We start from the raw sequence: 115,343 nt of genomic DNA, 5'->3' as shown, positions 1-115,343 counted from the left end.
GATGAACAGCGCAAGGCCCGCCATGATCAGCAGCGAGCTGATCAGGATCAGCAGCGCCAGCGATGGCCACAGCTGCACGGCGCGGGCGAACAGGTTGCGCTTGGCGATGTCCTGGCCGTTGCTGCGGGTATCCATGTAAAGGATCAATGCGGCGCTGTACAGCGGGTAGAACAGCAGGCTGACCAGCATGCCGTAGCCCGCCGAAGCCTGGTCGCCCAACTGGCGATACAGCAGTTGGGTACACAAGGCCTCGAGGATCACCAGCGGCAGGCACAGTTGAAGAATGCTCACCAGGTGGCGGCGGAAGAAATACAAGGAGTCGCGCAGAACGCTCAGCGGATTCATCGGGTCAACATCGCATGGCAGAAAAAGCAGGGCGTAACTTTAGCCCAGTCCACCCCTGGCTGAAAAAAGTTTCACTGTTTTGTCGATTGAATCCCCGGCCGGCGAGCCCCATCTTTGACGCTATCCGATGTATTGCCCAGCGCACGAGGTAGCTCCATGAACACTGAAGAACAAACCCTGATCGACGGCCTGTTCAGTCGCATCAAGCAAGCCGAGGACGCAGGCCAGGCCCGTGATCCCCAGGCCCAGGCGCGTATCGAGGAGCACCTGCGACAGCAGCCGGCAGCGGCCTATTACATGGCCCAGGCGATTCTGGTCCAGGAGGCGGCGATCAAGCGCCTGGATGAGCAGAACAAACAGCTCGAGGCCGAACTCAAGCAAGCCAAGGCGCAAGCCGAGGCCAGCCGAAGCGGCAGTACGGGCGGCGGCTTTCTCTCGAGCTTGTTTGGCTCCGGCTCCCGTGAACCTGTACCCGCGCCGCAGCCACAGCGTCAGGCCGCACCGGCGGCTCCTGCCGGCGGTCGGCTTGAACCCTCGGCCCAGGGCTTCGCCCAGCCACAAGCGCAGCCGGGTTTCAATGCCGCACCAGCCCGCAGTGGGGCCAGCAGTTTCCTTGGCGGCGCCATGCAGACCGCCGCGGGCGTGGCCGGTGGCGTGTTGCTGGCGCAAGGTATCAGCAGCCTGTTCAACCATCATTCCCAGCCTGAGGAGGTGGTCGAGGTGATCAAGGAGGAGCCAGCCCCGGCCAGCGATAGCAGCGGCTGGAACGACCAGCATAGCCAGCAGCAGGTGGCCGACAATGGCTACGATCAGGGCGGCTTCATGGACAGCGACTACGGTAGCGATGGCGGTGGCTTCTTCTCCGACGACGACACCTTCATCTGAGGCCTCTGGCATACTGGCTGCACTTGGGGGCGCACACGGCGCCCCTTTCGCGAAACGAGGCCGATCCCATGGGCAGTCTTCGTTACCCGCGCAACTGCCAGAGAGGTCATGGTGAAGAAGATCGCGCTGTTCGCCGATGTGCAGAACCTCTACTACACCGTGCGCCAGGTGCATGGCTGTCATTTCAACTACGCCGCGCTGTGGGCTGATGTCAGCAGCCAGGGGCAAATCGTCGAGGCGGTGGCCTATGCCATCGACCGCGGCGACAGCAAGCAGCAACAGTTCCAGCAGATCCTGCGCAACCTCGGCTTCGAGGTACGCCTCAAGCCCTTCATCCAGCGCAGCGACGGTTCGGCAAAGGGCGACTGGGACGTGGGCATCACACTCGATGTGATCGATGCCGCCAGCCGTGTCGACCAGGTGGTGCTGGCCTCCGGCGATGGCGACTTCGATCTGCTGATGGAACGGGCCAGCCAACGTCATGGTGTCGAGACGGTGGTCTATGGGGTGCCTGGGCTTACCGCGTTGTCGCTGATCCGGGCGGCCAGCCGATATGTACCGATCGAGGGGCGCCTGCTGTTGCGCCATTGAGGCAGACAGGCTGGAACGCCTCAGGGCTTCCTGCCGTTGCCCTCCAGATGGTCGAGCGGCACTCGCCGCTCGACTGCACTGGACAGGATGATCGATGTCTTGGTGAACCCCAGCTGCGATACCTGGTTGATTAGCGCCTCCAGCTCGTTCATCGACGCTACCGCCGCTTGCATGATCACGCAGGGGTCACCGGTGACGCGATGGCATTCGGTGAGCTGCGGGATGCGGGTCAGCGCATCGTATGCCTGTTGGGTGCCGTGGCTGGCCAAGCGCAGTTCGATCACGCATTGGATCGGCAGGCCGATTTTCTCCAGATCCACCTTGGCGGCATACCCGGTGATCACCCCACTGGCTTCCAGCTTGGCGACTCGCTCGGCTACGGCGGGTGCTGAAAGGTTCACTTGGCGCGCCAGTTGCGCGTAGGTGGCCCGGCCGTTTTCCAGCAAGGCAGCAAGGAGCATGCGGTCGTACTTGTCCATGAATGATTCCAGTGTGCTTTGCAATCGATGGTAAAGCCCCTGCACAACCATGCATTGCAAAGTGTTTCGGTCATTTAAAGCCGTTTTGTAACTTAAATTTGCGGTGGCGCCTTCCTAAACTAAGTCACCCGTAAACGGATTTCGAGTGTTTTCCCATGCCTGCCTCCCGTCGCTTCCCGTTGTTGCTCATTGGTGCCTTTTTGGCCTTGTACTTGGTCTGGGGCTCGACCTATCTGTTCATCCGTATCGGTGTGGAGTCCTGGCCGCCGATGCTCATGGCTGGGGTACGTTTCGTCATTGCGGGCAGCCTGCTGTACGGGTTCTTGCGTTGGCGGGGTGTGCCGGCGCCGACCTGGCCACAATGGCGGGCGGCCGGGGCGATTGGTTTTTTGCTGCTCAGTTGCGGCAATGGTGGCGTGACGTTGGCCGAGCATGCCGGTGTGGCATCGGGCGTCGCCGCCCTGGCGGTGGCCACTGTGCCGCTGTTCACCCTGGTGTTTGGCCTGTTGTTCGGTCATCGCAACTCGCGGCTTGAATGGGCGGGCATCGCCCTGGGCCTGGTGGGCATCGGCATGCTCAACATGGGCTCGAACCTACAGGCCAGCCCCATGGGCGCGGCGCTGATTCTGTTCGCGGCTGCGGCCTGGGCCTTTGGCTCGGTGTGGAGCAAGACCCTGCCCTTGCCCCAGGGGGCGATGGCCAGTGCCGCAGAGATGCTCGTTGGCGGTGCCGCCTTGTTGATCGGCAGCGCGCTCAGTGGCGAGCGCCTGACTCAGATGCCGACCGCAGCCGGTTGGGGCGCGCTGGCGTACCTGGTGTTCTTTGGCTCGATCCTGGCCTTCAGTTCCTACATGTACCTGCTCAAGCACGTGCGGCCGGCCGCGGCCACCAGCTATGCCTACGTCAACCCGGCGGTGGCGGTGCTGCTGGGGATCATCTTTGCAGGCGAGCGCATCGGCGCCGAGGAGTGCGTGGCCATGGCGGTGATCATCGGCGCGGTGGTGCTGATTGGCTTGCCGCAATGGCGCAAGGCGCCCGAGCCGCCGGCGCCGCTCAAAGAGCAGGTGTGCAAGTAACCTCGCGGTATCGTGAGCGCGGCAATGCGTCCACAGGGGCAGCGTTGGTTGCGGTAAACTGCCGCCTTCGCTGAACCCCCTGACGGTATTGCCATGAATTTCGCCAAACTCGGCCTGATCGAACCCTTGCTGCGCACTTTGCAGCACCTGGACTACACCACCCCAACCCCCGTCCAGGCCCAGGCCATCCCTGCCGTGCTGGCCGGCCGCGACCTGATGGCCGCCGCCCAGACCGGCACCGGCAAGACGGCCGGCTTTGCCTTGCCGGTGCTGCAACGCCTGGCCCTGGAAGGCGCCAAGGTCGCCAGCAACTCGATCCGTGCCTTGGTGCTGGTGCCGACGCGTGAGCTGGCCGAGCAGGTCCATGCCAATATCCGTGAATACGCCGAAAACCTGCCGGTGAGCACCTATGCGGTGTACGGCGGCGTCAGTCTCAATCCGCAGATGATGCGCCTGCGCCGTGGCGTCGACCTACTGGTGGCCACTCCGGGGCGCTTGCTCGATCTGTTCCGCCAGAACGCTGTCAAGTTCGGCCAGGTGCAGACCCTGGTGCTCGACGAGGCTGATCGCATGCTGGACCTGGGCTTTGCCGAGGAACTGCAAGCTGTCTATGCCGCCTTGCCACGCAAACGCCAGACGTTGCTGTTCTCCGCTACCTTCTCCGACCAGATCCGCATGCTGGCCGGGCTTGCCTTGAATGATCCGCTGAGCATCGAAGTCAGCCCGCGCAATACCACGGCCAGCACCGTGAAGCAGTGGTTGGTGCCGGTGGACAAGAAGCGCAAGGCCGACCTGTTCTGTCACCTGCTGCGCAAGCAGCGCTGGAAGCAGGTGCTGGTGTTTGCCAAGACGCGCAATGGTGTCGACCAGTTGGTGGAGCGGTTGCTCGCCGAGGGCGTCAATGCCGACGGTATCCATGGTGACCGTCCGCAGGCCACCCGCCAGCGGGCACTGGACACCTTCAAGGCCCGTGAGATCCAAGTGCTGGTGGCAACCGATGTCGCTGCCCGTGGCCTGGATATCGACGACTTGCCGTTGGTGGTCAACCTCGATCTGCCGATCGTGGCCGAAGACTATGTGCACCGCATCGGGCGCACCGGACGTGCAGGAAACAAGGGCGAGGCGATTTCGCTGGTGTGCGCCGATGAAGTGCAATTGCTGGCGGCCATCGAGGCGTTGATTCGCCAGACCTTGCCGCGACACGAAGAACCGGACTTCATCCCCGATCACCGCGTGCCGATGACCGACGCCAGTGGCCAGGTCGTGAAGAAGCCGAAAAAGCCCAAGAAACCGAAGGAGAACAGCGCCAAGCGTGGCTTGGGGCGCTGGATGGACAGTGCCGAGTCGAGTTTCTCGGAGCCTTCGGTCAAACCGGTGCGCAAGGTGCCGAGTTTCAACAGCGGGCCGCGCAAGCGCAAGCCGTGAGGCCTGGGGGGCCGTAAAGCGGCCCCCTCAACGTTTCAACGACACCGAGCCAGCCAATCCACCACCGCCTTGCCTGCCCGCAATCCGCTGGCAAAACAGGCCGTCAGCAGATATCCGCCGGTAGGCGCCTCCCAATCGAGCATCTCCCCTGCGCAGAAAACCCCCGGCAGTTGCTTGAGCATCAAACCGCTGTCCAGCGCTTCGAAGCGCACGCCACCGGCGCTGCTGATCGCCTCATCCAATGGCCTTGGCCGCACCAGTTCGATCGGCAAGGCCTTGATCGCCCGCGCCAGCGCTTGGGGATCAGCGAAGGTCGCTTGATCGGTCAGCTCCCGCAGCAATGCTGCCTTGACCCCCTCGATGCCCAGTTGGCCTTGCAGGTGCTTGGCCATCGAGCGAGAGCCACGGGGTTTGGCCAGGGCCTGGACGATTTTATCCACAGGGCGGTCCGGCAGCAGGTCGAGCAGCAGCCTGCCCCGGCCATCTCGGTTGATGGCCTCGCGCACCGCCGCTGACCAGGCATATACCAGGCTGCCTTCGACGCCTTGGGCGGTGAGGATGAACTCGCCCTTGCGCGGGGCGCTGCCGGGTACGCTCAGGGCAATATTCTTCAGCGGTGCGCCGGCGAACTTGTCCTTGAGCAGTTGGCTCCAGCCCTGAACCTCGAAACCACAGTTGCTCGGTTGCAGCGGTGAGATATCCACACCCCGCTCAGCCAGCAACGATTGCCACGTACCGTCGGAGCCCAGGCGCGCCCAACTGCCGCCACCCAAGGCCAGCACCACGGCATCGGCTTGCACCTGCAGCTCGCCCTGTGGATAAGCGATCCGCAAGGTGCCGTCGCTGTTCCAGCCTAACCAGCGGTGGCGGGTGTGGATAACCACGCCGCGCTCGCGCAGGCGCTTGAGCCAGGCGCGCAGCAGCGGTGCAGCTTTCATGTCACGGGGGAACACCCGACCTGAGGTGCCGACAAAGGTGTCGATGCCCAAGCCGTGAATCCACTGGCGCAGGGCGTCGGCATCGAAGTCGTGTAGCAGCGCGTCGATTTTGTCCTGACGCTCGGCATAGCGGGAGATGAATGCGGGATAAGGCTCGGAGTGGGTGATGTTCATGCCGCCAACGCCGGCCAGCAGGAACTTGCGGCCCACCGATGGCATGGCATCGAAGACCTGCACCGCCAGGCCGGCATTGGCCAATGCCTCGGCCGCCATCAGGCCGGCGGGGCCGCCACCGATGACGGCGACGAGGGGAGGGGAGGCGTGATGTTGATCGGGCATGGTGGGCGGCAGGCTGTGGAAAAGAGCCGGCATTCTACCCCAGCGAGGCCTGTCCAAGCACTGATCAGAAAATGATCAGGTCCTTGTGGGGCAGACGGTTAAAGGCCTGCAGAGGCTTTCCCGCAGGTTATCCACAGGCGGTTCCACAGTCATTGTGCACAACCCAGCACCCGCGCCGCGCTGTGATGAAGAATGCCATGGCGCCTGGCCAGGGCTTCGCGGTCTTTGCTGTAGCCACCGCCGATCACGCCGACCACTGGAATGTCCCGGCCCAGGCAATGACGCATCACGCGTTCATCCCGGGCGGCCAGCCCTTCGTCGGTCAGTTGCAGGTATCCCAGGGCATCGTCCTTGTGAACATCCACGCCGGCGTCATACAGCACCAGATCGGGCTGGTACAGCGGCAGCAGGTAGTTGAGCGCGTCATCCACGACCTTCAGATACGCCGTGTCGCCCATCCCGCGGGGCAGGGGGATATCCCAGTCGCTCTGGGCCTTGCGCGCTGGGAAGTTCTGCTCGCAGTGCAGCGACACGGTGATCGCCTCCGGGGTGTCGTGGAGGATGCGTGCGGTGCCATCGCCCTGGTGCACGTCGCAGTCGAAGATCAGCACCCGATGCACCCGCCCGGCCTCGAGCAGGTAACGGCTGATCACCGCCAGGTCGTTGAAGATGCAAAACCCTGCCGGGTGGTCGTAGTGGGCATGATGGGTGCCACCCGCCAGGTGGCAGGCGATGCCATCGCGCAAGGCCATTTCGGCGGTCAGCAGCGAGCCGCCCACGGCCCGTACCGTACGCCGGGCCAGCGCCTCGCTCCAGGGCAGGCCCAAGCGTCGCTGGTCTTCTCGGGACAGCTCGCCCTGCATGTAGCGCTCGATGTAGCTGCGGTCATGGGCTAAGGCGAGGATGTCGTTGGGGCAGATGTCCGGGCGCAGCAATTGCTCGTCCGTGACCAGGCCGCTGTCGACCAGGTGATCGCGCAGCAGGCGGAACTTATCCATGGGGAAGCGATGCTCGGGTGGGAAGTCCGGGCTGTAGTCGTCGTGGTAGATCAGCGGCAACGGCATGGAAGGAATCGCGGTGAGGGCCAAGAATTGATCTTGCCAGCAGTCGCAGTGGGACGCCATCGCGGGCAGACGGTGCGCAGCCAGACACCGCCGGCTCAGTTTCCAGGCGATGTATCCAGTCGCTGGCGATCGTAAGGTCGCCGCGCACTACTTGCCGGCGCTGGCCAGCACCCGCTGCCAGTCGGGCTCGTTCATGCGTCCAAGGATCCGCGCCTTGCCGTTGCTGTCCACCGAGACGAACAGGGCGCTGGCATAGCCGCTTTCGCGTTCTCCCCCGAGTACATGCAATTGACGCTGGAAGTGATCGATGCAGCCGTTGTGGGTGACCAGCACCAAGTTATGACCAGGGCGCTTGCGGGCGAGGGCTTCGGCAGGAAACTGGCTGTCGCAGTTTTCCAGCCAGTCTTCACTGGGCACGGCCTGGCCGAGAATGAAGTGTGCGGTCTGGCGGGTTCGCAGCTTGGGGCTGCTGTACTGATCGGCGGTACCCAGGCCCAGTTGCTGCAGGCCTTGACCGACGCGCATCGCAGCCTGGCTACCGGCGACGGTGATCCCGGTCGGGTCGTCCAGGCACGGGCCGGGCGCGCTGTCGCAGCGCTCGGCGTGGCGAATCATCACGATCACCGTTCCCTGCGCCCAATCCTGCAGCAGCCCGCTGTCGCTCAGCTGTTGCTCGTTGCCAAGGTCCACGATGTGCGTCCTCGTCGAAAGCCAGGTGGTCAGGCCGGCCAGCGTCAACATCAGGCCTGCGGCTGCGGCAATTGCCTTGCGTGAGTAACGGCGTCGTTTGGGGGGCGTGTGTACGGCGGGGTTTTGCAAGGTGTTGCTCGGGTGCATGCTTGACTCCAATGACAGGACGCAGCCGTGGGCTGCGGCGTATGGCGGCATTGTGCGAAGCGGGCTGTTGGAGGCCGGTGAAGTGCGTGTGAAAATTGCATTCACAGTGCCAACGGCGCGCTGGCGCCTACGCTGTACAGTGCATGACCGCGAATTCGGAGCACCCTGATGACCCCTATCCTCGAACTGGAAAGCGCACGGCTTGTGTTGCGCCAATGGCAGGACGACGATCTGCGTGAGTTCGCCGCGCTGTGCGCCGACCCGCAGGTGATGCGCTATTTTCCGGCACCGATGACGCGCCTTGAGTCCGCGGCGCTGATCGGGCGGATACGTGGGCATTTCAATGAATACGGTTTTGGCCTATGGGCCTTGGAGCGTAAGGACAGCGGCGCCTTCATCGGCATGACGGGGCTGCTCAATGTCAATTTCGACGCCCCTTTCGGCCCTGCCGTGGAGATCGGCTGGCGCCTGGCGCGGCGTCATTGGGGCCTGGGCTTTGCCAGCGAGGCGGCGTGGACCTGCCTGCGTTGTGCTTTCGCCCAATTGCATCTGGATGAAGTGGTGTCGTTCACTGCCGAGGGCAACCTGCCGTCGCAGAAGGTCATGCAGGCCATCGGCATGGTCCAGGACCTTGCCGGCAGTTTCGAGCATCCCCGCCTGGCCGCCGGCCACCCCCTGCGCCCTCATGTGCTGTACCGCATCGATCGCGCGCGGTGGCAACAGACCTTGCGTGGCTGAATGGCACGCCATGCAGGGTGCGAATGACAAACCCTGTATCATTTGCCCGCATGAGAGCGCCGTAGAGCCGTGATGCCTTGCTAGGAGAATCCCCCATGAGCCATGTATTGGACGACTTGGTCGACCTGCTGAGCCTCGAGTCCATCGAAGAAAACCTGTTCCGAGGTCGCAGCCAGGACCTTGGCTTCCGTCAGTTGTACGGTGGACAGGTGCTTGGCCAGTCACTGTCGGCGGCCAGCCAGACCGTCGAAGAGGCGCGCCATGTGCATTCATTGCACGGCTACTTCCTGCGTCCGGGCGATGCCAGCATGCCGGTCGTGTATTCGGTCGATCGCGTGCGCGACGGCGGTAGCTTCAGCACCCGGCGGGTGACGGCGATCCAGAAAGGGCACCCGATCTTCACGTGCAGCGCTTCGTTCCAGTACGACGAGGGTGGTTTCGAGCACCAGGCGCCAATGCCCGATGTGGTCGGGCCGGAAAACCTGCCCAGCGAAGTCGAGCTGGCGAGCGCCATGGCCGAACATCTGCCCGAGCGCATTCGCGACAAGGTGCTGTGCGCCAAGCCCATCGAGATTCGCCCGGTCACCGAACGCGATCCGTTCAACCCCAAGCCGGGCGATCCGATCAAATACGCCTGGTTCCGTGCCGACGGCAAGCTGCCGGATATGCCGGCCCTGCACAAATACCTGTTGGCCTACGCCTCGGACTTTGGCCTGCTGACCACCTCGCTGCTGCCCCATGGCAAATCGGTGTGGCAGAAGGACATGCAGATTGCCAGCCTCGATCACTCGCTGTGGTTCCACGGCAACCTGCGCGCCGATGAGTGGCTGCTGTACGCCACTGATAGCCCCTGGGCGGGCAACGCCCGTGGCTTCAACCGCGGCAGCATCTTCAACCGCGCCGGCCAGTTGGTGGCGTCGTCGGCCCAAGAGGGCTTGATCCGCCATCGTGAGGACTGGGCATGAGCCTGGGCAGCATTCGCCACTGGGTGTTCGACATGGACGGCACGCTCACGGTGGCGGTGCACGATTTCGCGGCGATTCGCGAGGCGCTGGGCATACCGCCTGAGCACGACATCCTTACCCACCTGGCGGCCTTGCCGGCCGAGGAGGCCGCGGCCAAGCATGCCTGGCTGCTTGAGCACGAGCGCGACCTGGCGATTGCCTCCAAGCCGGCTGAAGGGGCGGTGGAGTTGGTGCGCGAACTGGCCGGACGGGGTTGCCAACTGGCCATCCTGACCCGCAATGCACGGGAGCTGGCGCACGTCACTCTGGAGGCCATCGGCCTGGCCGACTGCTTTGCTGTCGAACACATCCTCGGGCGTGACGAAGCCGCGCCCAAGCCTAGCCCCGACGGCTTGCTGAAGATCGCCCAAGCCTGGGACGTTTCTCCGGCTTCGCTGGTGATGGTTGGCGACTATCGTTTCGACCTGGATTGCGGCCGCGCCGCAGGGGCGCGCACGGTCCTGGTCAATCTGCCGGACAACCCCTGGCCGGAACTGGCGGACTGGCATGCCGCCGATTGCCGCGCCCTGAGGTCGTTGCTCGGCTGACCCTGCCTGTCCAGACCGGTCTAATCTGCAGTGTTGGTTTTTCGATCCCTCAAGGAGACTTTGTGATGAGCAACAAGGCCATCTATGTGCAACCCGGTGGCGGTTACGACAACGTCCAGGTAGGGACCAGCGAGGCGCGCGCGCCGCAGGCTGGCGAAATCACCGTGCGCCTGCACGCCAGCTCGCTCAATTACCATGATTTCGCCGTGGTCAGCGGCATGTGGGGGCCGAGCGAACGACGCATCCCAATGGCCGACGGCGCAGGCGAAGTGGTCGCGGTCGGGCCGGGTGTCAGCGAGTTCCAGGTGGGGGACTCGGTGGTGAGCACGTTCTTCCCCGACTGGCTCGATGGTCAGGCGAACGTGGAAGGCTTCGCCACGGTGCCCGGCGATGGTATCGATGGCTACGCCCGTGAGCAGGTGACGGCCCGCGCCACCGCCTTCACCTTGGCGCCCAAAGGCTACAGCCACGCCGAGGCGGCCACCCTGACCACCGCCGGTCTTACCGCCTGGCGCGCGCTGATGAGCGATGACCACCTCAAGCCGGGCGACACCGTACTGGTACAGGGCACCGGTGGTGTGTCGATCTTCGCTTTGCAGTTCGCCAAGCTGGCCGGAGCCACGGTGATCGCCACCTCCTCCAGCGATGCCAAGCTCGAGCGCCTAAAAGCCTTGGGCGCCGATCATCTGATCAACTACCGCAGTACCCCTGCATGGGGCCAGAAGGTACGTGAGCTCACGGATAACCGCGGTGTCGATCATGTGATCGAAGTCGGCGGGCCGGCCACCCTCGAACAGTCGATGATCGCTGCGCGTATCGGCGGACACGTTTCGTTGATCGGTATCCTCACCGGCGTTGCCGGTCAGTTGCCGCTGGTCCAGGCGCTGGTGCGCCAGATCCGCTTGCAAGGTGTGCTGGTGGGCAGTCGTGCCCAACAACAGGCGATGATCCGGGCGATCGACGCCAACGGCCTGCGTCCTGTGGTGGACAAGCACTTCGAGCTCGAGCAGATCGTCGAGGCCTTCCGCTACCAGGAAAGCAACCGCCATTTCGGCAAGATCTGCCTGACCTATTGAGCGGGTCGGGGCCGCTGGTGCGGCCCTTCGCGGGTAGATCCGCTCCCACAGCTTCCGCGCCGTTTTCAAGACCTACGATGGCGCTACCCTGTTGCGCTGGAACGACCGTTCCAGAGCGATTCTGTGCAAACATAGGTGGCAATTTACTGGCCATGGCATGGATGGAAACACCATGTCGTGATCGAGCAGTTGCGGGGCGTTTTCGAGCATTTTTTGGTCGACCACCCCCGCTTAAAGTGGTCCCTGCATTTTGTGGGTGCATCGCCCTGGATACGTGAAAACCTCAACAACACACGTAAGCGATGCGCCGTGTCACTGTTCTTTCAAAGGAGAAGTTGTTCGCCTACCTCTGCCCGTCCTTTCCTTGTGTCAGCAAAAAGAGAACAAGATCAATGAACACCGTGGGATCTGATGGCAACCTTGCACAAGGTTTCAAGCCACGTCATGTAACGATGCTGTCCATCGCAGGCATCATCGGTGCCGGACTTTTCGTAGGCTCAGGGCATGCCATCGCGGCAGCCGGGCCGGCAACCATTCTTTCTTATTTCGTGGCCGGGACCTTGGTGGTTCTGGTCATGCGCATGCTCGGTGAAATGGCGGTCGCCCATCCTGACACCGGTTCCTTTTCCACTTACGCCGAACAGGCCATCGGCCGCTGGGCCGGCTACACCATCGGTTGGCTGTACTGGTGGTTCTGGGTCTTGGTGATCCCGATCGAAGCCCTGGCCGCCGGGCACGTGCTCAATGCCTGGTTCCCCCAAGTGGACAGCTGGATCTTCGCCTTGCTTTCGGTCGTGTTGTTGGCCGGCACCAACCTGTTCAGCGTGGCCAAGTACGGTGAGTTCGAGTTCTGGTTCGCGATTCTCAAAGTCACGGCCATTCTCGGTTTCATCGGTCTTGGATTCGCCGCTCTACTGGGCTGGTTGCCCAATCGCGAAGTCAGCGGCTTGAGCACGCTGATGGCCGAGCACGGTGGTTTCACGCCCAAGGGCTGGTCCGCCGTAGTCGGCGCCTTCATCACTGTGATGTTCAGCTTCATCGGCACCGAGGCGGTGACCATTGCCGCTGCCGAATCCAGCGACCCATCGCGCAACATCGCCAAGGCCACCCGCTCGGTGATCTGGCGGATCAGTACCTTCTACATCCTGTCGATCTTCGTGATCATCTCCGTCGTGCCGTGGAACGATCCGCAACTGGCCGTGGTGGGCTCCTATCAGCGTGCCCTGGAAATCATGAACATCCCCAATGCAGCCTTCATGGTCGACCTGGTGGTGTTGGTGGCTGTGACCAGCTGCATGAACTCCTCGATCTACATCGCCTCGCGGATGATGTACTCCCTGGCCAAGCGCGGTGATGCCCCGGCAATCCTGAACAAGACCAACAGCGTCGGCGTACCTCGTGCCGCGGTGTTCGGCAGTACCTTGATCGGTGCGGCCATTGCCATCCTCAACTATTTCGCGCCTAAGGGCGTGTTCGAGTTCCTGCTCGCCAGCTCCGGTGCCATCGCATTGCTGGTGTACATGGTCATCGCCATTTCCCAGCTGCGCATGCGCCGCCGTCTGGAACGCGAGAGCACCGAGCTCAAGTTCCGCATGTGGCTGTTCCCGTACCTGACCTGGGCAGTGATCATCTTCATCGCCTGTGCCTTGGGCGTGATGATGTTCACCGAAGAACACCGTGCCGAGGTGACGGCAACCCTTAGCCTGGCGTTGGTGATTTCCTTCCTGGGGATCGTCACAACCCGTGGACAGGCCCGCAAGGAAGTGGGCGTGCGCTCGATGGGTTGATCCAAAGTCCGAGCGGGAGCTTCGATGGCATCGCCGCCGCTGCTCCCGCTTTGGCAGCCGCAAGACATGCAGGATGCGATGGCCGACAACGACGAAGCGATCGTGGATGATCTGAAGGATCAGGCCGAAGGCTGACCGGTAGCCGTCGTGCAGGCATAAAAAAAGGCACCTGGGTGATCAGGTGCCTTTTGTGTGTCTGGTGGAGCCGGGGGGATTTGAACCCCCGTCCGCCAGTCCTCCGCTGTCGGTACTACATGCTTAGCCGTGTCTATTGAGTTAATCCGCAGCCGCCCGACGGGCAGGGTGCTTTGGACGAGTTGTGTAAGTTTTAGCCGCTTCGTCCACAACGTACTACGCGGCGATCCTGTTCTGTATGACAATCACTTCGGGTTTACAGGCATCCCCTGGTGATTGCTGGAGCCGAAGCTACCAGGAGAGCGGGCTCAGCTGCTTACGCAGCGAGAGCGTAGCCCTCGTAGTTTTCGTCATTGGCAACTATAGAAAGTTGCAACAGTGGATTTACGAGTTCTGTTACCAACTCGGCATGCACCTAGAGTTTCGATACCGGCGTCGAATCCTAATCGGCCCCACACTCAGCTCTAGCTGACGTGCCTTTCGACACGTGGATGCAGTATACGCGTTTGCACGCCCGGCGTCGACAGCTGCGCCGATTGCGCGTCAGGAGCCGCTGCCGCTGCTGGAGCCACTGCCTTTCTCGGTTTTTTCCATGCGTTCGAGTACCTGGCTGGTGATGGCGATGCATTCCTTGGTGTCGCCGGAAGCCTGGGCGGCCTTGGCCTTGTCGACGCGCTCGGTGATGGCTTTGTCCAAGCCTTCGGAGGTCGTGCCGAGGGTGGCCATGTTGTCGTCGATTTTTTGCAGGTTGATGGCGCAGAGGTCTTCGTCGGCGAACACCGGCGAGGCCAGCAGGGTTGCGGCCGCGAACAGGGCGGAAAGCGCAGTACCTTTCATGGGGTGTCTCCTCGTGATGGCCTCTGGAAGGTGGGCCTGTAACGGTGGACTGCGCAGGTTTTGCCTGGGTTCCATTTGATGGGTAGTACTGTTGCTGCCGGGTGTTTTCGTCGCGGGTAAACCCGCTCCCACAGGGGGGGCGGGTTCATGCGTGAGAGGCAGTCAGGCCGCCCTGGCGGCCTTAAAGGCTGCGCGCTCGCGTGACGCGGTCCACTAGATAGACCAGCCCGTGATAGTCGATGCCGCTGTGGCTGGACAGACCGATCTCGCAGGTGCGGCTGGTGGAGATGCCTTCGCTGCAGTACTGCACGGCATCTTTCAGGCTGCGCAGCGAGTGGGCGTTGAGTTCCGGTGTGGTGAAGCCTTTGTCGCCGGCGAAACCGCAGCAATGGATGCCCTCGGGGATCACCACCTGCTTGCTGCACAGACGCACCAGGTCGATCAGCGCCTGGCTTTCGCCCAGATGTTGGGTGCTGCAGGTGACATGCACAGCGACGGGCTCGTCCTGCGCAGTGAACGTCAGGCGCTCGACCAGGTGAGTGCGAATGAAGCGCACCGGGTCGTACAGGTCCAGGCGGGTATCGGCCAAATCCTGGACCAGGCGCAGGGTGCAGGGGCTGGTGTCGCAGTAGATCGGGTCGAGGCCGCCACGGCTGGCGTGCAATAGCGCGTTGATCAGTTCCTGGCGCTTGTGCTCGGCCTGTTCGGCATAGCCTTTTGAGGCGAAGGGCTGGCCGCAGCACAGGCTGTCGGCGTTCTCGGGGAACACCACCTGATAGCCGGCTTTTTCCAGCAGTGCGCGGGTTTTATCCAGCAGCGAGCTTTGCTCTCGATCCCCGGCTGACGGCCCCATCACCCGTGAAACGCACGCAGCGAGATAGACCACCCGTGGACGAGCATCATGGCTTGCCGGCGCGATATCGACGGCGCGAACCGCTTGGGGCATGGCGGGGGTCCATTGGGGCAGGCGCCCATTGCTGGCTTTGCGCAGGGAGGCGCTCAAGCGGCTCAGGCGTGGGGCGCCGAGCAGCTTGCGCGCACCGTTGGCGGCGGCCAGGGTCAGTCGAGCGCCGCGCAGAGCGGTAGTGAAGTGTTCTGCGAGCCAGTTGGCGGCCTGGCCATGTGCGGCAGCCTGGCCTCGCAGTTTCTTCACCAGTTCACCGGTATTGATGCCCACCGGGCAACGCTGGGCGCACAAGCCGGTGGCAGCACAGGTATCGATGCCCTGGTATTGATAGGTTTTCAGTAGCTCCCGAGTATCGAGGCCAGCACGGGTCCTGGCTTGGATATCACGCCACATGACAATGCGCTGGCGCGGGCTCAGGGTCAGCCCTTTGGAGGGGCACACCGGTTCGCAGAAGCCGCACTCGATGCATTTGTCGACGATCTCGTCGGCTGCAGGGAGGGGCTTTAGGTGCTTGAGATGGATATCTGGATCTTCGCTGAGCACCACGTCGGGGTTGAGGATGCCGTTGGGGTCCAGCAGGCGTTTGAGCTGCCACATCAACTGATAGGCGTCCTGGCCCCATTCGAGCTCCACGAAGGGCGCCATGTTGCGTCCGGTGCCGTGTTCGGCCTTGAGCGAGCCGCCGAACTCCACGGCCACCAGTTGTGCTACGTCATCCATGAAGGCCTGGTAGCGCGCCACTTCCTCAGGGCTGTTGAAGCCCTGGGTGAAGACGAAGTGCAGGTTGCCTTCCAGGGCGTGGCCGAAAATGATCGCCTCGTCGTAGCGGTGTTTGTCGAACAGCTGGATCAGGCGATTGACACCCTCGGCCAGTTGCTCGATGGGGAAGGTCACGTCCTCGATGATGACCGTCGTGCCGGTCTGGCGCACCGCGCCGACGGCGGGGAAGGTGTCCTTGCGGATCTTCCACAGCTGGTTGTACACCGCCGGGTCTTCGCTGAAATCCACGCGTTGCTCCAGGGGGAACTCGGCAATGGCCGCCATGATCTGGCTGAGCTGCTCGTGGAGCAGGCTCTGGCTGGCGGCGCGGGACTCGATCAGCAAGGCGCAGGCATTGGTCGACAGCCCCTTCACCCAGGCAGGCATGCCGGGCATGTCTTGCACCGAACGCAGGCTACGCCGGTCAAGCAGCTCCACGGCGGACACCGGCTGTGGCTTGAGCACGGTCACGGCGCGGCAGCAGCTTTCCACCGAGGGGAAGACCAGTAGGGCGCTGGCCTTGTGCGGGTGATCGGGCACGGTTTCGTAGGTGACCGCGCTGATGAAGCCCAGGGTGCCTTCGGAGCCGACCAGTAGGTGCTGGAGGATATCCAGCGGTTGGTCGTAGTCCACCAGAGCGTTGAGTGACAGCCCGGTGGTGTTCTTCAGCCGGTACTTGTGCCGGATGCGCTCGGCCAGCGCCGTGTTGGCCCGGGTCTCGCGGCCCAGGCGGGCGAGTTCGTCCAGCAACGACGCGTGGCTTTGGCTGAAGGCAGCGACACTGGCCGGGTCCTCGCTGTCCAGACAGGTGCCGTCGGCCAGCACCATGCGCATACCGGCCAAGGTGTGGTAGGTGTTCTGAGCGGTGCCGCAGCACATGCCGCTGGCGTTGTTGGCGACGATGCCGCCGATTTTGCAGGCGTTGATTGAGGCCGGATCCGGGCCGATCTTACGTCCATAAGGCGCGAGCCAGGCGTTGGCCTGGGCACCGATGACGCCGGGTTGCAGCCGGATCTGCTCGCCCTGGCCACGGATCTGACGACCGTTCCAGTTATCGCCTAGAACGATCAGCACCGAATCGCTGATGGCCTGGCCGGACAGGCTGGTGCCTGCAGCCCGGAAAGTGACTGGCACACGGTCGCGCTGGGCCAGGTGCAGTAGGCCCACCACCTCGTCCTCGGATTCGACGCGCACCACCAGCTTTGGGATGAGCCGGTAGAAGCTGGCGTCGGTGCCGAACGCCAGGGTCGAGGTCGGGTCATCGAAGCGGCGCTCGGCGGGAATCAGGCGCTGGGCATCTCGCAGGAACGCGGCGGGCAAGCTCATGCAATCTCCTCTCGGGGCCACAGCGTCTGTCGCGCTGCGTGCCCCGGTCAATCAGGCAGTGTCGTGCAGGCGTCAGGCGCCCAGTTCGCGGACCAGCGAATCGCGGGTGATTTCGCTGATGGATTTGGCACCGGTCAGGACCATGGCCACGCGCATTTCTTTCTCGAACAGATCGAGCAAATTCTTCACCCCGGCCTCGCCATGGGTGGCCAGCGCATAGAGGAAGGCGCGACCGATCAGCACAGTGTCAGCGCCCAGGGCGATCATGCGCACCACGTCCAGGCCATTGCGGATACCAGAGTCGGCGAGGATCTTGATGTCGCCTTTGACCGCGTCGGCAATCGCCGGCAGGGCGCGGGCACTGGACAGTACCCCGTCGAGTTGGCGGCCGCCGTGGTTGGAGACGACGATGCCGTCGGCACCGAACTTCACTGCGTCCTTGGCATCCTCGGGATCAAGGATGCCCTTGATGATCATCGGGCCATCCCAGAACTCGCGGATCCACTCCAGATCCTTCCAGGAAATGGACGGGTCAAAGTTGGCACCCAGCCAGCCGATGTAGTCCGCCAGGCCTGTGGGGTTGCCGCGGTACTTCGAAATATTGCCCAGATCGTGTGGGCGGCCCAGCAGGCCTACATCCAACGCCCACTGCGGGTGAGTCATCGCTTGCCAGATGCGACGCAGCGGCGCGTTCGGGCCGCTCATGCCGGAGTGGGCATCACGGTAGCGGGCGCCGGGCACCGGCATGTCGACGGTGAACACCAGCGTCTTGACCCCAGCGGCCTTGGCCCGCTCCAGGGCGTTGCGCATGAAGCCGCGATCCTTGAGGACATAAAGCTGGAACCACATGGGCCGGTCGATCGCCGGGGCAACTTCTTCGATGGGGCACACCGAGACCGTCGACATAGTAAAGGGAATGCCCTTGGCCGCCGCCGCCCGTGCGGCCTGGACCTCGCCACGGCGCGCGTACATACCGGTCAAACCGACCGGTGCCAGGGCCACGGGCATGCTCAGGGTTTCGTCGAACAGCCGGGTTTCCAGGCTCAACTCGGACATATTCTTCAATACGCGCTGGCGCAGGGCGATGCTGGCCAGATCCTCGACGTTGTGGCGCAAGGTGTATTCGGCGTAAGCACCGCCGTCGGCGTAGTGGAAGAGGAACGGAGGCAGCTTGCGTTGGGCCGCGGCGCGATAGTGGGTGGAGGCGGAAATGATCATGGATTCTCGCAGCGTGGGTGGGGATCGTTGCCGGGCGCGCCAAGGCGCCCGGCACCTTTCACTTTAGTGATGAACCAGCATGCCGGTGAGCCAGTAGGCCTGGACTAGGGTGATCAGGCCGACGATGGTGGCGAAGAACAGGCTGTGCTTGACGGTAAAGCGGAACAGGTCGGACTCCTTGCCCACCAACCCGGTGGCGGCGCAGGCCACGGCGATGGACTGCGGGGAGATCATCTTGCCGGTCACGCCGCCGCTGGTGTTGGCGGCCACCAGCAGGGTGTCGTTGACCCCAATCTGGTGCGCGGTGGTGGCCTGCAGTGAGCTGAACAGGGCGTTGGACGACGTGTCGGAGCCCGTCAGGAACACACCCAGCCAGCCCAGGAACGGCGAGAAGAACGGGAATGCAGCACCCGTACCGGCCAGCACCAGGGCCATGGTCGAGGACATGCCCGAGTAGTTGGTGACGAAGGCGAAGGCCAGGACCATGCCAATCGACAGGATCGGCCAGCGCAGCTCCCAGAACGTCTCCTTCAAAGTGGTCAGACCAGTTTTTACGTTGATCTTGAGGACCCACATCGAGATCAGTGCCGAGAGGAAGATCGCTGTGCCGGTGGCTGAGATCGGGTCGAGCTTGAAGATCGCCGGCATGGCGGTCGGCGCGGTGACGATCGGCGCGGTCTTGATCACCAACTGGTCGAGGTGCGGGATGGCGAAGTTGAACACGAAGTTGTACATCGCGCCGCCCGGGGCGAAGGCTGCCTTGAACGGTTTGAGGGTCCAAATGGTGACCAGCACGGTCAGGATCAGGAACGGTGACCAGGCCTTGAAGATCTCGCCGAAGCTGTATGGCGAAGGTTGGCTACCGCCACTGCTGACCACGGCCGCGCCGACACTGCCTTTGGCTTCGGCGAAGGCGCGCTTGGGCTGCCAGACTTTCAGGAACAGGGTCAGGGCGATCAGGCTGGCCAGCGCCGAGGTGATGTCCGGCAGCTCAGGGCCGATGAAGTTCGAGGTGAAGTACTGGGTGATGGCGAAGCTCAGGCCGGCCACCAGGGCGGCTGGCCAGGTTTCCTTCACGCCGCGCAGGCCATCCATCATGAATACCAGCCAGAAGGGCACGAACAGCGACAGCAGTGGCAGCTGGCGGCCCGTCATGGCGCCGATGTGGAAGGCGTCGATTCCGGTGACCTGACCGGCGACGATGATTGGAATGCCCAGGGCGCCGAACGCCACCGGGGCGGTGTTGGCGATCAGGCACAGGCCGGCAGCATACAGCGGGTTGAAGCCCAAGCCCACCAGCAGCGCGGCAGTGATGGCCACCGGGGCACCGAAGCCGGCCGCGCCTTCAAGGAAGGCGCCGAAGCAGAAGCCGATCAGCAGCACCTGCAGGCGCTGGTCATCGGTGATCGACAGCACGGAGCTTCGGATCACTTCGAACTGGCCGCTCTTGACCGTGAGTTTGTAGAGGAACACCGCGGCAACGATGATCCAGGCAATCGGCCACAGGCCGTAGAGGAAGCCGTAGCCTGCAGCGGCCAGGGCCATGTCGACAGGCATCTGGAAGGCGAAGATCGCAACCAGAATCGACAGGGCCAGCGTGATGCTGCCGGCGACATGACCTTTGAGGCGGAACACCGCCAAGGCCAGGAAGAAGAACACGATGGGAATGACCGCCGCCAGCGCGGACAGGCCAAGACTACCAAGCGGGCTATAGAGTTGTTGCCAGGTTTGCATATGGGGTGGCCCCTAATTGTTGTTGGTCAGGCACTGGCATTGGATAATTGGTAATACCAATTTACAATGACTGGTCGCTAGGTTAAAAGCGCTATCGAGGCTGTGTCAATTTGTCCTGGGCAAAACTTTGGTCGGATGCCGATGAATGGCCGGCTGATGGGCAGGGGAAATCGTCAACTGATGGGTGTCGATACGCTGTGGATCGGCGAGAATGGACGCCCCCCTAAGTGCGTGGGGATTGTGGAGAGCATGTGATGGTTTTTGATCAGGTCCGCCAACGGCGCCTGTCCGACGACATCGTCGATCGGTTGGAAGGGATGATTCTCGAAGGTACGCTGACCTCAGGGCAGCGCCTGCCGGCCGAGCGCGTGTTGGCGGAGCAGTTTGGCGTATCCCGGCCTTCGTTGCGCGAGGCGATCCAGAAGCTGGTGGCTAAAGGGTTGTTGGTCAGTCGCCAGGGCGGTGGCAATTATGTGGCCGAGGCACTGGGGTCAACGTTCAGCGATCCGTTGCTGCAGCTGCTCGAGCGTAACCCCGAGGCTCAGCGCGACCTGTTGGAGTTTCGCCATACGCTGGAGGCTTCCTGTGCCTACTATGCGGCCCAGCGGGCCACGGAGCCTGACCGTGAGCGGCTCAAGGCTGCCTTCGATGCGCTGCAGGACTGCTATGCCCGTGTCGACGAGGTCAGTCGGGCGGAGGAGGGGGCGGCCGATGCGCGTTTTCACCTAGCGATCGCCGAGGCCAGTCACAATGCAGTGCTGCTCCATACCATCCGCGGCTTGTTCGACCTGCTCAAGCGCAACGTGGTGACCAATATCGGCGGTATGTACCAACAGCGCAGCGAGACCCGCGACATGCTGATCAGTCAGCATCGCGAGTTGTATCGGGCAATCATCGAGGGTAGGGCAGACGATGCGCGGGAGGTCTCGAGCCGGCACATTCTGTACGTGCAGGAAGTGCTCGAAGAAGCGCAGCAGGAGGCCCAGCGTGTAGCACGCGCAGAGCGACGCAGCGGGCGTTGAGATGGGGTGCTTTGTGTAGGCGTTTAGCGGGTAAACCCGCTTCTACAGGGTTGCCGTCGCTGTCCCTGTAGGAACGGGTTTACCCGCGAATAGACCTGCACAGGCAGGGAGGGCTTACTCGCCCTTGCCCTTGTTGCGCATCGTGCGCTGGATCTCGCGATTGGAGTCGCGCTCGCGCAGGGTGTCGCGCTTGTCGAACTCCTTCTTGCCCTTGCCCAGTGCAATTTCGCACTTGATCAGGTGCTTGCTCCAGTACAGCGAGAGGGCTACGCAGGTGTAGCCCTTCTGTGCCACGGCAGCCTCCACGCGTTCGAGCTCGCGCTTGTTCAGCAACAGCTTGCGGGTGCGGGTGGGGTCGGCGATGACGTGGGTGCTGGCGGTGGTCAGCGGGGTGATGTGGCTGCCGAACAGCCAGGCTTCGCCGTCCTTGAGCAGCACGTAGCTGTCGGTCAGGTGCGCCTTGCCGGCCCGCAGGCTCTTTACTTCCCAACCGGACAGGACCAGTCCGGCCTCGAACTTGTGTTCGATGAAGTAATCGTGTCGCGCTTTTTTGTTTTGCGCGATGGTCCCGGTCGGATGTTTCTTTTGCTTAGCCATAGGGGCCGCATTATAGGCAGTCGCTGCGTCGGCGGCTACGGGGTTTAGGTGTGCTTGAGCCTGTAGGATGAATCCCGGACAATGCAGGGCCTGTTCCCTCGAAGGGAACTGTTTTCGATGTGCTTAGAAAGCGCTGCCGCCCTGCCTTGGAAGTGACGCCTGGATGACTACCCATATTCAACGCTCTGCCCTGCTGCCGTACCCTGCCCAGGCGCTCTACGATCTGGTGAATGACGTGGCCAGCTACCCGAAATTCCTGCCGTGGTGCTCGGCCTCGACCGTGATCGAAGCCAGCGACACGCACATGCGGGCGAAGCTGGAAGTGGCCAAGGGCGGCATGAGCCAGCAGTTCGTCACACGTAATGTGCTGGTACCTGGGCAGTCGATCGAAATGAATCTGGAGGAAGGGCCGTTCACCCAGTTGCATGGCCTGTGGGTGTTCAAGGCATTGGGCGATAAGGCCTGCAAGATCAGCCTGGACCTGTCCTTCGATTATGCCGGCCCTCTGGTGCGCGCTACCCTCGGCCCTCTGTTCAACCAGGCGGCCAACACGCTGGTCGATGCATTCTGCCAGCGGGCCAAGCAACTCAATGGCTGAGGCAAACCTGAACATCGAGGTCGTATACGCCACTGCCGAGCGTCAGTGGCTGCTGACGTGCGTGGTGCCCGCAGGCACAACCGTACATCAGGCGTTGCTCCACTCTCGGCTCGCCGAGCAAGTGCCGGGCTTGGACGTCGAGGCTTGCCCGGTGGGGATCTTCGGCAAGGTGGTGAATGATCCGTTTGCGCATCAGGTCGAGGAGGGGGATCGTCTGGAGGTCTACCGGCCGTTGTTGGCGGATCCGAAGGAAGTGCGCAAGCTGCGTGCCGCCAAGGCGAGAGCTGCGCGGCAGGGATAGGCCTGATGCTTGTTGGGCACACAGTGGTCCTTAAGTCGATCAGGCAATAAAAAGCCCGGGCATTGCCCGGGCTTTTTTGTCTCGCCGCGCTTATTGCGGGGAGGTTTCCAGCGGTGCTGGTGTCGGGACCGGCGTGGTCTCGATAGTGTCGATTTCTTTCTGGATCGATTCTTCCAACGAGCCTGGCTTGGCCGGTTTTTCTTCCGGTTGGCTTGGCTGGGCCGGTTGAGTGGCTGGGCTGACGGTGGTGTCGCCGCTGCCGCCGAGGATTTCCTGGTCGCGGCTCACGCCTGGCATGAAGTCGCCGGACAGGCTGACCAATTGATCGCTGTCGTTGAAGAAAATGCTCATGCGCTCTTGCTGACGCTGGCCGCCGCCAGGCTGCAGGCTGTAGAGGTAATCCCAGCGATTGGTATTGAACGTGTCCTGGATCAGTGGGTTGCCCATGATAAACCTTACTTGGCGGCGGGTCATTCCGGGGCGCAATTGGTCTATCATGTCCTGCGTAACGACATTGCCCTGCTGGATGTCGATTTTGTAAACCCCGGGAAACGAGCAACCGGCGAGTGCGAGCAGTCCCACTAGGGTGAGGCTGGTTAGCAAGAGCTTGGTGTTTTGCATCGGTGGGCGACTTCCACTATCTTGGCTGGACAACGTAAACCCCGATCATACCCGTATTAAGAGAAGCTGCGAAGCAGCATCGGCGAGAAAGCTGACCATGGTTGAAAATAGCGAATTGCGCAAAGCCGGTCTCAAGGTGACCCTGCCTCGAGTCAAGATTCTACAGATGCTCGACTCCACGGAGCAGCGCCACATGAGCGCCGAAGACGTCTACAAGGCACTGATGGAAGCCGGTGAAGACGTCGGTCTGGCAACCGTGTATCGCGTACTGACCCAGTTCGAAGCGGCGGGTCTGGTGGTTCGCCACAACTTCGACGGCGGTCATGCGGTCTTCGAGCTGGCTGACGGCGGCCACCACGACCATATGGTCAACGTGGACTCTGGTGAAGTCATCGAGTTCGTGGATACAGAGATCGAAAAGCGCCAGAAAGAGATCGTTGCCCAGCACGGCTACGAGCTGGTTGACCATAACCTGGTCCTCTATGTGCGCAAGAAAAAGTAACGATTTATATCGTTAACAAAACAAAGGCGGCCCTCGGGTCGCCTTTTGTTTTTAGGTTGCGGGGGATCTCGTTGTTATTCATACATAGGCCCGATCCCGCCAGCGCTGCGCCTTAATTGAAGCCGAACAACTCAGGCCTTACCTGTGACCACCATCTTGCGCGCATGGGCCAGCGATTCCTTGGTGAGGTCGATGCCGCCCAACATCCGCGCCACCTCCTCGACCCGCTCGCGCTTGCCCAGGTTGGCCACTGCTGTATGAGTGGTATCGCTGTTGCGTACCTTGTGCACGAACAGATGATGGTGCCCTTGGGCTGCGACCTGGGGCAGGTGGGTCACGGTCAGGACTTGGCCGCGCTCGCCCAGCCGACGTAACAGCTGGCCGACAATTTCTGCGGTAGGGCCGCCGATGCCAACGTCCACTTCATCGAACACCAAGGTGGGGATGCGCGAGGTTTGCGCAGTGATTACCTGGATCGCCAGACTGATCCGCGACAGCTCGCCGCCTGACGCCACTTTTGCCAAGCCCTTGAGTGGCTGGCCCGGGTTGGCGCTCACCAGCAGCTCGACCACCTCCAGGCCATGGGGCGAAAGCTCGCTGCCTTCATAGGGCGTGAGTTCGATACAGAAACGCCCGCCGGGCATGCCCAGGCGCTGGATCTCCTGTTCAACGGCCGTGGCGAGCTGCTTGGCCGCCTGCTGGCGCAACGCACTGAGCTCGAGGGCTTTGGTCTGGTAATGCTGGGCATAGGCGGCCAGTTCCTCGCCCAGGCGCTCGATCGATTCGTCGCTGGCGTTGAGCCCTTCCAGCTCGTCCATCAAGCGCTGTTGCAGGTGAGGAAGCTCGGTCGGGTGCACGCGGTGCTTGCGTGCCAGGGTGTAGATAGTGTCGAGGCGTTCCTCCAGGGCTTGCAGGCGCATGGGGTCGGCATCGAAGTGATCGAGGAAGCGGTTGAGTTCGCCCACGGCTTCCTCGACCTGGATCTGTGCGCTGGCGATTAGATTGGCGGCCTCGCCCAGCGCTTTGGGCGCGTTGGCGACGGCGGTCAGGCGATTGAGGCTGGTGGTCAGTGCACTGAGCACATTGCCGGAATCGCTTTCGCTGCAATGGTCGATCACCTGGCGGCAGATACCGAACAGGGCCTCGGCGTTGGTCAGGCTTTTATGTTCCTGTTCCAGTTGCTCCAGTTCATTTTCGCCCAGGCCAAGGTTGTCCAGCTCTTCGAGTTGATAGCTGAGCAATTGGTGACGGGCGCGTTGCTCGTCACCGGAGTTGGACAGGCGTTCCAGCTCCTGGCGGGTCTGACGCCAGCGCTGGGCAGCCAGTTGTACCTGACGGGCCAGGTCGATGGCGCCCGCGTACTCGTCCACAAGGCGACGATGGGTGTCGGTTTTCAACAGAGACTGGTGTTCGTGCTGGCTATGAATATCGATGAGCAGTTCGCCTAGGGCCTTGAGATCGCCCAAGGGGGAAGGGGTGCCATTGATATAGCCGCGGCTGCGTCCTTCGGCAGTGATGACCCGGCGCAGGATGCAGGGACCGGTGTTGTCCAGGTCGCGCTCGGCCAGCCAGGCACGGGCTTCAGGAATCTCGTCCAGGTCGAATGTGGCGAGGATGTCTGCCTTGTCTGCCCCAGGGCGTACCACGCCGATGTCGGCGCGATCGCCCAAGGCCAGGCCCAGGGCGTCGAGCATGATCGACTTGCCGGCGCCGGTTTCGCCGGTGATCACGCTCATGCCGCGGGCAAGTTCGAGGTCGAGGTGCTCGACGATGGCGTAGTTGTGAATGGACAGGTGCACCAGCATGAGGGCGGCTCCCGAAGGGTCATGTCTGGTTATTTATACAGTGCTTTTCGTCGGGCTGACAATGCCCGCCGGGCGATCAATATCGTCATGGGAAAACAGCGTTGGCCCTTGAACCTTGTTTTTCCGGCCCCATATAGCCGGCAAGACAAGACGAGCCTGGGCTCGCATATCAGAAATTGCGGAGGAGAAACCTAATGGCTGACGAACAGCTGGATGAGAAGAACCTTAACGCCGAAGAGGCTGGTGCAGAGGATCTCGGTGCCCGCGTCCAGGTGCTCGAGGAGCAGCTGGCCGCCGCCAAGGATCAGTCCCTGCGCGCTGCCGCCGAACTGCAGAACATCCGCCGTCGCGCCGAGCAGGATGTCGAGAAGGCCCACAAGTTCGCCCTGGAGAAGTTCGCGGGCGACTTGCTTCCGGTGATCGACAGCCTGGAGCGTGGCCTGGAGCTGTCCAGCGCCGACGACGAGACCATCAAGCCGATGCGCGAAGGCATCGAGCTGACCCTGAAGATGTTCCACGACACCCTCAAGCGTTACAACCTCGAGGCTGTCGACCCGCACGGCGAGCCGTTCAACGCCGAGCACCACCAGGCCATGGCCATGCAGGAAAGCGCCGACGTCGAGCCGAACAGCGTGCTCAAGGTGTTCCAGAAGGGCTACCTGCTCAATGGCCGCCTGCTGCGTCCCGCCATGGTGGTGGTCAGCAAGGCGCCGGCAGCCCCCCAGCCGTCGATTGATGAAAAGGCTTGAAATCCTTCCGGGCATCCCCATCTAGGTGTCAAGCATTCAAGTATTACCGCAGTTGGCCAATGTAGCCGCTGCAACCTAATTCAAGTTTCGGGAGAGTAAACATGGGCAAAATCATCGGTATCGACCTGGGGACCACCAACTCGTGCGTCTCCATTCTGGAAAACGGTAACGTCAAAGTCATCGAGAACGCTGAAGGCGCGCGTACCACCCCTTCGATCGTGGCCTACGCCAACGATGGCGAGATCCTGGTTGGCCAGTCGGCCAAGCGTCAGGCCGTCACCAACCCGCACAACACCCTGTTCGCAGTGAAGCGCCTGATCGGCCGTCGCTTCGAAGAAGATGTCGTGCAGAAAGACATCAAGCTGGTTCCGTACAAGATCGTCAAGGCCAACAACGGTGACGCCTGGGTCGAAGCCAGCGGCAAGGAAATGGCTCCGCCGCAGATCAGCGCCGAAGTCCTGAAAAAAATGAAGAAGACCGCCGAAGACTACCTCGGCGAGCCAGTGACCGAAGCGGTCATCACCGTGCCGGCCTACTTCAACGACAGCCAGCGCCAGGCCACCAAGGACGCCGGTCGCATCGCCGGTCTGGACGTCAAGCGCATCATCAACGAGCCGACCGCCGCTGCACTGGCCTACGGCATGGACAAGGCCAAGGGTGACCACACTGTCATCGTGTATGACCTCGGTGGTGGTACCTTCGACGTTTCGGTCATCGAAATCGCTGAAGTCGACGGTGAGCACCAGTTCGAAGTACTGGCCACCAACGGCGACACCTTCCTGGGTGGCGAAGACTTCGACATGCGCCTGATCGACTACCTCGTCGATGAGTTCAAGAAAGAGTCCGGCATGGACCTGAAGAACGATCCGCTTGCTCTGCAGCGTCTGAAGGAAGCTGCTGAAAAGGCCAAGATCGAGCTGTCCTCCGCTCAGTCGACCGACGTCAACCTGCCGTACATCACTGCAGATGCGACCGGTCCTAAGCACCTGAACGTGAAGATCTCCCGCGCCAAGCTGGAGTCGCTGGTCGAGGACCTGGTCAACCGTACCATCGAGCCTTGCCGCATCGCTCTGAAGGACGCCGGTATCGATGCCAGCAAGATCGACGACGTGATCCTGGTCGGCGGCCAGACCCGTATGCCGCTGGTACAGAAGGCCGTTGCCGACTTCTTCGGCAAGGAAGCGCGCAAGGACGTCAACCCGGACGAAGCCGTCGCCATGGGTGCTGCCATTCAGGGCGCGGTCCTGGCCGGTGACGTCAAGGACGTTCTGCTGCTGGACGTCAGCCCGCTGACCCTGGGTATCGAAACCATGGGTGGCGTGATGACTGCGCTGATCGAGAAGAACACCACCATCCCGACCAAGAAGTCGCAGGTGTTCTCGACGGCTGATGACAACCAGAGCGCCGTGACCATTCACGTGCTGCAAGGTGAGCGCAAGCAGGCTGCGCAGAACAAGTCGCTGGGTAAATTCGACCTGGCCGACATTCCGCCAGCCCCGCGTGGTGTTCCGCAGATCGAAGTGACCTTCGACATCGATGCCAACGGCATCCTGCACGTGAGCGCGAAGGACAAGGCCACTGGCAAGTCCCAGTCGATCGTGATCAAGGCCAACTCGGGTCTGTCCGACGAGGAAATCGAACGCATGGTGCGTGACGCCGAGGCCAACGCCGAGGAAGACCGCAAGTTCGAAGAGCTGGCCGCTGCTCGTAACCAGGGTGATGCGCTGGTTCATTCGACCCGCAAGATGGTCACCGACGCTGGCGACAAGGCCACTGCCGAAGAGAAAGCGGCGATCGAAGCGGCTGTGGTTGCACTGGAAGCTGCCCTGAAGGGTGACGACAAGGCTGCCATCGATGCCAAGGTCGAGGAACTGTCCAAGGTCTCCGCGCCGGTTGCCCAGAAGATGTACGCCGAGCAACAGGCCGAACAGCCTCAGGGCGGCGCACAGCAGGCCGAGCCGGAAGCCAAGCACGATGACGTGGTCGACGCCGAGTTCGAAGAAGTAAAAGACAACAACAAGCAGTAATCCCTGCATGTTGTCGGCCAGCTCATCGTCTGATGTCGGTGAGCTGGTAGGATGTCGCCGCGCGGGGGCTTGCTCCCGCGTTGGTGTGTCTGGAATTCGAGAATTTTTACAGCATCTGTCAGGGCGCAATCGTGTGGTGGCAGGTGCTGACGGCGTGGCGCAGCAAGCGCATGAACGCGCCGAATGCCCCCAAGAGTGCAATGACCTATGGCAAAGCGTGATTTTTATGAGGTCCTGGGTGTCGAGCGCGGCGCCAGCGAAGGTGACCTCAAGAAGGCCTATCGCCGCCTGGCGATGAAGTACCACCCGGACCGCAACCCGGGCGATAAAGAATCGGAAGACAAATTCAAGGAAGCCAACGAGGCTTACGAGGTTCTGTCCGATGCCAGCAAGCGCGCAGCCTACGACCAGTACGGACATGCCGGCGTCGATCCGAGCATGGGTGGTGGCGGTGCCGGCTTTGGTGGCGCTAACTTCTCGGACATCTTCGGTGATGTCTTCAGTGACTTCTTCGGTGGTGGGCGCGGCGGCTCCCGTGGCGGTGCGCAGCGCGGCAGCGACCTGCGCTACACCCTTGAGCTGAACCTCGAGGAGGCCGTGCGCGGCACTACGGTCAGCATCCGTGTGCCAACCCTGGTCAACTGCAAGCCTTGCGATGGTTCCGGTGCGAAGAAGGGGTCGACCCCGTCGGCCTGCCCAACCTGTGGCGGCATCGGTCAGGTGCGCATGCAGCAGGGCTTCTTCTCGGTGCAGCAAACCTGCCCGCGCTGCCATGGCCAAGGCAAGATCATCACCGATCCTTGCACCGCCTGTCATGGCGAGGGACGTGTCGAGGAATACAAGACGCTGTCGGTCAAGGTGCCGGCGGGTGTCGATACCGGCGATCGCATTCGTCTTTCTGGCGAAGGCGAGGCGGGGACCCATGGTGGTCCGACCGGTGACCTCTATGTCGTCATCAGTGTGCGTGAGCACGCTATCTTCCAGCGCGACGGCAAGCACCTGTACTGCGAGGTGCCGATCAGCTACACCGATGCGGCCCTGGGTGGTGAGCTGGAAGTGCCCACCCTCGATGGTCGGGTCAAGCTCAAGATTCCGGAAGGCACTCAAACCGGCAAGCAATTCCGTCTGCGTGGCAAGGGCGTAGCCCCTGTGCGCGGTGGCGGGGCTGGCGACCTGCTGTGCCGAGTGGCTGTGGAGACCCCGGTCAACCTCAGTCGACGTCAGCGCGAGCTGCTCGAGGAGCTGCGCGACTCGTTGCAGGGCGACAGCTCCCATTCGCCCAAGGCCAGTGGCTGGTTCGAGGGTGTGAAGCGCTTCTTCGGCGATCTCTGACAAGGAACAGGCTATGCGACGTATTGCGGTAATGGGCGCGGCGGGACGGATGGGCAAGACCCTTGTCGAGGCTGTGCAGCAACAGGCGCCCCAGGCTGGCCTGACGGCGGCCATTGATCGTCCGGACAGCTCTCTGGTCGGGGCCGATGCCGGCGAACTGGCGGCCTTGGGGCGGATCGGTGTGGAAATCTCCAGTGATCTGTCCAAGGTCGCTGACGAATTCGATGTGCTGATCGACTTCACTCACCCGTCGGTGACGCTGAAGAACCTCGCCTTCTGTCGCAAGGCAGGCAAGGCGATGGTGATTGGTACTACCGGTTTCACGCCAGAGGAAAAAGAGCAGTTGGCCGAGGCGGGCAAGGAGATTCCGATTGTCTTTGCCGCCAATTTCAGCGTCGGCGTCAATCTTTGCCTCAAGCTTCTGGATACCGCCGCGCGGGTGTTGGGCGACGAGGTGGATATCGAGATCATCGAGGCGCACCACCGCCACAAGGTCGATGCACCTTCGGGTACTGCCTTGCGTATGGGAGAAGTAGTTGCCCAGGCGTTGGGTCGTGATCTGGGAGAAGTGGCGGTCTATGGGCGTGAGGGGCAGACCGGTGCCCGCGATCGTAAGACCATCGGCTTCGCCACGGTGCGCGCCGGTGATGTAGTGGGGGACCATACCGTGTTGTTCGCCGCTGAAGGCGAACGCGTGGAGATCACTCACAAGGCCTCCAGCCGCATGACCTTCGCCAAGGGGGCGGTGCGTGCCGCGCTATGGCTGGAGGGGCGCGAGCCAGGCCTGTACGACATGCAGGATGTGCTCGAGCTGCGTTAAAGCAAGTTAGAGAGGCGCCTCGCGGGCAAGCCCGCTCCTACAGCAATAGCGTCGCTTTGATGTGCGGCGCGGTTTTTGTGGGAGGGCGGGCCACCCGTGAAGGAGTCGCCGATGTCAGCCTGTCGCATTCCTGTGTTTCAGAGACACATACGCGGTAGACCTAAAACGTAATTTTCTGTAAGCTACAGCTTTAGTGTGTCCACTAAAAGCGCGCAGCGAATTGAATTCAGCACATGAAAGCGGGGTGACGTGTCCATACGTCACTCCGCTTTTTTGCAACCTGCGATCGCCCTTTCATGCTTGATTTACGGGAGGTCTTCTTGACAAAGCCAGCCATACTCGCCCTTGCCGACGGCAGTATTTTCCGCGGTGAAGCTATCGGTGCCGACGGTCAGACCGTTGGTGAGGTGGTATTCAACACCGCTATGACCGGCTACCAGGAAATCCTTACAGACCCTTCCTATGCGCAGCAAATCGTTACCCTGACCTACCCGCACATTGGCAATACCGGTACCACACCGGAAGACGCCGAGTCGAACCGTGTCTGGTCCGCTGGCCTGGTTATCCGTGACCTGCCCCTGCTGGCCAGCAACTGGCGCAACACCCAGTCGCTGCCTGACTACCTCAAGGCCAATAATGTCGTCGCCATCGCTGGCATCGACACTCGTCGCCTGACCCGAATCCTGCGCGAAAAGGGCGCCCAGAACGGCTGCATCCTCGCCGGTGACAACATCAGCGAAGAAGCCGCCATCGCCGCTGCTCGCGCCTTCCCAGGCCTCAAGGGTATGGACCTGGCCAAGGAAGTTTCCACCAAGGAACGCTACGAATGGCGCTCCAGTGTGTGGAATCTGGCAACCGACAGCCACCCGACTCTGGAAGCTGCGGACCTGCCCTATCACGTGGTGGCCTACGACTACGGCGTCAAGCTGAACATTCTGCGCATGCTGGTTGCCCGTGGCTGCCGCCTGACCGTCGTGCCGGCCCAGACCCCTGCCAGCGAAGTCCTGGCCCTTAATCCGGATGGCGTATTCCTGTCCAACGGCCCTGGCGATCCCGAGCCATGCGACTACGCGATCCAGGCGATCAAGGACATCCTCGAGACCGATATTCCGGTCTTTGGTATCTGCCTCGGCCACCAGTTGCTAGCCCTGGCTTCTGGCGCCAAGACTGTCAAGATGGGCCACGGCCATCACGGTGCCAACCACCCGGTCCAGGATCTGGACACCGGCGTGGTCATGATCACCAGCCAGAACCACGGTTTCGCCGTCGACGAAGCCACCCTGCCGGGCAACGTCCGCGCCATCCACAAGTCGCTGTTCGACGGTACCCTGCAGGGCATCGAGCGCACCGACAAGAGCGCGTTCAGCTTCCAGGGCCACCCTGAAGCGAGCCCAGGCCCGACCGACGTCGCGCCACTGTTCGATCGTTTCATCGATGCCATGGCCAAGCGCCGCTGAGCATCCTGCATCAAGGCCCCGGGGCGGCAAGTGCCGCGCCCGGAAGCGCCTGACCCAGATTGTTCAAGACGGCTTGCCGACTGACCCGCGGATTTGAGTGACAACCATGCCAAAACGTACAGACATCAAAAGCATCCTGATTCTCGGCGCTGGCCCGATCGTGATCGGCCAGGCCTGCGAATTCGACTACTCCGGCGCCCAGGCCTGTAAAGCCCTGCGCGAGGAAGGTTTCCGCGTCATCCTGGTGAACTCCAACCCGGCCACCATCATGACCGACCCGGCCATGGCCGATGCCACCTACATCGAGCCGATCAAGTGGCAGTCGGTGGCCAAGATCATCGAAAAAGAGCGCCCTGACGCACTGCTGCCGACCATGGGCGGCCAAACCGCGCTGAACTGCGCCCTGGACCTGGAGCGCCACGGCGTTCTGGAAAAATTCGGCGTCGAGATGATCGGTGCCAATGCCGACACCATCGACAAGGCCGAAGACCGTTCGCGCTTCGACAAGGCGATGAAGGCCATTGGCCTTGAGTGCCCGCGCTCCGGTATCGCCCATAGCATGGAAGAAGCCAATGCGGTGCTCGAGCGCCTGGGCTTCCCGTGCATCATCCGTCCGTCCTTCACCATGGGTGGCACAGGTGGCGGCATCGCCTACAACCGTGAAGAGTTCGAAGAGATCTGCGCCCGTGGTCTGGACCTTTCGCCGACCAAGGAGCTGCTGATCGACGAATCGCTGATCGGCTGGAAGGAATACGAAATGGAGGTTGTCCGTGACAAGAAGGACAACTGCATCATCGTCTGCTCCATCGAGAACTTCGACCCGATGGGTGTGCATACCGGTGACTCCATCACCGTTGCACCAGCGCAGACCCTGACCGACAAGGAATACCAGATCATGCGCAACGCCTCCTTGGCGGTACTGCGCGAGATCGGCGTCGAAACCGGCGGTTCCAACGTCCAGTTCGGTATCTGCCCGAACACCGGCCGCATGGTCGTGATCGAGATGAACCCGCGTGTATCGCGCTCCTCGGCGCTGGCCTCCAAAGCCACTGGCTTCCCGATCGCCAAGATCGCCGCCAAGCTGGCGGTGGGGTATACCCTCGACGAACTGCAGAACGACATCACCGGCGGCCGTACCCCGGCGTCCTTTGAGCCGTCGATCGACTATGTCGTCACCAAGCTGCCGCGCTTTGCCTTCGAGAAGTTCCCCAAAGCCGACGCCCGCCTGACCACCCAGATGAAATCCGTGGGTGAAGTCATGGCCATTGGCCGTACCTTCCAAGAGTCCCTGCAGAAAGCCCTGCGTGGTCTGGAAGTGGGTGCATGCGGCCTCGACCCGAAAGTCGACCTGGCCAACCCGGAAGCCAACAGTATCCTCAAGCGCGAGCTGACCGTGCCAGGCGCCGAGCGTATCTGGTACGTCGCCGACGCCATGCGCGCTGGCATGACCTGCGAGCAGATCTTCGACCTGACCGGCATCGACATGTGGTTCCTGGTGCAGATGGAAGACCTGATCAAGGAAGAAGAGAAGGTCAAGACCCTGGCTCTGTCGTCGATCGACAAGGACTACATGCTGCGCCTCAAGCGCAAGGGCTTCTCGGACCAGCGTCTGGCCAAGCTGCTCGGCATCACCGACAAGAACCTGCGCCGTCACCGCCACAAGCTCGAAGTGTTCCCGGTGTACAAGCGCGTCGACACCTGCGCTGCCGAGTTCGCCACCGACACCGCCTACCTGTACTCGACCTATGAGGAAGAGTGCGAGGCCAACCCATCGACTCGTGACAAGATCATGATCCTGGGTGGTGGCCCGAACCGTATCGGCCAAGGTATCGAGTTCGACTACTGCTGCGTACACGCTGCCCTCGCGCTGCGTGAAGATGGTTACGAGACCATCATGGTCAACTGCAACCCGGAAACCGTCTCCACCGACTACGACACTTCCGACCGTCTGTACTTCGAACCGCTGACCCTGGAAGACGTGCTGGAAGTCTGCCGCGTCGAGAAACCGAAGGGCGTCATCGTTCACTACGGCGGCCAGACCCCGTTGAAACTCGCCCGCGCCCTGGAAGAAGCCGGCGTACCGATCATCGGTACCAGCCCGGACGCTATCGACCGCGCCGAAGACCGCGAGCGCTTCCAGCAGATGGTTCAGCGTCTGAGCCTGCTGCAGCCGCCAAACGCCACCGTGCGCAGCGAAGAAGAAGCCATCAGCGCCGCTGGCGGCATCGGCTACCCGCTGGTGGTGCGTCCTTCTTACGTACTGGGCGGTCGTGCCATGGAGATCGTCTACGAGTTGGACGAGCTCAAGCGCTATCTGCGTGAAGCGGTGCAGGTCTCGAACGACAGTCCGGTACTGCTCGACCACTTCCTCAACTGCGCCATTGAAATGGACGTGGATGCGGTCTGCGACGGTACTGACGTGGTGATCGGCGCGATCATGCAGCACATTGAGCAGGCCGGTGTTCACTCCGGTGACTCGGCATGCTCGCTGCCACCTTACTCGTTGAGCAAGGAAGTGCAGGACGAAGTCCGCGTTCAGGTCAAGAAAATGGCTCTGGAGCTGGGTGTCGTCGGTCTGATGAACGTGCAGCTGGCCCTGCAGGGCGACAAGATCTACGTGATCGAAGTCAACCCACGCGCCTCGCGTACCGTACCGTTCGTCTCCAAGTGCATCGGCACTTCGCTGGCGATGATCGCGGCTCGAGTCATGGCTGGTAAGACCCTGAAAGAGCTGGGCTTCACCCAGGAAATCATTCCGAACTTCTACAGCGTCAAAGAAGCCGTCTTCCCGTTCGCGAAGTTCCCAGGTGTTGACCCGATCCTCGGCCCTGAGATGAAATCCACTGGTGAAGTCATGGGTGTCGGCGACAGCTTCGGTGAAGCCTTCGCCAAGGCCCAGATGGGTGCCAGCGAAGTGCTGCCAAGCGGTGGTACCGCCTTCATCAGCGTGCGTGACGACGATAAGCCGCAGGTTGCGGGTGTCGCTCGCGACCTGATCGCCCTAGGCTTCGAAGTGGTTGCTACCGCAGGCACCGCCAAGGTCATCGAGGCGGCTGGCCTGAAGGTGCGCCGTGTGAACAAAGTGACCGAAGGTCGTCCGCACGTGGTCGACATGATCAAGAACGACGAAGTGTCGCTGATCATCAACACTACCGAAGGTCGTCAGTCGATCGCCGATTCCTACTCGATTCGTCGCAATGCGCTGCAGCACAAGATCTACTGCACGACCACCATTGCGGCTGGTGAAGCCATCTGTGAAGCGCTGAAATTCGGTCCCGAGAAGACCGTTCGCCGCTTGCAGGATCTGCACGCAGGACTCAAAGCATGAGCATTACCAAGTACCCAATGACCGTCCAGGGCGCTCGCGCCCTGGAAGAGGAACTGCTCTTCCTGAGCAAGACCGAGCGTCCGCGCCTGAGCCAGGCGATCGGTGAAGCGCGGGAGCTGGGCGACCTCAAGGAAAACGCCGAATACCATGCCGCTCGTGAAGAGCAGGGTATGGTCGAGGCGCGTATCCGCGATATTGAAGGGCGTCTGCAGAACTCGGTGGTGATCGATGTCACCACCATTGCCCACACCGGGAAGGTGATCTTCGGTACCACCGTGGACCTGGAGAACACTGAGACCGGCGATCAGGTTTCCTACCAGATCGTGGGTGAGGATGAGGCGGACATCAAGAAGGGCAAGCTCTCGGCGAGCGCGCCGATTGCCCGTGCCATCATCGGCAAGGAAGAAGGTGACACCGTCGTCGTCAACACGCCAAGCGGCACGGTCGAGTACGAGATTGTCGAAGTCAAGCACATCTGACCGGCGCCTACGCGCGCCGTCCCTTGAGGGCATCCTCTGGCAACTGGCCCAGGTATTCTGGGTCGGTGGCCTGTGGGTTTTTCATGTGGGATTGGTGCCGGCACTCAAGGTGACGGGCCTTGCGCCCTTGTTGGTGCAGGATGTGGCTGCCCAGATTGACCGCTGGTTGATCGGCGTCGCGCTGCTTGGCCTGATGACCCAGCTGGCGGTATTGGCGAGGGTAGACGGTCTGGCGGCCTGGTGGCGACAGTTCCGTGGGCAGATGCTTTTGCTCGGCTTCGGTGCCTGTGTTGGCTATTACACGCTGCGCTACGGGATTTCCGTGGGTGAGCGTTGGCAGATGTTCTGCTTTTTAGTGCTGGGCTTCTCCGGCATCGTGCTGGTGGCCCAACCGGTCCCGGTCAGGGCGCGTCCATCGCGCCACTGACCGGAGCCACCGTCACTTGTAACGGTGGATATTGGACAGCTGCTTGTTCGGCTGCGGATTTTTGCGATAGATCAGCGCTTTCTTACCGATGGTCTGTACCAGTTCGGCGCGGCCGGCCTTGCACAGTTCGGCAATGGCGGCAGCGCGCTCTTCGCGATCTTCCGAGCGGATTTCGACCTTGATCAGTTCATGATCGGTCAGTGCGCGTTCCAGTTCGGCGATGACGCCTTCGTTCAAGCCATTGCCCGCGACGATCAAGACCGGCTTCAGGTCGTGACCAATCGATTTGTATTGTTTCTTCTGCTCGTTATTGAGCGGCATAATCTGACCCTTTTCGTCTGATTCTGTAAAATTGGCGGCCATTTTACCCGAGGGCCCGTGGCTCCGCCCAGTCAATCACGACGCTAATCATCGAGGTGCCCCGTGGCGCAACGTTCCAAGAGCAGCCATAACTGGCTGAGAGAGCATTTCAACGATCCTTTCGTCAAGCAGGCGCAGAAGGATGGCTATCGCTCGCGCGCGAGCTACAAGCTGCTGGAGATCCAGGAAAAGGACAAGCTGATCCGCCCCGGCATGAGCGTGATCGATCTCGGTGCCGCGCCGGGTGGCTGGTCGCAGGTGACCAGTCGTCTGATTGGTGGTCAAGGGCGGCTGATCGCCTCCGACATCCTGGAAATGGACTCGATCCCCGACGTTACCTTCATTCAGGGCGACTTTACCCAGGATGAAGTGCTGCAACGGATCCTCGAGGCGGTGGGCGATTCGCATGTGGACCTTGTGATTTCAGACATGGCCCCCAATATGAGTGGTACGCCCGCCGTGGACATGCCGCGTGCCATGTTCCTCTGCGAGCTGGCCCTGGACTTGGCGTGCCGCGTGCTTCGCCCGGGTGGGGATTTCCTGATCAAGATTTTCCAGGGCGAAGGTTTCGACCAGTACCTGAAGGACGTGCGTGGCAAGTTCGACAAGGTGCAGATGCGCAAACCGTCGTCGTCGCGTGATCGCTCCCGTGAGCAGTACCTGTTGGGACGCGGCTTCAAGGGGGCGTGAGAGGCGTTTTGCGGATCGGCCGATAGTTATTTCCAATCGGCGGTTCCGTCAGGATCGTCCGAACTTCGTGTAGTCTAGCTTTCACAAAGGGTTACAGACGGCGCCTGCGGATGCGTAGGTAATGTAGTAAGTTAGGGCGGTGAATATCATGCGAGGCACGGCTGCGTCGTGCGCCGACCTCAGAGGGTAGCTAATTGAACGACATGGCAAAGAATCTGATCCTGTGGTTGATCATTGCGGCTGTCCTTGTGACGGTGATGAACAACTTCTCCAGCCCGAACGAGCCGCAGACCCTCAACTATTCCGACTTCATTCAGCAGGTCAAGGACGGGAAGGTCGAGCGTGTTACCGTCGACGGCTATGTCATCACCGGCAAGCGTACCGATGGCGACAACTTCAAGACCGTTCGTCCGGCCATCACCGACAATGGCCTGATCGGCGACTTGGTCGACAACCATGTCGTGGTTGAAGGCAAACAGCCGGAACAGCAGAGCATCTGGACTCAGTTGCTGGTGGCCAGCTTCCCGATCCTGGTCATCATCGCCGTGTTCATGTTCTTCATGCGCCAGATGCAAGGCGGTGCGGGCGGCAAGGGCGGCCCGATGAGTTTTGGCAAGAGCAAAGCGCGCCTGCTGTCCGAAGACCAGGTCAAGACCACTTTGGCCGACGTCGCGGGTTGCGATGAGGCCAAGGAAGAAGTCGGCGAGCTGGTCGAGTTCCTGCGCGATCCGGGCAAATTCCAACGTCTGGGTGGTCGCATTCCGCGTGGTGTGCTGATGGTCGGCCCGCCCGGTACCGGTAAAACGCTGCTGGCCAAGGCCATCGCGGGCGAGGCCAAGGTGCCGTTCTTCACCATTTCCGGTTCCGACTTCGTCGAGATGTTCGTCGGTGTAGGCGCCAGCCGTGTGCGCGACATGTTCGAGCAGGCGAAAAAGCACGCCCCTTGCATCATCTTCATTGATGAGATCGACGCCGTTGGCCGCCACCGTGGCGCCGGCATGGGCGGCGGTCACGACGAGCGTGAGCAGACCCTCAACCAGTTGCTGGTGGAGATGGACGGCTTTGAAATGAACGATGGCATCATTGTCATCGCTGCCACCAACCGTCCTGACGTGCTCGACCCTGCGCTGCTGCGACCCGGTCGCTTCGACCGTCAGGTGGTGGTCGGCCTGCCGGATATCCGCGGTCGTGAGCAGATCCTCAAGGTGCATATGCGTAAGGTGCCGGTTGGCGAGAACGTCAATGCCGCCGTCATCGCCCGCGGTACGCCAGGTTTCTCCGGTGCCGACTTGGCCAACCTGGTCAACGAGGCTTCTCTGTTCGCCGCGCGCGCCAGCAAGCGTCTGGTTGAGATGAAGGAGTTTGAGCTGGCCAAGGACAAGATCATGATGGGTGCCGAGCGCAAGACCATGGTCATGTCCGAGAAGGAAAAACAGAACACCGCCTACCATGAGGCAGGTCATGCCATTGTCGGTCGTCTCGTTCCCGAGCATGACCCAGTCTACAAGGTCTCGATCATTCCGCGCGGTCGTGCGCTGGGTGTGACCATGTTCCTGCCTGAGGAAGACCGCTACAGCCTTTCCAAGCGGGCGCTCGTCAGTCAGATCTGCTCGCTGTACGGTGGCCGTATCGCTGAAGAAATGACCCTGGGCTTCGATGGCGTCACAACCGGTGCGTCCAACGACATCATGCGCGCCAGCCAGATTGCCCGGAATATGGTTACCAAGTGGGGCTTGTCCGAGAAGCTCGGCCCGCTGATGTATGCCGAAGAAGAGGGCGAGGTGTTCCTCGGTCGCAGTGCGGCGAGCCAGCATGCCAGCGTCTCGGGTGAGACTGCCAAGCTGATCGACTCCGAGGTGCGCAGCATCATTGACCATTGCTACGCCACCGCCAAGCAGATCCTCACCGACAACCGCGACAAGCTCGACGCCATGGCCGAAGCCTTGATGAAGTACGAGACCATCGATGCCGATCAGATCGACGACATCATGGCCGGTCGTACGCCGCGTGAACCGCGCGATTGGGATAATGATGCCGGCACCTCCGGCAACCAGGCCTCCCAAGATGATCGTCCGGAGTCGCCAATCGGCGGTCCAGCGGCTCAACACTAAGGGCATCTATGACCTCACAGCAGTACCCGACCCGGTTGCCTTGCGGCAACCGGGTTCTTGATTTGTCCCGTACCCATGTCATGGGTATCCTCAATATCACCCCTGATTCCTTCTCCGATGGCGGGCGCTTCAATCAGCGCGACGAGGCCTTGCGCCATGCCGAGGCGATGGTGGCTGCCGGCGCGACGCTGATCGACATCGGCGGCGAGTCCACGCGTCCCGGCGCTAGAGCGGTGTCGCCGACCGAAGAGCTGGAGCGAGTGGCGCCCATGGTCGAGGCAATCAACAGCCGGCTCGACGTCATCATCTCGGTCGATACCTCCACGCCTGCAGTCATGCGCGAATCCGCTCGGCTGGGTGCGGGATTGATCAACGACGTACGGGCCTTGGAGCGTGATGGTGCCCTGGATGCTGCCGCCGACACGGGTCTGCCGGTGTGCCTGATGCACATGCGCGGCGAGCCGGGCACCATGCAGGACAATCCGCATTACGACGATGTCTCCGCTGACGTGACGCGCTATCTTGAAGAGCGGATGGCCGCATGCGCCGTCGCAGGGATTGCCGCTGACCGAATCATCCTCGATCCGGGTTTTGGCTTTGCCAAGACGCTCGATCACAACCTCAGCCTCTTCAAACACATGGAAGTGCTCTATCGCCTGGGCCGGCCGTTGCTGGTCGGTGTCTCGCGCAAGAGCATGATCGGCCTCACGCTCGATCGCCCCGTTGGTGAGCGGCTTTACGGCAGCCTGGCGCTGGCCGCATTGGCCATGACCAAGGGAGCCAGCATCCTGCGTGTGCACGATGTGGCCGAGACCGTCGACGTGGTGCGAATGATCACTGCGGTGCAGAACGCCGAATAAGAACATTGGAGTCCCTATGAGCAGAAAATACTTTGGTACCGACGGTATCCGTGGCCGCGTCGGCGAATACCCGATCACCCCTGACTTCATGCTGAAGTTGGGGTGGGCAGCGGGCATGGCGTTCCGCAAGCAGGGCAATTGCCGCGTCCTGGTGGGCAAGGACACCCGGATTTCGGGCTACATGTTCGAGTCCGCGCTCGAAGCGGGCCTCTCTGCCGCCGGTGCCGATGTGATGTTGCTCGGCCCCATGCCGACTCCGGCGATCGCTTACCTGACTCGAACTTTCCATGCAGAGGCCGGCATTGTCATCAGTGCTTCGCACAATCCACACGATGATAACGGCATCAAGTTCTTCTCCGGCCAAGGCACCAAATTGCCCGACGAGGTCGAGCTGATGATCGAGGAATTGCTCGATCAGCCGATGACTGTGGTCGAGTCCAGCAAGCTGGGCAAGGTTTCCCGCATCAACGACGCGGCGGGCCGTTACATCGAGTTCTGCAAGAGCAGCGTGCCCACCAGTACCAACTTCGAGGGGCTCAAGCTGGTGGTCGATTGTGCTCATGGTGCTACCTACAAGGTGGCGCCAAGCGTGTTCCGTGAGCTCGGCGCCGACGTCACCGTACTGCATGCCCAGCCTGACGGGCTGAACATCAACGAAGGCTGCGGCTCGACCCATATCGAGTCGCTGCAGGCCGCCGTATTGGTGGGCCATGCCGACCTTGGGATCGCCTTCGATGGTGATGGCGACCGTGTGCTGATGGTCGACCATACCGGCGCCATCGTTGATGGTGACGAGCTGCTGTTCATCATCGCCCGCGACCTGAAAGATCGAGGCAAGCTGCAGGGCGGTGTGGTCGGCACGCTGATGAGCAACCTGGGCTTGGAGCTGGCGCTCAAGGACCTGGACATTCCGTTTGCCCGGGCCAAGGTGGGTGATCGTTATGTGATGGCCGAGCTGCTCGAGCGCGACTGGCAGCTCGGCGGCGAGAATTCTGGACACGTCGTGTGCTGCAATCACACCACCACCGGAGATGCGATCATTGCCGCGCTGCAGGTGTTGCTGGCGCTCAAGCGCCGGGGCGAGACGCTTGCTCAGGCCCGCCAGGGGCTGCGCAAGTGCCCGCAGGTGCTGATCAATGTGCGCTTTGGCGCGAGCAAGGTGGACCCACTGGAGAACCCTGCCGTGCAAGAGGCCAGCGCCAAGGTCACCGAGGCCATGGCCGGGCGCGGGCGTGTGCTGCTGCGTAAGTCCGGTACCGAGCCTCTGGTGCGAGTGATGGTCGAAGGCGACGACGAAAACCAGGTCCGCGGTCATGCCGAAGCCTTGGCCAAATTGGTCGCTGAAGTTTGTGCCTGAAATAGGCTTGCCAGCGCAGATCCGGTTGGGTAAGATCTGCGCCCACTTTGACCGACGAGGTAAAGCATGCGTCGCCCCATGGTAGCTGGTAACTGGAAGATGCACGGTACCCGCGCCAGCGTCGCTGAGCTGACCGAAGGCTTGAGCAATCTGGCCTTGCCGAGCGGAGTGGAAGTCGCGGTGTTTCCGCCGTCGCTGTTCATCAATCAAGTGATTGATGGGTTGCAGGGCAAGGGAATCACCGTCGGCGCACAGAATTCTGCTGTACAGCCCGAGCAGGGCGCGCTGACTGGCGAGATTGCGCCGAGTCAGCTGGCTGAAGCAGGCTGCAAGCTTGTGCTGGTCGGGCATTCGGAGCGTCGCCAGATCGTTGGCGAAAGCGATGAAGTGCTCAATCGCAAGTTCGCAGCCGCTCAGGCAAGTGGTTTGAAGCCTGTGCTCTGTGTGGGGGAAACCCTTGAGGAGCGCGAGGCAGGCAAGACGCTGGAAGTGGTTGGGCGTCAGCTGAGCAGTATCATCGATGAATTCGGTGTTGCCGCTTTTGCCAACGCTGTAATTGCCTATGAGCCTGTTTGGGCCATCGGTACAGGTCTGACGGCGACGCCTCAGCAAGCTCAGGATGTGCATGCAGCCATTCGAGCCCAGCTGGCGGCGCAGGACGCCGAAGTTGCCGCGAAAGTGCAGCTTCTTTATGGCGGCAGCGTGAAGGCGGCCAATGCGGCCGAACTGTTCGGCATGCCGGATATCGATGGGGGGCTCATTGGTGGAGCGTCCCTGAACGCAGACGAATTCGGTGCAATTTGTCGCGCCGCAGGAAACTGAACAAATGCTGGAAACAGTCGTAGTTGTTTTTCATCTGTTGGCTGCACTGGCTGTGGTAGTGCTGGTTCTGTTGCAACAGGGTAAAGGTGCGGAAGCAGGTGCATCTTTCGGCGCAGGTGCTTCAAATACTGTGTTCGGAAGCCAAGGTTCCGCTACCTTTTTGAGTAAAGTTACTGCTATACTTGCTGCCACTTTCTTTTTGACTGCCCTTGGGTTAGGATACTTCGCTAAAGAGAAAGCTCATCAGCTGACTCAAGCAGGTCTGCCAGATCCAGCGGTTCTGGAAGTCAAAGAGCAGAAGCCGGCAGTAAATGATGATGTACCGGTGCTCCAGGAGAAGAAGAGCGAAGCCACCAACGCTGGTGACGTACCTCCTCCAACCGAAGAGCAGAAGTAACGGGTTTCAAGAAGTAGTATTGCCGAGGTGGTGGAATTGGTAGACACGCAACCTTGAGGTGGTTGTGCCCATAGGGTGTAGGGGTTCGAGTCCCCTTCTCGGTACCAATTGAAGCATGAGAGCCCGCTTTAGCGGGCTTTCTTGCAGGTGGAGGTTAGATTGACCCTGTAGCGGGTTCGGTCTTATACTTTCGCCCCAGCTTTGTCGCGGGGTGGAGCAGCTTGGTAGCTCGTCGGGCTCATAACCCGAAGGTCGTTGGTTCAAATCCAGCCCCCGCAACCAGCTTCAGCGGAGCCCCTTTTCAGGGGCTTTTTGCTAGCTGAACAGTTCTTGCGCCGTTGTCCAACGGCGCTTTCAGGGATGGGCGCTTTGCCCATTTTTTATTTGCACAGCATGCACGAGGGGGTTCAGGTGTCGAGCAAGCTAGAACAGTTGCAGGCCTTGTTGGCCCCGGTGGTCGAGGGTCTGGGCTATCAATGCTGGGGGATCGAATACGTTTCCCAAGGTAAGCATTCGGTCCTGCGCATCTATATCGACAAGGAAGGCGGAATCCTGGTGGACGATTGCGAAGCTGTCAGTCGCCAAGCCAGTGCCATTCTGGATGTGGAAGATCCGATCACCAACGAATATACCCTCGAGGTGTCCTCTCCTGGCATGGACCGCCCGCTGTTCACTCTGGAACAGTTTGCCTCGCATGCCGGCGAACAAGTGAAGATCAAGCTGCGTACGCCCTTCGAAGGTCGTCGTAACTTCCAGGGCCTTCTCCGCGGTGTGGAGGATCAGGATGTGGTGGTCCAGGTGGACAACCATGAGTTCCTGTTGCCGATCGACTCGATCGACAAGGCCAATATTATTCCCAGTTTTGACTGAGACGTGCCGGGCCCGGCGGACTATCCGGGCCCAATGGCTTGCGCAAGGCGAGGCGTACGATGAGCAAAGAAGTACTGCTGGTTGTTGAATCGGTATCCAACGAAAAGGGTGTACCACCCGGCGTCATTTTCGAAGCGCTGGAAGTGGCCCTGGCCACTGCAACCAAAAAACGTTTTGAGGACGAAGTCGACCTGCGTGTGGAGATCAACCGCCACACCGGTAGCTACGAGACCTTCCGTCGCTGGACCGTGGTTGACGAAGCCGATCTGGATGATCCGGCGATCGAAACCTGGTTGAGCAAGATCCACGAGACCCACCCTGATGCCAAGGTCGGAGACGTGATCGAAGAGAAGATCGAGTCGATCGAATTCGGCCGCATCGCCGCCCAGACCGCCAAGCAGGTGATCGTGCAGAAGGTCCGCGAGGCCGAGCGCGCCCAGGTGGTCGATGCCTACCGTGAGCGTGTTGGCGAGATCATCTCCGGCACCGTCAAGAAGGTGACCCGCGACAACGTCATCGTTGACCTTGGCAACAACGCCGAGGCCCTGCTGGCCCGCGAGGACATCATCCCACGCGAAACCTTCCGTGTCGGTGTCCGCCTGCGTGCACTGCTCAAGGAAATCCGCACCGAGAACCGCGGCCCTCAGCTGATCCTGTCGCGCACCGCGCCGCAGATGCTGATCGAGCTGTTCCGCATCGAAGTGCCAGAGATCGCTGAAGGTCTCATCGAAGTCATGGCCGCCTCCCGTGATCCGGGGTCGCGTGCCAAGATCGCCGTCCGCTCCAAGGACAAGCGCATCGACCCGCAAGGTGCCTGCATCGGCATGCGTGGTTCGCGCGTCCAGGCCGTATCCGGCGAGCTGGGTGGTGAGCGCGTGGATATCGTCCTGTGGGATGAGAACCCGGCGCAGTTCGTCATCAACGCCATGTCGCCGGCTGAAGTCGCGGCGATCATCGTTGATGAAGATGCCCATGCAATGGACATCGCAGTCGCCGAAGACAACCTGGCCCAAGCCATTGGCCGTGGTGGTCAAAACGTTCGCCTGGCCAGTCAGTTGACCGGCTGGACCCTGAACGTGATGACCGAGAAGGACATCCAGGCCAAGCAACAAGCAGAAACCGGCGACATCCTGCGCAACTTTATCGAGGAACTGGAAGTCGACGAGGAGCTGGCCCAAGTGCTGGTCGACGAAGGCTTCACCAGCCTCGAAGAAATTGCCTACGTACCGTTGGAAGAAATGCTCAACATCGATGGCTTTGACGAGGAAATCGTCAACGAGCTACGCGCTCGTGCCAAGGACCGTTTGTTGACCAAGGCCATCGCTACCGAAGAAAAACTGGCAGACGCCCATCCGGCCGACGACCTGCTCTCCCTCGAGGGTATGGACAAGGATCTGGCGGCGGAACTGGCGGTGCGCGGCGTGGTTAACCGCGAAGACCTGGCCGAGCAGTCGATTGACGATCTGCTCGACATCGACGGCATCGACGAAGAGCGTGCCGGCAAGTTGATCATGGCCGCCCGAGCCCATTGGTTCGAGTAATTAGGCGCGGCCTGAGGAGAGAAGTGCATGACGCAAGTCACGGTGAAAGAACTGGCCCAAGAGGTCGAGGCACCGGTAGAGCGCCTGCTGCAGCAGATGCGTGAGGCAGGTCTGCCGCACACCGACGCCGGTCAGGTAGTGACCGATAACGAGAAGCAGGTTTTGCTGACTCATCTGAAAAGCAGCCACAAGAGCAAGGCGGAAGAGCCGCGCAAGATCACCTTGCAGCGCAAGACCACCAGCACCCTGCGTGTCGCCGGTAGCAAAAGCATCAGCGTAGAAGTACGCAAGAAGAAAGTATTCGTGCAGCGCAGCCCGGAGGAAATCCAGGCTGAGCAGAAGCGCGAGCTGGAGGAGCGCCGTGCAGCCGAGAATGCCGCACGCGAGAAGGCGGACGCCGAAGCTCGCCAGCGCGCTGAGGAGCAGGCGCGTCGTCAAGCGGCTGAAACCGCTGCCCAAGCGCCTGTCGAGAAAGCTGCGCCTGCAGCGGTAGCGGCCCCGGCTCCGGTTGTTGCCGAGGCACCTGCGTCCGAAGATGCCGCTGCGCGTGCCGCTGAGCGCAAGAAGGACGAGACCCGTCGCAACGAAAGCCGTGTCCGTGACGAAGACCGTCGAGGTGGTGAGCGCCGTGGCGAAGCCCCGCGCGTTTCCATCAAGGTCAAGGTCAAGGAAAAGGAAAAGGCGCCGACCCCTCGCGCGGCCCCACGTACCACCGACGAAGAGAGCGATGGTTTCCGTCGCGGTCGCGGTGGCAAAGGCAAACCGAAGAAGCGCAACCAGCATGGTTTCCAGAACCCGACCGGTCCAGTCATCCGTGACGTGACCATCGGCGAGACGATTACTGTTTCCGAACTTGCACAACAGATGTCGGTCAAGGCCGCCGAAGTCGTCAAGTTCATGTTCAAGCTGGGGACCCCGGTCACCATCAACCAGGTGCTCGACCAGGAAACCGCTCAGTTGGTAGCCGAAGAACTGGGCCACAAGGTGACCCTGATCAGCGACACCGCTCTGGAAGACTCCCTGGCAGAATCGCTGAAGTTCGAAGGCGAGACCGAGCCGCGTGCACCGGTAGTGACCGTAATGGGTCACGTCGACCACGGTAAGACCTCGCTGCTCGACTACATCCGTCGTGCCAAGGTTGCTGCAGGCGAGGCCGGCGGCATTACCCAGCACATCGGTGCCTACCACGTCGAAACCGATCGTGGCATGGTCACCTTCCTCGACACCCCTGGCCACGCCGCGTTCACCGCGATGCGTGCCCGTGGTGCCAAGGCCACCGACATCGTGATCCTGGTAGTGGCGGCGGACGACGGCGTGATGCCGCAGACCCGCGAAGCCGTCCAACACGCCAAGGCTGCCGGAGTTCCGCTGGTGGTTGCGGTTAACAAGATCGACAAGCCGGGTGCCGACATCGATCGCATTCGTAACGAACTGGCTGTTGAAGGCGTGACCTCCGAGGATTGGGGTGGTGACACTCCGTTCGTCAAGGTTTCCGCGAAGATGGGTACCGGTGTCGACGAACTGCTCGAGGCCGTGCTGCTGCAGGCAGAGATCCTCGAGCTGACCGCCACGCCAACCGCACCTGGTCGTGGTGTCGTGGTCGAGTCGCGCCTGGACAAGGGCCGCGGCCCGGTCGCTACCATCCTGGTTCAGGACGGTACGCTGCGTCAGGGTGATATGGTCCTGTGCGGCTCCAACTATGGCCGCGTGCGTGCCATGCTCGACGAGAACGGCAAGCCTGTGAAGGAAGCCGGCCCGTCGATCCCGGTCGAAATTCTCGGTCTGGACGGCACTCCGGAAGCCGGTGACGAGCTGTCCGTGGTCGCCGACGAGAAGAAAGCCCGTGAAGTCGCCCTGTTCCGTCAGGGCAAGTACCGCGAGGTCAAGCTGGCCCGTGCTCACGCCGGCAAGCTGGAAAACATCTTCGAGACCATGGGTCAGGAAGAGAAGAAGACGCTCAACATCGTCCTCAAGACCGACGTGCGTGGTTCTCTGGAAGCGCTGCAGGGCTCGCTGTCGGGCCTGGGCAACGACGAAGTTCAGGTGCGCGTGATTGGTGGCGGTGTCGGTGGTATCACCGAGAGCGATGCCAACTTGGCGCTGGCGTCCAACGCGGTGCTGTTCGGCTTCAACGTTCGTGCCGATGCCGGTGCGCGCAAGATCGTCGAGCAGGAAGGTCTGGATATGCGTTATTACAACGTGATCTACGACATCATCGAAGACGTCAAGAAGGCCCTGACCGGCATGCTCGGCAGCGATGTTCGCGAGAACATCCTGGGTGTCGCCGAAGTACGTGACGTGTTCCGCTCGCCGAAGTTCGGCGCCATCGCTGGCTGTATGGTCATCGAGGGTACCGTGTACCGCAACCGTCCGATCCGCGTACTGCGCGAGGACGTGGTGATCTTCGAAGGCGAACTGGAATCGCTGCGTCGCTTCAAGGACGATGCTGCCGAAGTTCGTTCGGGCATGGAGTGCGGTATTGGCGTCAAGAGCTACAACGACGTCAAGGTCGGCGACAAGATCGAAGTCTTCGAGAAAGTCCAGGTGGCACGTACCCTGTAAGGGCCGTGCCGGGCGCAAGCCCCGCCCTTGGGCGGTTGCGGCGCCTCTGAAGGTAACGCCCGGTCAGGCTCCAGCCTGTCCGGGCGTTTGCCGCTTTAGTTACAGGTAGCAAGAATGGCAAAAGAATATAGCCGTACCCAACGCATCGGCGATCAGATGCAGCGCGAGCTGGCCGAACTGATCCGTCGTGAAGTCAAGGATCCGCGTGTCGGCCTGGTGACCATCACCGCCGTGGATGTCAGCCGTGACCTGGGCCATGCCAAGGTCTTCATCACCGTCATGGGCCAGGATGGCGCCGATGCCGTGCCGCAGACCCTCAAGGCCCTCAACAGTGCAGCGAGTTTCCTGCGCCTGCACCTGGGGCGTGTCATGCAACTGCGCAGCGTACCGCAGCTGCATTTCCACTTCGATGAGAGCGTCAGCCGCGGTGCCCACCTGTCGGCGCTGATCGAGCGTGCAGTGGCGGAAGATCGCCTGCACAAGGATGCCGACAAGCCGGACGCCGAGGAGTAATCGGTGGCTCAGGTCAAACGAATCCGCCGCAACGTAAGCGGCATCATCCTGCTCGACAAGCCGTTGGGGTTCACCTCCAACGCCGCGTTGCAGAAGGTCCGCTGGCTGCTCAATGCCGAGAAGGCTGGCCATACCGGTAGCCTCGACCCGTTGGCCACTGGCGTGCTGCCGTTGTGCTTCGGCGAGGCTACCAAGTTCTCCCAGTACCTGCTCGACTCCGACAAGGGCTACGAGACAGTCATGCAACTTGGGCAGACTACCAGTACCGCCGATGCCGAAGGCGAGGTCTTGCAAACTCGCGATGTGACCGTTGGTCGTGCAGATATCGAAGCTGTTTTGCCACGTTTTCGCGGTGAAATCAGTCAGGTACCGCCGATGTACTCGGCCCTCAAGCGTGACGGCCAGCCGCTGTACAAGCTGGCACGTGCAGGAGAGGTAGTGGAGCGCGAGGCGCGTTCTGTTACTATTAGCCGCTTGGAGTTGATCGAGTGCGAAGGCACTCGGGTTCGCCTGTCGGTCGGTTGCAGCAAAGGCACCTATATCCGCACCCTGGTGGAGGATATCGGTGAGGCGTTGGGCTGTGGTGCCTACGTCGCGCAACTGCGCCGTACCCAGGCCGGCCCCTTCGAGCTGGCACAGACCGTGACCCTCGATGAGCTCGAGCAGGCCCACGCCGAAGGTGGCAACGAAGCGCTTGATCGCTTCCTGATGCCGTCCGACAGCGGATTGCAGGATTGGCCACTGGTGCGTCTCTCCGAGCACAGCGCGTTCTACTGGCTGCATGGCCAGGCGGTTCGTGCGCCGGATGCGCCGCAGTTCGGCATGGTCCGAGTACAGGATCACAATGAACGCTTCATCGGTATCGGTGAGGTGAGCGAAGACGGGCGTATTGCGCCGCGTCGACTGATTCGGTCGGAATGATCGAAACCGTACGTCCAAGCCCTGGCCCAAGCGTACGGAACCGAGGGTGGCTGTTAATAGGCACGGTCACACCTCTACTCATTAATACAGGGATTCGTCCCTGGCCTATTGGAGACCGTCCGCGGGATCCGTTTATCAGGAGAAGCCAAATGGCCCTCAGCGTTGAAGAAAAAGCTCAGATCGTTGCCGAATACCAGCAAGCCGCCGGCGATACCGGTAGCCCGGAAGTGCAGGTTGCTCTGCTGACCGCCAACATCAACAAGCTGCAAGGCCACTTCAAGGCCAACGAGAAAGACCACCACTCCCGTCGTGGTCTGATCCGTATGGTTAACCAGCGTCGTAAGCTGCTGGACTACCTGAAGGGCAAAGACACCACTCGTTACAGCGCCCTGATCGGTCGCCTGGGTCTGCGTCGCTAATAGCGTCCTGGCCAGTGGTGTGCATGGCGTGTCGCAGGTTTCGGGAGTGCTGCCTGGCAGCACTCGCGTCAGGCACGCCACGCGTATCTCCGAGGTTGGCAGCCTGGTTGTGCTGAGCGGTTTTACCGCGCAGCGGCCAGGCTCCCAGCCTCGTGTTGTATCTGGACGGTCAATGGGGCCGATTCCCCGTTCTGCCCAAGAATTCGCAAGAACAAGTTCCCCCCAGAGCCACTGAAAAAAGGTAGGAAACCGTGAACCCGGTAATCAAGAAATTCCAGTTCGGTCAGTCGACCGTAACCCTCGAGACGGGCCGCATTGCCCGCCAGGCGACCGGCGCCGTGCTGGTCACCGTCGACAACGACGTCACCGTGCTGGTGACCGTGGTCGGTGCCAAGCAGGCAGATCCAGGCAAGGGCTTCTTCCCGCTGTCCGTGCACTACCAGGAAAAGACCTACGCCGCTGGTAAGATCCCAGGTGGCTTCTTCAAGCGTGAAGGCCGTCCTTCCGAGAAAGAAACCCTGACTTCGCGCCTGATCGACCGCCCGATCCGCCCGCTGTTCCCTGAAGGGTTCATGAACGAAGTGCAGGTTGTCTGCACCGTGGTTTCCACCAGCAAGAAGACCGATCCGGACATCGCTGCGATGATCGGTACGTCGGCTGCCCTGGCCATCTCCGGTATCCCGTTCGAAGGCCCGATCGGCGCAGCTCGCGTTGCCTTCCACGAAAGCACCGGCTACCTGCTGAACCCAACGTACGAGCAACTGGAAGCCTCCAGCCTCGACATGGTCGTGGCCGGTACCGAATCCGCTGTATTGATGGTTGAATCGGAAGCCAAAGAGCTGACCGAAGACCAGATGCTGGGCGCTGTGCTGTTCGCTCACGACGAGTTCCAGGCCGTGATCCAGGCCATCAAGGAATTCGCTGCCCAAGCCGGCAAGCCGACTTGGGACTGGCAGCCAGCCCCAGCCAACACCGAGCTGCTGAACCTGGTGCGCGCCGAGTTCGGCGAGGCCATCTCCCAGGCCTACACCATCACCCTGAAGGCCGATCGCTACAACCGTCTGGGTGAGCTGCGCGACCAGGCCGTCGCCCGTTTGTCCAATGAAGAAACCGGCCCGACCGCCGGCCAAATCAAGGACATCTTCGGCGAACTGGAATACCGCACCGTCCGCGAGAACATCGTTAACGGCAAGCCGCGTATCGACGGCCGTGACACCCGCACCGTGCGCCCGCTGAACATCGAAGTCGGCGTTCTGCCCAAGACCCACGGTTCGGCCCTGTTCACCCGTGGCGAAACCCAGGCCCTGGTCGTCGCGACCCTGGGTACTGCCCGTGATGCCCAGCTGCTGGATACCCTGGAAGGCGAGAAGAAAGACGCCTTCATGCTGCACTACAACTTCCCACCGTTCTCGGTAGGCGAGTGCGGTCGCATGGGCGGCGCTGGCCGTCGTGAAATCGGCCACGGCCGTCTGGCTCGTCGTGGCGTCCAGGCCATGCTGCCGAGCGACAGCGAGTTCCCATACACCATCCGCGTCGTATCGGAAATCACCGAGTCCAACGGCTCCAGCTCCATGGCCTCGGTCTGCGGTGCCTCCCTGGCACTGATGGATGCAGGCGTACCGATGAAGGCGCCTGTAGCCGGTATCGCCATGGGTCTGGTCAAGGAAGGCGACAAGTTCGCAGTCCTGACCGACATTCTGGGTGACGAAGACCACCTGGGCGACATGGACTTCAAGGTTGCTGGTACCGCCAAAGGCGTTACCGCACTGCAGATGGACATCAAGATCAACGGTATCACCGAAGAGATCATGGAAATCGCCCTGGGCCAGGCCCTGGAAGCGCGCCTGAACATTCTCGGCCAGATGAATCAGATCATCGCCCAGTCGCGCAGCGAGCTGTCGGCCAACGCACCGACCATGCTGGCGATGAAGATCGACACCGACAAGATCCGTGACGTCATCGGCAAAGGCGGCGCGACCATCCGCGCTATCTGCGAAGAGACCAAGGCTTCGATCGACATCGAAGACGACGGTTCGATCAAGATCTTCGGCGAGACCAAGGAAGCGGCCGAAGCGGCCAAGCAGCGCATCCTGGGCATTACCGCTGAAGCCGAGATCGGCAAGATCTACCTGGGCAAGGTCGAGCGCATCGTCGACTTTGGCGCCTTCGTCAACATCCTGCCGGGCAAAGATGGTCTGGTGCACATCTCCATGCTCAGCGATGCGCGTGTAGAGAAGGTCACAGACGTTCTGAAAGAAGGTCAGGAAGTCGAAGTGTTGGTACTGGACGTGGACAACCGCGGCCGTATCAAACTGTCGATCAAGGACGTTGCGGCTGCCAAGGCCTCCGGCGTCTAAGCCTCTTCAGGCGAAAGAAAGGACCCAATTGGGTCCTTTTTTTTTCGCCTCGATTTTTCCTTGGTCCACTTGCATCTTGCATGCAGGATTTTGCCTGGCCTTGCAAATTGCACGATCGCAATCCGAATCGATTATTTTAACTATTTGAATTTAAAGAGATTTTTTATCCGGAAAAGCTGGCACAGCACATGCAACGGTAGGTTTACCTGCTGCCAGGAACCACGGCGCAGACCTTTCGAACAACAGGAGTGACTCACATGAAGAAATTCGCCATTGCTGCCGCTACTGCCACCGCCCTGACTCTGACCATGGCTAATGCGGCATTTGCCCAGCAGCCCGCCCAGTCGTCCCCAATGACGCTGGCGGCCGGTGAAGTGACCAAGGCCAAGGAAGAGACTAAAGACACTTGGATCACCACCAAAGTGAAGGCCGACCTGATGACAGAGAAAGGCATCCCTGGCAGCGACATCAAGGTCGAAACCAATAAGGGTGTGGTCTCCCTGTCTTCTGACGTGGCGATCACCGCCTCGCAGAAAGAACAGGCGATCGCCATCGCCAAGGCTATCAAGGGTGTCCAGGCTGTGTCGGCTGACGGCCTGAAAACCGAGTAAGGATTGTCCCGTCGGCCAAAAGGATTTGGCCACCTTTTCATCGAGGGCCGCTGTGCGCCCCTTTCGCTAGCGTTGACGCGAGCGACAGGGCCGTACAGCGGCCTTCGACTTTCATTCACCGCCCAAACGTACAGGGTTGAACGTGATCACATCACTCTCGAAGCATTCCTGCTCGACGATCAGCGGCTCCACCAATGGCCGGCTGTCACGGAAATGCGCGGTTTGGGTGTGCGCCTCGTACGCGGCGTCGTCGCGATAGATCTCATAGAGGTAGATCACGTCCGGATCGAGACGGTCCTGTGACACATCGAACACCAGACAACCTGGCTCATTGGCCACCGAGGCCGCCGCATTGACCTTGATGGCGTTCAGAAATTGTTCAGCGCTGCCGTTCTTTACACGGGTCTTGATGAAGAGGCTGTACACAAAGCGATCCTTTTGTTTTAAATTTGCTCGCAAATTGTATACATATAAGGAGCCGCGTCCATGTCTGATCTTCCTGCCCGTCCTGGCCGTCTGAATGGTCTGCGTCATCTCGCCCTGCTGGTTCCCAACCTGGAAGAGTGCGAACGTTTCTACGTCGACCTGCTTGGTATGGAAGTGCTGCACCGGGCTCACGAAGATCTGGTCTACCTGACCTGCGGTAACGACAACCTGTCCCTGGGGCGCGGTGCGGGTGCGGCTAACGGCTTGCAGACCTTGGACCACTATGGGTTCATTGTCGACAGCGTGGAGGAGCTGGACGCTTGGTACCTGTACTTCAAGGCGCACGGTGTGACCCTGCTGGATCGCCCATTCGATCATGGCGATGGTGCGCGTAGCTTCCATGTCCTCGACCCGGCCGGCAACAAGGTGCAACCGCTGTATCACCCGGCGGTTTCCGGACAGCGGCTGGTCTGAAGGTAGGGTTTGCGGGTAGCTCCGCTCCTACAGGGCCATTACACCCTCTGTAGGAGCGGGTTTACCCGCGAAGATGACACCGGTGGCCAAGGGCACCCCAAGGTGCCTGCAGGGGCGGGCTACTCGGCATCCAAGTGCAATGGCGTGATGACCCGCCCATCGCTTTCAGCCTGGCCCAGGTTGGTATCGATGAAGTACACCCGGTCGTCTTCCAACTGACCTTTGTCCACCAGGTAGTCCTTGATGCTGCCAGCCCGATCTTGGCCCAACTGACGCAACAGCGCGGTACTTTCAGCCCAGGACTTGATCACCGCATCGTGCAGCTTGGCGGTGCGTTCGTCGCGGCTCAGTTGTTGCCATTCGGCCGGAGGTTGCTGTTTGAGACGGGCGCGGTAGATACCCTCGAGCATCGCCGGTTTGTCACTGTCGTCGACCACCAGCATCGATGCATTGGCTGGCACCTTGTCGCCGCGGCGCTGGAGGATCTTGTACCAGGTCGCCTGGTACTCGCGCTCCAGGCGTTGCTTGGCGATCAGCGGGCCATCGCTGCTCTGAGCACTGGTGCCTTCGATTTCCAGGCGCAGTTCTGGGCGCTCCTTGAGCGCACTGGCCAGTTTGTCCAGTGCGGACTGGGCGTCGGCACTGAGGTCGCTGGAGCCTGGCGCGAATGCCACATTACCCAGATCCTCGGCGCCACCGCCGGCAATCAGGCCGCCGATGAACTTGAACGGTGCCTGGGCTGCGCGCAGCACCAGATTGCGCAAGGTTTGCCAGATGATCGGCATGACGCTGAACTGTGGATTGTTCAGGTCGCCGGTCACCGGCAGCTCGATGGAGATCTTGCCTTCGGTGTCCTTGAGCAGGGCGACTGCCAGGCGGATCGGCAGGTCCACGGCATCGGGGCTGTCGACCTTCTCACCCAGCTGCAGCTGCTCGACCACCACCTTGTTTTCAGCCTTGAGTTGGCCGTTGGTGATCAGGTAGTGCAGGTCCAGGTTCAGTCGGCCTTTGCGGATGCGGAAGCCCGCGAACTTGCCGGAGTAGGGCGTCAGCGTGGTCAGCTCGACGCGTTTGAAGCTGGTGGCGATGTCCAGGCTGGCCAGTGGGTTGAACGGGTTGAGCGCACCTTTGATGGTCACCGGTGCGTAACGATCGACCTTGCCTTTCACATCGACCTTGGCCGGTGCCGGCTTTCGGTTATCGATGGTGCCGATCTGGCCGTTGAGCTGCTGGATGGCAGTGGCGAAGTTGGGGGTCAGGGTGAGGTCGGCGAAGTTGGCCGAGCCATCGTTGATGTCGATGCCACCGATGCGGATGCCCAGCGGCTTGTCAGTGCTGGCAGTGGCCGGCTTGGTTTGACTGGTTGCGGGTGCGCTGGCCGGTTGAGGGATCAGCAGATCGTCGACATTGGTGGTGCGGTCTTCATTGATGATGAAGCGTGCATAGGGCTGCAACAGCGCCACCTTGTCGATCGACAGGGCATCGCCATGGACATACGACAGACCGCTCAGATCCAGTTGCTGCCATTTGACGAAGTCGCGATTTTTGATGGTGTCCAAAGTGTGCAGCTGGCTGACCTGGGCTTTGCCGCCGACGCTGAAGGCCAGTGGTTCGGTACTCTTGAGATCGACCTTCAGGTCGCTGGAAAGCATGCCGCTGCGCAATTCCAGGCGGATGAACGGGCTGATGTAGGCCTGGGCCACGCGCAAGTCGATATCACGGGTGCTGACATCCAGCTTGGCGGTGACCGGCGCCAGATTGACTTGGCCGGCCGCCTGCAGTTTTCCTTGCTTGCCGACCCCGGTGTCGAGCTTGAGTGTGAAGGGCGACTGGTTGAGGCTGTCGAAGTTCTGCAGGTCGGCGTTGAGCGGGCCCACATCCAGTGCCACAGGCTCCTTCTGGCTACGGTCGGCCAGGTGTACCTGATAGTTGCGCAGTTGCACATCCTTGAGCAGCACCTGCCAGGGCTTGCTCGGCTCCTTGGCGGCCTTTTCCTCGGCACTCGGCTCGGCAGCGGCAGGTTCGGCTTTTTCCTTCGGAGTGGCCTTGGCCGGCTGACTGGCGAACAGCTTTTGCCAGTCAAGCTGGCCGTCGCGTTCGAGAGCGGCCCAGGTCTCGAGCTTTTCGCTGCGGATCTTGCCGACGATGATCTGTTGTTTGGCCAAATCGATGGAAGTTTCGCTCACGTCCAGACTGGCCAGACGCGCCAGCGGGCGTCCGTCCGGTGCCTTGATGGCGAAGGGGGCGACGCGCACCGAGGTGTTGTCCAGCAGCAGCTCGGTTTCCTTGGACAGATTGAGCTTGTAGTGAGTGTCCAGGCTGACCACGCCTTCTTCCAGCACCAGGGGGACCGCATCGCGCACATAGGGCCAGAAGGCTTTCATCCTGCCTTCGGTGACCTTGAGGGTTCCTTCGGAGGCGATAGGGGCCAGGCTCAGGGTACCGCTCCAGTCGATACGTCCACCATTGGGGCCAATGGCCACCAACGCCATGTCGGCATTGTCGTCGGGCAGGGTGCTGAGGTTCTTCAGTTCCAGGTTCATGGAGTCGTAGAGGAACTCGATGGGTTCGCTCGGTCGCAGGTCCTGGAAGTGCAAATAGCCTTCGTTGAGCTTGATGCTGCCGATGCGCAGCGGGAAGGGGTCGCCTGCGGGCTCCTCAGGTTTGGGCTCGCTGGGCGGCAGTTTGAACAGCTGGGTCAGGTTGAGGCTGCCATCCTTGGCGAACAGCACCTCGTTGCGTGGCTTGTCCAGCTCGACAGCCTCCAAGTGCAGGGCCTTGGTCCACAGGCTGTCGAGCGAGAGGTTGGCATAGAGGCGTTCGAAGCCCACCTGCTCCTTGCCCGGTTCGCCGATCTGCAGACCCCAGAGCGTGAGCTCGAGGCTGAACGGGTTGAACTCGATACGTTGCAGGTGTGCCGGCACCGTGGCGTATTGCGCCAGTTGTTGGTTGGCGATGCGCAGGCCGACACCGGGGATGATGAGAAAGCCAAGCAGGCTGTACAGGGCCACGAGGGCCAGCATGGCGCCGAAGGCGCGCGTCAATCCTTTGGGCATGTAAGACGTCATCTGTCTGGAGCGGGGTGCCTTGGAGTATGGCACGTTAAAACGGTTCCGACGAAGCGACCAAAAACCTCACTCGAGTCCCATACGCCGTCTTGCCCGGTGTGCCGAGCCGTTGCGCATGGCCCAGCGCAGCACCGGAGCGATGCGATTGATGCCCAGGCGGATCATGCGCTGCTGAAGAGGATTCTGGTGCAGATCGAGGATATCGCGGGCCCAGTCCGGCAGCAGGTCGATGCCGGCATTGAGCATTAATTTGCCGACCGGTTGCGCCATGCGGCTGGGAGCTGGGGCATCAAGCAGGATATCCACCACCTCATGACTGCGTGCGTCGCACAGCAGCTGTGGGCGCATGCGTTGCAAGTAGTCTTCGACTGCCTGACACGAGCGCGGCACATCGCGTGCCCCCAAGCGTTCGGCGATCAGGGCGATCTCGTTGTAGTAGGCGTCCTGGGCCTCGCGGCTGAGATGGGGGTTGCGGTAGCGCAGGTGGGCGGCCAGGAAGCTACTGACCTCGGCGACATGGACCCAGGTCAGCAGGTCGGGGTCGCTGGCGGCATAGGGGCGTCCGTCGGGGGCGGTGCCGACCACCTTGAGGTGGATGGTGCGGACCTTTTCGATCAGCCATTCGGCATCGCGGGTCGAGCCGAACGTGGTGCCGGAGATGAACTGGCTGGTGCGGCGCAGGCGACCGAGCAGGTCCTGGCGGAAGTTGGAATGGTCCCACACCCCAGCCAGGGCCAAAGGGTGCAGCAGTTGCAGCATCAAGGCGCTGATACCGCCGACGAGCATGCTGGGGAAGTCGCCGTGCACCTGCCAACTGATGCTCTGCGGGCCGAACAGGCCCGGGTCACCTTTGGGGGATTCCAGGTCGAGCTGGCCTAGGGCCAGCCCGGTGAGGCTCATGACCTGAGTTTCGATGCGGCGGCGTAAGGCTTCCATGGCGGTCCCGCAGGCCGCCATGGGCGGCCGTCTATTGATTGAGGCGATTGTCGATCAAGCCCTGGACCACGGTCGGGTCGGCCAGGGTCGAGGTATCGCCCAGGTTGTCCAGCTCGTTGCAGGCGATTTTGCGCAGTATACGCCGCATGATCTTGCCCGAGCGGGTCTTGGGCAATGCCGGCGCCCACTGGATCAGCTCGGGTTTGGCGAAGCTGCCGATCTCCTTGCTGACCAAGGCCAGCAACTCGTTCTTGAGCGTGTCGTCCGGGGTGACGCCGTTCATGGGCGTGATGAAGGCATAGATGCCCTGGCCCTTGAGGTCGTGCGGGTAGCCGACCACGGCGGCCTCGGCGATGCTGTCGTGGAGCACGAGAGCGCTTTCGACTTCGGCGGTGCCGATGCGGTGGCCGGAAACGTTGATCACATCGTCGACGCGCCCGGAGATCCAATAATCGCCATCGGCATCGCGACGGGCGCCGTCACCGGTGAAGTAGTAGCCGGGCATGGGCTTGAAGTAGGTGTCGACCATGCGTTGATGGTCGCCATAGACACTGCGGATCTGCCCGGGCCAACTGGCTTTGATCACCAGCAGGCCTGCGCCTGGGCCTTCGATGACCTTGCCTTTTTCGTCCAGCAGCACCGGTTGCACGCCAAACAAAGGTTGCGTAGCGCAGCCCGGCTTGAGGTGGGTGTTGCCTGGCAGCGGGCTGAGCATGATGCCGCCGGTCTCGGTCTGCCACCAGGTATCGACGATGGGGCAGCGCTTCTGGCCCACCGCCTCGAAGTACCATTCCCAGGCTTCCGGATTGATGGGCTCGCCCACGCTGCCGAGCAGGCGCAGGCTTTGTCGGGAGGTGTTCTGTAGGGGCGCCGAACCTTCGCGCATCAGTGCGCGCAGGGCGGTGGGGGCTGTGTAGAAGATGTTCACCTGATGTTTGTCGACCACCTGCCAGAAGCGCGAGGTGTCCGGGTAATTGGGCACGCCTTCGAACATCAGCGAGATGGCGCCGTTGGCCAGGGGGCCGTAGACGATATAGCTGTGGCCAGTGACCCAGCCGACATCGGCGGTGCACCAGAACACCTCGCCATCACGATAGTCGAACACCACCTTGAAGGTCAGCGTGGCCTGCAGCAGGTAACCAGCGGTGGTGTGCAGCACGCCCTTGGGTTTGCCGGTACTGCCGGAGGTATAGAGGATGAACAGTGGATCTTCAGCTTCCATGGCCTCGGGCGGGCAGTCGTCATCGGCCTGTTCTGTGGCTTCGTGATACCAGAGATCACGGCCCTCGCTCCAGGCGATATCGGCCCCGGTGCGCCGTACCACCAGCACGCTGCTGACCGCCGGGCAACTGGCCAGGGCCTTGTCGACGTTCTGCTTGAGCGCAATGCGCTTGGCGCCGCGAACCCCTTCGTCTGCGGTGATCACCGTGCGGCAGTCCGCGTCCAGAATGCGATCACGCAGGGCATCGGGTGAGAAACCACCGAACACGACCGAGTGAATGGCGCCTATGCGGGTGCAGGCGAGCATGGCATAGGCCGCCTCAGGGATCATCGGCATGTAGATGCACACACGATCGCCTTTCTTCACCCCATGGGCCTTCAGGGCATTGGCGAGACGGCAGACCTGGCGGTGCAGCTCGCGGTAGGTGATGGCCTTGGCGTCCTTGGGGTCGTCACCTTCCCACAGCAACGCCGTCTGCTGGCCGCGGGTGGCCAGGTGGCGGTCGATGCAGTTGTAGCTGACGTTCAACTGGCCACCGTCGAACCAGCGCGCCTTGCCGGTCTTCAGATCGCATTGCTGCACACTCGACCAAGGCTTGATCCAGTCCAGGCGCTTGGCCTGTTCGGCCCAAAAGGTATCGGGATCTTCGATCGACTGGCGGTAGAGACGCTGGTAGTCGTCGGGGGAGAGGGCGGCGGACTGGCTCACGGCCAGGGCCTGGGGGTAGTTGCGGATATCGAACATGGCGGGTTGTCCTGCTCTTGTGAGGGGCGAGGGACTGCAGCGGCTATTCGATGGACAGTGTAGAAGGTAGGGGTGTTCCCTGGAGGGCCGCCCCGGTGATTGAGTTGCGTGGTCAGCGTACCTGTGGAGCTTTAGCCGCGAAGCAGGCGTACCGGTGCATGGCACAGGCCGGGTCGGCACTCGCGGCTAAAGCCGCTCCCACGGGGCGCTGGGCACATCTGCGAGTGATATGCAGCACCGTGAAAGCGACCCTATATCAACCGCGGTGGCGACCGCGGAAGTAGTTGATCAGGCCTTGGGTGGAACCATCCTCAGCGCTGTCTTCCAGACTGCCGACCAGGCGTTGGTATACGCCCTTGCCCAACTCCTTGCCCAACTCCACGCCCCACTGGTCGAAGGCATTGATACCCCAGATGACGCTCTGTACGAACACCTTGTGTTCGTACATGGCCACCAGCGCGCCGAGGCGACGAGGGCTGATGCGCTCTACCACCAAGGTATTGCTCGGGCGGTTGCCCGGAATCACCTTGTGTGGTGCCAGCTTCTCGATGTCCGCTTCATTCAGGCCTTTGGCGCGCAATTCGGCCTCGGCTTCCTCGCGGGTCTTGCCGAGCATCAGCGCCTGGCTCTGGGACAGGCAGTTGGCGTACAGCCACTGGTGGTGGTCGGCCACCGGATTGAAGCTCACCACCGGGACGATGAAGTCGGCCGGGATCAACTGGGTGCCCTGGTGCAATAGCTGGTGGTAGGCGTGTTGGCCATTGCAGCCGACGCCGCCCCAGATCACTGGACCGGTATCGGTTTTCACCGGGGTGCCGTCCTGCAGCACGCTCTTGCCGTTGGATTCCATGTCCAACTGCTGCAGGTGCTTGGTGATATTGCGCAGGTAATGGTCGTACGGCAGGATCGCGTGGCTCTGGGCGCCCCAGAAGTTGCCGTACCACACGCCCAGCAGGGCCAGCAGCACTGGCATGTTCTTATCGAACGGCGTGGTCTGGAAGTGCTGGTCCATGGTGTAGGCTCCGGACAGCAGCTCCTTGAAGTTTGCGGTGCCGATGGCCAGTGCGATCGGCAGGCCGATGGCCGACCACAGCGAGTAGCGCCCACCCACCCAATCCCACATCGGGAAGATATTCTCTTCGCGCATACCGAAGGCCACGGCGGCGGCCTTGTTGCTCGATACCGCGATGAAGTGGCGGTACAACTCGGCCTCGGAACCGCCCTGGGCCAGGTACCAGGTACGCGCGGCGGTGGCGTTCTTCAGGGTTTCGAGGGTGTTGAACGATTTGGACGAGACGATGAACAGGGTGGTCTCGGCACGCAGATTGGCCGACAGCTCATGGAACTCGCTGCCGTCGATGTTCGCCAGGTAATGGCAGCGCACGCCACGCTGGGCGTAGGGCAGCAAGGCTTCGGAGACCAGCTCCGGCCCCAGGAAGGAGCCGCCGATACCGATGTTCACCACGTCGGTGATGGGCTTTTCGCTGTAACCGCGCCACAGGCCGTCATGGATACGGCCCACCAGTTCGGTGATCTGGTTGAGGACCTTGTGTACTTCCGGCATCACATTGACGCCATTGACACTGAGCTTGTCGCCCACCGGGCGGCGCAGGGCGGTGTGCAGGACCGGACGACCTTCGGAGGCGTTGATGATCTCGCCGCTGAACATCGACTTGATGGCATCGGCCAACCCGACCTGGTTGGCCAGGTTCACCAGCAGATCGCGGGTCTGCTCGGTGATCAGGTTTTTCGAGTAGTCGAGGAACAGGCCGCAGCTGCTGAGGGAAAACTGATCGAAGCGCTTGGGATCGGCTGCGAAGGCTTCGCGCATGCTGAAACCCTGCATGGCGTCGCGGTGTTGCTGGAGCGCCTGCCAGGCGGGCAGCGCCGTCACATCGTGGGGGGTACGGTAATACGCCATTGCGGATGCTTTCCTTGGTGCGTGATGGGCCTTGGACAACAGACAGTTGCTGGCAGTTGCAGGCTGGCCATCATTATAGGCATTGGCTGTCAGGAAGGAATGGGGGGCTTTGCGCCCCCTCACGAGCTTCCGCCCCAGGTATCACGCAGTCTTTTCGTCCAGGTGCAGGTACAGGTTGTCGATCAAGCGGGTAGTGCCCATGTAGGCCGCAGCCAGGATCACCAGGTCGCGGTCATCGATCATTGCCGGGCGCAAGGTCACGGCGTGGCGCACTTCCAGGTAGTCTGGGCGGAACCCAGCGGCAACCAGTTGCACCTGCCCCTCGGCAATCAAAGCGGGATAGTCACGCTGGCCCTTGGTGATGGCCTCGGCCATGGTCTTCAAGGTTCGGTACAGCGCAGGCGCAGCAGCGCGCTGCTCCGGGCTCAGGTAGCCGTTGCGCGATGACAGCGCCAGGCCATCCTCGGCGCGCACGGTGGGCTCGCCGATGATCTGGATCGGCATGTTCAGGTCGCGCACCATGGCGCGGATCACCGCCAACTGCTGGAAGTCCTTTTCGCCGAACACTGCAAGGTCGGGCTGGACCATGTTGAACAGCTTGCTGACCACGGTGGCGACGCCTTCGAAGTGTCCAGGGCGGCTGGCGCCACACAAGCCTTCGGACAGTTGCGGCACGCTGACGCGCGTCTGCACTGCCATGCCGTCGGGGTACATCTCCTCGACGGTGGGCGCGAACAGCAGGTGGCACCCGGCTTCGAGCAAGCGCTCTTGGTCGGCGGCGAGGGTACGGGGATATTTGTCCAGGTCTTCGCCGGCGCCAAACTGCAGCGGGTTGACGAAGATGCTCGCGACCACGAAATCGGCACGCTGGGCGGCTTTGGTCACCAGTGCGGCATGGCCACTGTGCAGGTTGCCCATGGTCGGCACGAAGCCGATCCGCTTGCCTTCGCCGCGGGCGCGTGCCACGGCGGCGCGCAGTTCTCGAACGGTCTTGACTGTATTCATGCGCTGAACCCGTGTTCGCTACCTGGGAAGCTGACTGCCTTGACCGCTTGCACGTAGGCAGCCAGGGCGCTGTGAATATCCGGCTGGCCTTCCATGAAGTTCTTCACGAACTTGGGCACACGCCCGCTCAGGGATAGCCCGAGCATGTCATGCAGGACCAGCACCTGACCGTCGGTGGCGCTGCCGGCTCCGATACCGATGACCGGAATGCTGACCGCCTGGGTGATCTCGGCGGCCAAGTCGCTGGGCACGCACTCCAGCAGCAGCATGGCCGCACCGGCTTGTTCCAGGGCGATGGCGTCGGCACGCATTTGCCGAGCCTGGGCTTCCTGGCGGCCCTGAACCTTGTAGCCGCCTAGCACATTGACGGTCTGCGGAGTCAGGCCCATGTGCGCGCACACTGGCACGCCACGTTCGGCCAGCAGACGGATGGTCTCTGCCAGCCAGGCGGCGCCTTCGAGCTTGATCATGTGGGCGCCGGCCTGCATCAGGGTGGCGCAGTTGGCGAAGGCCTGCTCAGGTGTGGCGTGGGCCATGAACGGCAGGTCGGCGAGGATCAGGGCGCCCTCGTTGCCACGCTTGACGCAGGCAGTGTGGTAGGCCATTTCGGCGGTCGTGACCGGCAGGGTACTGTCATGGCCCTGCAGGACCATGCCCAGGGAGTCACCCACCAACAGTATTTCCACGCCGGCTGCGCAGGCGGCCTTGGCGAAGGTCGCGTCGTAGCACGTCAGCATGGCGATTTTCTCACCCTTGGCCTTGAGGCCGTGCAGGGTGGTCAGGGTTACTTCAGGCATGTAGGAAATCCTCGTTCAGGCGCTGTGAAAAACGACTGCGTACAACGCGTGTAATCATCTTCCGGAGCGGCACATCATCGTGTGTGATGTTCGGGCACAGGTCCGTCCGAGCCTAAATAGGTAAAAAGGCGGCACTTTGGTGCCACGGGACGCCTATAGTCGTGAGCGAGGGGGGGGAAGTCAATCACCCTGTTACCGCATTGTTACGATCAGGGTGTTACTGGCGTTACCGTTGTCCGAAACGCCCGGATTACAGGCGTTCCAGACCCACGAAGGGGCAGGCCTCAAGCAATTGCGCCAGGCTACGGCCGTCGGCAAGGTGGAAATCGGCGGGTACCAGCTCAGCCAGGGGATAGAGCACGAAAGGGCGCGCCTGCATGTGGTAGTGCGGGACTTTGAGGCGTGGCACGTCGATGACTTGGTCGCCGAACAACAGGACGTCCAGGTCGAGGGTACGGGGCCCCCAGCGCTCCTTGCGCTCGCGGCCTTGGTCAAGCTCGATGGCCTGAAGGGCGTCGAGCAACGCCAGTGGCGCGAGATGGGTGTCCACGGCGGCCACGGCATTGGTGTAGCGCGGTTGGCCGGGGAGCAGGGAGTCGCTGGTATAGAAAGCCGAGGTGGCTGCCAGGCGGGTACCTTCGACGTTGTCCAGCGCCTGCAGGGCGCTTCGCAATTGTTCGGCGGGCTCGGCCAGATTGCTGCCCAGGCCAATGTAGGCGCGGGTCGTCATGTTCAATCCCAGTTTTCGTCGCCGCTGCGCTTGCGCTTGCTGCCACTGCGCTTGCGTTTGCGGGGCGCGGCACCGGCACCGTCGTCGCGGCTGCCCAGGTCACGGATCATATCGCGACGTTCGCTGTCGTTGGCGTCCTGATAGTCTGTCCACCATTGGCCCAGATCGTCGGTTTCCTCGCCGGCGCTTTCGCGCAGTAACAGGAAGTCGTAGCCGGCGCGGAAGCGTGGGTTGTCGAGCATCATGTCGGCGCGCTTGCCACTGCGGCGTGGCAGACGCTCCTGCATGTCCCAGATCTCGCGGATCGGCAGGGTGAAACGCTTAGGTATCGCGATGCGTGCGCACTGTTCGGCGATCAGGTCGTGGGCGGCGTTGTTCATGGCCGGAATCGGCGGCACACCCTGGCTTTGCAGGTACAGCGCGCGGCCCGGCAGCGCCGGCCAGAGCAGGGCAGCGAACAGGAAGGCCGGGGTGACCGGCTTGCCTTGCTTGACCCGCAGGTCGGTGTTGGACAGCGCCTGGCTGATCAGGGTGTGGGTGTAGGTCGGGCGTTCTTCCAGCGCATGGGCGCTGGCCGGGAACAGTGGGTCGAATAGGTGCAGGTCCACCAGCATCTCGAAGGTGATTGCGCCTTGGCCGGAAAGGAACAGCTTGAGGCTTTCTTCGAACAGGCGCGCTGGCGGGATCTCTCGCAGCAGCGGAGCCAGGTCGCGGATCGGCTGAACCGTGTGCTTTTCGATGCCGAAATCGAGCTTGGCGGCAAAGCGCACGGCTCGCAGCATGCGCACCGGGTCTTCCTGGTAGCGTTGGGTAGGATCACCGATCAGGCGCAGCAGGCGGTTGCGGATATCGTGCACGCCGTTGGCATAGTCGAGGATGCGTTCGCTGACCGGGTCGTAGTACAGCGCGTTGATGGTGAAGTCACGACGCTGGGCGTCGTCTTCCAAGGTGCCATAAACGTTGTCGCGCAGAATGCGCCCGCTGGCATTGTGCGACGAGCGGTGGCTATCGCCTTGATCTTCTTCGGAGTGATGGGCACGGAAAGTGGCGACTTCGATGATCTCACGGCCAAAATGCACGTGGACCAGCTTGAAGCGGCGGCCAATGATTCGAGCGTTGCGAAACTCTGCGCGGACTTGCTCAGGAGTGGCACTGGTGGCGACGTCGAAATCCTTGGGATTGATACCCAGGAGCAGGTCGCGGACGCAGCCGCCGACCAGATAGGCCTGGTAACCGGCGCTTTGCAGGCGCTCGACGATACTCACCGCGTGGCGGCTGAACTGGCTGCGTTGCAGCGAGTGCTGGCTCTTGTTGATCACTTCAGGCGTGGTGCGCCTGTGGTGCTGACCACGGATAGGAGGACGGAACGACTGGAACAGCTTCTTCAGCATGGGATGCACTGTTTGAAGGAATGTTCGGCCAAGAATAGGAGAATGGCCGCATGATGGGCGGGGATTCTAGCATTTACTCGGGGAATGGTGTAGGCGCTGCTTTGGCGGTGATGCTGGAGGGGGAGAAACGACATGGGGAGCCGAAGCTCCCCAGGAAAGTCGTTGCGTGCTCTTATTGTTTTTCTGCCGGGCTTCTTGTTTTTGTTGATGCCCTGCCCACAAATCTCAAAGCTTGTGGACGACCCCCAACCCGGGGGTGAAGAGCAAACGGATTGCTTTGGTCGCTGATGTTATGCTGATCGTTCGATCCAACCAGTTCAGGCGCTGCTTTTTAGTGCAGTTTTTGTTGTTCTCTGCCTGGCTGTGGGGCAAGCCCCAAACACAACTCCTCTCCAAAAGAATCAGTTAGCTGCGCCTCCGCCGTCTTGTTTTTATTGTGCGTGAGCCGTTTCGTCTTGTTCTTATTCTGGATTGCAGTGCTTGTTATTGTTCTTGTACCAGACATATAGCAGGTGCCGTGCCAACTTTGCTAAACCCAGCAAAATCAAGGCCTTGCGGGTTCTGTGCTTTCGGTGTCATGCAGAAAATGTCGAAATTTCGTTACCGTACGCCTCGGCTGATGTTACGCCTGGGCGGGTGGGGTAACAGATTCCTTGGGCAACTGCGCTGTTACCGAGGAACACCGGCAACGCCGGTTTTCAGTGCGGCGAGTAGGTTTCTTCGTGGCGGCACCCGCTCCCGCAGGTTTCGTGGCGCATTCATCGACACGCTGTACCTGTAGGAGCGGGTTCGTCCACGAATAGGCGCGTGTGAGCACCACAAGACAGTGGGTTTCTCACGAGCTGCGTGGTGTTTTGGGGAGGAAGGCGCAGGCAGGAGAAAACCCTCCTGCCTCTGTAGCGGGGAGGGGCGGATCAATTGTCGCTAGTGGCATTGCTCTTGCGCCGTGGAATACCCAGGCGTTGACGTCGTTCCCACAGGCATTTGCGGCTGACGCCCAGCTTGCGGGCCAGCTCGGTCTCGGTCATGTGATCCTGATGCTCGAGGACGAAATGCTGGAAGTAGTCTTCCAGGGACAAGTCCTCGGTTGGTTCATGGCTGGCGTTGTTGGTACCGGCGCCGGCCACGGCCGGAGCGGTGTCGAACGGCCCTTCGTCCTCCAGGCCGCTCAACTCGATGTCGATGCCCAGCAGATCAGCGGAGATTTCCGCGCTCTCGCTGAGAATCACCGCGCGCTCCACGGCGTTTTCCAGCTCGCGTACGTTGCCTGGCCAACTGTAATGACGGATCGCTTGCTCGGCCTCGGCGGAGAAGTGCAGATCGTCTCGGCCGATGCGAGCGCTCTGGCGGGCCAGGAAGGCATCGGCGATTTCGTTGACGTCGCTGCCGCGCTCGCGCAGGGCCGGAAGCTTCAGGGCAATCACGTGCAGGCGGTAATAAAGGTCTTCGCGGAACTGCCCTGCCTTGGCCAGGTTCTTCAGGTCGCGATGGGTCGCGGCTATCAGACGGACATCGACCTTCTGCGATTGCACCGAGCCGACCCGACGGATCTCGCCTTCCTGTAGCACACGCAGCAGGCGGGCCTGGGCTTCAAGTGGCAGCTCGCCGATTTCATCGAGGAACAGCGTACCGCCGTCGGCCGCTTCGACAAGGCCGGCACGGCCTGCGCTGGCACCTGTGAACGCGCCTTTCTCGTGGCCGAACAGTTCGGACTCGATCAGGGTTTCCGGGATGGCCGCGCAGTTGACCGAGATCATCGGGGCTTTGGCGCGACGCGACAGGTTGTGCAGGGCGCGGGCGACCAGCTCCTTGCCGGTGCCGGATTCACCCTGGATCAGGACATTGGAGTCGGTAGGCGCGACCTTGCGGATCTTGCCGAACATGTCCTGCATCGGTGGGCACGAGCCAATGATGCCGATCTCGCCGTTGGCCGAGGCCGGGCTGGCCTTGTCGGCGGCGACTGCCTTGCCGTTGGCGCGCGGCTCGGCGACGCTGACGGCGGCAGGTGCCGGGGCGTTCTGCCGGTCGCGCAGGATGCGCGCCACGGCCTGGAGCATCTCGTCGTGATCGAAGGGCTTGGCGATGTAGTCCACCGCGCCCATTTTCATCGAATCGACCGCCGAGCGCAGGCTGGCATAGCTGGTCATGATCAGCACCGGTGTGCCCTGGCCGAGCTTGATCAACTCGGTGCCCGGGGCGCCGGGCAGGCGCAGGTCGCTGACGATCAGGTCGAAGGTGGCAATGCTGAAGCGTTCCTGGGCTTCCTGCACCGAGCCGGCTTCGCTGACTTGGTACTGGTTCCGCTCGAGCAGTCGACGCAAGGCCGAGCGGATGATGGTTTCGTCTTCGACGATCAGAATGTGCGGCATTGATTCAATTCTCTCGACGGTCTCGAATTTCAGGGGACGTCGCTACGACATGCCTTGGCAGGGTCACGCGGATCCGGGTACCACGTTGGCGTTCGATATCGGCCGGGCTGTCGATGGTGATTTGCCCATAATGCTCTTCCACGATGGAATAGACCAGAGCAAGCCCCAGTCCAGTGCCTTCGCCAGGGTCCTTGGTGGTGAAGAAGGGCTCGAACAGCCGGTCCATGATGTTTTTCGGGATTCCGCTGCCTTCGTCCTCGACGATCAGGTCGACAGTGTGCTCACACACAGCGCTGCGCACACGCACGGCGCTGCCGGGCGGGGATGCGTCGCGGGCGTTGGAAAGCAGGTTGATCAGCACCTGGGCCAGGCGCTGGGGATCACCCTCGGCCCAGTGATCCGGGTCGCAGAGGTTGAAGAACTGTACTTCGAAATTGCGCCGGTTCAACGCCAGCAGACCAATGGCATCTTGCGCGACTTCGGCCAGGCACACCGGCTCCTCGCTGTTCTGGTGGCTGCCACCTGCATGGGCGAAGCTCATCAGCGACTGGACGATGCGCGAAACGCGTTTGGTCTGTTCGATGATCTGGCTGGAGAGTTCGATGATCTCTCCATCGCCTTCACGCTCTTCGCGCAGGTTCTGCGCAAGGCAGGCGATGCCGGTGATAGGGTTGCCGATCTCATGGGCCACGCCCGCAGCCAGGCGACCGATGCTCGCCAGGCGCTCTGAGTGCACCAGTTTGTCTTCCAGGGCCTGGGTTTCGGTCAGGTCCTCGACCAGCAGCACCAGGCCGCTGTTGCCCGGTGCCAAGGGCTCGGCGATGGCCGCCTTGTGCAGGTTGAGCCAGCGGGTCTGTCCGTCCAGGGCCAGGCGCTGCTTGTGCAGGTGTTCGTCGGGGATGTTGATGAAGTTCTGCAACAGCCCGCGCCAAGGCTCGCTGACAGTGACCAGACGCGAGCCGACCACATGCATGGCAGCCACGCCGGTCAGCTCTTCCATGGCTTTGTTCCACATCAGGATCTCTTGGTCCTTGGCCAAAGAGCACACGCCCATGGGCAGCTCCTGCAGCGTCTGGCGGTGGTAGCGGCGCAGGGCATCGAGCTCGGCGGCGAGGCCGGTCAGGCGCGAGTGGTAGTCTTCCAGGCGGCTTTCGATGAAGTGGATGTCTTCGGTGACGTAGTTCTCGTTGCCCGATTTGTAGGGCAGGAAGGTCTCGACCATGTCCTGGGCCACGCTCGGCCCCATCAGGCCCGACAGGTTGGCCTCGATGCGGTCGCGCAGGCGGCGCAAGGCATAGGGGCGGCGTTCGTCGAAGGGCAGGTAGAGGTCACGCAGGGCCTGCTCGACTTCCTTCTGCGCGGCCTTCGCGCCCAGGGGCTTGGCCAATTGGGTGGCGAACTCCTGGGGCGAGGCGGCATGTAGCTCACGCCGTTGTGGCCGGCGCACGTTGTCCACGGCGCAGGCCTCGGCAGCGCTGACTTCTTCGCTGCTGGCATTGGTGAACAGCGAGATCAGGGTGAACAGCAGGACGTTGGCGGCCAACGAGCCGATGGCTGCCATGTGCCAGCTGGTGTCGTCCAGCACGTAGATCATGTCCAGCAGCGGGATATAGAAGCCCTGCAGATTGCCCAGCAGCGGCAGCAGCATGGTCACCATCCACACCGCGATGCCCGCCATCAGGCCGGCGATGAAGCCGCGGCGGTTGGCAGTCGGCCAGTACAGCACCGAAAGCACGCCCGGCAGGAACTGCAAGGTGGCGACGAAAGCGACGATGCCCAGGTTGGCCAGGCTCTGGTGATTGTTCTGGGTCAGGTAGAAGACGAAGCCTGCCGCGATGATGGCGACGATCAGGGCGCGCCGGGTCCACTTCAGCCAGCGGTAGATGTTGCCCTCGGCCGGTGGCTGATAGAGCGGCAGCACCAAGTGGTTGAGGGCCATCCCCGAGAGGGCCAGGGTTGTGACGATGATCAGCCCGCTGGCGGCAGAGAGGCCACCGACATAGGCGAGCAGGGCCAGCGCTGGGTTATCGGCGGCGATGCCCAGGCCCAGGGTGAAGTACTCTGGATTGGTGCTCGCGCCCAGGCGCAGGCCGGCCCAGAGCACCAGCGGCACGGCCAGGCTCATCAGCAGCAGGAACAGCGGCAGGCCCCAGCTGGCGCTGACCAGCGAGCGCGGGTTGAGGTTTTCGGTGAAGGCCATGTGGTACATGTGCGGCATGACGATGGCCGAGGCGAAGAACACCAGCAGCAGGGTTCGCCACGGACCTTCCTGCAGCGGCGTGTGCAGTGCGGCCAGCGCAGTCTGGTTCTGCAGCAGCCAGACCTCCAGCTGGTGCGGACCGCCGAATACGCCATACAGCGCATACAGACCGATACCGCCCAGGGCCAGCAGCTTGATCACCGATTCGAAGGCGATGGCGAACACCAGGCCTTCGTGTTTTTCACGCGTGGCGATGTGGCGCGAGCCGAAGAAGATCGTGAACAGGATGATCAACACGCAGAATGCGAAGGCTACCCGAGCCTTGACCGGCTCGCCGGTGAGGATGCTGATCGAGTCGGCCACCGCCTGGATCTGCAGGGCCAGCAGGGGCAGCACACCGATCAACATGAAGATGGTGGTGAGCGCGCCGGCCCACGTGCTGCGAAAGCGAAACGCCAGCAAGTCGGCCAGCGACGAGAGCTGGTAGGTGCGGGTGATCTTTAGAATGGGATAGAGCAGCACCGGCGCCAGCAGGAAGGCCCCGGATACCCCTAGGTAACAGGCCAGGAAGCCATAGCCGTACTGATAGGCCAGGCCCACCGAGCCATAGAAGGCCCAGGCACTGGCATAGACGCCCAGGGACAGGGTGTAGGTCAGCGGGTGGCGGATGATCGAACGCGGGATCAGCCCACGCTCGCTGATCCAGGCCACACCGAACAGCACCAGCAGGTAAGCGGCGCTGATCAGGATCATCTGGGTCAGGCTAAAGCTCATCGGCATCTCGTTGGCTCTGCAAAATGAAGGTGACGACGATGAGGATCAGCCAGAGCAGGTAGGGTCGGTACCAGGCACCGGTCGGCTCGATCCACCAGTCCATGATGGCCGGGGAAAACAGGTAGATCCCCACGACCAGAAGCAGGACCAAACGATAGATGTACATGCTGGCCTCGAAGGTTGGGCGCTGCGGGCTTGGACTTATTATTGGCGCAAATGGCTGGGACGATGCTAGCGGGATTCATCCTCGCTCGGCAACAATTTGAATTTATTGGGTTTTTGCACCGCGCTTGTTACAACGGGCCTGCGCGAACGCTCGATCAGCGCAGGTCAGCCTCCGGCACCGTCAATTTGTGGGCGATCGCCTCGGGGCGCCACTGCTGCCGTGCGACCGTCAGCACCTCGGCGGGGCTGGCGCGCTCCATGCCAGGCTCTGTGGCCTGGCCCAGGGCCCGCAAGGCGCGCAACAACAGGGGCGTAGCTTGATCGGCCGCCAGTGGTGGCGAGCGATAGGATTTACCCAGCTTGTGGCCGTCCGGCTGAGTGATCAGCGGGATGTGCAGGTAGCGTGGCTGGGAGAAGCCCAGCAATTCCTGCAGGTAGAGCTGGCGAGGTGTGTTGTCCAGGAGATCGGCGCCCCGCACGATATCGGTGACGCCTTGCCAGGCATCGTCCAGCACCACGGCCAGTTGGTAGGCGTAGAGCCCGTCCCGGCGCTGGATGACGAAATCGCCCACCTCACGTCCCAGGTGTTGCTCGAAAACCCCCTGGACGCGATCGGTGAAGCGGTAGATCAACTCCGGCACCCGCAGGCGGATCGCCGCGCCTTCGCGGGCATGTCCGGCGTTTCGGCACAACCCCGGATACACCCCGCCATAACCCTCCAGTTGTTTGCGCGAGCACGTGCAGGCATAGGCCAGGCCCATGCGCATCAGACGCTCGACCACCTCGGCATAGGCTTCGTGGCGCTGGCTTTGGTGGACGACCTCGCCGTCCCACTCCAGGCCGTAACGCTCCAGGGTCTGCAGGATGGCATCCCGTGCACCGGGCATTTCCCGAGGCGGGTCGGTGTCCTCCATGCGCAACAACCAGCGTCCGCCCACCGCGCGGGCATCGAGCCAGGAAGCGAGCGCCGCGACGAGCGATCCGAAGTGCAGAAAGCCGCTGGGGGTGGGGGCGAAGCGCCCGATATAGCTGGAGTCGTTCATGGGTTTGCAGGCTATATAAATGAAACGGGGCGCATCGAGCGCCCCGTTCAGGTGGGAATCAGGTCAGGCCTTGCCGACCTGCTTTTCCTTCTTCTCCGCCAGTTCCTTGCAGTCGAAGCACAGGTCGGCGGTTGGGCGCGCTTCCAGGCGACGCAGGCCGATCTCGACGCCGCAGGCTTCGCACCAGCCGTACTCTTCGTCCTGGATCGATTGCAGGGTCTTGTCGATCTTCTTGATCAGCTTGCGTTCACGATCCCGGTTGCGCAGTTCGAGGGCGAATTCCTCTTCCTGGCTGGCACGGTCGGCAGGGTCCGGGAAGTTGGCTGCTTCATCCTTCATGTGGTCTACAGTCCGATCCACACTGGTCATCAGCTCTTGCTTCCAGGCACTGAGGAGTTTGGTGAAATGCTTGCGCATGGGTTCACCCATGTACTCTTCGCCCGGCGTTTCCTTATAGGGTTCGACACCGTACATGGTTTGACCGGCTTTTTGCTTTTCTACGGTGGACATGAATAGACCGCCTCTCACTCATCTGATCCAATGCGCAGGCTGCTCCATCTCCGGCACCCGCCGGCCCTGCGACTGCGAGCCGCCGAACTTACCAGATAGATCGGGGGTGCGCTACCCCGCCCGATCCTAGGAGTTGACAGCGGTGCGAGCCGCACGTTCGATGCCTCGCAGGGGTAGAATCACCAGTTTAGACCCAATTGAGAGAAGGCCCATGGCTCAGCCCTACAGTGCACGCAGTCGCGCTATCGAACCCTTCCACGTCATGGCGTTGCTGGCGCGCGCCAATGAGCTGCAGGCGGCTGGCCATGATGTCATCCACCTGGAGATCGGCGAGCCGGACTTCACCACCGCCACGCCCATCGTGGCGGCTGGCCAGGCGGCCTTGGCCTCGGGCCACACCCGCTACACCGCGGCCCGCGGCCTGCCCGCCCTGCGCGAGGCGATTGCAGGTTTCTACGACCAGCGCTACGGGGTGAGCGTCGACCCTGAACGGATCCTCATCACCCCGGGCGGATCCGGTGCGTTGCTGCTGGCCAGCAGTCTGTTGGTCGATCCGGGCAAGCACTGGCTGCTGGCCGACCCCGGCTACCCGTGCAACCGCCACTTCCTGCGTCTGGTCGAAGGTGGGGCGCAACTGGTACCGGTAGGGCCGGACGTCAATTATCAACTGACGGCCGACCTGGTCGACCGCTACTGGGACAAAGACACTGTCGGTGCCTTGGTGGCCTCGCCTGCCAACCCCACGGGTACAGTGCTCGAGCGTGACGAGTTGGCCAGCCTCTCCAAGGCTACCCGCGAGCGCCACGGGCATCTGGTGGTGGACGAAATCTATCATGGCCTCACCTATGGCATGGACGCACCGAGCGTGCTGGAGGTGGACGACCAGGCGTTCGTCTTGAATAGTTTTTCCAAGTATTTCGGCATGACCGGTTGGCGCCTCGGCTGGCTGGTCGCACCGCCCAGCGCGGTGAAGGACCTCGAGAAGCTGGCGCAGAACCTCTACATCAGTGCGCCGAGCATGGCCCAGCATGCCGCGCTGGCTTGCTTCGAACCTCAGACCCTGGCCATTCTGGAAGAACGTCGTGCCGAGTTCGCCCGCCGCCGGGACTTTCTGCTGCCGGCGCTGCGCGAGCTGGGCTTCGGCATCGCCGTGGAGCCGCAGGGCGCTTTCTATCTGTATGCCGATATCAGTGCCTTTGGTGGCGATGCCTTCGCTTTCTGCCAGCACTTCCTGGAAACCGAGCACCTGGCCTTCACGCCGGGCCTGGACTTCGGTCGACACCAGGCCGGTCATCATGTGCGGTTCGCCTACACCCAGAGCCTGCCGCGTCTTGAGGAAGCCGTGCAACGCATCGCACGTGGCCTGAGGAGCTGGCAAGGCTGATGTTGTTCTTCCCTGCACTCGAACAGGCGCGCTTGTTGCGCCGCTACAAACGGTTCCTGGCCGACATCGAGTTGGCCAGCGGTGAGCAACTGACCATCCACTGCCCCAACACCGGCTCGATGCTCAATTGCATGCGTGAGGGCGGGCAGGTTTGGTTCAGCCGCTCCAACGACCCCAAACGCAAGTTGCCCGGCACCTGGGAGATCAGCGAGACGCCCCAGGGGCGCCTGGCCTGTGTCAACACGGGGCGGGCCAATGCCTTGGTGGAGGAAGCGCTGCGCGCCGGACGTATCACCGAACTGGCCGGGTTCACGGCGCTCAAGCGCGAAGTGGCGTATGGCGAGGAAGGCAGCCGGGTGGACTTTCGTCTGGAGTTCGCCGAGGGGCCGGCTTATGTGGAGGTCAAGAGTGTGACCCTGGGCTACCCGGACACGCCGGTCGCGGCTTTTCCCGACGCGGTGACCCAGCGCGGCGCCAAGCACCTGCGCGAGCTCGCAGCCTTGGCGCGCCAGGGAATCCGTGCGGTGCAGTTGTATTGCGTGAACCTGACCGGTGTCGAGGCGGTGCGTCCGGCCGAGGAAATCGACGCGGCTTATGCCCAGGCCCTGCGCACTGCAGTGGCCGATGGCGTGGAGGTGCTGGCCTACGGCACGCGCCTGGACGCCGAGCAGATCGTCATCGACAGGCCATTGCCGGTGCTGCTCACGCCTTGAGCCAGATGCCCTGGCTGTCTTCAAGGCAGGCCAGTGCCTGCAACTGTTCGCCCTCGCAGGGGCCGGCCACGCATTCGCCGCTTTCGATCAGGAACAACGCGCCGTGATGGGCGCAGTGGATCAGGCTGGCGCTCTGATCGAGAAAAGCATCCGCCTCCCAATTCAATGGAATGCCCTTGTGGGGGCAGCGGTTGCGATAAAGGTAAACCTGGCCCTGACGTCGTACGCCGAAAACCTGCTCGCCCGCTACGCTGAATGCGCGGCTGTGGCCTTCGGCGAGATCGAGGGATGCGCAAAGAAAATGCATTGAAGCAGACAGCTCATGTGACAAAGGGATGGCTTGACGCCTCAATGCGAACAATTATCAAATTGCTCGCAGTCGCTGCGCCAGGCTGCCTATGGTGCGCAGTTCCGTCGCCCGCTACAAGGCGCGCGGCCCGCCTTCTGCAAAGGAAAACGATGATGCGTCGTCCCGCTGCCCTGATCGTCCTGTGTGCAAGTCTTGTACTTGCCACCCAGGCATTGGCCGCCGAGCTACCCCAGCGCTGGGTCAGTGCCGGCGGTGCCCTGAGCGAGTGGATCAGCGCCCTGGGGGGGGAGCGGCAACTGGTGGGGGTCGATACCACCAGTCAGCACCCTGAGTCGCTCAAATCGCTGCCTAGCATCGGCTATCAACGGCAATTGTCCGCCGAAGGGATTCTCAGCCTGCGCCCGGATGTCTTGGTCGGCACCGAGGAGATGGGGCCGCCGCCGGTGCTGGCGCAAGTGCGCAAGGCCGGGGTGCGGGTGGAGTTGTTCTCCAGCAAGGCCGAGTTGGACGCCGTGGACGATAACCTCCAACGCCTAGGCAGTTTGCTGGGGGCCGAACAGAAAGCCGCCGAGCTGACCGCCGGTTACCACCGGCAACTCGATGCGCTGCAAGCCAGGGTCAAGCAGGCCCAGGCCAGCCAGAAGGCGCCAGGGGTTCTGCTGCTGGTCGGGCATGCAGGTGCCAAGCCCCTGATCGCAGGCCTGGGCACATCGGGGGACTGGCTGCTACGCCAGGCCGGTGCCCGTAACCTGGCCGAGCATCCGGGTTACAAGAACTTCTCGGTCGAGGCTCTGGCAGCGCTGGATCCAGATGTGCTGGTGCTCTCCGATCGCAGCCTCGAGGGCGAGCAGGCGCTGCAGGCGTTGCTCAAGGAAAACCCCGCGCTGGCCACGTCCCGGGCAGTCCGAGAGAGGCGCCTGGTAGCGCTGGACCCGACCTTGCTCGTCGGTGGTCTTGGCCCGCGCTTGCCGGCCACCTTGACCGCACTGGCCGAGGCCTTCTATCCGGTGGCCAAGGCCCAATGAGAGGCCGCGTTCAGTCCCGCGCGCTGTTTGTCTGTCTGACGCTGTCGTGCCTGTTGGCCGTTTGGTTGTCGCTGGCGCTTGGGCCGGTCAGCCTCCCGCTGTTCGATACCCTGCGTGCGGGCCTGCGACTGCTGGGTGTGCCGGTTCACGCCGAGGGGCTGGAACAAGCCGAGATGATCCTTGGGCAGATCCGCTTGCCTCGTACCCTCCTGGGGCTGGCGGTGGGCGCGGTGCTGGCGCTGTCCGGCGTGACGATGCAGGGGCTGTTCCGCAACCCTCTGGCAGATCCTGGGCTGGTCGGGGTGGCCAGTGGAGCAGCGCTGGGGGCGGCGGTGGCGATTGTCGGTGGTAGCTGGCTGGGCGGGATCCCAGAGTGGTTCTCGCCTTACCTGTTGTCGGGCTGTGCCTTCGTGGGCGGCCTCGGTGTGACCGCGCTGGTGTATCGCCTGGGCCGGCGCGACGGGCAAACCAGCGTCGCCACCATGCTGCTCGCAGGCATCGCCCTGACTGCATTGGCCGGTTCGGCGGTCGGCTTGTTCACCTACCTGGCCGATGACGCCACGCTGCGCACCTTGACCTTCTGGAACCTGGGCAGCCTCAACGGTGCCAGCTACGAGCGCCTGTGGCCCTTGCTGCTGGTGACAGCAGCGGTTGCGCTGTGGCTGCCACGCCGCGCCCAGGCGCTCAATGCCCTGTTGCTGGGCGAGTCCGAGGCCCGGCACTTGGGCATCGATGTGGAGTCGCTCAAGCGTGAGCTGGTGTTCTGTACTGCCCTGGGCGTGGGGGCTGCGGTGGCGGCTGCGGGGTTGATCGGTTTCATCGGCTTGGTAGTGCCGCACTTGATGCGCTTGCTGGCAGGCCCCGACCACCGGGTGCTGCTGCCTGCCTCGTTGCTCGCAGGGGGCGCCTTGCTCTTGTTCGCCGACTTGGTGGCCCGGCTGGCGCTGGCACCGGCGGAGCTGCCGATTGGCATCGTTACTGCGTTCCTCGGCGCGCCGTTCTTCTTGTTCTTGTTGATACGAGGGCGAAGCTGATGCTGGAAGCCCAAGGGGTACGTTTGCGGCGCGGAACCCAGGACGTGCTGCAGGCGATCGACTTGCACGTGCGTCCTGGGCAGGTCCTGGGTGTACTGGGCCCCAATGGGGCCGGCAAAAGTAGCCTGTTGGGCGTGCTGTGCGGCGAGCTGGCTCCCAATCAGGGGCAGGTGCGCTTGCGTGGTCGCACCTTGGCGGACTGGCCAGGCCAAGCACGCGCTCGTTGCCTGGCGGTACTGCCGCAGGTTTCCACCCTTGGGTTTGCATTTGGTGTCGAAGAAGTGGTCGGGCTTGGCCGGCTGCCTCACGCAAGTGGTCAGCAACGCGACCAGGAAATCGTCCACGCCGCCTTGGGTGCGGCTGATGCCCTGCACCTGGTCGATCGCAGCTACCTGGCGCTGTCCGGTGGCGAGCGCCAGCGGGTTCACCTGGCCCGGGTGCTGGCGCAGCTGTGGCCGGGGGAGGAGGGCGCCACCCTGCTGCTGGACGAGCCCACTTCGATGCTGGACCCCTTGCACCAGCACACCACCTTGCAAGCGGTGCGGCGCTTTGCCGACCAGGGCGCGGCGGTGATGGTGATTCTGCACGACCTCAACCTCGCCGCGCGCTACTGTGACCAGATCCTGGTGCTGGAGCAGGGACGCTGCCATGCGCTGGGCACCCCGCAGCAGGTGCTGACGCCTGACGCGCTCAAGGCGGTATTTGGAATCGATGTGCTGGTGCAGCCGCACCCGGAGCTCGGTCATCCGTTGATCATCACCCGCTAGGAGGCTTTGCCCATGCGCCATCCCGTGCTGTCCGGCCTATCGATCCTGCTGGCTTTGGTGTTGTCCGGCTGCCAGGCCAGCCTGCCCGACTTGCCGGCGTGGCAAGCCGGCGAAGGACGCGATAGCGCACAACTGGGGCAAATCCGTGACCTGGCCACGGGTGAGCAGCTCACGCCAGAGCAGCTAGTTGCGTACCTGGCCCCGGCGCCTCGGGTGCTGGTGGGAGAGAAGCACGACAATCCCGATCACCACGCGTTGCAGCTGTGGCTGTTGCGAGCCTTGGAGGCCCGTCGCCCCCAAGGCAGCCTGTTGCTGGAGATGCTGCAGCCCTCGCAGCAACCGCTGATCGATGCCGTGCAGGGGCAGGCGGTCATGCCTGAGGATTTGCCCAAAGCCCTGGCCTGGCAGGACGGTTGGGACTGGCAATGGTATGGGCCGATCGTGCAGGAGGCTTTGCATCGGCAGATTGCGCTGCTGGCGGCCAATCTTTCGCCGGAGGAGTTGCGTCAGGCTTATCGGGACACCCCGGTGTTGCAGGGGCCGCGCTCGAATGCACCTGCGGTCAAGGCTGCGCTGCTAGACCAGGTGCGCGCCGGACACTGTGGATTGCTGCCGGAAAACCAGCTGCCGGCCATGCTTGCCGTGCAGCAGCAACGCGACCGCCGCATCGCCGAACGCGTCCTTGGCGCGCCACAACCGGCCCTGTTGCTGACCGGCAGCTACCATGCGCGCAAGGACTTGGGTGTGCCACTGCACCTGGCTGATCTGGGCGCAGAGGGCGAATCCAAAGTGTTGTTACTGGTGGAGGTGGGCGAAAAAGTCGAGCCGGGCATGGCCGACTACGTCTGGTACACGGCCGCCTTGCCTGAACAGGACTACTGCGCCCGATTGCGTCGTTGATCGGCCTTTGTTTATCCGAGGCAAAAAAAGACCCGGCAAAGTGCCGGGTCAATAACCGTGATTAGCCTGATGAGGAGATAATCTGAGCGTCCGAACCAAGGACTTTTCAGGTTATCCAACCAGTCTCGCGACCAGTTGTGATAATCATAACGATTCTCATTTGTAGGTCAATCCCCCCATCCCGCCTATTTTGATTTTTTTTGCACAGGGCTTTTGGCGTCCAGCTGTTCATCGAGCGCTTGTTTACGCTCGACCGGCAAATCATTCCAGTGCATGTCCAGCAGTGCCGCCTCGATGGAGTACAACAATACCTTCGATGCCCGGAACCCCCGCGACTTCACAGCCTGGTAGGCGCCTACCGCGCCCAGGCGGCGCAAGTCCGATGCACTGTGGATGCCGACGGCATGAAGCCATTGCGCGGAGGTCTTGCCAAGATTTCTCAGATGCTGCAATTCATCGTTCATCGGGCCTCCTTGCGATGGCTGAACGAGGTCTTTGGGATAAATCGCGAGCAGGTTTCAGAGGAGTGTAGCGGGGGTTGGGAAATACGCGGCCTTTTGCCATCGACCCCCGACGAGGGCCACCTTGAAAACCGGGCGTTGGCATCTGTGAGCGTGGCTTTACCCGGTCGCGATGGCATGCAAAAAGGGCTGCAAGAGCAGCCCTTCATGAATCGTTCAGATGCCTGGGAGACGCTGGCGGATCTGCTCGATCAATTGGTCCATGCTGGCGCTTTCCTGTGTGTCCACCCGCTTGCAGTGGGGCAGTTCTTCGGCGCTCAGCGGTTCGCGGCTGGCCTGTTGGGCCTTGACCACTTCCAGGGTGGCATCGGAGGGGTCGTTAGCCTCGGTCTGGCGCTGGGCCAGCCAGCTGGCGATGACCGCGTCGGGCGCCTGGCAATCGAGGATCAGGAACGGAACGCCCGTTTCGTTGGCAACCTGGGCCGCGGCTTGGCGCTGGGCCAGCTTGAGGTAGGTGGCATCGAGCACCACCGGGAAGCCTGCACGCAGGATGATCGCCGCCAGCTCATGCAGGCGTTGATACGTGGCGCGGCTGGCGTCCTGGTCATAGATGCCGGCCTGCAGTTGGCCAGCGCTTTGTTGCTGTTGCTCGCCGAACAGGCGCTTGCGCTCGACATCCGAACGTACACGAATCGCGCCCAGGGCTTCGACCAGACGCATGGCCACGTGGCTCTTGCCCACGGCCGAGACGCCATGGGTGATGGCCAGCAGCCGCGATGGAATGGCACTGTAGCTTTCGGCCAGGTTGGCATAGTTGCGGTAGGTGCGCAGGGTGGTGGCACGCTGCACGCCGTCGGCATCGGCCGGCATGCTGAACAGTGCGACCTTGGCGCGCACCAGGGCGCGGTAGGCCTTGTAGAAGTTGAGCAATTCCAGGCCTTCGTAGTCGCCGGTCAGCTCCAGGTATTGGCTGATGAAACGACGGGCCAGGCATTTCAGCCCGCGGTCTTCGAGGTCCATGGCCAGGAAAGCGGTGTCGGCATAGACGTCGGTCAGGCGGAACGGCTCGTTGAATTCGATGCAGTCGAAGATCACCACCTTGCCGTCGATCAGCGTGGCGTTGCCCAGGTGGATGTCGCCATGGCACTCGCGGATGAACCCCTGGGCCTTGCGCGCCTCGAGCAACCCGTGAAGCCGCTCGAAGCTGCTGCGGGCCCACGCCTGTAGGTTGTCCAGTTGTTGCAGGTCGGCCTTGTCGCTGAGGAACGGACGGATCTGCTCGAAGTTCTGCTCGACCGGTGCCATGACACTGTCAGGTGTGCCTAACGGATGGTCGACCGATACCTTGGGCGCCTGCAGGTGGAATTCGGCGATCTGACGGGCCATCTGGTCGATGTGGCTGGCATTGAGTTCGCCATTGGCCTGCAAGGTACTGAGCATCTGGCCTTGGGGGAACTGGCGCATCTTCAAGGCATACTCGATCGGTGCGCCGGCGCCGCCCAGTTGCGGGGCATCGGCCGTTCCTGTGATCGGCAGCACTTCCAGGTACAGGCCCTCGGTAAGGCGCTGGTTCAGGCGTAGCTCTTCGTTGCAGAAGTGACGGCGTTGGTCCAGCTCGGTGAAATCCAGGAAGCCGAAGTTCATCGGCTTCTTGATCTTGTAGGCGTACTCGCCGGTCAGCAGCACCCAGGAGATATGCGTCTCGATGAGTTGGAACCCGTCCACCGGGTGGGCATAGAGGGCGGGGTTCTGCAGCGCGCTGATCAGGGCTTGGCTCACGGGCAATCCTTCTGGGGCAGGGAATTCGAAAGCGCCATTATGGTCAATGGTGCCGTCCCTGCAAACAGCTGGAAATCCTGGCGGATGAACGCGAGCTTTCCGTTTCGTCCCGCAGGCCACTAGCCTTTATCAAAGTGCGTATAATCCGCCGCCATGACTCGTACCCGAAACTCCCGTACCCCCAAGAAACGCCCGACCGGCCGCTCCCGCGCCTGGCTGGGCTGGGCGCTCAAGCTCAGCCTGGTCGGCCTGGTGGTGCTCGCCGGCTTCGCGGTTTATCTCGATGCTGTCGTCCAGGAGAAGTTCTCCGGCAAGCGTTGGACCATCCCGGCCAAGGTATACGCCCGTCCGCTGGAGCTGTTCGTCGGCCAGAAGTTGAGCCGCAACGACTTCCTCACAGAGCTCGATGCCCTGGGCTATCGTCGTGAAGCGGCCGCCAACGGCCCGGGCGCGGCCTCGGTCAACGGCAACACGGTCGACCTCAATACCCGAGGCTTCCAGTTCTACGAGGGCATGGAACCTGCGCAGTTCGTGCGCGTGCGTTTCTCCGGCGATTATGTCGCCGGGCTGTCCGGTGCCAATGGTGGCAAGCTGGATGTGGTGCGACTCGAACCGCTGATGATTGGCGGCATCTATCCCAAGAATCTCGAAGACCGGATCCTGATCAAGATCGACCAGGTTCCGCCTTATCTGCTGGAAACCCTGGTCGCCGTTGAAGACCGCGACTTCTACAGCCACCATGGCGTATCGCCCAAATCCATCGCCCGTGCCTTGTGGGTCAACACCTCCGCAGGCGCCATGCGCCAGGGCGGTAGTACCCTGACCCAGCAGTTGGTGAAGAACTTCTTTCTGACCAACGAGCGCAGCCTCAGCCGCAAGCTGAACGAGGCCATGATGGCCATGCTGCTGGAGCTGCACTACGACAAGCGCGAGATCCTCGAGGCGTACCTCAACGAGGTATTCGTCGGCCAGGATGGGCAGCGTGCGGTGCACGGCTTCGGCCTGGCCAGCCAGTTCTTCTTCAGCCAGCCGCTGCAGGAGCTCAAGCTGCACCAGATCGCCTTGCTGGTGGGGATGGTCAAAGGGCCGTCCTATTACAACCCGCGTCGTTATCCCGAGCGTGCGCTCACCCGACGCAATTTGGTGCTCGACCTGCTCGCCGAGCAGGGCGTGGTCAGCCAGGAGATGGCCGAAGCGGCGAAAAAGATGCCGCTGGGCGTGACCAAGCGCGGCAGCCTGGCCGACAGTTCCTTCCCGGCTTTCCTCGACCTGGTCAAGCGCCAACTACGCCAGGACTATCGCGACGAAGACTTGACCGAAGAAGGCCTGCGTATCTTCACCAGCTTCGATCCGATCCTGCAGATGAAGGCCGAGACGGCCATGAGCGAGACCTTCAAGCGCCTGGCCGGGCGCAAGGGTGCCGATGAGGTCGAGTCGGCGATGGTGGTGACCAATCCGGAAACCGGTGAGGTGCAGGCGCTGATCGGCAGCCGGCAGGCCGGCTTCGCCGGGTTCAACCGCGCCATCGACGCCGTACGGCCGATCGGCTCGCTGGTCAAGCCAGCGGTCTACCTGACCGCCCTGGAACAACCCAGCAAGTACACCTTGACCAGTTGGGTGCAGGACGAGCCGTTCTCGGTCAAAGGCGCTGACGGCCAGGTCTGGCGTCCGCAAAACTACGATCGTCGCCCCCACGGCACCATCTACCTGTACCAAGGGCTGGCCAACTCCTACAACCTGTCCACCGCCAAGATCGGTCTGGAAGTGGGCGTGCCCAACGTGATCAAGACCATTGGCAGGCTGGGCGTGAAGGTCGACTGGCCGGCGTTCCCGTCCATGCTGCTGGGCGCGGGCGGCATGTCGCCGATGCAGGTGGCGACCATGTACCAGACCATCGCCAATGGCGGTTTCAACACGCCGATGCGTGGTATCCGCAGTGTGCTCACCGCCGAAGGCGAGCCGCTCAAGCGCTACCCGTTCCAGATCCAGCAGACCTTCGATCCAGGTGCCATCTATCTGGTGCAGAACGGCATGCAGCGGGTGATGCGCGAGGGTACCGGCCGTTCGGTCTACAACGTGCTGCCCCGTTCGCTGACCCTGGCAGGTAAGACCGGTACCAGTAACGATTCGCGCGACAGCTGGTTCTCCGGCTTCAGCCAGGATTTGCTGGCGGTGGTCTGGCTGGGCCGCGACGACAACGGCAAGACGCCGTTCACCGGTGCCACGGGTGCCTTGCAGGTATGGACCAGCTTCATGAAGAAAGCCGACCCGCTGCCGCTGGACATGCCGCAACCGGACAACGTGGTGCAAGCCTGGATCGACCCGTACAGCGGCCAGGGGTCGGACGGTAGCTGTCCGGGGGCGGTGCAGATGCCGTATATTCGTGGAAGTGAACCGCCTGCCGGCGCTGCCTGTGGTGGCCCGCAAGACCCAGTGGAGTCCGTCATGGACTGGGTCAAGGGATGGATGAATTGAGCGCTAGCTTTGAAGAGGGTGTGAAGTGAACAAGTGGTTGTTTCCTGCCTTGACGGCGATTGCCGTGCTCCAGGGGTGCTCCAGCGTTCCTCGCGGCAATATCCCCGTGGTGGACTCGAGCACCCGGGTATCGAACAGTGAGCGAATTGCGAGCAACCGTAACGTTGCCCGCCAGCCCAGCGGAGGCACCAGCCAGGCGCAGTCCCTGCCCGAGGATTCCGGTGTGACCGTGGTGATCCCGCAAGGCGCTGGCGCAGCGCCCATCCAGGCCTTCCCGGCCGGTACGGGGGCTGCGCCAATCAGCACTGGGCCAATCACCCCTGGCCCTGTGAGCAGCGGCCCGATCGCCACCAACCCCAACCCGATTGCCGACGAGCCGTTCGACATCGCCTCGATGAACAGCGCGTCCAGCACGCCCAGCGCTCCGACCGGTATTCCGCGCAGCAACGCCACCGGCGGGCTGTCGGCCGATGAGCAGCTCGATGGGCCGGTGCTGGCGCTGCTGACCACCGCTCAGCAGCAACAGGGCGGTGGTGACTTCAACGGTGCCGCCTCGAGCCTGGAGCGTGCCCAGCGCATCGCTCCGCGCGAGCCGCAGGTACTGTTCCGTCTGGCCCAGGTGCGCCTGGCCCAGGGCGACTCGGCGCAGGCTGAGCAATTGGCACGTCGTGCGCTGACCTACGCCAATGGGCGTCCCGACCTGCAGGCCGAGCTGTGGAACACCATCGCCCAGGCCCGTGAGAAGCAAGGGGACAGCCAGGGTGCGGCATTGGCGCGGCAGAAGGCGCGGACTACCTCGTGATGGAGCAACGCATCCTCGATATTGCCGATCATCTGTTGTTGATCGAGCGCGAATTGCAGGTCCAGGGCTGGTGGAGCGAACAGGTGCCCAGCGCCGAAGCGCTGGCCAGCGTGGTCCCGTTCGCGGTGGATGTAATGACCTTCGAGCAGTGGCTGCAATGGATTTTCCTGCCGCGTATGAAGCTCATCATCGAGCACGGTCACCCGTTGCCCAATGCCTCTGGCATTCTGGTCATGGCCGAAACGGTGTTCGTCGATCGCCCAGAGCAGAGTCGCGAGCTTAGACGTCTGCTGGCAGCATTTGACCAATTGATCAGTCCTTCCGCCTGATTTCTTCTTTTTTTCCTATAAGGGCCGCAGATTGTGGCCCTTTTTTTTGGAAATCTTTATTTTCCTGCTGCTGACCACCTTTTTCGTGGTGGCAGGAATTCATCCTGGGGAAAAATTGGCAATAATTTTTCTTGACTTGCGCGCGACGAATCAGAAGAATCCAGATTCCGCTGTAGAGGGACTGCCAGAAGCAGACCCGCTAAGCAGATCATGAGGCGCACACCCGCGCCGACTTGTAACACCCCGCAACGCGTTACCTCGCGCTGGGTGGGAACCCCCCGCAACACTCTGGGGCGCTCCCAATACTTGCTCAGTCAGTGCTGACGTTCGCTCATGCTCTGCTTGGCAGTAAACCTATTAAGACCCGTCCATTTGAGGGCGGTATTCTGGCGTTTTAGAGGTGAACAACGTGGAGCTTTTATCTGGCGCTGAGATGGTCGTCCGCTTCTTGCGTGACGAAGGCGTTAAGCACATCTATGGGTACCCTGGCGGTGCTCTCCTTCATGTTTACGACGCCCTGTTCAAGGAACCGGAGATCAACCACATCCTGGTTCGTCACGAACAGGCTGCCACCCATATGGCGGACGGTTACGCCCGTGCAACCGGCAAGGCCGGCGTGGTGCTGGTGACTTCCGGCCCAGGCGCGACCAATGCCATCACCGGCATTGCCACTGCCTATATGGACTCGATCCCGATGGTCATCCTGTCCGGTCAGGTGCCTAGCACCATGGTTGGTACCGATGCCTTCCAGGAAACCGACATGATTGGTATTTCCCGGCCGATCGTGAAGCACAGCTTCATGGTCAAGCATGCCTCGGAGATTCCCGAAGTCCTGAAAAAAGCCTTCTACCTGGCGCAATCCGGCCGTCCAGGCCCGGTCGTGGTCGACATTCCAAAAGATATGACCAACCCGGCCGAGAAGTTCGAATACGTCTATCCCAAGAAGGTCAAGCTGCGCTCCTACAGCCCGGCTGTCCGCGGTCATTCCGGCCAGATCCGCAAAGCGGCCGAGATGCTCTTGGCAGCCAAGCGTCCGGTGGTCTATTCCGGCGGTGGCGTCATTCTTGGCGGCGGCTCCGAAGCCCTTACCGAGATTGCCAAGTCGTTGAACCTGCCGGTCACCAATACCCTGATGGGGCTGGGTGGCTTCCCGGGCACCGATCGTCAGTTCATCGGCATGCTGGGCATGCACGGCAGCTACACCGCCAACATGGCGATGCACAATGCAGACGTGATCTTCGCTGTCGGTGCGCGTTTCGACGACCGCGTAGTCAATGGCCCGGCCAAGTTCTGCCCGAACGCCAAGATCATTCACATCGACATCGATCCGGCGTCGATCTCCAAGATGATCAAGGCCGACGTGCCGATCGTTGGCCCGGTCGAAAGTGTGCTCACCGAGATGCTCACCATCCTCAAGGAGATCGGCGAGCAGCCTGACAAGGCGGCACTCGATGCCTGGTGGAAGCAGATCGACGAGTGGCGAGGTGACCGCGGCCTGTTCCCTTACGACAAGGGCGATGGCAGCGTCATCAAGCCGCAGACCGTGATCGAAACCCTGTGCGAAGTGACCAAGGGCGATGCCTTCATCACCTCCGATGTCGGCCAGCACCAGATGTTCGCGGCGCAGTACTACCGTTTCAACAAGCCAAATCGTTGGGTCAACTCCGGCGGCCTGGGCACCATGGGCTTCGGCTTCCCGGCGGCGATGGGCATCAAGCTCAACTTCCCTGACCAGGACGTGGCCTGCGTGACCGGTGAAGGCAGTATCCAGATGAACATCCAGGAACTGTCCACCTGCATGCAGTACGACCTGCCGGTGAAGATCGTCAACCTGAACAACGGTGTGTTGGGCATGGTTCGTCAATGGCAGGACATGGCCTACAGCGGCCGTCACTCGCATTCCTACGTGGAGTCGCTGCCTGACTTCGTCAAGCTGGTTGAGGCCTATGGCCATGTGGGTATCCGCATCACCAGCCTGAAGGACCTCAAGCCAAAACTGGAAGAGGCTTTCGCGATGAAGGACCGCCTGGTGTTCATCGACATCGCGGTCGACAGGACCGAGCACGTCTACCCGATGCAGATCAAGGACGGCTCGATGCGTGACATGTGGCTGAGCAAGACGGAGCGTACCTGATATGCGGCACATCATTTCCCTGCTGTTGGAAAACGAACCCGGTGCCTTGTCTCGCGTGGTCGGTCTGTTCTCCCAGCGTAACTACAACATCGAAAGCCTGACCGTGGCGCCGACCGAGGACCCGACTCTGTCGCGCCTGACCCTGACGACCGTTGGTCATGACGAAGTGATCGAACAGATCACCAAGAACCTGAACAAACTGGTCGAAGTGGTCAAGCTCGTCGATCTGTCGGAGAGTGCTCACATCGAGCGCGAGCTGATGCTGGTCAAGGTCAAGGCCACCGGCGCCCAGCGCGCCGAGATCAAGCGCACCACGGATATCTTCCGTGGCCAGATCGTCGATGTCACCGCCAGCGTGTACACCGTGCAACTGAGCGGTACCAGCGATAAGCTGGACAGCTTCATCCAGGCCATTGGCACCGCGTCGATCCTGGAAACCGTGCGCAGCGGCGTTACCGGCATTGCCCGTGGCGACAAAGTGCTCAGTATCTGAATACGCATACAAGAATCAGTGATGGCTCCGTGGAGCCGAGATATAACAGGGGTATTTCATGAAAGTTTATTACGACAAAGACTGCGACCTTTCCATTATCCAGGGCAAGAAAGTCGCCATCATCGGTTACGGCTCCCAGGGGCACGCCCAGGCGTGCAACCTCAAGGACTCCGGTGTGGACGTTACCGTCGGTCTGCGTAAAGGTTCGGCCACCGTTGCCAAGGCAGAAGCCCACGGCCTGAAAGTCGCTGACGTTGCTACTGCCGTCGCCGCTGCCGACCTGGTCATGATCCTGACCCCGGACGAGTTCCAAGGCGCCCTGTACAAGAACGAAATCGAGCCGAACATCAAGAAGGGCGCTACCCTGGCCTTCTCCCATGGCTTCTCGATCCACTACAACCAAGTCGTTCCGCGTGCCGACCTGGACGTGATCATGATCGCGCCGAAGGCTCCGGGTCACACCGTTCGCTCCGAGTTCGTCAAGGGCGGCGGCATCCCTGACCTGATCGCCGTCTACCAGGACGCCTCCGGCAACGCCAAGAACGTTGCTCTGTCGTACGCCTCGGGCGTCGGCGGCGGCCGTACCGGTATCATCGAAACCACCTTCAAGGACGAAACCGAAACCGATTTGTTCGGTGAGCAGGCCGTTCTGTGCGGCGGTACCGTCGAGCTGGTCAAGGCCGGTTTCGAAACCCTGGTCGAAGCGGGCTACGCGCCGGAAATGGCCTACTTCGAGTGCCTGCACGAGCTGAAGCTGATCGTTGACCTCATGTACGAAGGCGGTATCGCCAACATGAACTACTCGATCTCCAACAACGCCGAATACGGTGAGTACGTCACCGGTCCGGAAGTCATCAACGAAGAATCCCGCAAGGCCATGCGCAACGCTCTGAAGCGCATCCAGGACGGCGAGTACGCGAAGATGTTCATCTCCGAAGGCGCCACCAACTACCCATCGATGACCGCCAAGCGTCGTAACAACGCCGCTCACGGCATCGAAGTCATCGGCGAGCAACTGCGCTCCATGATGCCTTGGATCGCGGCCAACAAGATCGTCGACAAGACCAAGAACTAAGTCTTGCGTCGGTAACATGAAAAACGCGGCTTCGGCCGCGTTTTTTCGTTTACGCGGCCTGCTTCTGGTATAAAGCGACCAGTGGCTTGCCGTCAGAACCTGTTTCGCAGGCCCGTGTCGAATATTTTCCACCCCAGTTGCAAGGTACTTTTCATGAGCGAACGTCCCGAAGAGCCGAATAAGCCCTCCGACGCCGAAAGCCTGCTACCTGTCGATGAGCATATTGAAGAAGGGCATGACGCCGAAGGGCGCAAGGTCCGTCACCGTGGCATTTACCTGCTACCCAACCTGTTCACGACCGCCAACCTGTTTGCCGGTTTCTATTCCATCGTCAGCTCCATCAGCGCGCACGGTTACCTCAGTGCCGGCGACCCGCGTGAAGCGAGCAAGTACTTCGCGTTCGCCGCGATCGCCATCTTCGTGGCCATGGTCCTCGATAGCCTCGATGGTCGTGTTGCGCGCATGACCAACACCCAGAGCGCCTTCGGTGCCGAGTACGACTCGCTGTCGGACATGGCGGCCTTCGGCGTTGCGCCTGCCTTGCTGGCGTTCGTCTGGGCGCTGGGCGACATGGGCAAGGTCGGCTGGATGGTCGCCTTCATCTATGTCGCTGGTGCGGCATTGCGTCTGGCGCGCTTCAATACCCAAGTCGGCACGGCTGACAAGCGCTACTTCATCGGCCTGGCCAGCCCGGCTGCCGCCGGTGTGGTCGCTGGCACCGTATGGGCCTTCAGTGACTATGGCATCCAGGGCTCCAAGCTGTCGTTCCTGGTCGCCTTGTTGGTGGCCGCTGCCGGCATGCTGATGGTCAGCAACATCAAGTACAACAGCTTCAAGGAGCTGGACCTCAAGGGGCGTGTGCCCTTCGTGGCCATTCTGGCTGTGGTGCTGGTGTTCGCGGTGGTGTTCAGCGACCCGCCCCGAATCCTGCTGCTGATCTTCCTCGGCTATGCGATTTCCGGCCCTGTGCAGTATCTGCTGCGTGGTCGTCGCCGCAAAAGCTGACAAAGCGTTAATGTTGGAATAACCCTCCGGCTCCATAGTCTTACAGGTACATCCGTTGCCTGTGCTGTGGAGCCGTCATGCTTATCAAGTCTCCCACATCGTCCGATTGCAAAGCGTCGGAGATCACCCCTGAAAGACTCTATCTTTCCAGGCGTTCAATGCTTGGGGCTTCCCTGGCAGGGCTGGCCCTTGGCGCGTTGCCGCGTGCTGCTTCGGCTGTCGAGGCGTCGCGCTATGCCGACGTCGCGCCTGGTGCCGCGCCTGCCTGGTTCACAGACAAGCTGGCAGCCGTGCGCTGGCAGGCTGTGACGGTCAAGGACGAAGCGATCACGCCGTTCAAGGACGCCACCCACTACAACAACTTCTATGAGTTCGGCCCCGACAAGGGGGACCCAGCGGCCAATGCCGGTGCGCTTAAGACCGAGCCCTGGACTCTGGTGGTCGATGGTGAAGTGGCCAAGCCCGGTCGCTATGCCTTGGAAGACTTCGTCAAACCCTACCAGCTCGAAGAGCGCATCTATCGGTTGCGTTGTGTCGAGGCCTGGTCGATGGTCATCCCCTGGCTGGGCTTTCCATTGGCACAGGTGCTCAAGCAGGTCGAGCCGAACTCCAAGGCGCGCTACGTACGCTTCGAGACGCTGCAGGATCCACAAAGCATGCCTGGGCAGCGCTCAGGCTTTGCCTTGATCGATTGGCCCTATGTAGAGGGGCTGCGCCTGGACGAGGCGATGCATCCCCTGGCGATTCTGGCGGTAGGCATGTATGGCCGGGAGTTGGCCAATCAGAACGGCGCGCCGTTGCGCTTGGTAGTGCCATGGAAGTACGGGTTCAAGAGTATCAAGTCCATCGTGCGCATGAGCCTGGTGGCAGAGCGGCCGAGCACCACATGGGAGAGCCTCGCGCCTACGGAATATGGCTTCTATGCCAACGTCAATCCGATGGTCGACCACCCGCGCTGGAGCCAGGCCAGGGAAAGGCGTTTGCCCAGTGGGCTGTTCAGTCCCAATGTGCGCGATACCCTGATGTTCAATGGCTACGCCGATGAAGTGGCGTCGCTGTATGCGGGGCTCGATCTGCGGAAGAACTACTGATGCGTTATCCCTGGTTTCGACTGGCCATTTTCCTGGTGGGGTGTGCGTTTCCCGGTTGGTGGCTATATGAAGCGGCGATGAATCTGCTGGGACCAGACCCTGGCAAAATCTTGGTAGATCGCCTGGGTCTTGGCGCGTTGACCTTCTTGCTGGTCACCTTGAGCATGACGCCGTTGCAGAGACTCACAGGGTGGCCCGCTTGGATAGTCGTGCGGCGGCAACTGGGGTTGTGGTGCTTCGCTTACGTCGTCCTGCACATGGCTTCCTATATCGTGTTCATCCTCGGGCTGGACTGGGGGCAATTGGGTGTCGAGCTGCGCAAGCGCCCTTACATCATTGTGGGAGTGTTGGGCTTTCTTGGCCTGCTGGCGCTCGCGGCGACGTCGAATCGTTACAGTCAGCGGAGGCTCGGCGCGCGATGGAAGAAGTTGCACCGGTTGGCTTATGGGATTCTCGGGTTGGGATTGCTGCACTTCCTCTGGATCGTTCGCTCAGACCTGCAAGAGTGGGTGATATACGCCGCCGTCGGGGCAGTATTGATGTTTGTGCGTATTCCGCCGGTGTGGCGTCGTGTCCCTCGTTTGCTGGGGCGGGGCAGGGCGGTTTGAAACTTTCTTGAAATAACTGTTGACGGGGTTTCGAATCCCCTTATAATGCGCCCCACTTCCGACGCAGTCGAAACGCAAAACTCCTTGATAATCAACGAGTTGAACGCTTCAGGTAGTATCGGAAAGGCTTCGGTCTTCTGATCGGCAGCGGTGAAAAAGGCAGTTGACAGCAGGTTTTAACGCTGTATGATTCGCCTCCCGCTACGAGAGATCGCAGCGAGTTAAGCGGTTGAAGTTGAACGGGTTTCTCGGAAAAAACTTCAAAATAAACGCTTGACAGACTTAGAGGAAAGCGTAGAATGCGCGGCCTCGGTTGAGCAAAGCGCTTAACCAAATCGCTCTTTAACAATCGAATCAAGCAATTCGTGTGGGTGCTTGTGAGTATGGACTGATCGTCGCGCCAAGATTATCAGCATCACAAGTGGCCATGCGAGAAATCACATAGTCATTTGAGATTGCTGAGCCAAGTTTAGGGTTTCTTAAAAACCCAAGCAGTATTGAACTGAAGAGTTTGATCATGGCTCAGATTGAACGCTGGCGGCAGGCCTAACACATGCAAGTCGAGCGGATGACGGGAGCTTGCTCCTTGATTCAGCGGCGGACGGGTGAGTAATGCCTAGGAATCTGCCTGGTAGTGGGGGACAACGTTCCGAAAGGAGCGCTAATACCGCATACGTCCTACGGGAGAAAGTGGGGGATCTTCGGACCTCACGCTATCAGATGAGCCTAGGTCGGATTAGCTAGTTGGTGAGGTAAAGGCTCACCAAGGCGACGATCCGTAACTGGTCTGAGAGGATGATCAGTCACACTGGAACTGAGACACGGTCCAGACTCCTACGGGAGGCAGCAGTGGGGAATATTGGACAATGGGCGAAAGCCTGATCCAGCCATGCCGCGTGTGTGAAGAAGGTCTTCGGATTGTAAAGCACTTTAAGTTGGGAGGAAGGGCAGTAAGTTAATACCTTGCTGTTTTGACGTTACCGACAGAATAAGCACCGGCTAACTCTGTGCCAGCAGCCGCGGTAATACAGAGGGTGCAAGCGTTAATCGGAATTACTGGGCGTAAAGCGCGCGTAGGTGGTTCGTTAAGTTGGATGTGAAAGCCCCGGGCTCAACCTGGGAACTGCATCCAAAACTGGCGAGCTAGAGTATGGTAGAGGGTGGTGGAATTTCCTGTGTAGCGGTGAAATGCGTAGATATAGGAAGGAACACCAGTGGCGAAGGCGACCACCTGGACTGATACTGACACTGAGGTGCGAAAGCGTGGGGAGCAAACAGGATTAGATACCCTGGTAGTCCACGCCGTAAACGATGTCAACTAGCCGTTGGAATCCTTGAGATTTTAGTGGCGCAGCTAACGCATTAAGTTGACCGCCTGGGGAGTACGGCCGCAAGGTTAAAACTCAAATGAATTGACGGGGGCCCGCACAAGCGGTGGAGCATGTGGTTTAATTCGAAGCAACGCGAAGAACCTTACCAGGCCTTGACATGCAGAGAACTTTCCAGAGATGGATTGGTGCCTTCGGGAACTCTGACACAGGTGCTGCATGGCTGTCGTCAGCTCGTGTCGTGAGATGTTGGGTAAGTCCCGTAACGAGCGCAACCCTTGTCCTTAGTTACCAGCACGTCATGGTGGGCACTCTAAGGAGACTGCCGGTGACAAACCGGAGGAAGGTGGGGATGACGTCAAGTCATCATGGCCCTTACGGCCTGGGCTACACACGTGCTACAATGGTCGGTACAGAGGGTTGCCAAGCCGCGAGGTGGAGCTAATCTCACAAAACCGATCGTAGTCCGGATCGCAGTCTGCAACTCGACTGCGTGAAGTCGGAATCGCTAGTAATCGCGAATCAGAATGTCGCGGTGAATACGTTCCCGGGCCTTGTACACACCGCCCGTCACACCATGGGAGTGGGTTGCACCAGAAGTAGCTAGTCTAACCTTCGGGGGGACGGTTACCACGGTGTGATTCATGACTGGGGTGAAGTCGTAACAAGGTAGCCGTAGGGGAACCTGCGGCTGGATCACCTCCTTAATCGAAGACATCAGCCTGCTGATGAGCTCCCACACGAATTGCTTGATTCCTTGAAGAAGACGATGCTGTAACGCGACCCTGTTATAGGTCTGTAGCTCAGTTGGTTAGAGCGCACCCCTGATAAGGGTGAGGTCGGCAGTTCAAATCTGCCCAGACCTACCATTAGCTTGGTGCAGATGACTACGGGGCCATAGCTCAGCTGGGAGAGCGCCTGCCTTGCACGCAGGAGGTCAGCGGTTCGATCCCGCTTGGCTCCACCACTTGCCGTTACCTGCAGAACTTAGAAATGAACATTCCAATGTGAATGTTGATTTCTGACTTTTGTCAGATCGTTCTTTAAAAATTCGGATATGTGATAGATAGACTGATGACCACTTTCACTGGTGGGCCATCAGGCTAAGGTAAAATTTGTGAGTTCTGCTCTTTATTGAGCAACATGCGAATTTTCGGCGAATGTCGTCTTCACAGTATAACCAGATTGCTTGGGGTTATATGGTCAAGTGAAGAAGCGCATACGGTGGATGCCTTGGCAGTCAGAGGCGATGAAAGACGTGGTAGCCTGCGATAAGCTTTGGGGAGTCGGCAAACAGACTGTGATCCAGAGATCTCTGAATGGGGGAACCCACCTAGGATAACCTAGGTATCTTGTACTGAATCCATAGGTGCAAGAGGCGAACCAGGGGAACTGAAACATCTAAGTACCCTGAGGAAAAGAAATCAACCGAGATTCCCTTAGTAGTGGCGAGCGAACGGGGACCAGCCCTTAAGTTGATTTGAGATTAGTGGAACGCTCTGGAAAGTGCGGCCATAGTGGGTGATAGCCCCGTACACGAAAGTCTCTTATCAATGAAATCGAGTAGGACGGAGCACGAGAAACTTTGTCTGAACATGGGGGGACCATCCTCCAAGGCTAAATACTACTGACTGACCGATAGTGAACCAGTACCGTGAGGGAAAGGCGAAAAGAACCCCGGAGAGGGGAGTGAAATAGAACCTGAAACCGTATGCGTACAAGCAGTGGGAGCCTACTTTGTTAGGTGACTGCGTACCTTTTGTATAATGGGTCAGCGACTTATATTCAGTGGCGAGCTTAACCGAATAGGGGAGGCGTAGCGAAAGCGAGTCTTAATAGGGCGTTTAGTCGCTGGGTATAGACCCGAAACCGGGCGATCTATCCATGGGCAGGTTGAAGGTTAGGTAACACTGACTGGAGGACCGAACCGACTACCGTTGAAAAGTTAGCGGATGACCTGTGGATCGGAGTGAAAGGCTAATCAAGCTCGGAGATAGCTGGTTCTCCTCGAAAGCTATTTAGGTAGCGCCTCATGTATCACTCCAGGGGGTAGAGCACTGTTTCGGCTAGGGGGTCATCCCGACTTACCAAACCGATGCAAACTCCGAATACCTGGAAGTGCCGAGCATGGGAGACACACGGCGGGTGCTAACGTCCGTCGTGAAAAGGGAAACAACCCAGACCGTCAGCTAAGGTCCCAAAGTCATGGTTAAGTGGGAAACGATGTGGGAAGGCTTAGACAGCTAGGAGGTTGGCTTAGAAGCAGCCATCCTTTAAAGAAAGCGTAATAGCTCACTAGTCGAGTCGGCCTGCGCGGAAGATGTAACGGGGCTCAAACCATGCACCGAAGCTACGGGTATCACTTAGGTGATGCGGTAGAGGAGCGTTCTGTAAGCCTGTGAAGGTGAGTTGAGAAGCTTGCTGGAGGTATCAGAAGTGCGAATGCTGACATGAGTAACGACAATGCGAGTGAAAAACTCGCACGCCGAAAGACCAAGGTTTCCTGCGCAACGTTAATCGACGCAGGGTTAGTCGGTCCCTAAGGCGAGGCTGAAAAGCGTAGTCGATGGAAAACAGGTTAATATTCCTGTACTTCCAGTTATTGCGATGGAGGGACGGAGAAGGCTAGGCCAGCTTGGCGTTGGTTGTCCAAGTTTAAGGTGGTAGGCTGAAATCTTAGGCAAATCCGGGATTTCAAGGCCGAGAGCTGATGACGAGTTGCCTTTAGGCGACGAAGTGGTTGATGCCATGCTTCCAAGAAAAGCTCCTAAGCTTCAGATAACTGGGAACCGTACCCCAAACCGACACAGGTGGTCGGGTAGAGAATACCAAGGCGCTTGAGAGAACTCGGGTGAAGGAACTAGGCAAAATGGCACCGTAACTTCGGGAGAAGGTGCGCCGGCGAGGGTGAAGGACTTGCTCCGTAAGCCCATGCCGGTCGAAGATACCAGGCCGCTGCGACTGTTTATTAAAAACACAGCACTCTGCAAACACGAAAGTGGACGTATAGGGTGTGACGCCTGCCCGGTGCCGGAAGGTTAATTGATGGGGTTAGCGCAAGCGAAGCTCTTGATCGAAGCCCCGGTAAACGGCGGCCGTAACTATAACGGTCCTAAGGTAGCGAAATTCCTTGTCGGGTAAGTTCCGACCTGCACGAATGGCGTAACGATGGCGGCGCTGTCTCCACCCGAGACTCAGTGAAATTGAAATCGCTGTGAAGATGCAGTGTATCCGCGGCTAGACGGAAAGACCCCGTGAACCTTTACTATAGCTTTGCACTGGACTTTGAGCTTGCTTGTGTAGGATAGGTGGGAGGCTTTGAAGTGGGGACGCCAGTTCTCATGGAGCCATCCTTGAAATACCACCCTGGCAACCTTGAGGTTCTAACTCAGGTCCGTGATCCGGATCGAGGACAGTGTATGGTGGGTAGTTTGACTGGGGCGGTCTCCTCCCAAAGAGTAACGGAGGAGTACGAAGGTGCGCTCAGACCGGTCGGAAATCGGTCGCAGAGTATAAAGGCAAAAGCGCGCTTGACTGCGAGACCCACACGTCGAGCAGGTACGAAAGTAGGTCTTAGTGATCCGGTGGTTCTGTATGGAAGGGCCATCGCTCAACGGATAAAAGGTACTCCGGGGATAACAGGCTGATACCGCCCAAGAGTTCATATCGACGGCGGTGTTTGGCACCTCGATGTCGGCTCATCACATCCTGGGGCTGAAGCCGGTCCCAAGGGTATGGCTGTTCGCCATTTAAAGTGGTACGCGAGCTGGGTTTAGAACGTCGTGAGACAGTTCGGTCCCTATCTGCCGTGGACGTTTGAGATTTGAGAGGGGCTGCTCCTAGTACGAGAGGACCGGAGTGGACGAACCTCTGGTGTTCCGGTTGTCACGCCAGTGGCATTGCCGGGTAGCTATGTTCGGAAGAGATAACCGCTGAAAGCATCTAAGCGGGAAACTTGCCTCAAGATGAGATCTCACTGGGATCTTGAATCCCCTAAAGGGCCGTCGAAGACTACGACGTTGATAGGTCGGGTGTGTAAGCGCTGTGAGGCGTTGAGCTAACCGATACTAATTGCCCGTGAGGCTTGACCATATAACACCCAAGCAATTTGCTTCTGCAGATTGCGGTGGTGAAGACGAGAGAACCGAAAGTTCGCAACCACAACGATCACATATCCGAATTGGCTGGAGTGTCATGAGACAGTCTGGCAACAGAATTTCTTGACGACCATAGAGCATTGGAACCACCTGATCCCATCCCGAACTCAGTAGTGAAACGATGCATCGCCGATGGTAGTGTGGGGCTTCCCCATGTGAGAGTAGGTCATCGTCAAGATTCATTTCGCAAAACCCCTATCTGCGCGAGCAGGTAGGGGTTTTGTCTTTTCTGGTGCCGACCGCTACGCTCCACTAGCAAGCGGTCCGGCACCCAGAGCCATCCCCATGGCCATCATCTCCCACAATTTGAGTCAGAGCACTAGAATAGCCTCCATTCATCTATTCAGAATTTCGATATGCTTAATCCTGTCGACTCCGAAGCGCTGGCCCATTTGCCGCTGGATAAGCTCGTGGCTTGCCACGAATGCGACCTGTTGATGCGTAAGCCGGTGCTACAGAATGACGAAAAGGCACATTGCCCGCGGTGTGGCTACGAGCTTTATGCTCATCGTCACAACGTGGTCAATCGCAGCCTTGCGTTGGTGTTGACGGCCTTGCTGCTCTATGTGCCCGCCAACTTTCTGCCCATCATGCAGCTGCACTTGCTCGGTCAGACGTCGGACGACACTGTCTGGAGTGGTGTGCTAGGCCTATTCAACTCGAATATGCGCGGCGTGGCAGTCGTCGTGTTCCTATGCAGCATGGCGATCCCATTGCTCAAGCTTCTCTGCCAATTACTGGTTCTATTGAGCATTCGCCTAGATATCGGACGAAGTTACGGATTGCTCTTCTATCGTATTTATCACCACCTGCGTGACTGGGGCATGCTCGAGGTCTACTTCATGGGGGTGCTGGTTGCCATCGTCAAACTGGTCGATCTCGCGGAACTGACCATAGGCCTGGGGCTGTTTTGTTTCATCAGTTTGTTATTGGTCCAGGTATGGCTGGAGGTAGTGATGTCACCACATCAGATCTGGAGTGCGTTGTCGGGGGAGGATGAGCATGCGGGCGATTGATGCAGGCATCCTGGTCTGTAATGAGTGTCATGAGCTGAACCGGCAGGCATCTGGCAGTGATGCGCAGTCCTGTACCCGTTGCGGCGCCACCGTGCATGCACGGCGCCCCAACAGTATCGTGCGCACTTGGGCGCTTCTGATCACCGCGTCCATTCTCTATATTCCCGCCAACGTGTTGCCGATCATGACAGTCAGCGCGCTGGGGCAGGGCAGCCCGGACACGATCATGTCTGGAGTCATCACCCTGCTCAAGCACGGCATGTTGCCTATCGCCGCCGTGGTGTTCATTGCCAGTATTCTGGTGCCCACCTTCAAGCTGGTGGGTATCGGGCTGTTGTTGTATTCGGTGCAACGTCATCAACCGCTGTCGGCGCGTCAGCGGATCCTGATGTACCGCTTCATCGAGTTCATTGGCCGCTGGTCCATGCTGGATATCTTCGTCATCGCCATCTTGGTGGCGGTGGTGAATTTCGGCCGTATTGCCAGCGTCGAAGCCAACTTGGGCGCCGTCGCCTTCGCCTCTGTGGTGATACTGACGATGCTTGCAGCTTTAACTTTCGATCCCCGACTGATTTGGGATAACACGGAGTCGGATAACGACCATGAGTGACATGGCTACGGCTAAAACCCGCCCAGCTTCGAACTGGTCGGCGATATGGATTTTGCCGCTGATTGCCTTGCTGATAGGTGGCTGGCTGGCTTGGCAGGCCTATCGTGATTCAGGGGTAGATATCCAGGTTCGTTTCCTGTCCGGTGAAGGCATCGTCGCCAACAAGACCGAAGTCATCTACAAGGGCATGTCCGTTGGCAAGGTGAAGGCCTTGGTGCTCGATGCCAAAGGAAGCAATACGGGTGTCATCGCCACCATCGAGATGAGGAAGGAGGCCGAGCCGCATCTGACCACCGGGACGCGCTTCTGGCTGGTGAAGCCGAGCGTCAGCCTGGCAGGGATCACAGGGCTGGAAACGCTGGTTTCAGGTAACTACATTGCCGTCAGCCCCGGTGAGGGGGAGAAGACCAAGCGCTTTACCGCCCTCTCCGAGGCACCGCCGTTGTCCGATAGCGAGCCGGGCCTGCACCTGACCCTCAAGGCCGATCGTCTGGGCTCGCTCAATCGCGACAGCCCTATTTTCTACAAGCAGATCCAGGTCGGCCGGGTGAAGAGCTACCGCCTTTCCGAAGACCAGGACACGGTAGAGATCAAAGTGTTCATTGAGCCGGCCTACGCGAATCTGGTGCGCAAGCACACACGATTCTGGAATGCCAGTGGCATCAGCATCGATGCGGATCTATCGGGTGTGAAGGTGCGCAGTGAATCCTTGGCCAGCATTGTCGCCGGGGGCATCGCCTTTGCCACTCCCGAATACCGCAAGGACAGCCCTCCCACCGACCCCAGCCTGCCTTTCCGTCTGTACGAGGACTTCGACGCTGCTCAGGCGGGTATCCGTATCAAGGTCAAGCTGACAGACTACGAAGGCCTGCAGGCTGGGCGTACCCCTGTCATGTACAAAGGTATCCAGGTGGGGTCGTTGAAAACGATGAAGATCGCGGACGACCTGACCAGCGCCACGGCCGAGTTGACACTCGACCCGCTGGCCGAAGACTACCTGGTCGAAGGGACGCAGTTCTGGGTGGTCAAGCCTTCCATTTCGCTGGCCGGTATCACGGGCCTGGAGGCCTTGGTCAAAGGCAACTATATCGCCATACGTCCAGGCGAGAAGGGCGCCAAGCCACAGCGCGAGTTCGAGGCGCGCCCGAAGGCGCCACCGTTGGACCTGAAAGCGCCAGGCCTGCACATGGTGCTGTTTGCCGATAACCTGGGCTCGCTGGAAGTCGGAAGCCCGGTGATGTATCGCCAGGTCAAGGTTGGTAGCGTGCAAAGCTACCAGTTTGCTCGCAACAGCAAGCGCATCCTGATTGGCGTGCATATCGAGAAGGAGTACGCCCATCTGGTCAACGGCTCCTCGCGCTTCTGGAATGCCAGTGGCATCACCTTGTCTGGCGATCTTTCGGGGATCAAGGTCAAGAGTGAATCGCTGCAGACGCTCATGGCAGGTGGTGTGGCATTCGATACGCCAAAGGCTGATGTGCCTTTGAAACGGCGCATTCCCCGCTTCCGCCTGCACGACAATCAGGAGGCCGCGGATCGTGCGGGTACCCAGATCACCATTCGTGTGGATCGCGCCGATGGCCTTAAGCCAGGCACGCCTATCCGCTTCCGCGGCCTGGATGTGGGGAGTGTGGAAAGCGTCGACCTGACGTCCGACCTGCAGGCTGTGCTGCTGCGGGCGCGCATCACCGGAGCCCAGGACCGCATCGCCCGGGTTGGTACCCAGTTCTGGGTGGTCAAGCCGGCCTTTGGCCTAGTGCGTACCGAAAACCTCGATACCCTGGTTGGCGGGCTCTACCTTGAGGTGCTGCCAGCGTTGAAGTCCAAGGGGCCGCAGCGCGACTTTATCGCCTTGCCCGAGGCGCCCGAGCTGACCGAGCCGGAGGTCGGCTTGCCGCTGACCCTCAGTGCACCGCGTCGTGGATCCATCAAGCCCGGCGTGCCGGTGACCTATCGTGAGGTGACAGTGGGCAAGGTGACGGGCTTCGAGCTGGGGCAGACCGCTGATCGTGTCCTTATCCACATCCTTATCGAGCCTCGCTACGCGGCCTTGGTGCGTGGTGGGAGCCGGTTCTGGAACAGCAGCGGCTTTGGCTTCGACTGGGGCCTGTTCAAGGGCGCCACGGTTCGCACCGAGTCCTTGGAAACGCTTATCGATGGCGGGATTGCCTTCGCGACGCCCGATGGCGACAAGATGGGCAGTCCAGCCCGGCCGCAACAGACCTTCGCCCTGTTCGACAAGCCTGAGGATGAATGGCTGCTGTGGGCGCCGAAGATCCAGATCGGCAAATAGTACGTGCAAAAGGGGCCGCAGTGCGGCCCTGTCACCATGCAAGGCTCGGCGCGTTGCGTGGTGACGGGGTCTCACTGCGGCCCTTTTCATTGGCTCAAATCGCAGGCAATAAAAAACCGACCCTAGGGTCGGTTTTTCGACAAGCGCATCGCTTAGGCAGCTGCAGCTTCTTTCAGCGCCTTGATGTGGCCATTCAGACGGCCTTTGTGGCGAGCAGCCTTGTTCTTGTGGATGATGCCTTTGTCGGCCATACGGTCGATAACAGGCACAGCCAGGGTGTAGGCGGCTTGCGCTTTTTCGGCGTCTTTTGCGTCGATGGCCTTGACTACATTCTTGATGTAGGTGCGGACCATGGAACGCAGGCTGGCGTTGTGGCTGCGACGCTTCTCAGCCTGTTTTGCACGTTTCTTGGCGGAAGGTGAGTTGGCCACCGTCGAGCTCCTCGAAAGACTTTAGGTAAATAGCAAACAAAATAGGCCGCGAATCATGCCGATCAGTCGAACGGTTGTCAAGGCCACCTTGAGGGTTCCGCCGAGCGGTTCGCGAGCGTGAAGGAATGATTCCTTTCTGCGCAGCGACCTGTAAACTCGGGAGTTTTGGCTTCCCCTTCAACGGCGCGGAAGTATCGCACATTCGGGCGCTTTCTGGCAGCGCCCTCCGTCCCTGGCGTGAAATTCTTCCATGAACCTGCTCAAATCCCTGGCCGCCGTCAGTTCCATCACCATGATCTCCCGGGTACTCGGGTTCATACGCGACACCATCCTGGCGCGGGTTTTCGGCGCCGGTATCGCGACCGATGCCTTTTTCATCGCCTTCAAGCTGCCCAACCTGCTGCGCCGGATCTTCGCCGAAGGTGCGTTCTCGCAGGCGTTCGTGCCGATTCTGGCGGAGTACAAGACTCAGCAGGGTGAGGAAGCGACCCGCACGTTCATTGCCTACGTCAGCGGCCTGCTGACCCTGGCGCTGGCTCTGGTCACCGCCCTGGGAATTCTCGCCGCGCCCTGGGTGGTCTGGGTGACCGCTCCGGGCTTCGTCGACAGTGCCGAAAAATACGAGCTCACCACCGCCCTGCTGCGGGTGACATTTCCTTATATATTGCTGATCTCTCTTTCCTCGCTGGCCGGGGCGATCCTCAATACCTGGAACCGTTTTTCGGTGCCGGCCTTCACCCCGACGCTGTTGAACGTCGCCATGATCGCCTTCGCCGTGCTGCTCACCCCGTATTTTGATCCACCCATCATGGCCTTGGCCTGGGGTGTGCTTGCCGGGGGGCTGGCGCAGCTGCTGTACCAACTGCCGGCATTGAAGAAGATCGGTATGCTCGTGCTGCCGCGGCTGAACCTGCGCGACACCGGCGTCTGGCGTGTGCTCAAGCAGATGCTGCCGGCGATCCTCGGAGTGTCCGTCAGCCAAATCTCGCTGATCATCAACACAATCTTCGCCTCCTTCCTGGTGGCCGGTTCGGTGTCCTGGATGTACTACGCCGACCGCCTCATGGAGTTGCCCTCCGGCGTGCTGGGCGTAGCGCTGGGCACCATCTTGCTGCCGACCCTGGCCAAGACCTACGCCAATCGTGACCGGCACGAGTATTCGCGGATTCTCGATTGGGGGCTGCGTCTGTGCTTCTTGCTGGTGCTGCCTTGCACCTTGGCCCTGGGCATTCTCGCCGAGCCGCTGACCGTCGCGCTGTTCCAGTACGGCAAGTTCACTGCGTTCGATGCTGCCATGACCCAGCGCGCCCTGATCGCCTATTCGGTCGGCCTGCTCGCGCTGATTCTCGTCAAGGTGCTGGCCCCGGGCTTCTATGCGCAGCAGAATATCCGTACGCCGGTGAAGATCGCGATCTTCACCTTGGTCTGCACCCAACTGCTCAACCTGGCCCTGATCGGTCCGTTGCAGCATGCGGGCCTTGCCCTGGCGATCAGTCTTGGGGCTTGCCTGAATGCCGGTTTGCTGTACTGGAAGCTGCGCAGCCAGCAGTTGTTCCAGCCGCAGCCGGGCTGGGCGGTGTTTCTGTGCAAGCTGGTACTGGCGGTGGGCCTGATGTCCGGTGTGCTGCTGGCTGGCATGCATTACATGCCAGCCTGGGAGCAGGGCGGGATGCCTGAGCGATTCCTGCGTCTAGGGGCATTGATCTTCGCGGGTGTGGTGACCTACTTCGGTTGCCTGTTCCTGTGCGGGTTCCGGCCTCGGCATTTTGCCCGCAAGGCCTTGCACTAAGGCCGATGTCGGGTCAGACGTCGGTTTTTCGCATTCCACGTCACCCCCTGGCGCTGCTGCCTGTCACCGGCGCCCGGGTGTGGTTATAATCGGCCACTTTATGAGCAAGAAGCGCGTTATGCAGCTGGTTCGAGGTCTTCACAACCTGCGCCCCGAGCACCGGGGCTGTGTCGCCACCATTGGCAACTTCGACGGGGTTCACCGTGGCCACCAGGCAATCCTGGCGCGCCTGCGCGAGCGTGGGCAGGCGCTTGGCCTGCCAACCTGCGTGGTGATCTTCGAGCCTCAACCACGTGAATACTTCGCCCCCGATACCGCACCTGCTCGCCTGGCCCGGCTGCGCGACAAGGTCGAACTGCTGGCTGCCGAGGGTATCGATCGGGTCCTGTGCCTGGCCTTCAACCAGCGCCTGAGCCAGCTCAGCGCCCAAGAGTTCGTCAAGGCCATCCTGGTCGACGGCCTGGGTGTGCGCCACCTCGAAGTGGGTGACGATTTCCGCTTCGGCTGCGACCGCGCCGGCGACTTCGCCTTCCTGGTCGAGGCCGGGCATCAATACGGTTTCAGCGTGGAGGCGGCCAACACCGTCATCCAGGACGGACTGCGGGTGAGCAGCACCGAGGTGCGCAAGGCGTTGGCCCAAGCCGATTTCGAGCTGGCTGCGCACCTGCTGGGCCGCCCCTACCGTATAACCGGCCGGGTGTTGCACGGCCAGAAGCTGGCGCGCCAGCTCGGCACCCCCACCGCCAATATCCAGCTCAAGCGCCGCCGCGTGCCGCTGAGCGGCGTCTACCTGACCAGCGCCGAGATCGACGGCAAGGTCTGGCCAGGTGTCGCCAACATCGGGGTTCGTCCCACCGTCGCCGGTGATGGCCGTCCCCACCTGGAGATTCATCTTTTGGATTTCGCCGGCGATCTGTATGGCCGGTGCCTGACGGTGGAGTTCCACCAGAAGCTGCGCGAGGAGCAGCGTTTCGCCTCCCTGGAGGCGCTGAAGTCGGCGATCGACGCGGACATCGCCGCCGCACGTGCCCATTGGCACGCTCAACCGCTAACGAAGAGCCTGAAATGACCGACTACAAAGCCACGCTTAACCTTCCGGACACCGCCTTCCCGATGAAGGCCGGCCTGCCTCAGCGCGAACCGCAGATCCTGCAGCGCTGGGACAGCATTGGCCTGTACCAGAAGCTGCGTGAAATTGGCAAGGATCGTCCGAAGTTCGTCCTCCATGACGGCCCGCCCTATGCCAACGGCAAGATTCATATCGGTCATGCGCTGAACAAGATCCTCAAGGACATGATCGTCCGTTCCAAGACCCTGTCGGGCTTCGATGCGCCCTACGTACCGGGCTGGGACTGCCACGGCCTGCCGATCGAGCACAAGGTCGAGGTCACCCACGGCAAGCACCTGACCGCAGACCGCACCCGCGAACTGTGCCGTGAGTACGCCGCCGAGCAGATCGAAGGCCAGAAGACCGAGTTCATCCGCCTGGGTGTGCTGGGCGACTGGGACAACCCCTACAAGACCATGAACTTTGCCAACGAGGCTGGTGAAATCCGTGCCCTGGCCGAGATGGTCAAGCAAGGTTTCGTGTTCAAGGGCCTCAAGCCTGTGAACTGGTGTTTCGACTGCGGATCGGCCCTGGCCGAGGCCGAAGTCGAGTATGCCGACAAGAAATCCCAGACCATCGACGTGGCCTTCCCGGTCGCCGATGCCGACAAGCTGGCTGCCGCCTTCGGCCTGGCCAGCCTCGCCAAGCCCGCCGCCATCGTCATCTGGACCACCACCCCTTGGACCATCCCGGCCAACCAGGCGCTGAATATCCACCCGGAGTTCAACTACGCCCTGGTCGACACCGGCGAGCGCCTGCTGGTGCTGGCCGAAGAACTGGTCGAGTCCTGCCTCAAGCGCTACAACCTGGAAGGTTCGGTGATCGCCACCGCGCCGGGTTCGGCACTTGAACTGATCAATTTCCGTCACCCGTTCTACGACCGCCTGTCGCCGATCTACCTGGCCGACTACGTCGAACTGGGCGCCGGTACCGGCGTGGTGCACTCCTCGCCAGCCTACGGTGAAGACGACTTCGTCACCTGCAAGCGCTATGGCATGGTCAACGAAGACATCCTCACCCCGGTGCAGAGCAACGGCGTGTATGTCGAGTCGCTGCCGTTCTTCGGCGGCCAGTTCATCTGGAAGGCCAACCCGGCCATCGTCGACAAGCTGAGCGAAGTCGGCGCGCTGATGCACACCGAGACCATCAGCCACAGCTACATGCACTGCTGGCGTCACAAGACCCCGCTGATCTACCGCGCCACCGCCCAATGGTTCGTCGGCATGGACAAGCAGCCCACCACCGGCGAGCCGCTGCGTGAGCGTGCCCTCAAGGCCATCGAAGACACCAAGTTCGTGCCGTCCTGGGGCCAGGCCCGCCTGCACGCGATGATCGCCAATCGCCCTGACTGGTGCATCTCGCGTCAGCGCAACTGGGGCGTGCCGATTCCGTTCTTCCTCGACAAGCAGACCGGCGAGCTGCACCCGCGCACCGTCGAGCTGATGGAAGAAGTGGCCAAGCGCGTCGAGAAGGAAGGCATCGAGGCGTGGTTCAAGCTGGATGCCGCTGAATTGCTCGGTGAAGAAGCCGGCCAGTACGACAAGATCTCCGACACCCTGGACGTCTGGTTCGACTCCGGCACCACCCACTGGCATGTGCTGCGTGGTTCCCACGATATCGGCCATTCGACCGGCCCGCGCGCCGACCTGTACCTGGAAGGCTCCGACCAGCACCGCGGCTGGTTCCACTCTTCCTTGCTGACCGGCTGCGCCATCGACAACCATGCGCCATATCGCGAACTGCTGACCCACGGCTTCACCGTGGACGAGAGCGGCCGCAAGATGTCCAAGTCGCTGGGCAACACCATCGAGCCACAGAAGGTCAACGACACCCTGGGTGCCGATATCCTGCGCCTGTGGGTCTCGGCCACCGACTATTCCGGCGAAATGGCGGTCTCCGAGCAGATCCTGCAGCGTAGCGCCGACGCCTACCGTCGTATCCGTAACACCGCGCGCTTCCTGCTTTCCAACCTGTCCGGCTTCGACCCGGCCCGTGACCTGCTGCCGGCCGACGACATGCTGGCGCTGGACCGCTGGGCCGTCGACCGCACCTTGCTGCTGCAGCGCGAACTCGAAGAGCACTACAGCGAGTACCGTTTCTGGAACGTCTACTCCAAGGTGCACAACTTCTGCGTTCAGGAGCTGGGTGGCTTCTACCTCGACATCATCAAGGACCGCCAGTACACCACCGGCGCCAACAGTGTCGCCCGACGCTCCTGCCAGACCGCGCTGTACCACATCAGCGAGGCCCTGGTGCGCTGGATCGCCCCGATCCTGGCGTTCACCGCCGACGAGATCTGGCAGTACCTGCCAGGCGAGCGCAACGAGTCGGTGATGCTCAACACTTGGTACCAAGGGCTGTCCGAGCTGCCGGAAGGCTTCGAGCTGGATCGCGCCTACTGGGATCGCGTCATGGCGGTCAAGGCAGCGGTCAACAAGGAGCTGGAGAACCAGCGCGCGGCCAAGGCCATCGGTGGCAACCTGCAGGCTGAAGTCACCCTGTTCGCCGAAGAAGGCCTGAGCGCCGACCTGGCCAAACTGGGCGATGAACTGCGCTTCGTGCTGATCACTTCCGCCGCCAGCGTGGTGCCGTTCGTCCAGGCGCCGGCCGATGCCGTGACAACCGAAGTCGAAGGCCTCAAGCTGAAAGTCGTCAAGTCCGGCCATGCCAAGTGCGGCCGTTGCTGGCACTTCCGCGCCGACGTCGGCAGCCACCCGGAGCATCCGGAAATCTGCGGCCGCTGCGTAGACAACCTCAGCGGTTCCGGCGAGGTGCGCCACTATGCCTAATCCTGCAGCGGGGCGCTTGGGGCGCCTTGCCTGGCTCTGGCTGAGCCTGGTGGTCCTGGTCCTTGACCAGGCCACCAAGGTCTATTTCGAGGGTGCCCTTAAGCTGTACCAGCAGATCGTGGTCATCCCCGATTACTTCAGCTGGACCCTGGCCTACAACACTGGTGCTGCATTCAGCTTCCTGGCCGACAGCTCCGGCTGGCAGCGCTGGCTGTTCGCCCTGATCGCCGTGGTGGTCAGTGCGGTGCTGGTGGTCTGGCTCAAGCGCCTGGGGCGCAACGACACCTGGCTGGCCGTGGCCTTGGCGCTGGTGCTCGGTGGTGCGCTGGGCAACCTGTACGACCGCATTGTGCTGGGCCACGTGGTCGACTTCATCCTGGTGCACTGGCAGAACCGTTGGTATTTCCCGGCCTTCAACCTGGCCGACAGCGCTATCACCGTTGGTGCGGTGATGCTGGCGCTGGATATGTTCAAGAGCAAGAAGTCCGGAGAGCCTGTCCATGACTGAAACCCGTATCGGTCAGAACACTGAAGTCACCCTGCACTTCGCGCTGCACCTGGAAAACGGCGACACCGTCGACAGCACGTTCGACAAGGCACCGGCCACCTTCAAGGTGGGCGACGGTAATCTGCTGCCAGGCTTTGAAACCGCGCTGTTCGGCTTCAAGGCCGGTGACAAGCGTACGCTGACCATCGTCCCTGAGAACGCCTTCGGCCAGCCGAACCCGCAGAACGTACAGGTCATGCCGCGCTCGCAATTCGTTGACATGGAGTTGTCCGAAGGCTTGCTGGTGATCTTCAACGACGCCGCCAACGCCGAGCTGCCTGGCGTGGTCAAGGCGTTCGACGACGACCAGGTGACCATCGATTTCAATCACCCACTGGCTGGCAAGACCCTGACTTTCGAGGTGGAGATCCTCGAGGTCAAGGCCCTGTAAGCCTGGAGCCGAGCATGCAAATCAAACTCGCCAACCCTCGCGGATTCTGCGCGGGGGTCGACCGGGCGATCGAGATCGTCAACCGCGCCCTGGAAGTCTTCGGCCCGCCGATCTATGTGCGTCATGAAGTGGTGCACAACAAGTTCGTGGTCGAGGACCTGCGCAACCGCGGGGCCATCTTCGTCGAAGAGCTCGACCAGGTGCCGGACGACGTCATCGTCATCTTCAGCGCCCATGGTGTTTCCCAGGCCGTGCGCCAGGAAGCGGCCGGCCGGGGGCTGAAGGTGTTCGACGCCACCTGCCCGCTGGTGACCAAGGTTCACATCGAGGTGGCCAAGTACAGTCGCGATGGCAAGGAGTGCATTCTCATCGGCCATGCCGGGCATCCGGAAGTCGAGGGCACCATGGGCCAGTACGACGCCAGCAATGGCGGCGCGATCTACCTGGTCGAGGATGAGGACGATGTCGCCAACCTTCAGGTTCGCGATCCCGAGCACCTGGCCTTCGTGACCCAGACGACCCTGTCGATGGATGACACCAGCCGTGTCATCGACGCCCTGCGTGCGCGCTTCCCGAACATCGGTGGTCCGCGCAAGGACGACATCTGCTATGCCACGCAAAACCGTCAGGACGCCGTCAAGCAGCTTGCCGATGAGTGTGACGTGGTACTGGTGGTCGGCAGCCCCAACAGTTCCAACTCCAACCGCCTTCGCGAGCTGGCCGAACGCATGGGGACCCCGGCGTACCTCATCGACGGTGCCGAGGACCTGCAGCAAGGCTGGTTCGAGGGCGTGGCCCGTATCGGCATCACCGCGGGTGCCTCGGCTCCCGAAGTGCTGGTGCGTGGCGTGATCGAACAACTGCGTGCCTGGGGCGCCACCGGCGCTGAAGAGCTCGATGGCCGGGAAGAGAACATCACCTTCTCCATGCCCAAGGAACTGCGGGTTCGCTCGCTGATCTGATCAGGCGCCTGCGCACCGTGACGAGTCTCTCGTTCCGGTGCGCAGGTCGACCCTGCCGCTGGGTGCCAACACCACCCAATACCGGCTCGTTTGCTCCGTGCGTGGGCAAATCTCCAACGTAGCCCCGAGAAACCCGCGATTGCCCCGCAGCGGAACGCCCAGGCCGCTGAATGTCACCTCGTTATCCACATTGCTGGCGATCTCGAGCCTGCGCGCGAGGCGTTGCTCGTGCAGTAGTTGCCCGTTGTGTGCCAGGTGTGTACGCCAGCCCAGACCCCAGTCCCCCTCCAACGCTTGTACCTGTACCGCTTGCTGCTGTAGCACGGCATGGCTGCGTGCGCTACGCAGTGCTTGCGCCAAGTAGCGGGCCGCGGCGGCTTGGTGCAGGTCGTGACTGAGATTGGCGTAGGCCGGCAATCCAACTTGTGCCAGAAGGCTGATCAGCGCCAAGGCGCACATCATTTGTATCAGTGTTGCTCCACGTTGCTGCACCGTGCATTTCTCCCAGGACGTGCTTCGCTGTAGCTTCGAGGCCGACGGACAGGGCGTCCAGTCGGCAGATTTGGAGAGCAAGAGCAGGAAAATTCCCAGGAGGGAAGGATGCAAGCGAGGGAGCGCGGCATAACGCTGCTGGAAGTGCTGTTGACGATGACTGTGTTGGCGCTGGGGTTGTTCGCTGCCGCGGCTCAACAATTGCGCGGGTTGCAGATAAGTGACGAGGCGCGGCGTGACAGCCAGGCGGTCTATTTGGCGCAAGGGTTGTTGGAGCGCGGCAGGGCGCTCGGTGTCCTGCCGGAGGCCGAGCGGGCGGATTGGCAAGGCCGGATTCGCCGGCTGCTGGGTGCTTCGGCGCAAGGTCGGGCGACGGGCGCCGGTGAAACCTAGTCGTTGGAAATTCACAGGTCAGGCCAGGCGCTCATCAGCTTGCGGGGCAGGGTATCGCCTTGAGGCATACCCAGGCAGGCTACGGGTTGCTCGAGGCCTTGCTGGCGCTGACGATCGGGCTGGTACTGCTGGGGACGGCGAGCCAGGTGTTCGTGTCCACCTATCAGGCTTGGCAAGCGCAGGCCGCCACGGCACGACTGCAGGATGACGCCCGGCTGGCGTTGCATCGCATGGCTCAGGACATCCGTTCGGCCGGTATGTTGGGCTGCCTGCGTCACGACGCCATCACCTTCGACAGCCCGGCGGCAGCCGCCGCCTTCGCCCAGCCTGTGCGCATCGCCCGAACCGGGGGCGGACGCCTGGAGAGCCTGAACCTGGTCGGTGAGCAATTACCCGGTACCGGGCGACAAGCGGACTGGGTACTGCTGACCGATTGCCTGAGCTGGGCCCAGGTGAGTAACCCGCGCGACGTCAGCGCGCGATCCGATGCGCTGCTGTTCCCCCTCCAGCGCATTGCCTACCAACTGCAGGGTAATGATTTGCGGTTGGTGCGTGGCAGCCAGTCCCAGACGCTGATCGATCAGGTGCGTGACCTGCGCGCCACGCTGGTGCCGACGCAAGAGGGCGGGCGCGTCGATGTGCAGCTCACGTTGTTCGATCCGCGCCACCAGATCGAGCTGCGGCATGAGATGAGTGTGGCCCTGCGCAACCGGTTGCCCGAGTCATGAGGCGCCAACGGGGTATCGTCCTTCTGACCGGACTGCTGCTGAGTCTGCTCTTGGGGCTGCTGGCGGCATCGGCGCTGCACGACGCCCTGCGGCTGGCGCGCTCGACTGCTCAACTGCTGGTCAGTGCCCAAGCACTGGAGCAGGCAGAGGCAACCTTGCTGGAGGGCCGTGACCGCTTGCTGCGGGCGCCGCCAAGGCCCTGCGCGCCGCCCTGTGCGCCGCCCGCCGAAGCCCATGATGTGCGGGGCGGGGAGGCGGCATGGCAGCGAGCGGAGCAGGGTTTTTTCTTTTTGCAGAACCTGGGTGAAAGCACTCGGGCGGTACATGTCCCCGAAGACATCCCTGTGCGCCTGTTCAGGGTCACGGCGGTGAGCCAGCACCTGACGGCGCGGCATGTGCTGGAAGCAATCTACGCCGTTGAGGCAGGGCAAAAGACGCGCGCCCAGCGCATCGTATGGCGCCAACGATTGAGGGAACAGTGACATGCAGCGAGGCCTTGGCCTGATCGAATTGTTGATTGTGCTGGCGGTGACCGGCATTCTGGCAGCCATTGCCTACCCCAGTTACAGCGACCAGCTCAGGCGTGCCGCGCGAAGCGAAGTGATTGGCCTGCTGCAGGACGCAGCCCTGCGTCTGGAACGCCACAGAGCGCGTACTGGACAGTACGCCGATCCTGACCCTCAGGTACCGCCTTTGCCTGTCGGCACACGCTATTACCGCTTGCTGGCGCAACGTGACGACGACAGCTTCGTGCTGCTCGCCAGGCGCCTGCCCGAGGGCATGATGGTTGACGATCGTTGTGGCGACTTCCAGCTCGATCAGGCTGGAGTGCGTGGCAATCCGGGTGCCGGCATGCCGGCCGAAGATTGCTGGGGGCGTTGAAGGCCCGGATTTAATTCAGCTAGTGGATCGACAGATGAGCAAGCAAGTAGTGGTTGTCGGTGGTGGGGTGATCGGGCTGCTGACGGCGTTCAACCTGGCGCCGAAGGTCGACCAGGTGGTGGTATGCGATCAGGGTGAGGTGGGGCGCGAGTCGTCCTGGGCCGGCGGCGGTATCGTCTCGCCGCTGTACCCCTGGCGCTACAGCCCGGCGGTAACCGCCCTGGCGCACTGGTCGCAGGACTTCTATCCACAATTGGGTGAGCGCCTGTTCACCTCTACCGGCATCGATCCGCAAGTGCATACCACCGGCCTGTACTGGCTGGACCTGGACGACGAAGCCGAAGCCCTGGACTGGGCTCAGCGCGAGCAGCGGCCGTTGAGCGCTGTGGATATCTCTGCGGCATACGATGCAGTACCGGTGCTTGGCCCTGGCTTCAAGCGCGCCATCTACATGGCGGGGGTGGCCAATGTGCGTAACCCGCGCTTGGTGAAGTCACTCAAGGCTGCATTGCTGGCGATGCCCAATGTGACCCTACGCGAGCATTGCCCGGTCAGCGGGTTCTGCCAGGAAGGTGGCCGCATCACTGGCGTACACACTGCCGAGGGCGTGCTGACGGCGGACGAGGTGGTGCTCAGTGCCGGTGCCTGGAGTGGCGACCTGCTGCGTACACTGGGGTTGGAACTGCCGGTGGAGCCGGTGAAGGGGCAGATGATCCTGTTCAAGTGCGCCGAAGACTTCTTGCCGAGCATGGTCCTGGCCAAAGGGCGCTATGCCATTCCGCGTCGTGACGGGCACATCCTGGTGGGCAGTACCCTCGAGCACGCCGGATACGACAAGACTCCCACCAACGAGGCGCTGGAAAGCCTCAAGGCTTCGGCGGTGGAGCTATTGCCGGCCTTGGCGAATGCCGAAGTGGTAGCACATTGGGCTGGCCTGCGCCCTGGCTCGCCGGAAGGGATTCCCTATATCGGGCCAGTGCCGGGGCACGAAGGGCTGTGGTTGAACTGCGGGCATTACCGCAATGGGCTGGTGCTGGCGCCCGCATCGTGCCAGCTGTTCACCGACCTGTTGACCGGCGGTCAGCCGATCATCGATCCGGTGCCTTATGCGCCAGGTGCGCGTCTGGTTTGACTTCGCAGCTCCCGCAGGATCTGTGGGAGCGCGTTTATCCGCGAATAGGTCGGCGCCAGCACGAGGCAGTTGTTCCGCACAGCCAACGATCGACCTCAGCGCTGTTGCCCTGGCCCTTGCTCCAGATGAGCCTGGCTGCAATACCAGTCATTGCCCCGTCGCAATGCGCGATCGTTGGGTAGGTGCACGCCGCAGTGGGCGCAGCGCACCATCTTCAGCGGGTCATCGAGCTTGGGCTCGGAGGAAGACTGCTGGCTGGCGTTGAATTTGCGCCACAGCCAGAACGCAGCGCCGATCACGGCGATCCAGAAAAGTAGACGAACCATGGTGTCCAGTTTGTCGAGAGGAAAGACCGACAGTCTAGGGCGCAGCCAATAAAAAAGGGAGGCCTTGGGCCTCCCTTTCTGTTGCGCGTGATATCAGTCGAACAGACCAAAGGTCATGTAGCTGAACCACGAGCGGTCTTTTTCGGCTTCTTTCGGGCCTTCCGGCAGGATCGGGTTGCCGTCCTCATCCTTGGGCAGCAGCTCTTCAGGCATCTCCGAGCGCGCATCCTGGAACTGCTTGACCACGTCCTGGTTGGCGCGGGTTTCGCCCGGCGGCAGCGGGGTCTCGGTTTCGATCAGGCCCAGGGTGGCCTTGGACAGCCAGGAGCGGTTGTCGGCTTCTTCCTGCTTGGGCTGGAATTGACCGTCGACCAGGCTCGGGTGGTCCGGGTAGTTGAGCTTGAGGGTTTCCAGGCTGGTGGCAGCCAGTTCGTCCAGGTGCAGGCGCTGGTAGGCCTCGACCATTACGGCCAGGCCGTCGCCGACCGATGGGGTTTCCTGGAAGTTCTCGACCACGTAGCGGCCACGGTTGGCGGCGGCCACATAAGCCTGACGGCTCAGGTAGTAGTCGGCGACGTGAATTTCGTAGGAAGCCAGCAGGTTGCGCAGGTAGATCATGCGCTGCTTGGCGTCCGGCGAGTAGCGGCTGTTGGGGAAGCGGCTGGTCAGCTGGGCGAACTCGTTGTAGGAGTCGCGGGCGGCACCTGGGTCACGCTTGGTCATGTCCAGTGGCAGGAAGCGCGCCAGCAGGCCGCGGTCCTGGTCGAACGAGGTCAGGCCCTTGAGGTAATAGGCATAATCGACGTTCGGGTGCTGCGGGTGCAGGCGGATGAAGCGCTCGGCGGCGGATTTGGCAGCCTCCGGCTCGGCATTCTTGTAGTTGGCGTAGATCAGTTCCAGCTGTGCCTGGTCGGCGTAGCGGCCGAACGGGTAGCGCGATTCCAGGGCCTTGAGCTTGTTCACGGCGCTGGTATAGCTGTGGTTGTCCAGGTCGGCCTGCGCCTGCTGGTACAGCTCGGCCTCGCTGAGGTTCTCGTCGACGACTTCCTTGTTGGAGGAACAGGCAGCGGTGAGCCCGAGAATGGCGATCAGCAGCAGGTGTTTCACTTGCATGGCGGCTTGCGTCCCTTTGACGGCCGCTGTCTTGGGCGGTGCCGTCCTGTTATGATGAGCGCCCCCGGCCAAACCCGGGGCAAAAGAAGCCGTATTTAACCACAAGCGTGCAGCTGAAACCAAAGGCTGTGCGCCCGCCGAATCGAGCATGTCCGAGATCATTCAACTTAGCGCAGAGGTCCCGTCCGAACTGGGGGGCCAACGCCTCGACCAAGTCGCCGCCCAACTCTTCTCCGAGTACTCGCGCTCGCGCCTGTCCTCGTGGATCAAGGACGGCCGCCTGACGGTCGACGGCGCGGTACTGCGCCCGCGCGATATCGTCCACAGTGGCTCCGTGCTGGCCCTCGACGCCGAGCAGGAAGCCCAGGGTGAATGGGTGGCCCAGGACATCGAGCTGGATATCGTCTACGAAGACGACCAGATCCTGGTGATCAACAAGCCTGCCGGGCTGGTGGTCCACCCGGCGGCGGGCCATGCCGACGGCACCCTGCTCAATGCCTTGCTGCACCACGTGCCGGACATCATCAACGTGCCGCGTGCCGGTATCGTGCATCGCCTGGACAAAGACACCACCGGCCTGATGGTGGTGGCCAAGACCCTGCAGGCCCAGACCAACCTGGTCGACCAGCTGCAAAAGCGCTCGGTCAGCCGCATCTACGAGTGCATCGTGGTCGGGGTGGTCACCGCCGGTGGCAAGATCGACGCGCCTATCGGCCGTCACGGCGGCATGCGCCAGCGCATGGCGGTGACCGACGGCGGCAAGCCTGCGGTCAGCCACTATCGCGTACTCAAACGCTTCCGCTCGCACACGCATGTGCGGGTCAAACTCGAAACCGGCCGTACCCACCAGATCCGCGTGCACATGGCCCATGTGGGCTTCCCGCTGGTCGGCGACCAGACCTACGGCGGGCGCTTCCGCATTCCACCGGCAGCCAGCGTAGCCATGGTCGAGGCGGTCAAGCACTTCCCGCGCCAGGCCTTGCATGCGCGCTTCCTGGCGTTGGACCATCCGACCACCGGCGAACGCATGGAATGGGCTTCGCCGTTGCCGGATGATTTCGTCTGGTTGCTGTCGCTGCTCGCCCAGGACCGTGAGAGCTTCATCGGATGAGCGGCCTGACGCAGTCGCTGCTGTTCCCCGACTGGCCGGCCCCGGCCTCGGTGCACGCCTGCGTCACCACCCGCGAGGGCGGCGTCAGCCTGCCGCCCTACGAGTCCTTCAACCTGGGTGACCACGTGGGCGACGACCCGGTTGCGGTCGCCGAGAATCGCCGCCGCCTGAGCGACGCCTTCGGCATCCGGCCGGCCTGGCTCAAGCAGGTGCATGGCCTGGTTGTGGCCGATGCCGACCCGGCGGTGGTGGCCGAGGCCGACGCCAGTTTCACCGACCAGCCCGGCATCGCCTGCACGGTGATGACCGCCGACTGCCTGCCGGCCCTGTTCTGCGACCGTGCCGGTACCCGCGTGGCGGCCGCTCATGCAGGCTGGCGCGGGTTGGCTGGCGGTGTGCTGGAAGCCACGCTCGATCGCCTCGGTGTTCCTGCCGACGAGGTGTTGGTATGGCTGGGCCCGGCCATTGGGCCACAGGCGTTCGAGGTGGGGCTGGAAGTGCGCGATGCTTTTACCGCCGTGCACCCCGAGTCTGCTGCAGCCTTCGTCAACGGTGAGCGCCCGGGCAAACTGATGGCCGATATCTACCAGCTGGCGCGTATCCGCCTGGCGGCCCGTGGGGTCACCGCTGTGTATGGTGGTGGTTTCTGCACGGTCAACGACCCTCGCTTCTTCTCTTATCGACGCACGCCGCAGGGTGGGCGTTTCGCTTCGTTGGTCTGGCTGCGGCCTTGATGCCCTAGGGGCTGCTTCGCGCCTCATCCCAGACCTCGCCAGCGCCTATAGTCTCGCGAATATCTTGTAGAAGCCTGCCCGGGCGCGCAAAGCGCTCTTGGTCAGATCCGCACTGCTGACCTATGTCAACCCCGCTAAGCTTGAAAAACCCAGAATCAGCCTTATCTATTGGTCATCTCAGGCAGGTTCTTCATTACAGGTGCTATCCATCGCTCCGCCTGCCCTTATAGGAAGGTATCCCCATGCGAATAGACCGTTTGACCAGCAAGCTGCAACTGGCGTTATCCGATTCCCAATCCCTGGCCGTGGGCATGGACCATCCGGCCATTGAACCTTTGCACTTGATG

The 115,343-nt window shown here is 61.5% G+C and carries 101 protein-coding genes, 4 tRNA genes, 3 rRNA genes, 1 other RNA gene and 1 pseudogene (2 of these 110 only partly in view); 75 read left to right on the top strand and 35 right to left on the bottom strand.

The features are described 5' to 3' along the window. On the bottom strand, positions 1-345 hold the 5' portion of the coding sequence (locus tag AB1N67_RS21515) for a YciC family protein (protein ID WP_090346781.1). The gene continues 312 nt to the left of window position 1, outside the view; the window shows 345 of its 657 coding nt (coding positions 1-345); it begins with the start codon at positions 343-345; the stop codon falls past the left edge of the window. Between the two features lie 156 nt (positions 346-501). On the opposite strand from AB1N67_RS21515, the gene AB1N67_RS21510 reads away from it, so the two are divergent. Both AB1N67_RS21510 and AB1N67_RS21505 read left to right on the top strand, forming a co-directional pair. Beyond that, a complete protein-coding gene (locus AB1N67_RS21510; protein ID WP_367863374.1) occupies positions 502-1,230 on the top strand; it encodes a DUF2076 domain-containing protein in 729 nt (242 codons plus the stop codon). A 108-nt stretch (positions 1,231-1,338) separates the two neighbouring features. Continuing rightward, positions 1,339-1,821, top strand: a complete 483-nt coding sequence (locus AB1N67_RS21505) for an NYN domain-containing protein (protein ID WP_177343708.1) — start codon at positions 1,339-1,341, stop codon at positions 1,819-1,821. A gap of 20 nt (positions 1,822-1,841) precedes the next feature. Here the strand turns inward: AB1N67_RS21505 and AB1N67_RS21500 are convergent, their stop codons facing one another. Beyond that, positions 1,842-2,300: an Lrp/AsnC family transcriptional regulator gene (locus AB1N67_RS21500; protein WP_043211229.1), complete on the bottom strand. Its 459-nt coding sequence runs from the start codon at positions 2,298-2,300 to the stop codon at positions 1,842-1,844. Positions 2,301-2,455: 155 nt separating this feature from the next. On the opposite strand from AB1N67_RS21500, the gene yedA reads away from it, so the two are divergent. Both yedA and AB1N67_RS21490 read left to right on the top strand, forming a co-directional pair. After that, positions 2,456-3,376, top strand: a complete 921-nt coding sequence (yedA, locus tag AB1N67_RS21495; RefSeq protein WP_043211230.1) for a drug/metabolite exporter YedA — start codon at positions 2,456-2,458, stop codon at positions 3,374-3,376. Positions 3,377-3,469: 93 nt separating this feature from the next. Then, positions 3,470-4,801: a DEAD/DEAH box helicase gene (locus AB1N67_RS21490; protein WP_197853403.1), complete on the top strand. Its 1,332-nt coding sequence runs from the start codon at positions 3,470-3,472 to the stop codon at positions 4,799-4,801. 35 nt (positions 4,802-4,836) lie between these two features. Here AB1N67_RS21490 and AB1N67_RS21485 read toward each other — a convergent pair whose 3' ends face one another. The 3 genes from AB1N67_RS21485 to AB1N67_RS21475 all read right to left on the bottom strand — a co-directional run bounded on the left by AB1N67_RS21485 (position 4,837) and on the right by AB1N67_RS21475 (position 7,979). Beyond that, the gene (locus AB1N67_RS21485) at positions 4,837-6,078 is read right to left on the bottom strand and encodes a TIGR03862 family flavoprotein (RefSeq protein ID WP_182816486.1); all 1,242 of its coding nucleotides are present in this window, start codon (positions 6,076-6,078) and stop codon (positions 4,837-4,839) included. A gap of 149 nt (positions 6,079-6,227) precedes the next feature. Beyond that, complete coding sequence (locus tag AB1N67_RS21480; RefSeq protein WP_043210167.1) at positions 6,228-7,142, bottom strand: histone deacetylase; 915 nt, start codon at positions 7,140-7,142, stop codon at positions 6,228-6,230. Positions 7,143-7,289: 147 nt separating this feature from the next. Next, positions 7,290-7,979, bottom strand: a complete 690-nt coding sequence (locus AB1N67_RS21475; protein WP_367863373.1) for a histidine phosphatase family protein — start codon at positions 7,977-7,979, stop codon at positions 7,290-7,292. Between the two features lie 168 nt (positions 7,980-8,147). On the opposite strand from AB1N67_RS21475, the gene AB1N67_RS21470 reads away from it, so the two are divergent. The 5 genes from AB1N67_RS21470 (at position 8,148) to gabP (ending at position 13,132) form a co-directional block, all read left to right on the top strand. Continuing rightward, positions 8,148-8,717, top strand: a complete 570-nt coding sequence (locus AB1N67_RS21470) for a GNAT family N-acetyltransferase (protein ID WP_043210154.1) — start codon at positions 8,148-8,150, stop codon at positions 8,715-8,717. Between the two features lie 95 nt (positions 8,718-8,812). Next, a complete protein-coding gene (tesB, locus tag AB1N67_RS21465) occupies positions 8,813-9,682 on the top strand; it encodes an acyl-CoA thioesterase II (RefSeq protein ID WP_043210152.1) in 870 nt (289 codons plus the stop codon). Then, positions 9,679-10,269 (top strand): HAD family hydrolase, encoded by a 591-nt coding sequence (locus AB1N67_RS21460; protein WP_043210149.1) that lies wholly within the window; start codon positions 9,679-9,681, stop codon positions 10,267-10,269. Before tesB ends, AB1N67_RS21460 begins: the two co-directional genes overlap by 4 nt. A 65-nt stretch (positions 10,270-10,334) precedes the next feature. Beyond that, on the top strand, positions 10,335-11,345 hold the full coding sequence (locus tag AB1N67_RS21455) for an NAD(P)-dependent alcohol dehydrogenase (protein WP_090346775.1): 1,011 nt from the start codon (positions 10,335-10,337) through the stop codon (positions 11,343-11,345). Between the two features lie 392 nt (positions 11,346-11,737). Beyond that, positions 11,738-13,132, top strand: a complete 1,395-nt coding sequence (gabP, locus tag AB1N67_RS21450) for a GABA permease (RefSeq protein WP_043210144.1) — start codon at positions 11,738-11,740, stop codon at positions 13,130-13,132. A 197-nt stretch (positions 13,133-13,329) separates the two neighbouring features. Here the strand turns inward: gabP and ssrA are convergent. The 5 genes from ssrA to AB1N67_RS21425 form a co-directional block, all read right to left on the bottom strand. Then, positions 13,330-13,721, bottom strand: a transfer-messenger RNA (tmRNA) gene (ssrA, locus tag AB1N67_RS21445). Positions 13,722-13,810: 89 nt separating this feature from the next. Continuing rightward, positions 13,811-14,104 carry a hypothetical protein gene (locus AB1N67_RS21440; RefSeq protein ID WP_043210142.1) on the bottom strand — a complete coding sequence of 98 codons (294 nt, stop codon included), beginning with the start codon at positions 14,102-14,104 and terminating at the stop codon, positions 13,811-13,813. 181 nt (positions 14,105-14,285) lie between these two features. Continuing rightward, positions 14,286-17,096, bottom strand: coding sequence for an FAD-binding and (Fe-S)-binding domain-containing protein (locus tag AB1N67_RS21435; RefSeq protein ID WP_367863372.1), 2,811 nt, complete (start codon positions 17,094-17,096; stop codon positions 14,286-14,288). 72 nt (positions 17,097-17,168) lie between these two features. After that, entirely contained in the window at positions 17,169-18,314 is a 1,146-nt protein-coding gene (gene lldD / locus AB1N67_RS21430) for an FMN-dependent L-lactate dehydrogenase LldD (RefSeq protein ID WP_367863371.1), read from the bottom strand. A gap of 63 nt (positions 18,315-18,377) precedes the next feature. Next, positions 18,378-20,048 (bottom strand): lactate permease LctP family transporter, encoded by a 1,671-nt coding sequence (locus tag AB1N67_RS21425; protein WP_070576509.1) that lies wholly within the window; start codon positions 20,046-20,048, stop codon positions 18,378-18,380. 254 nt (positions 20,049-20,302) lie between these two features. Here AB1N67_RS21425 and AB1N67_RS21420 point away from each other — a divergent pair, with 254 nt between their 5' ends. After that, on the top strand, positions 20,303-21,070 hold the full coding sequence (locus AB1N67_RS21420) for an FCD domain-containing protein (RefSeq protein WP_043210135.1): 768 nt from the start codon (positions 20,303-20,305) through the stop codon (positions 21,068-21,070). 114 nt (positions 21,071-21,184) lie between these two features. Here the strand turns inward: AB1N67_RS21420 and smpB are convergent, their stop codons facing one another. Then, on the bottom strand, positions 21,185-21,667 hold the full coding sequence (smpB, locus tag AB1N67_RS21415) for an SsrA-binding protein SmpB (protein WP_043210132.1): 483 nt from the start codon (positions 21,665-21,667) through the stop codon (positions 21,185-21,187). Positions 21,668-21,830: 163 nt separating this feature from the next. Here smpB and AB1N67_RS21410 point away from each other — a divergent pair, with 163 nt between their 5' ends. Both AB1N67_RS21410 and AB1N67_RS21405 read left to right on the top strand, forming a co-directional pair. Further along, the gene (locus AB1N67_RS21410) at positions 21,831-22,265 is read left to right on the top strand and encodes a type II toxin-antitoxin system RatA family toxin (protein ID WP_043210130.1); all 435 of its coding nucleotides are present in this window, start codon (positions 21,831-21,833) and stop codon (positions 22,263-22,265) included. After that, positions 22,258-22,566, top strand: coding sequence for an RnfH family protein (locus AB1N67_RS21405; RefSeq protein ID WP_043210129.1), 309 nt, complete (start codon positions 22,258-22,260; stop codon positions 22,564-22,566). The genes AB1N67_RS21410 and AB1N67_RS21405 overlap by 8 nt, the downstream gene beginning before the upstream one ends. 90 nt (positions 22,567-22,656) lie before the next feature. On the opposite strand, the gene AB1N67_RS21400 is transcribed toward AB1N67_RS21405, so the two are convergent. Then, positions 22,657-23,187: an outer membrane protein assembly factor BamE gene (locus AB1N67_RS21400; RefSeq protein WP_043210127.1), complete on the bottom strand. Its 531-nt coding sequence runs from the start codon at positions 23,185-23,187 to the stop codon at positions 22,657-22,659. A gap of 97 nt (positions 23,188-23,284) precedes the next feature. Here AB1N67_RS21400 and fur point away from each other — a divergent pair, with 97 nt between their 5' ends. Beyond that, complete coding sequence (gene fur / locus AB1N67_RS21395) at positions 23,285-23,689, top strand: ferric iron uptake transcriptional regulator (RefSeq protein ID WP_043210124.1); 405 nt, start codon at positions 23,285-23,287, stop codon at positions 23,687-23,689. Between the two features lie 131 nt (positions 23,690-23,820). Here the strand turns inward: fur and recN are convergent, their stop codons facing one another. Continuing rightward, the gene (gene recN / locus AB1N67_RS21390; protein WP_367863370.1) at positions 23,821-25,494 is read right to left on the bottom strand and encodes a DNA repair protein RecN; all 1,674 of its coding nucleotides are present in this window, start codon (positions 25,492-25,494) and stop codon (positions 23,821-23,823) included. Positions 25,495-25,688: 194 nt separating this feature from the next. Here recN and grpE point away from each other — a divergent pair, with 194 nt between their 5' ends. From grpE to AB1N67_RS21350, 8 genes are all read left to right on the top strand, one after another. Then, positions 25,689-26,243 (top strand): nucleotide exchange factor GrpE, encoded by a 555-nt coding sequence (gene grpE / locus AB1N67_RS21385; RefSeq protein ID WP_043210121.1) that lies wholly within the window; start codon positions 25,689-25,691, stop codon positions 26,241-26,243. A gap of 101 nt (positions 26,244-26,344) precedes the next feature. Beyond that, positions 26,345-28,270, top strand: a complete 1,926-nt coding sequence (dnaK, locus tag AB1N67_RS21380) for a molecular chaperone DnaK (protein WP_043210119.1) — start codon at positions 26,345-26,347, stop codon at positions 28,268-28,270. Between the two features lie 207 nt (positions 28,271-28,477). Next, entirely contained in the window at positions 28,478-29,602 is a 1,125-nt protein-coding gene (gene dnaJ / locus AB1N67_RS21375; protein WP_043210117.1) for a molecular chaperone DnaJ, read from the top strand. A 13-nt stretch (positions 29,603-29,615) separates the two neighbouring features. Continuing rightward, entirely contained in the window at positions 29,616-30,422 is an 807-nt protein-coding gene (dapB, locus tag AB1N67_RS21370) for a 4-hydroxy-tetrahydrodipicolinate reductase (protein ID WP_043210115.1), read from the top strand. 320 nt (positions 30,423-30,742) lie between these two features. Then, the gene (carA, locus tag AB1N67_RS21365) at positions 30,743-31,879 is read left to right on the top strand and encodes a glutamine-hydrolyzing carbamoyl-phosphate synthase small subunit (RefSeq protein WP_043210113.1); all 1,137 of its coding nucleotides are present in this window, start codon (positions 30,743-30,745) and stop codon (positions 31,877-31,879) included. A gap of 106 nt (positions 31,880-31,985) precedes the next feature. Beyond that, positions 31,986-35,207: a carbamoyl-phosphate synthase large subunit gene (gene carB / locus AB1N67_RS21360; protein WP_043210112.1), complete on the top strand. Its 3,222-nt coding sequence runs from the start codon at positions 31,986-31,988 to the stop codon at positions 35,205-35,207. Then, on the top strand, positions 35,204-35,686 hold the full coding sequence (greA, locus tag AB1N67_RS21355) for a transcription elongation factor GreA (protein ID WP_080642091.1): 483 nt from the start codon (positions 35,204-35,206) through the stop codon (positions 35,684-35,686). The genes carB and greA overlap by 4 nt, the downstream gene beginning before the upstream one ends. Further along, a complete protein-coding gene (locus AB1N67_RS21350; RefSeq protein WP_052352448.1) occupies positions 35,664-36,113 on the top strand; it encodes a hypothetical protein in 450 nt (149 codons plus the stop codon). The genes greA and AB1N67_RS21350 overlap by 23 nt, the downstream gene beginning before the upstream one ends. Positions 36,114-36,125: 12 nt before the next feature. Here AB1N67_RS21350 and yhbY read toward each other — a convergent pair whose 3' ends face one another. Next, positions 36,126-36,434, bottom strand: coding sequence for a ribosome assembly RNA-binding protein YhbY (gene yhbY / locus AB1N67_RS21345; protein WP_023378620.1), 309 nt, complete (start codon positions 36,432-36,434; stop codon positions 36,126-36,128). 102 nt (positions 36,435-36,536) lie between these two features. Here yhbY and rlmE point away from each other — a divergent pair, with 102 nt between their 5' ends. The 16 genes from rlmE to AB1N67_RS21265 all read left to right on the top strand — a co-directional run bounded on the left by rlmE (position 36,537) and on the right by AB1N67_RS21265 (position 52,504). Beyond that, a complete protein-coding gene (gene rlmE, locus AB1N67_RS21340) occupies positions 36,537-37,163 on the top strand; it encodes a 23S rRNA (uridine(2552)-2'-O)-methyltransferase RlmE (RefSeq protein ID WP_043210105.1) in 627 nt (208 codons plus the stop codon). A gap of 203 nt (positions 37,164-37,366) precedes the next feature. Further along, positions 37,367-39,274: an ATP-dependent zinc metalloprotease FtsH gene (gene ftsH, locus AB1N67_RS21335; RefSeq protein ID WP_043210103.1), complete on the top strand. Its 1,908-nt coding sequence runs from the start codon at positions 37,367-37,369 to the stop codon at positions 39,272-39,274. A gap of 8 nt (positions 39,275-39,282) precedes the next feature. After that, complete coding sequence (folP, locus tag AB1N67_RS21330; protein ID WP_043210099.1) at positions 39,283-40,134, top strand: dihydropteroate synthase; 852 nt, start codon at positions 39,283-39,285, stop codon at positions 40,132-40,134. A 16-nt stretch (positions 40,135-40,150) separates the two neighbouring features. Then, entirely contained in the window at positions 40,151-41,491 is a 1,341-nt protein-coding gene (gene glmM, locus AB1N67_RS21325) for a phosphoglucosamine mutase (protein WP_043210097.1), read from the top strand. Positions 41,492-41,557: 66 nt separating this feature from the next. Continuing rightward, positions 41,558-42,313, top strand: coding sequence for a triose-phosphate isomerase (tpiA, locus tag AB1N67_RS21320; RefSeq protein WP_090346765.1), 756 nt, complete (start codon positions 41,558-41,560; stop codon positions 42,311-42,313). 4 nt (positions 42,314-42,317) lie between these two features. Next, complete coding sequence (gene secG, locus AB1N67_RS21315; RefSeq protein WP_043210094.1) at positions 42,318-42,710, top strand: preprotein translocase subunit SecG; 393 nt, start codon at positions 42,318-42,320, stop codon at positions 42,708-42,710. 21 nt (positions 42,711-42,731) lie between these two features. Then, a tRNA-Leu gene (locus AB1N67_RS21310) sits at positions 42,732-42,817 on the top strand. Positions 42,818-42,915: 98 nt separating this feature from the next. Next, a tRNA-Met gene (locus AB1N67_RS21305) sits at positions 42,916-42,992 on the top strand. A gap of 129 nt (positions 42,993-43,121) precedes the next feature. After that, positions 43,122-43,580, top strand: a complete 459-nt coding sequence (gene rimP / locus AB1N67_RS21300; RefSeq protein WP_043210161.1) for a ribosome maturation factor RimP — start codon at positions 43,122-43,124, stop codon at positions 43,578-43,580. Between the two features lie 59 nt (positions 43,581-43,639). Beyond that, positions 43,640-45,121: a transcription termination factor NusA gene (gene nusA / locus AB1N67_RS21295; RefSeq protein ID WP_043210092.1), complete on the top strand. Its 1,482-nt coding sequence runs from the start codon at positions 43,640-43,642 to the stop codon at positions 45,119-45,121. A 27-nt stretch (positions 45,122-45,148) separates the two neighbouring features. After that, positions 45,149-47,683 carry a translation initiation factor IF-2 gene (gene infB, locus AB1N67_RS21290; RefSeq protein ID WP_043210090.1) on the top strand — a complete coding sequence of 845 codons (2,535 nt, stop codon included), beginning with the start codon at positions 45,149-45,151 and terminating at the stop codon, positions 47,681-47,683. A gap of 114 nt (positions 47,684-47,797) precedes the next feature. Continuing rightward, positions 47,798-48,196, top strand: coding sequence for a 30S ribosome-binding factor RbfA (gene rbfA / locus AB1N67_RS21285; RefSeq protein ID WP_043210088.1), 399 nt, complete (start codon positions 47,798-47,800; stop codon positions 48,194-48,196). Positions 48,197-48,199: 3 nt separating this feature from the next. After that, a complete protein-coding gene (gene truB, locus AB1N67_RS21280) occupies positions 48,200-49,117 on the top strand; it encodes a tRNA pseudouridine(55) synthase TruB (RefSeq protein ID WP_043210085.1) in 918 nt (305 codons plus the stop codon). Between the two features lie 149 nt (positions 49,118-49,266). Further along, positions 49,267-49,536, top strand: a complete 270-nt coding sequence (gene rpsO, locus AB1N67_RS21275) for a 30S ribosomal protein S15 (RefSeq protein WP_011532144.1) — start codon at positions 49,267-49,269, stop codon at positions 49,534-49,536. Between the two features lie 251 nt (positions 49,537-49,787). Further along, entirely contained in the window at positions 49,788-51,893 is a 2,106-nt protein-coding gene (gene pnp / locus AB1N67_RS21270; RefSeq protein WP_043210083.1) for a polyribonucleotide nucleotidyltransferase, read from the top strand. Positions 51,894-52,150: 257 nt separating this feature from the next. Beyond that, a complete protein-coding gene (locus AB1N67_RS21265) occupies positions 52,151-52,504 on the top strand; it encodes a BON domain-containing protein (RefSeq protein ID WP_043210081.1) in 354 nt (117 codons plus the stop codon). Between the two features lie 111 nt (positions 52,505-52,615). On the opposite strand, the gene AB1N67_RS21260 is transcribed toward AB1N67_RS21265, so the two are convergent. Next, positions 52,616-52,930, bottom strand: coding sequence for a putative quinol monooxygenase (locus AB1N67_RS21260; RefSeq protein ID WP_102082015.1), 315 nt, complete (start codon positions 52,928-52,930; stop codon positions 52,616-52,618). Positions 52,931-52,990: 60 nt separating this feature from the next. Here AB1N67_RS21260 and AB1N67_RS21255 point away from each other — a divergent pair, with 60 nt between their 5' ends. Then, a complete protein-coding gene (locus AB1N67_RS21255; protein WP_043210077.1) occupies positions 52,991-53,404 on the top strand; it encodes a VOC family protein in 414 nt (137 codons plus the stop codon). A gap of 119 nt (positions 53,405-53,523) precedes the next feature. On the opposite strand, the gene AB1N67_RS21250 is transcribed toward AB1N67_RS21255, so the two are convergent. The 13 genes from AB1N67_RS21250 to dksA all read right to left on the bottom strand — a co-directional run bounded on the left by AB1N67_RS21250 (position 53,524) and on the right by dksA (position 72,279). Then, on the bottom strand, positions 53,524-56,460 hold the full coding sequence (locus AB1N67_RS21250) for a DUF748 domain-containing protein (protein WP_090346759.1): 2,937 nt from the start codon (positions 56,458-56,460) through the stop codon (positions 53,524-53,526). 78 nt (positions 56,461-56,538) lie between these two features. Then, positions 56,539-57,408: an oxygenase MpaB family protein gene (locus tag AB1N67_RS21245; protein WP_367863369.1), complete on the bottom strand. Its 870-nt coding sequence runs from the start codon at positions 57,406-57,408 to the stop codon at positions 56,539-56,541. A 31-nt stretch (positions 57,409-57,439) separates the two neighbouring features. Continuing rightward, on the bottom strand, positions 57,440-59,374 hold the full coding sequence (gene acs, locus AB1N67_RS21240; protein WP_367863368.1) for an acetate--CoA ligase: 1,935 nt from the start codon (positions 59,372-59,374) through the stop codon (positions 57,440-57,442). A gap of 256 nt (positions 59,375-59,630) precedes the next feature. Continuing rightward, on the bottom strand, positions 59,631-61,295 hold the full coding sequence (gene pgi / locus AB1N67_RS21235; protein WP_043210071.1) for a glucose-6-phosphate isomerase: 1,665 nt from the start codon (positions 61,293-61,295) through the stop codon (positions 59,631-59,633). Between the two features lie 141 nt (positions 61,296-61,436). Continuing rightward, positions 61,437-62,300, bottom strand: coding sequence for a pantoate--beta-alanine ligase (gene panC / locus AB1N67_RS21230; protein ID WP_043210067.1), 864 nt, complete (start codon positions 62,298-62,300; stop codon positions 61,437-61,439). Beyond that, positions 62,297-63,097, bottom strand: coding sequence for a 3-methyl-2-oxobutanoate hydroxymethyltransferase (gene panB / locus AB1N67_RS21225; RefSeq protein WP_043210064.1), 801 nt, complete (start codon positions 63,095-63,097; stop codon positions 62,297-62,299). The genes panC and panB overlap by 4 nt, the downstream gene beginning before the upstream one ends. A 250-nt stretch (positions 63,098-63,347) precedes the next feature. After that, positions 63,348-63,827, bottom strand: coding sequence for a 2-amino-4-hydroxy-6-hydroxymethyldihydropteridine diphosphokinase (folK, locus tag AB1N67_RS21220; protein WP_043210062.1), 480 nt, complete (start codon positions 63,825-63,827; stop codon positions 63,348-63,350). 2 nt (positions 63,828-63,829) lie between these two features. Then, the gene (locus AB1N67_RS21215) at positions 63,830-65,218 is read right to left on the bottom strand and encodes a polynucleotide adenylyltransferase PcnB (protein ID WP_043210060.1); all 1,389 of its coding nucleotides are present in this window, start codon (positions 65,216-65,218) and stop codon (positions 63,830-63,832) included. Between the two features lie 914 nt (positions 65,219-66,132). Beyond that, positions 66,133-67,587: a sigma-54-dependent transcriptional regulator gene (locus AB1N67_RS21210; protein WP_367863367.1), complete on the bottom strand. Its 1,455-nt coding sequence runs from the start codon at positions 67,585-67,587 to the stop codon at positions 66,133-66,135. A gap of 4 nt (positions 67,588-67,591) precedes the next feature. Next, on the bottom strand, positions 67,592-70,567 hold the full coding sequence (locus tag AB1N67_RS21205; protein ID WP_168166402.1) for a sensor histidine kinase: 2,976 nt from the start codon (positions 70,565-70,567) through the stop codon (positions 67,592-67,594). Further along, positions 70,551-70,727 (bottom strand): hypothetical protein, encoded by a 177-nt coding sequence (locus tag AB1N67_RS21200; RefSeq protein ID WP_003250005.1) that lies wholly within the window; start codon positions 70,725-70,727, stop codon positions 70,551-70,553. Before AB1N67_RS21200 ends, AB1N67_RS21205 begins: the two co-directional genes overlap by 17 nt. Positions 70,728-70,881: 154 nt before the next feature. Continuing rightward, positions 70,882-71,769, bottom strand: a complete 888-nt coding sequence (gene gluQRS, locus AB1N67_RS21195; RefSeq protein ID WP_367863366.1) for a tRNA glutamyl-Q(34) synthetase GluQRS — start codon at positions 71,767-71,769, stop codon at positions 70,882-70,884. Positions 71,770-71,832: 63 nt separating this feature from the next. Beyond that, entirely contained in the window at positions 71,833-72,279 is a 447-nt protein-coding gene (gene dksA, locus AB1N67_RS21190; protein WP_043210050.1) for an RNA polymerase-binding protein DksA, read from the bottom strand. Between the two features lie 211 nt (positions 72,280-72,490). On the opposite strand from dksA, the gene AB1N67_RS21185 reads away from it, so the two are divergent. Then, positions 72,491-73,663: a pyridoxal phosphate-dependent aminotransferase gene (locus tag AB1N67_RS21185; RefSeq protein WP_043210048.1), complete on the top strand. Its 1,173-nt coding sequence runs from the start codon at positions 72,491-72,493 to the stop codon at positions 73,661-73,663. After that, positions 73,663-74,376: a DNA/RNA nuclease SfsA gene (gene sfsA, locus AB1N67_RS21180; RefSeq protein ID WP_070576470.1), complete on the top strand. Its 714-nt coding sequence runs from the start codon at positions 73,663-73,665 to the stop codon at positions 74,374-74,376. The genes AB1N67_RS21185 and sfsA overlap by 1 nt, the downstream gene beginning before the upstream one ends. Here sfsA and AB1N67_RS21175 read toward each other — a convergent pair. After that, positions 74,366-74,683, bottom strand: a complete 318-nt coding sequence (locus AB1N67_RS21175; RefSeq protein WP_070576466.1) for a Rieske (2Fe-2S) protein — start codon at positions 74,681-74,683, stop codon at positions 74,366-74,368. The two genes, sfsA and AB1N67_RS21175, sit on opposite strands and share 11 nt — an antisense overlap. A 152-nt stretch (positions 74,684-74,835) precedes the next feature. On the opposite strand from AB1N67_RS21175, the gene AB1N67_RS21170 reads away from it, so the two are divergent. From AB1N67_RS21170 to AB1N67_RS21155, 4 genes are read left to right on the top strand one after another with little or no spacing between them, the layout of a single operon-like run. After that, on the top strand, positions 74,836-75,711 hold the full coding sequence (locus AB1N67_RS21170) for a hemin ABC transporter substrate-binding protein (protein ID WP_043210041.1): 876 nt from the start codon (positions 74,836-74,838) through the stop codon (positions 75,709-75,711). 50 nt (positions 75,712-75,761) lie between these two features. Continuing rightward, entirely contained in the window at positions 75,762-76,745 is a 984-nt protein-coding gene (locus tag AB1N67_RS21165; RefSeq protein ID WP_180962725.1) for an iron ABC transporter permease, read from the top strand. Beyond that, entirely contained in the window at positions 76,745-77,512 is a 768-nt protein-coding gene (locus AB1N67_RS21160) for a heme ABC transporter ATP-binding protein (protein WP_367863365.1), read from the top strand. Before AB1N67_RS21165 ends, AB1N67_RS21160 begins: the two co-directional genes overlap by 1 nt. A gap of 12 nt (positions 77,513-77,524) precedes the next feature. Beyond that, positions 77,525-78,412: a ChaN family lipoprotein gene (locus AB1N67_RS21155; RefSeq protein WP_043210035.1), complete on the top strand. Its 888-nt coding sequence runs from the start codon at positions 77,525-77,527 to the stop codon at positions 78,410-78,412. Between the two features lie 185 nt (positions 78,413-78,597). On the opposite strand, the gene AB1N67_RS21150 is transcribed toward AB1N67_RS21155, so the two are convergent. Both AB1N67_RS21150 and AB1N67_RS21145 read right to left on the bottom strand, forming a co-directional pair. Next, entirely contained in the window at positions 78,598-78,876 is a 279-nt protein-coding gene (locus tag AB1N67_RS21150; protein ID WP_043210034.1) for a TfoX/Sxy family protein, read from the bottom strand. A gap of 213 nt (positions 78,877-79,089) precedes the next feature. Further along, a complete protein-coding gene (locus AB1N67_RS21145) occupies positions 79,090-80,652 on the bottom strand; it encodes a bifunctional aminoglycoside phosphotransferase/ATP-binding protein (RefSeq protein WP_182941816.1) in 1,563 nt (520 codons plus the stop codon). A gap of 153 nt (positions 80,653-80,805) precedes the next feature. Here AB1N67_RS21145 and mrcB point away from each other — a divergent pair, with 153 nt between their 5' ends. From mrcB to AB1N67_RS21060, 17 genes are all read left to right on the top strand, one after another. Further along, positions 80,806-83,127 carry a penicillin-binding protein 1B gene (gene mrcB, locus AB1N67_RS21140; RefSeq protein WP_090346742.1) on the top strand — a complete coding sequence of 774 codons (2,322 nt, stop codon included), beginning with the start codon at positions 80,806-80,808 and terminating at the stop codon, positions 83,125-83,127. A 25-nt stretch (positions 83,128-83,152) separates the two neighbouring features. Continuing rightward, entirely contained in the window at positions 83,153-83,929 is a 777-nt protein-coding gene (locus AB1N67_RS21135; protein ID WP_043215772.1) for a tetratricopeptide repeat protein, read from the top strand. Further along, on the top strand, positions 83,926-84,258 hold the full coding sequence (locus AB1N67_RS21130) for a YqcC family protein (protein WP_043215773.1): 333 nt from the start codon (positions 83,926-83,928) through the stop codon (positions 84,256-84,258). The genes AB1N67_RS21135 and AB1N67_RS21130 overlap by 4 nt, the downstream gene beginning before the upstream one ends. 409 nt (positions 84,259-84,667) lie before the next feature. Continuing rightward, positions 84,668-86,392: an acetolactate synthase 3 large subunit gene (locus AB1N67_RS21125; protein ID WP_043215778.1), complete on the top strand. Its 1,725-nt coding sequence runs from the start codon at positions 84,668-84,670 to the stop codon at positions 86,390-86,392. 1 nt (position 86,393) lies between these two features. Continuing rightward, positions 86,394-86,885: an acetolactate synthase small subunit gene (gene ilvN / locus AB1N67_RS21120; protein WP_003250040.1), complete on the top strand. Its 492-nt coding sequence runs from the start codon at positions 86,394-86,396 to the stop codon at positions 86,883-86,885. 58 nt (positions 86,886-86,943) lie between these two features. Beyond that, positions 86,944-87,960 carry a ketol-acid reductoisomerase gene (ilvC, locus tag AB1N67_RS21115; RefSeq protein ID WP_043215774.1) on the top strand — a complete coding sequence of 339 codons (1,017 nt, stop codon included), beginning with the start codon at positions 86,944-86,946 and terminating at the stop codon, positions 87,958-87,960. 153 nt (positions 87,961-88,113) lie between these two features. Then, complete coding sequence (gene pssA / locus AB1N67_RS21110; RefSeq protein ID WP_043215775.1) at positions 88,114-88,965, top strand: CDP-diacylglycerol--serine O-phosphatidyltransferase; 852 nt, start codon at positions 88,114-88,116, stop codon at positions 88,963-88,965. A 77-nt stretch (positions 88,966-89,042) separates the two neighbouring features. Beyond that, positions 89,043-90,056 carry a protein-methionine-sulfoxide reductase catalytic subunit MsrP gene (msrP, locus tag AB1N67_RS21105; protein ID WP_102082006.1) on the top strand — a complete coding sequence of 338 codons (1,014 nt, stop codon included), beginning with the start codon at positions 89,043-89,045 and terminating at the stop codon, positions 90,054-90,056. Continuing rightward, positions 90,056-90,664, top strand: coding sequence for a protein-methionine-sulfoxide reductase heme-binding subunit MsrQ (msrQ, locus tag AB1N67_RS21100; RefSeq protein WP_090346734.1), 609 nt, complete (start codon positions 90,056-90,058; stop codon positions 90,662-90,664). Before msrP ends, msrQ begins: the two co-directional genes overlap by 1 nt. A gap of 499 nt (positions 90,665-91,163) precedes the next feature. After that, positions 91,164-92,699 (top strand): 16S ribosomal RNA (locus AB1N67_RS21095). A gap of 85 nt (positions 92,700-92,784) precedes the next feature. Next, positions 92,785-92,861, top strand: a tRNA-Ile gene (locus AB1N67_RS21090). Positions 92,862-92,883: 22 nt separating this feature from the next. After that, positions 92,884-92,959 (top strand) — tRNA-Ala (locus AB1N67_RS21085). A gap of 234 nt (positions 92,960-93,193) precedes the next feature. Continuing rightward, positions 93,194-96,084, top strand: a 23S ribosomal RNA gene (locus tag AB1N67_RS21080). Positions 96,085-96,211: 127 nt separating this feature from the next. Next, a 5S ribosomal RNA gene (rrf, locus tag AB1N67_RS21075) occupies positions 96,212-96,327 on the top strand. Together the 16S, 23S and 5S rRNA genes with 2 tRNA genes alongside form the textbook arrangement of a ribosomal RNA operon. A 178-nt stretch (positions 96,328-96,505) precedes the next feature. Continuing rightward, positions 96,506-97,165, top strand: a complete 660-nt coding sequence (locus AB1N67_RS21070) for a paraquat-inducible protein A (protein ID WP_090346935.1) — start codon at positions 96,506-96,508, stop codon at positions 97,163-97,165. Further along, the gene (locus AB1N67_RS21065; protein WP_090346945.1) at positions 97,152-97,775 is read left to right on the top strand and encodes a paraquat-inducible protein A; all 624 of its coding nucleotides are present in this window, start codon (positions 97,152-97,154) and stop codon (positions 97,773-97,775) included. The genes AB1N67_RS21070 and AB1N67_RS21065 overlap by 14 nt, the downstream gene beginning before the upstream one ends. Then, positions 97,768-100,068, top strand: a complete 2,301-nt coding sequence (locus AB1N67_RS21060; RefSeq protein ID WP_367863364.1) for an MlaD family protein — start codon at positions 97,768-97,770, stop codon at positions 100,066-100,068. Before AB1N67_RS21065 ends, AB1N67_RS21060 begins: the two co-directional genes overlap by 8 nt. 152 nt (positions 100,069-100,220) lie before the next feature. Here the strand turns inward: AB1N67_RS21060 and rpsT are convergent, their stop codons facing one another. Beyond that, on the bottom strand, positions 100,221-100,499 hold the full coding sequence (rpsT, locus tag AB1N67_RS21055; RefSeq protein ID WP_010220592.1) for a 30S ribosomal protein S20: 279 nt from the start codon (positions 100,497-100,499) through the stop codon (positions 100,221-100,223). Between the two features lie 250 nt (positions 100,500-100,749). On the opposite strand from rpsT, the gene murJ reads away from it, so the two are divergent. The 6 genes from murJ (at position 100,750) to ispH (ending at position 108,085) form a co-directional block, all read left to right on the top strand. Then, entirely contained in the window at positions 100,750-102,288 is a 1,539-nt protein-coding gene (murJ, locus tag AB1N67_RS21050; protein WP_090346937.1) for a murein biosynthesis integral membrane protein MurJ, read from the top strand. A gap of 118 nt (positions 102,289-102,406) precedes the next feature. Continuing rightward, the gene (ribF, locus tag AB1N67_RS21045; protein ID WP_182816446.1) at positions 102,407-103,357 is read left to right on the top strand and encodes a bifunctional riboflavin kinase/FAD synthetase; all 951 of its coding nucleotides are present in this window, start codon (positions 102,407-102,409) and stop codon (positions 103,355-103,357) included. Further along, positions 103,354-106,185, top strand: coding sequence for an isoleucine--tRNA ligase (gene ileS, locus AB1N67_RS21040; protein WP_090346938.1), 2,832 nt, complete (start codon positions 103,354-103,356; stop codon positions 106,183-106,185). The genes ribF and ileS overlap by 4 nt, the downstream gene beginning before the upstream one ends. Beyond that, positions 106,178-106,693, top strand: a complete 516-nt coding sequence (gene lspA, locus AB1N67_RS21035) for a signal peptidase II (RefSeq protein WP_043209674.1) — start codon at positions 106,178-106,180, stop codon at positions 106,691-106,693. Before ileS ends, lspA begins: the two co-directional genes overlap by 8 nt. Continuing rightward, the gene (gene fkpB / locus AB1N67_RS21030) at positions 106,686-107,123 is read left to right on the top strand and encodes an FKBP-type peptidyl-prolyl cis-trans isomerase (RefSeq protein ID WP_043209672.1); all 438 of its coding nucleotides are present in this window, start codon (positions 106,686-106,688) and stop codon (positions 107,121-107,123) included. The genes lspA and fkpB overlap by 8 nt, the downstream gene beginning before the upstream one ends. A 14-nt stretch (positions 107,124-107,137) precedes the next feature. Further along, positions 107,138-108,085, top strand: a complete 948-nt coding sequence (gene ispH / locus AB1N67_RS21025) for a 4-hydroxy-3-methylbut-2-enyl diphosphate reductase (RefSeq protein WP_043209670.1) — start codon at positions 107,138-107,140, stop codon at positions 108,083-108,085. On the opposite strand, the gene AB1N67_RS21020 is transcribed toward ispH, so the two are convergent. Further along, on the bottom strand, positions 108,086-108,577 hold the full coding sequence (locus AB1N67_RS21020; protein ID WP_043209669.1) for a GspH/FimT family pseudopilin: 492 nt from the start codon (positions 108,575-108,577) through the stop codon (positions 108,086-108,088). It lies immediately after the preceding gene. Positions 108,578-108,685: 108 nt separating this feature from the next. Between AB1N67_RS21020 and AB1N67_RS21015 the strand changes: the two are divergent. The 5 genes and pseudogenes from AB1N67_RS21015 to thiO form a co-directional block, all read left to right on the top strand. Further along, a pseudogene (locus AB1N67_RS21015) lies at positions 108,686-108,826 on the top strand (prepilin-type N-terminal cleavage/methylation domain-containing protein); the annotation flags it as partial. A gap of 203 nt (positions 108,827-109,029) precedes the next feature. After that, a complete protein-coding gene (locus AB1N67_RS21010) occupies positions 109,030-109,698 on the top strand; it encodes a PilW family protein (protein ID WP_043209667.1) in 669 nt (222 codons plus the stop codon). After that, positions 109,695-110,180 carry a hypothetical protein gene (locus AB1N67_RS21005; protein ID WP_090346939.1) on the top strand — a complete coding sequence of 162 codons (486 nt, stop codon included), beginning with the start codon at positions 109,695-109,697 and terminating at the stop codon, positions 110,178-110,180. The genes AB1N67_RS21010 and AB1N67_RS21005 overlap by 4 nt, the downstream gene beginning before the upstream one ends. Before the next feature lies 1 nt (position 110,181). Further along, positions 110,182-110,580 (top strand): type IV pilin protein, encoded by a 399-nt coding sequence (locus tag AB1N67_RS21000; protein ID WP_043209663.1) that lies wholly within the window; start codon positions 110,182-110,184, stop codon positions 110,578-110,580. Between the two features lie 34 nt (positions 110,581-110,614). Further along, entirely contained in the window at positions 110,615-111,712 is a 1,098-nt protein-coding gene (gene thiO / locus AB1N67_RS20995; RefSeq protein WP_182816436.1) for a glycine oxidase ThiO, read from the top strand. Between the two features lie 95 nt (positions 111,713-111,807). On the opposite strand, the gene AB1N67_RS20990 is transcribed toward thiO, so the two are convergent. Together AB1N67_RS20990 and AB1N67_RS20985 are read right to left on the bottom strand one after the other, a co-directional pair. Then, positions 111,808-112,038: a PP0621 family protein gene (locus AB1N67_RS20990; RefSeq protein ID WP_043209659.1), complete on the bottom strand. Its 231-nt coding sequence runs from the start codon at positions 112,036-112,038 to the stop codon at positions 111,808-111,810. A 93-nt stretch (positions 112,039-112,131) separates the two neighbouring features. Continuing rightward, a complete protein-coding gene (locus tag AB1N67_RS20985; protein WP_043209657.1) occupies positions 112,132-113,151 on the bottom strand; it encodes an outer membrane protein assembly factor BamD in 1,020 nt (339 codons plus the stop codon). A 148-nt stretch (positions 113,152-113,299) separates the two neighbouring features. Here AB1N67_RS20985 and rluD point away from each other — a divergent pair, with 148 nt between their 5' ends. The 3 genes from rluD to clpB all read left to right on the top strand — a co-directional run. After that, on the top strand, positions 113,300-114,262 hold the full coding sequence (rluD, locus tag AB1N67_RS20980) for a 23S rRNA pseudouridine(1911/1915/1917) synthase RluD (protein ID WP_043209655.1): 963 nt from the start codon (positions 113,300-113,302) through the stop codon (positions 114,260-114,262). Next, the gene (pgeF, locus tag AB1N67_RS20975; RefSeq protein WP_043209653.1) at positions 114,259-114,996 is read left to right on the top strand and encodes a peptidoglycan editing factor PgeF; all 738 of its coding nucleotides are present in this window, start codon (positions 114,259-114,261) and stop codon (positions 114,994-114,996) included. The genes rluD and pgeF overlap by 4 nt, the downstream gene beginning before the upstream one ends. Before the next feature lie 242 nt (positions 114,997-115,238). Further along, on the top strand, positions 115,239-115,343 hold the 5' end (the start) of the coding sequence (clpB, locus tag AB1N67_RS20970) for an ATP-dependent chaperone ClpB (protein WP_367863363.1). Its footprint extends 2,460 nt past the window's final position; the window shows 105 of its 2,565 coding nt (coding positions 1-105); it begins with the start codon at positions 115,239-115,241; its stop codon lies off the right edge, out of view.

Origin of the sequence: Pseudomonas guariconensis (assembly GCF_040822035.1) — a bacterium.
GTDB lineage: Bacteria > Pseudomonadota > Gammaproteobacteria > Pseudomonadales > Pseudomonadaceae > Aquipseudomonas > Aquipseudomonas guariconensis.
This window is presented reverse-complemented; position numbering and strand designations above follow the sequence as displayed.

Coding starts and splice junctions, on each gene's coding strand:
- AB1N67_RS21510 (WP_367863374.1), top strand. CDS start 502: ATGAACACTGAAGAACAAACCCTGATCGACGGCCTGTTCAGTCGCATC.
- AB1N67_RS21505 (WP_177343708.1), top strand. CDS start 1,339: ATGGTGAAGAAGATCGCGCTGTTCGCCGATGTGCAGAACCTCTACTAC.
- AB1N67_RS21500 (WP_043211229.1), bottom strand. CDS start 2,300: ATGGACAAGTACGACCGCATGCTCCTTGCTGCCTTGCTGGAAAACGGC.
- yedA (WP_043211230.1), top strand. CDS start 2,456: ATGCCTGCCTCCCGTCGCTTCCCGTTGTTGCTCATTGGTGCCTTTTTG.
- AB1N67_RS21490 (WP_197853403.1), top strand. CDS start 3,470: ATGAATTTCGCCAAACTCGGCCTGATCGAACCCTTGCTGCGCACTTTG.
- AB1N67_RS21485 (WP_182816486.1), bottom strand. CDS start 6,078: ATGCCCGATCAACATCACGCCTCCCCTCCCCTCGTCGCCGTCATCGGT.
- AB1N67_RS21480 (WP_043210167.1), bottom strand. CDS start 7,142: ATGCCGTTGCCGCTGATCTACCACGACGACTACAGCCCGGACTTCCCA.
- AB1N67_RS21475 (WP_367863373.1), bottom strand. CDS start 7,979: ATGCACCCGAGCAACACCTTGCAAAACCCCGCCGTACACACGCCCCCC.
- AB1N67_RS21470 (WP_043210154.1), top strand. CDS start 8,148: ATGACCCCTATCCTCGAACTGGAAAGCGCACGGCTTGTGTTGCGCCAA.
- tesB (WP_043210152.1), top strand. CDS start 8,813: ATGAGCCATGTATTGGACGACTTGGTCGACCTGCTGAGCCTCGAGTCC.
- AB1N67_RS21460 (WP_043210149.1), top strand. CDS start 9,679: ATGAGCCTGGGCAGCATTCGCCACTGGGTGTTCGACATGGACGGCACG.
- AB1N67_RS21455 (WP_090346775.1), top strand. CDS start 10,335: ATGAGCAACAAGGCCATCTATGTGCAACCCGGTGGCGGTTACGACAAC.
- gabP (WP_043210144.1), top strand. CDS start 11,738: ATGAACACCGTGGGATCTGATGGCAACCTTGCACAAGGTTTCAAGCCA.
- AB1N67_RS21440 (WP_043210142.1), bottom strand. CDS start 14,104: ATGAAAGGTACTGCGCTTTCCGCCCTGTTCGCGGCCGCAACCCTGCTG.
- AB1N67_RS21435 (WP_367863372.1), bottom strand. CDS start 17,096: ATGAGCTTGCCCGCCGCGTTCCTGCGAGATGCCCAGCGCCTGATTCCC.
- lldD (WP_367863371.1), bottom strand. CDS start 18,314: ATGATCATTTCCGCCTCCACCCACTATCGCGCCGCGGCCCAACGCAAG.
- AB1N67_RS21425 (WP_070576509.1), bottom strand. CDS start 20,048: ATGCAAACCTGGCAACAACTCTATAGCCCGCTTGGTAGTCTTGGCCTG.
- AB1N67_RS21420 (WP_043210135.1), top strand. CDS start 20,303: ATGGTTTTTGATCAGGTCCGCCAACGGCGCCTGTCCGACGACATCGTC.
- smpB (WP_043210132.1), bottom strand. CDS start 21,667: ATGGCTAAGCAAAAGAAACATCCGACCGGGACCATCGCGCAAAACAAA.
- AB1N67_RS21410 (WP_043210130.1), top strand. CDS start 21,831: ATGACTACCCATATTCAACGCTCTGCCCTGCTGCCGTACCCTGCCCAG.
- AB1N67_RS21405 (WP_043210129.1), top strand. CDS start 22,258: ATGGCTGAGGCAAACCTGAACATCGAGGTCGTATACGCCACTGCCGAG.
- AB1N67_RS21400 (WP_043210127.1), bottom strand. CDS start 23,187: ATGCAAAACACCAAGCTCTTGCTAACCAGCCTCACCCTAGTGGGACTG.
- fur (WP_043210124.1), top strand. CDS start 23,285: ATGGTTGAAAATAGCGAATTGCGCAAAGCCGGTCTCAAGGTGACCCTG.
- recN (WP_367863370.1), bottom strand. CDS start 25,494: ATGCTGGTGCACCTGTCCATTCACAACTACGCCATCGTCGAGCACCTC.
- grpE (WP_043210121.1), top strand. CDS start 25,689: ATGGCTGACGAACAGCTGGATGAGAAGAACCTTAACGCCGAAGAGGCT.
- dnaK (WP_043210119.1), top strand. CDS start 26,345: ATGGGCAAAATCATCGGTATCGACCTGGGGACCACCAACTCGTGCGTC.
- dnaJ (WP_043210117.1), top strand. CDS start 28,478: ATGGCAAAGCGTGATTTTTATGAGGTCCTGGGTGTCGAGCGCGGCGCC.
- dapB (WP_043210115.1), top strand. CDS start 29,616: ATGCGACGTATTGCGGTAATGGGCGCGGCGGGACGGATGGGCAAGACC.
- carB (WP_043210112.1), top strand. CDS start 31,986: ATGCCAAAACGTACAGACATCAAAAGCATCCTGATTCTCGGCGCTGGC.
- greA (WP_080642091.1), top strand. CDS start 35,204: ATGAGCATTACCAAGTACCCAATGACCGTCCAGGGCGCTCGCGCCCTG.
- yhbY (WP_023378620.1), bottom strand. CDS start 36,434: ATGCCGCTCAATAACGAGCAGAAGAAACAATACAAATCGATTGGTCAC.
- ftsH (WP_043210103.1), top strand. CDS start 37,367: ATGGCAAAGAATCTGATCCTGTGGTTGATCATTGCGGCTGTCCTTGTG.
- folP (WP_043210099.1), top strand. CDS start 39,283: ATGACCTCACAGCAGTACCCGACCCGGTTGCCTTGCGGCAACCGGGTT.
- glmM (WP_043210097.1), top strand. CDS start 40,151: ATGAGCAGAAAATACTTTGGTACCGACGGTATCCGTGGCCGCGTCGGC.
- tpiA (WP_090346765.1), top strand. CDS start 41,558: ATGCGTCGCCCCATGGTAGCTGGTAACTGGAAGATGCACGGTACCCGC.
- secG (WP_043210094.1), top strand. CDS start 42,318: ATGCTGGAAACAGTCGTAGTTGTTTTTCATCTGTTGGCTGCACTGGCT.
- nusA (WP_043210092.1), top strand. CDS start 43,640: ATGAGCAAAGAAGTACTGCTGGTTGTTGAATCGGTATCCAACGAAAAG.
- infB (WP_043210090.1), top strand. CDS start 45,149: ATGACGCAAGTCACGGTGAAAGAACTGGCCCAAGAGGTCGAGGCACCG.
- rbfA (WP_043210088.1), top strand. CDS start 47,798: ATGGCAAAAGAATATAGCCGTACCCAACGCATCGGCGATCAGATGCAG.
- rpsO (WP_011532144.1), top strand. CDS start 49,267: ATGGCCCTCAGCGTTGAAGAAAAAGCTCAGATCGTTGCCGAATACCAG.
- AB1N67_RS21265 (WP_043210081.1), top strand. CDS start 52,151: ATGAAGAAATTCGCCATTGCTGCCGCTACTGCCACCGCCCTGACTCTG.
- AB1N67_RS21255 (WP_043210077.1), top strand. CDS start 52,991: ATGTCTGATCTTCCTGCCCGTCCTGGCCGTCTGAATGGTCTGCGTCAT.
- AB1N67_RS21250 (WP_090346759.1), bottom strand. CDS start 56,460: ATGCCCAAAGGATTGACGCGCGCCTTCGGCGCCATGCTGGCCCTCGTG.
- AB1N67_RS21245 (WP_367863369.1), bottom strand. CDS start 57,408: ATGGAAGCCTTACGCCGCCGCATCGAAACTCAGGTCATGAGCCTCACC.
- acs (WP_367863368.1), bottom strand. CDS start 59,374: ATGTTCGATATCCGCAACTACCCCCAGGCCCTGGCCGTGAGCCAGTCC.
- pgi (WP_043210071.1), bottom strand. CDS start 61,295: ATGGCGTATTACCGTACCCCCCACGATGTGACGGCGCTGCCCGCCTGG.
- panC (WP_043210067.1), bottom strand. CDS start 62,300: ATGAATACAGTCAAGACCGTTCGAGAACTGCGCGCCGCCGTGGCACGC.
- panB (WP_043210064.1), bottom strand. CDS start 63,097: ATGCCTGAAGTAACCCTGACCACCCTGCACGGCCTCAAGGCCAAGGGT.
- folK (WP_043210062.1), bottom strand. CDS start 63,827: ATGACGACCCGCGCCTACATTGGCCTGGGCAGCAATCTGGCCGAGCCC.
- AB1N67_RS21215 (WP_043210060.1), bottom strand. CDS start 65,218: ATGCTGAAGAAGCTGTTCCAGTCGTTCCGTCCTCCTATCCGTGGTCAG.
- AB1N67_RS21210 (WP_367863367.1), bottom strand. CDS start 67,587: ATGCCGCACATTCTGATCGTCGAAGACGAAACCATCATCCGCTCGGCC.
- AB1N67_RS21205 (WP_168166402.1), bottom strand. CDS start 70,567: ATGCCGATGAGCTTTAGCCTGACCCAGATGATCCTGATCAGCGCCGCT.
- AB1N67_RS21200 (WP_003250005.1), bottom strand. CDS start 70,727: ATGTACATCTATCGTTTGGTCCTGCTTCTGGTCGTGGGGATCTACCTG.
- gluQRS (WP_367863366.1), bottom strand. CDS start 71,769: ATGAACGACTCCAGCTATATCGGGCGCTTCGCCCCCACCCCCAGCGGC.
- dksA (WP_043210050.1), bottom strand. CDS start 72,279: ATGTCCACCGTAGAAAAGCAAAAAGCCGGTCAAACCATGTACGGTGTC.
- AB1N67_RS21185 (WP_043210048.1), top strand. CDS start 72,491: ATGGCTCAGCCCTACAGTGCACGCAGTCGCGCTATCGAACCCTTCCAC.
- sfsA (WP_070576470.1), top strand. CDS start 73,663: ATGTTGTTCTTCCCTGCACTCGAACAGGCGCGCTTGTTGCGCCGCTAC.
- AB1N67_RS21175 (WP_070576466.1), bottom strand. CDS start 74,683: ATGCATTTTCTTTGCGCATCCCTCGATCTCGCCGAAGGCCACAGCCGC.
- AB1N67_RS21170 (WP_043210041.1), top strand. CDS start 74,836: ATGATGCGTCGTCCCGCTGCCCTGATCGTCCTGTGTGCAAGTCTTGTA.
- AB1N67_RS21160 (WP_367863365.1), top strand. CDS start 76,745: ATGCTGGAAGCCCAAGGGGTACGTTTGCGGCGCGGAACCCAGGACGTG.
- AB1N67_RS21155 (WP_043210035.1), top strand. CDS start 77,525: ATGCGCCATCCCGTGCTGTCCGGCCTATCGATCCTGCTGGCTTTGGTG.
- AB1N67_RS21150 (WP_043210034.1), bottom strand. CDS start 78,876: ATGAACGATGAATTGCAGCATCTGAGAAATCTTGGCAAGACCTCCGCG.
- mrcB (WP_090346742.1), top strand. CDS start 80,806: ATGACTCGTACCCGAAACTCCCGTACCCCCAAGAAACGCCCGACCGGC.
- ilvN (WP_003250040.1), top strand. CDS start 86,394: ATGCGGCACATCATTTCCCTGCTGTTGGAAAACGAACCCGGTGCCTTG.
- ilvC (WP_043215774.1), top strand. CDS start 86,944: ATGAAAGTTTATTACGACAAAGACTGCGACCTTTCCATTATCCAGGGC.
- pssA (WP_043215775.1), top strand. CDS start 88,114: ATGAGCGAACGTCCCGAAGAGCCGAATAAGCCCTCCGACGCCGAAAGC.
- msrP (WP_102082006.1), top strand. CDS start 89,043: ATGCTTATCAAGTCTCCCACATCGTCCGATTGCAAAGCGTCGGAGATC.
- msrQ (WP_090346734.1), top strand. CDS start 90,056: ATGCGTTATCCCTGGTTTCGACTGGCCATTTTCCTGGTGGGGTGTGCG.
- AB1N67_RS21070 (WP_090346935.1), top strand. CDS start 96,506: ATGCTTAATCCTGTCGACTCCGAAGCGCTGGCCCATTTGCCGCTGGAT.
- AB1N67_RS21065 (WP_090346945.1), top strand. CDS start 97,152: ATGCGGGCGATTGATGCAGGCATCCTGGTCTGTAATGAGTGTCATGAG.
- AB1N67_RS21060 (WP_367863364.1), top strand. CDS start 97,768: ATGAGTGACATGGCTACGGCTAAAACCCGCCCAGCTTCGAACTGGTCG.
- murJ (WP_090346937.1), top strand. CDS start 100,750: ATGAACCTGCTCAAATCCCTGGCCGCCGTCAGTTCCATCACCATGATC.
- ribF (WP_182816446.1), top strand. CDS start 102,407: ATGCAGCTGGTTCGAGGTCTTCACAACCTGCGCCCCGAGCACCGGGGC.
- ileS (WP_090346938.1), top strand. CDS start 103,354: ATGACCGACTACAAAGCCACGCTTAACCTTCCGGACACCGCCTTCCCG.
- lspA (WP_043209674.1), top strand. CDS start 106,178: ATGCCTAATCCTGCAGCGGGGCGCTTGGGGCGCCTTGCCTGGCTCTGG.
- fkpB (WP_043209672.1), top strand. CDS start 106,686: ATGACTGAAACCCGTATCGGTCAGAACACTGAAGTCACCCTGCACTTC.
- ispH (WP_043209670.1), top strand. CDS start 107,138: ATGCAAATCAAACTCGCCAACCCTCGCGGATTCTGCGCGGGGGTCGAC.
- AB1N67_RS21005 (WP_090346939.1), top strand. CDS start 109,695: ATGAGGCGCCAACGGGGTATCGTCCTTCTGACCGGACTGCTGCTGAGT.
- AB1N67_RS21000 (WP_043209663.1), top strand. CDS start 110,182: ATGCAGCGAGGCCTTGGCCTGATCGAATTGTTGATTGTGCTGGCGGTG.
- thiO (WP_182816436.1), top strand. CDS start 110,615: ATGAGCAAGCAAGTAGTGGTTGTCGGTGGTGGGGTGATCGGGCTGCTG.
- AB1N67_RS20990 (WP_043209659.1), bottom strand. CDS start 112,038: ATGGTTCGTCTACTTTTCTGGATCGCCGTGATCGGCGCTGCGTTCTGG.
- AB1N67_RS20985 (WP_043209657.1), bottom strand. CDS start 113,151: ATGCAAGTGAAACACCTGCTGCTGATCGCCATTCTCGGGCTCACCGCT.
- rluD (WP_043209655.1), top strand. CDS start 113,300: ATGTCCGAGATCATTCAACTTAGCGCAGAGGTCCCGTCCGAACTGGGG.
- pgeF (WP_043209653.1), top strand. CDS start 114,259: ATGAGCGGCCTGACGCAGTCGCTGCTGTTCCCCGACTGGCCGGCCCCG.